Source organism: Rubellimicrobium mesophilum DSM 19309 (assembly GCF_000600335.2).
Lineage (GTDB): Bacteria > Pseudomonadota > Alphaproteobacteria > Rhodobacterales > Rhodobacteraceae > Rubellimicrobium > Rubellimicrobium mesophilum.
Genome location: NZ_KK088559.1, coordinates 1 through 80,842 on the forward strand (window position 1 = coordinate 1; position 80,842 = coordinate 80,842).

Here is an 80,842-nt window from a genome sequence, read left to right on the forward strand (position 1 = left end):
CCCCCCCCCCGCCCCGCCGCGCTTCCCTCCCCCCATGCCCTTCACCCTCCGCCAGCTCCGAACCTTCGTCGCCACCGCCGAAGCCGGATCCGTCAGCCACGCCGCCCAGGCGCTGTCGATCTCGCAGTCGGCGGTGTCCGAGGCGGTCCGCGACCTGGAGGCCGACCTGGGGGTGCGGCTCTTCGACCGGCACGCGCGGGGGCTGTCGGTGACGCAGCGGGGGCACCAGTTCCTGCGCCACGCGCGGGAGATCCTGGCGCAGGTGCAGGCCTCGCGGCGGGTGATCGCGGGGGAGGAGCGGGAGGCGCTGACGGGGACGCTGCAGCTCGGCGTCACGTCGCTGATGGCGGGCTACGTGATGAGCGACCTCCTCGCGCGGTTCCGGCGGGCGAACCCGGAGGTGGCGGTCTCGGCCATCGAGGATTCGGGGGACTACCTGGAGCACCTGCTGATCGGGGGCGAGCTCGACGCCGCCGTGATGGTGACGGGGACGCTCAAGAACCGCGCGGCGCTGATGGTGGAGATCATCGAGGTCTCGCCCTTCCGGCTCTGGCTGCCGAGCGGGCACCGGCTCGCGGGCCAGGACGCCATCGCGCTGGGGGACCTGGCGAGCGAGCCTCTCATCATGCTGATGGTGGACGAGATGGAGGAGGAGACGGGGAACCTGCTGTCGGCGCTGTCGCCCCGGCCCCGGGTGGCCTTTCGGACGCGCAGCGTGGAGGCGGTGCGGAGCCTCGTCGCCACGGGCGCGGGCGTGGCGCTGCTGCCGGACCTCATCTATCGGCCCTGGTCGCTGGAAGGCGACCGGATCGAGAGCCGGGACGTCTCGGGCGCGCTGCCGGTGGTGCAGGTGGGGATCGTCTGGCGGCGCGGCGCGCCGCTGAGCGCGGCGGCGCGGGAGTTCATCGCGCTGAGCCAGGCGCAGAGGGGGCGGTGACGCGGGGGCGGGCCGGCGCTATCTCTGGGGACAGGAGGACCCCGATGAACGCACCCCGTCCGGCTCCGACCCGGCCCGCCACCTATCGGGACGTGCTCGACGCGCCTCCGAACATGGTGGCGGAGATCGTCCATGGCGCGCTGCACCTGCATCCCCGGCCGGCCTCGCGCCATGCGCTCGCGGCCAGCGGCTTGGGCGTGGAGATCGGGGCGCCGTTCCATCGGGGCCGGGGCGGGCCCGGGGGGTGGTGGATCATCCTCGAGCCCGAACTCCATCTCGGCGGGGACGTCCTCGTCCCCGACCTCGCCGGCTGGCGGCGCGAGCGCATGCCGGAGTATCCCGACGCGCCTTGGTTCGACCTCGCGCCCGACTGGGTGAGCGAGGTGCTGAGCCCTTCGACCCGGAAGATCGACCTGACGGACAAGCGCGAGGTCTATTCGCGCGAGGAGGTGAGGCATCTGTGGTTCGTCGATCCGCTGGCGCGGACGCTGGAGGCCTTTGCGCTCCGGGACGGGAGCTGGAGCCTGCTCGGGGCGTTGAGGGACGACGATCCCGTGCGGCTGCCGCCCTTCGAGGCGGTCGAGTTCCCGCTCGGGGCGCTCTGGCCGGATTGAGGGTGGAGGCCATCCTTCGATGAGGCGGGATCGGGGCTAGGGCAGGCTTCGGCCCGCCACCGATTCCGGCGCAGGTTGCGGGCACGCCGGTCTGAACCTGGCGGGCTGAAGCCAGCCCCACGAGATGCCACCGGGGAGCAACGGGATCGCAGGCGTGCCGAAGGCAGCCGCCCTACAGCCCCCTTGCCTCCCTGATCGCCGCGAAGGCGCGCTCGGCGCTCTGGAAGCGTCGCGTGGCGGCGTCGCGGTCGCGGGCGGGGACCCGGTCGGGGTGGAGGTGCTTGCGGTAGGCGTTCTGGAGCGCGTCGAGGAGGTCGTCGGGGATGTCGGGGAGGAGGTGCAGCTCGGCGTAGGCGGCGACGGTCTGGGAGGCGCCGGGGGCGAGGGCCTCGACCTGCTGGCGCAGGCGGGCGGCCTCCTCGACGGCCTGGAGGCGGCGCCAGCGCTCGTCGTCGAGCTGGCGGGAGAGGCGCGCGACCTCGTCCTCGGAGGTCCGCCCGGCGCGGGCGGCGGCGAGGTCCTGGCGCAGGCGCGCGGCGTCGGATTCGGCGCGGCGGGCGCGGGCGCGGCTCTCCTCCAGCTCGCGGGCCAGGCGCTCGGTCGGGCCGTCGGCGGGCATCTCGCGCAGGCGGGCCTGGACGGAGCCGAGGAGGAGGGAGGCGGCGGTGCCGGGGCGGGTCGAGAGCTCGCGCGCGATGGCGTCGAGCTGGGCGCGGTCCTGCCACCGGGCCTGCGCGAGGGCGCGCAGGTCGGCCACGGAGACCAGTCGGTGGGGTCGGTCGAACATGGCGCCTCGCTCCCTGCCACGGGGAGTGGAGGGCAGGTCCCGGCCCCGCGCAAGTCCGCGCGATCCGAAGTCCGGGGACGTGGCACGGAGGCCATGGCGCGGGGCGCGGCGGAGGACGAGGGGTGGCGACGGGAGGGCCGGAGGTATCGGCAAAACCGATAGCTCCTTTCTTGCGATTGAAATTGCGAAACGTCGAAGCGAGGCGCAGTCTGTCGGGCAACCGGCCACGCGGGGGAACCGCGCGGCGCTTTGCAGGGAGACGGCCATGACGATTCTCGCGCGGGGGGCCTCGGCCCTCGCCCTTCTGGCGATGCTGGGGGCCACGGCGGCCCAGGCGCAGATGACCGAGGTGGGCGACGGGGAGGGCGCCGTCTCGATCGTCGCCTGGCCCGGCTACATCGAGCGCGGCGAGACCGATCCGGCCTACGACTGGGTGACGGGGTTCGAGCAGGCGACCGGCTGCATGGTCGACGTCAAGACGGCCAACACCTCGGACGAGATGGTGGCGCTGATGAACGAGGGGGGCTTCGACCTCGTGACGGCCTCGGGGGACGCGAGCTTGCGGCTGGTGGCGGGGCAGCGGGTGCAGGCGATCGACACCGACCTGATCCCGTCCTGGTCCAAGGTGGACGACCGGCTGAAGGACGCGCCCTGGCACACGGTGGACGGGGTGCACTACGGGGTGCCCTACCAGTGGGGGCCGAACGTGCTGATGTACCGGACGGACGTGTTCCCGGAGGCGCCGACCTCGTGGAACGTGGTCTTCGAGGAGCAGACGCTGTCCGACGGGCAGTCGAACAAGGGCCGCGTCCAGGCCTATGACGGGCCGATCTACATCGCGGACGCGGCGCAGTACCTGATGGCGCACAAGCCGGAGCTGGGGATCACCTCTCCGTACGAGCTGAACGAGGACCAGTACAAGGCGGCGCTGGACCTGCTGCGCGCGCAGCGGGAGCTGGTGGGCCGCTACTGGCACGACGCGATGATCCAGGTGGACGACGTGCAGAACGAGGGCGTGGTGGCGTCGTCGTCGTGGCCGTTCCAGGTGAACCTGCTCAAGGCGGACGGGGCGCCGGTGGCGAGCACGATCCCCGAGGAGGGGGCGACGGGCTGGGCCGACACGCTGATGATGGCGGCGGACGCGGAGCATCCGAACTGCGCCTACAGGTTCATGGAGCATTCGCTGAGCTCCAACCTGCAGAGCGACCTGTCGGTCTGGTTCGGCTCGGTGCCGGCGGTGCCGGCGGCGTGCTCGGACGGGTCGGGGCAGCAGACGCAGGAGGGCTGCGACGCGAACGGGTTCCAGGACTTCGACCGCATCCGGTTCTGGACGACGCCGACGGCGGACTGCTCGCAGGGCGAGGGCGCTTGCGTGCCGTATTACCGGTGGGTGTCGGATTACATCGGGGTGATCGGCGGGAGGTAGGGGGAAACGTCGGGAGCCCTCGCGGGCTCCCGGAACCGCTCAACCCGACGCGGGCCGTCTAGCGGGTCCATGTGACGCCGGGATGACACGCCGGGGAACAGGTGAGGACGGGCCGCGGGGCCCGCGCCGAGGGGATCGGATGACGGCTGCGGTCAGCTTCAGGGGCGTGTCGCGCCATTTCGGCACCGTGAAGGCGGTGGACGGGGTGGACCTCGACATCGCGGAGGGGGAGTTCTTCGCCATGCTGGGCCCCTCGGGGTCCGGCAAGACGACCTGCCTGCGGCTGATCGCGGGGTTCGAGACGCCGACGGCGGGCCGGATCGAGCTCTTCGGGGAGGACGTGTCGGGGCGGCCGCCCTACCGGCGGGCGGTGAACACGGTGTTCCAGGACTACGCGCTGTTCCCGCACCTGAACGTGCTCGACAACGTGGCCTATGGGCTGATGATCGCGGGGGTCCCGAAGGCCGAGCGGCGGCGGCGGGCCGAGGAGGCGCTGTCGATGATGGCGCTGCCGGGATATGGGGGGCGCAAGCCCTCGGAGCTGTCGGGTGGGCAGCGGCAGCGGGTGGCGCTGGCGCGGGCGCTGGTGAACCGGCCCCGGGTCCTGCTGCTGGACGAGCCGCTGGGGGCGCTGGACCTCAAGCTGCGGGAGCAGATGCAGGACGAGCTGAAGACCCTGCAACGGAAGGTCGGGATCACCTTCGTCTTCGTCACGCACGACCAGGGGGAGGCGCTGAGCATGGCCGACCGCGTGGCCGTGTTCAACGAGGGGCGCATCCAGCAGGTCGGCTCGCCGGAGGAGGTCTATGCCCGGCCCCGGACGCGCTTCGTCGCGGACTTCGTGGGCGGGTCGAACGTGCTGCACCCGGGGGTGGCGGCGCTGTTCGGGGGCCGGCCGGCCTGGGCCTCGCTGAGGCCCGAGGCGCTGCGGCTCGGGCCGCCGGAGGGCGCGCGGATCACCGGGGTGGTGACGGCGGCGCGCTACCTGGGCGCGGCGACGCGGCTTGTCGTGGACCTGGGGGCCGGGGCCCCGCCGGACGGGCGGAGCGACGTCGCCGTGCTGGTGCCCGGCGGGCATCCGGTGCCGGCGCCGGGGACTCGGGTCGGGTTGGCCTGGGATGCGGAGGCCCTGCATCCGATGGCGACGGAATGACACCGGCGGATGCGCAGGGGGGCGGCCCGATCCCGTCCCCACGGAGGGGCGCATGAGCGTCCTGGCGGACAGCGGCCCGCGCCCGGCGCGGGAGGGGGTCGGAGGGCGGCTCTCGGACCTCCTGTGGCGCAGGCCGGGGGTGCTGCTGGCGCTGCTGCTGGTGCCGCCGCTCCTGTGGCTCGGGGTCGTCTACCTGGGGTCGCTCTTCGCGCTGCTGCTGCAGTCGTTCTTCTCCATCGACGAGTTCTCGGGGGTGATCGACCGGACGCCGACGCTCAAGACCTATGGGGAGCTCCTGAGGCCCGCGAACCTCGACATCATCTGGCGGACGGTGCTGATGGCGGCGGCGGTGACGGTGGCCTCGGTCGCCGTGGCCTTTCCCATCGCCTATTACGCGGCGCGGCACGCGCGGGGGCGGTGGAAGGCGCTGTTCTACCTGGGCGTCATGCTGCCGCTGTGGTCGAGCTACCTCGTCAAGGTCTATGCCTGGAAGCTGATCCTCGCCAAGGAGGGGATCGTGGGATGGGGGTTCGACTCGCTGGGCCTCGGGCGGGTGCTGGAGGCGTTCCTGGCGGTGCCGGGGATCGGGGGGAACTCGCTGTCGGTCTCGCCCACCGGGACGTTCATCGTCTTCGTCTACGTCTGGCTGCCCTTCATGATCCTGCCGATCCAGGCGGCGCTGGAGCGGGTGCCGGACTCGCTGGTCGAGGCCTCGGGGGACCTCGGCGCGACGCCGGGGCAGACGTTCCGGCACGTCATCTGGCCGCTGGCGCTGCCGGGGGTCGTGGCGGGGTCGATCTTCACGTTCTCGCTGACGCTGGGCGACTACATCATCCCGCAGATCATCGGGACCTCGGCGCGGTTCATCGGGCTCGCGGTGTATCAATACCAGGGGACGGCGGGGAACGTGCCGCTGGCGGCGGCCTTCGCGGTGGTGCCCATCGTCATCATGGGGTCGTACCTGGCGGTGGCCAAGCGGCTGGGGGCGTTCGATGCGCTGTGAGGCGGGCGGCGCGGTGGGGTGGAACCCCACCCTGCGGGGGGGTGGACGGAGCGGGTCGGCCGTAGGGCGGGGTTCAGCCCGCCACTCGACCACGGCGACCGGCGGAGTCGTGTCCGGCGGAGAATGGCGGGGTGAGCCCCACCCTACGGGCACCACGGCAAGGGAGGCCCGTCATGCGCCCTGACCGCGCCCCGTGGTGGCTCAAGGCGATGGCGGGCGGGGGGCTGCTTTTCCTGCACCTGCCGATCCTGCTGATCTTCGTCTATGCGTTCAGCTCCGAGGCCAAGACCTTCGTCTGGCCGCCGCCGGGGTTCACGCTCCAGTGGTTCGGGCGGGCCTGGGCGAGGCCGGACATCTGGGAGGCGCTGTCGCTGTCCCTGCGGGTGGCGCTGATCGCGACGCTGGTGGCGCTGGTGCTGGGGACGCTCTGCGCCGCCGCCGTGGCACGGACGCGGTTCTTCGGGCGGGAGGCGGTGTCGCTGCTCGTCGTGCTGCCCATCGCGCTGCCGGGGATCATCACGGGCATCTCGCTCAGGAGCGCATTCAGCCTCGCGGACATCCCGTTCAGCTTCTGGACCATCGTGCTGGGGCACGCGACCTTCTGCATCGTGGTCGTCTACAACAACGCGGTGGCGCGGTTCCGGCGGGTCTCGGGCAACCTGATCGAGGCCTCGATGGACCTGGGCGCCACCTACGGCCAGACGCTGCGGCACGTCATCCTGCCGAACATCGCGACGGCGCTGCTGGCGGGCGGGATGCTGGCCTTCGCGCTGTCCTTCGACGAGGTGATCGTGACCACCTTCACGGCGGGGCAGCAGGCGACCCTGCCGATCTGGATGCTGGAGGAGCTCGTGCGGCCGCGCGAGAGGCCGGTGACCAACGTGGTCGCGATGGTCGTGGTCCTCGTGACGCTGCTGCCGATCCTCGGCGCCTATTACCTGACCCGCGGGACCGAGACGGTCGCGGGCAGCGGGAAATAAGGGAGGTTCCCCAGATGACCGTGCAGTTCGATACCCGGATGCTGATCGGCAGCGCCTTCGAGGCGGGGACGGAGGGCGAGGAGAACATCCTCAACCCCCGCACCGGCGAGACGATCCTGAAGCTGCCCGAGGCCTCGCCTCCGCAGATCGACCGGGCCGTGGCGGCGGCGAGGAAGGCCTTCGAGTCGTGGAGCCGGACCACGCCGGGGCAGCGGTCGAACCTGCTGCTGAAGATCGCCGACAGGATCGAGGCGGAGGGGGAGGAGTTCGCGCGGATCGAGGCGCTGAACACCGGCAAGCCCATCAACTCGATGCTGAACGACGAGATCCCGGCCATCGTGGACTGCTACCGCTTCTTCGCGGGGGCGGCGCGGAACATGCATGGGGCGGTGGCGGGGGAATACCTCGCGGGGCACACGAGCATGATCCGGCGCGATCCGATCGGGGTCGTGGCCTCCATCGCGCCCTGGAACTATCCGCTGATGGTGATGGCCTGGAAGCTCGCGCCCGCGCTGGCCGGGGGGAACTGCGTGGTGATGAAGCCCTCGGAGCAGACGCCGCTGACGGCGCTGAAGATGGCGCGCATCCTCGCGGAGGTGCTGCCCGAGGGGGTCGTGAACATCGTCGTGGGGCAGGGAGGGAGCGTGGGGAACGCGCTCATCAACCATCCGGGCGTGGACATGGTCAGCATCACCGGGGACGTGGCGACCGGGAAGAAGGTGCTTCAGGCGGCGTCGAAGACGGTGAAACGACGCATCTGGAGCTCGGGGGGCAAGGCGCCGGTCGTTGTGTTCGACGACGCGGACCTGGAGCGGGTGGTCTCGGGCCTCCGGGCGTTCTCCTTCTACAACGCGGGGCAGGACTGCACGGCGGCCTGCCGGGTCTACGCGCAGGCGGGCATCCATGACCGGCTCGTGGCGGAGCTGTCCTCGGCGGCGTCGTCGATCACCTTCGCGGATCAGGACGATTCCGTGAACGAGATGCCGCCGCTGATCTCCTTGCGGCAGCGGGACCGGGTGGCGAGCTTCGTCTCCCGCGCGGCGGAGCAGAAGCATATCGAGGTGGTGACGGGCGGCGAGATGCCGGAGGGGCCGGGGTTCTACTACAAGCCCACGGTGATCGCGGGCGCGAGGCAGGAGGACGAGATCGTCCAGCGGGAGGTGTTCGGGCCGGTGGTTTCGGTCACGCGGTTCGACGAGGCGGACCAGGCGGTGAGCTGGGCCAACGACACGGTCTATGGGCTGGCCTCATCCGTGTGGACGCGGGATGTCGGCCGCGCCATGGAGGTCTCGTCGCGGCTGCAATACGGCTGCACCTGGGTGAACACGCACTTCATGCTCGTGAACGAGATGCCGCATGGGGGGCTGAAGCAGTCGGGCTACGGCAAGGACCTGAGCGCCTACGCGCTGGAGGACTACACGGCGGTGCGGCACGTCATGGTCGCGCACTGAGATTGACGGCTCGCTTCGGCGGGTGAAGAGTAACCCACGCCACAGGCCCGGAAAATTCCCGTCGGGGGTTGCCGGGCCGCCCCCATCGAAGCCCGGACCCATGCCCGCCAACCTGACCCTCGACTCCCTCCGCGACCTCGTGGCGGAGGGGGAGATCGACACCGTGCTCACCTGCATCTGCGACATGCAGGGGCGACTCATGGGCAAGCGCTTCCACGCGCAGCACTTCCTCGATTCGGGGCACGAGGAGACGCATGGGTGCAACTACCTCCTCGCGCTCGACGTGGAGATGACGACGGTGCCGGGCTACAAGTCGGCGTCGTGGGAGAAGGGGTATGGGGACTTCGTCCACAAGCCGGACCTCTCCACGCTGCGGCGGGTGCCCTGGCTGCCGGGGACGGCGATGGTCATGGCGGACGTGCTCGACCACCACGGGGAGCCGGTGGCGCACGCGCCGAGAAGCGTGCTCAAGCGGCAGGTGGATCGGGCGCGGGCGCTGGGCTTCGAGCCGATGATGGCGACGGAGTTGGAGTTCTACCTGTTCGAGGAGTCGTTCGAGACGCTGTGGGACCGGCGGTGGACCAAGCCCACGCCGGTCGTGCGCTACAACAACGACTATGGGCTCTTTGGGTCGACCAAGGAGGAGGCGGTGATGCGGCCGCTGCGGAACGGGCTCTTTGGCGCGGGCATCCCGGTCGAGAACACCAAGGGCGAGGCGGAGGCGGGGCAGGAGGAGATCAACATCCGGTATTCGGACGCGCTCGACACCGCCGACATGCATTCCATCGTCAAGCAGGCGACCAAGGAGATCGCCCAAGGTGCGGGGCGCAGCGTGACCTTCATGGCGAAGTACGACACCAACCGGGCGGGGTCGTCGTCGCATATCCACCAGTCGCTGTGGAAGGGCGGGACGAATGCGTTCCGCGACGAGAACGGCGAGCATGGGATGAGCGCGACGATGCGGAGCTACCTCGCGGGGCTCCTCGCCCATGCGGGGGAGGTCACGTATTTCCTCGCGCCGTATGTGAACAGCTACAAGCGCTTCACGGTGGGGATGTTCGCGCCGACCAAGGCGGTCTGGTCGATGGACAACCGCACCGCCGGGTATCGCGTCTGCGGCGAGGGGACCAAGGGCGTGCGGGTCGAGTGCCGGGTGGGGGGCGCGGACCTGAACCCGTATCTGGCGCTCGCGGCGCAGCTCGCGGCGGGGCTCAAGGGGATCGAGCAGGGGCTGGAGCTGGAGCCCGAGATGGCGGGGGACATGTACCACGCCGAGGGGGCGCGGAGCATCCCGACGAACCTGCGCGAGGCGGCCGAGGCGCTGACCGGATCGGCGATGCTGCGCGAGGCGATGGGCGACGACGTGGTGGACCACTACCATCGCGCCGCGACCTGGGAGATATCGGAGAGCGACCGCGTGGTGACCGACTGGGATCTCCAGCGCGGCTTCGAGCGGTTCTGAGGGGATCGACATGACCAGCACCATCCGTTGCGTCTCGCCGGTGAACGGCGAGCTCTGGGCCGAGCGGCCCGCGTTGTCGCCGGACGAGGCCCGGGCGGCGGTGGCGCGCGCGAGGGCGGCGCAGCCGGGCTGGGCCGCCGTGCCGCTGGAGGAGCGCATCCGGCTGGTGCAGGAGGGGGTGCGGCGGCTCAACGGGGACAAGGACCGCATCGTCGAGGAGCTGGCCTGGCAGATGGGCCGCCCGGTGCGCTACGGCGGCGAGTTCGGGGGGGTGAACGAGCGCGCGGGCTACATGGGGAGCATCGCCGAGGGCGCGCTGGCGCCGATGGTGGCGGAGGATTCGCCTCGGTTCGAGCGGCGGATCGAGCGGGCGCCGGTGGGCGTGGTCTTCGTGATCGCGCCGTGGAACTATCCGTTCCTGACAAGCTGCAACACGATCATCCCGGCGCTGATCGCGGGGAACGCCGTGATGCATAAGTCGGCGTCCCAGACGCTGCTGGTGGGGGAGCGGTGGCAGGACGCCTTCGACGGGCTGCTGCCCGAGGGCGTGTTCCAGAACGTCGTGCTGGACCACGAGGGGACGGAGCGGCTGATCCGCGAGCGGAGCTTCGGGTTCGTGAACTTCACGGGGAGCGTGTCGGGCGGGCAGGCCATCGAGCGGGCGGCGGCGGGGACCTTCACGCCGCTCGGGCTGGAGCTTGGGGGGAAGGACCCGGGCTACGTGATGGAGGACGCGGACCTCGACTGGGCGGTGGACGTGCTCATGGATGGGGCGATGTTCAACGCGGGGCAGTGCTGCTGCGGGATCGAGCGGATCTATGTCCATGATTCGCTCTATGACGGGTTCGTGGACCGGGCGGTGGCCTGGACGAAGCAGTTGAGGCTCGGGAATCCGCTGGACCTGTCCACCTCCATCGGGCCGATGGCGAACCGGCGCTTCGCGGACACGGTGCGGGCGCAGACGGCGGAGGCGATCACGGCCGGGGCCTCGCCGCTGATCGGCCGGGAGGTGTTCCCGGAGGACGACGGCGGGACGTATCTGGCGCCGCAGATTCTGGTCAATGTCGATCACTCCATGCGGGTGATGCGCGAGGAGAGCTTTGGGCCGGTGGTGGGGATCATGCCCGTCAGCGGGGACGAGGAGGCGCTGAGGCTGATGAACGACTCGCCCTATGGGCTGACGGCCTCGCTCTGGACGCAGGACGCGGAGAGGGCGGCGCGGCTCGGGCGGCTGGTGGAGACCGGGACGGTGTTCATGAACCGGGCCGACTACCTCGACCCGGCGCTGACCTGGACGGGGACCAAGGACACCGGGCGCGGGGCGGCGCTGTCGGCGCTGGGGTATCAGAGCGTGACGCGGCCGCGCAGCTACCACTTCCGCAAGGCGAAGGGGGTGAGGCCGAAAAATTTGCGGACGCAAATTTTTGGGGGCGCGGGCCGAGGGAGGGTGCGATGAGGACGCGGCGGTTGGGGCGGGAGGGGCCCGAGGTCTCGGCGCTGGGGCTCGGGGCCATGGGGCTGAGCCATGCCTACGGCGTGAAACCCGCGCGGGAGGACGCCATCGCCTTCCTGCGCGGCGCGGTCGAGCGGGGCGTGAGCTTCTTCGACACGGCGGAGGTCTATGGGCCCTTCACGAACGAGGAGCTGATCGGTGAGGCCTTGGCGCCCTTCATGGGGCAGGTGACGGTCGCCACCAAGTTCGGGTTCAACCTCGATCCCGACACGGGGAAGGACCTCGGCGGCGTGGACAGCCGGCCCGAGCGCATCCGGCGGGCGGTCGAGGGGTCGCTGCGGCGGCTGCGGGTCGGGCGGATCGACCTCCTTTACCAGCACCGGGTGGACCCCGCCGTGCCCATCGAGGAGGTCGCGGGGACCGTCTCGGACCTGATGGCCGAGGGGAAGGTCGCGCGCTGGGGGATGTCCGAGGCGGGGGTGGCGACGATCCGGCGGGCCCATGCGGTGCTGCCCGTCACGGCGCTGCAGAGCGAGTATTCGATCTGGACGCGCGGGGTGGAGGCGGAGGTGCTTCCGACCGTCGAGGAGCTGGGGATCGGCTTCGTGCCCTACAGCCCGCTCGGGCGCGGGTTCCTGACCGGGGCCATCGACGAGACGACCGAGATCGCGAAGGGCGATTTCCGGGCGCAGCTTCCCCGCTTCGCGCCCGGGGCGCGGGCGGCGAACCGGGCGCTGGTGGACCTGCTGGCGCGGGTGGGGGCGCGGCACGGGACGACGCCGGCGCAGGTGGCGCTGGCCTGGCTGCTGGCGCAGAGGCCTTGGATCGTGCCGATCCCGGGGACCACGAAGCTGAGCCGCCTGGAGGAGAACCTGGGGGCGGCGGAGTTGGAGCTGACGCCCGAGGACCTGGGGGAGATCCGGGCGGCGGCGGAGGCGATCCCGGTCGAGGGCGAGCGCTACACCGAGGCGCTGGAACGGATGAGCGGGCTCTGAGGGCCCGGCGAGGCAAGGAACACGGAATGAACATCACGGCGAACTGGTCCTATCCGACGCGCGTCCTCTTCGGGCCGGGGCGCATCAAGGAGTTGGCGGCGGCCTGCGCGGAGGCCGGGATCGCGCGGCCTCTCCTCGTGACCGACCGGGGCCTGCGGGACATGGGGATCACGAAGGCGGCGTTGGACCTGCTGGAGGAGGCGGGGCTCGGGCGGGCGGTCTTCGCGGACGTGGACCCGAACCCGACCGACCGGAACATGGAGGCAGGCGTAGCGGCCTTCCGCGAGGGGGGCAGCGACGGGGTCGGTGGCCTTCGGCGGGGCTCGGGGCTGGACCTCGGGAAGATGGTCGCCTTCATGAGCGCGCAGACGCGGCCCGTGTGGGACTTCGAGGACATCGGGGACTGGTGGACGCGGGCCAACAGCGACGGCATCGCGCCCATCGTCGCGGTGCCGACGACGGCGGGGACGGGGTCCGAGGTCGGGCGCGCGAGCGTCATCACCAACTCCGAGACCCATGTGAAGAAGATCATCTTCCACCCGAAGGTGCTGCCGCGCGTGGTGATCGAGGACCCGGAGCTGACGGTCGGCCTGCCGCCCCACATCACCGCCGGGACGGGGATGGACGCCCTCGCGCATTGCCTGGAGGCCTATTGCTCGCCGTTCTTCCATCCCATGAGCCAGGGGATCGCGCTGGAGGGGATGCGGCTGGTGAACGACTACCTGCCGCGCGCCTACCGCGACGGGACGGACATCGAGGCGCGGGCGAACATGATGGCGGCGGCCTCGATGGGGGCGGTGGCGTTCCAGAAGGGGCTAGGGGCGGTGCATTCGCTCTCGCATCCGGTGGGGGCGATCTACGGGACGCATCACGGGACGACGAACGCGGTGGTGATGCCGGCGGTGCTGCGCTTCAATCGGCCAGCGGTCGAGGAGAGGCTGGCGCGGGCGGCGGCCTATCTGGGGATCGAGGGCGGCTTCGACGGGTTCTACGCGCGGGTCGTGGAGCTGAACCGGATGTTCGCGATCCCGCAGGGCCTCTCGGCGATGGGCGTGGAGCGGGGGCGCATCCCGGAGATGGCGGCGATGGCGCTGGTGGACCCCTCCACGGGGGGGAACCCGGTGGCTCTCACGCAGGAGAACACGGAGCGGCTCTACGAGGACGCGATGTGAGAAAGGGGGCCGCGAGGCCCCCTTCGCCGTTCGTGCAGAAGGATCGACCGCTCAGCGGACGATGTAGACGATCTGGCGGTTCGAGCTGTCCACGATCACCGGCTGGCCGTTCACGTTGAGATAGGCGTAGCGGTCGCTGTCGGGGATCGGGCGCAGCTCCACCCCTTCGGGGATGCCGGCGCCGACGATCACCTCGCCGCCCATGGTCATCGCCGGGGCGGGGTTGGCGACGACATAGGTCACCTCGGGACTTTCGGGGGTGAGCGCGTCGCCCGCCACCGCGCCCAGCGCCGCGCCGGCGATCAGGGCCGCCGGGCCGCCGACCAGCGTCGCCGCCGCGACGGCGCCCGCCACCGCGCCGGCGCCCGCGCCCGCGTCGGCGGTCTCGGCCGAGGTCGTCTCGACGTTGTCCACGGTGACGACCGGGACCTGGAGCTGCTGGCGATTGGCGTAGATCACCACCGGCTCGGCCGGGGCCTGGGTCGCGTCGGCGGGGGCGGCGGTCAGGTAGTCGCCATAGGCCCAGCCCTGGGTGCCGTCATAGGTGACCTGGCACCAGTTGGCCGCGTCGAGGCAGCCGTCGACCGTCACCTCGCCCCCCGAGGGGATCACGCCGACGATCTGCTGGTCGCCGCCGGGGCCGGACCGGAGGTTGAGGTCGGTCGCGGTGGTCGCGGCCACCTGGGCCATCGCGGGCAGGGCGGTCATGAGGCCAGCCGTCGTCAGGGCGAGAAGGGATCGCTTGGTCATCGGGTTCTCCGTTGGAGTCGGCGGGCCTGCTCTGCCCGCCTTGCCCGGTCCAAACGCCTGCCGGCGCGGTTCGGTTCGGCCTGACGTGGGGATCGGACCAAGGTCCGGGGGGAGGAAACCCGGGGACGGATGCCCGCCACGGGATGGAAAAAGGGCCGCCCGACGAGCGGGCGACCCCTGAGAGCCGGACGATGCGGGAGGGGCCCACACCGTCAGGCGTCAGCCCTTCTTGCCGCCGTTGCCTTCGTTTCCGGTACCGTTGCCGCCGCCATTGCCAGCGCCGTTCCCGTTGTTGCCGTTCCCGTTGCCGCCGGTGCCGTTGCCGTTGCCGCCACCGTTGCCTTCGTTTCCGGTCCCGTTCCCACCGCCATTGCCGTTTCCGTCACCGCTACCTTCGTTTCCGGTCCCATTCCCGCCGCCGTTCCCGTTGTTGCCGTTTCCGTTGCCGCCGGTGCCGTTCCCGTTATCGTCCTTGCCGGGCTCCTCGCCGCCGCAGTTGCCGCGGCTGCCCTGCCCGGAGGTGTCGCAGCCGCCGCCCTGGTTGCCGGACGTGTCCTCGTCGCCTGCATCCTCGTCGTTCCCGCCATCATCGGAGGCGCCGTCGTCGTCGCCCGTGGAGCCATCGTCGCCGCTGGCGTCGTCGCCGCCGGCCCCCTCGTCGACGTCGTCATCGTCGTCGGGCGCCCCGCCATCGGAGGCGCCGTCGTCGACGGCCCCATCGCCACCGCCGTTGCCGTCACCGCCGGAGGGGCCTTCGTCCTTGCCGCCGCCCTCGTCGGTCGAGGGCTGATCATCGCCGGCGTCGTCCTCGCCGGGGTCCGGGACGGTGGCTCCGCCGTCGGTGCCGTCGTCGCCCTCGAAGTCGTCGTCGCCGTGGCCATGGTCGCGGTGCCGGTGGCGGCGGTGGGGATGGCGACCCTTGCCCGGGGTGTCGTCGCCGTTGCCCACGTGGTCGGTCACCTCCTGGCCGTCGTCGCCGCCCCCATGGAACTGCGCGACCTGCTCCTCGCCGTCCGGGCCGTCGCAGCGGTAGGTGAACTGGTTCAGCTCGCCGTCCAGGGTCCCCTGGACGCGGGCGCGGCTCGGCGAAAGCCGGACGAAGATGTCCCTGTAGCCCTGCGTCTGGAGCTGCTGGACCCCCACCTGAGCCGTCGGGCAGCCCGCCAGGGCCGGCAGAGGCTCCGCCTCGGCAGGGGTCCTCAGGTCGGCCAGGGCGGCCCCGGCCGAGAGGCCGGTCCAAGCCGCCGTGGCTAGGATAATGCGCTTCATGTGAATGCTTCCCTTTCTGGTCAGGGTCCCTCGGGACGGAGAGCGGGCGGCCGGACGCGGCCCTGCTGACCGGGTAGGAAGGAAGGCTGTCCGAACTGTGCTTGGCGTGCGACGGCGGTCTGGTGAAACTGCGGTCGAATTGCCTCAATTCCGAGCAAACGGCGACCGCTGCCGCGACGCGGCCGACGACGCCTGAGGCGGCGGAACCATGGGCCGAGCGCCGACCAGCGTAAAACGCCGTCGGCGCAACGGGTTGCGGGCCCGGGACGGTCCGGGGAGAGCGGAGCGGAATCCCGGGCCCTGCAACCTGCAGTTTAGCACCCGCCCAGCGTTCTGCAACCGAAAGATGACGATTCCGAGGGTCCTGCGATTGAATCGTCCAGGTGGACAAACCTTTCAGGTTCGCGCAACGGCGTGCGGATGGCCCTCTTGGGGGCGGGCCCGGGCACGGCTGGGGCGGTGGAGAGGGCGCGACGAGCGGCCGCGCGAGGCAAAGGGGGTCCTCGCGCGGCCTGACCAAGGCCGGACTTGGGACAGCGGGCCGTGGCTGCGATGATCCTAGCACGGGCATCGGCGGAGATGCGCTCGCGATTGCGCGAGCGGAGCAGGCGTGGCCCACCCCGGGCGAGCGCCGATCGGGGCAGGGGCGGGCCGGGCGCTCGGGCCCTGACCTTTCGCAGGCCGCGCGGACAGGATGGGACACGGCGGCTTCGGCGAGCCGCTGCGGAAGGTCCGCGCGGATGTGCCGGGGAAGGCCGCGAGCTCGGCTTCGGGTGCGAGAGGCAGCGGGCGGCGATCCTCCGGCCCCGGCCTGCCGGGTCTGCCCGCCGCGATGTCACGGCGAAGGGGGGCGCAAGGCGCAGCCCCCCGCACGCGGGTTGCGGCGCGTCCGGGGGGCTGGGTCGCTGGTCCGGCCGTGGAGGGGTCCGGAGGCTCCCACCCAGGGAGGTGGGCCGCGACAGGCCCAAGGGAATTTTACCACGGTTTCGATATGCGGCCGAGAGCACATCGCTCTCGCGTCACTGGATAAAAGTGCAGGGCCGCCAAGGGGATGCAATCGCTAGGCGTGAGGGTGGAGCCGAACGACCACCGGAGCGCGACCGAGCCCCATGCAGGTTTCCAAACGGAGGCGAGGCCTCTCATGCAGGCGGCAGCCTCGGGGGCGGGCATGGCGGCGTGATCTCCCTGCCGGAGCCGCAGGGCCCCTCGCGGATCGAGCCTGAGCAGCGTCGGCTTGGCCCGCCGGGGAAGCCGGACCCGACGTTCAGGCTCTGGATGCTCCTGGCCCGCGCGGGGTCGCGCCGTCCCGCCGCGAGGCCGCGCAGGCGCCGTGGCCGGACGATTCCGGCCGTCCCGCACCGGCGCGGGACCCCCGGATCGGCGGGGCCGCCGCGCCCTGAACGTCGGGGGCAGATCGGGCGTTGCAGGTCGATGGGGCGACGACATCTCGGGCAGCCGGCGCCGGGATGGGCCGAGAGGACCGGAGCCGGCGAGGGCGCCTCGCTATTGTCTCCATATCGTCGCCATTGACCGGATCCCTGCCCAACTCTTGTCAAGTTGAGAGGACAATCAGGAGTCAGCACTAGTCCTCCCGATTGGTGTTCTTCCTTCCTGACTCCCGAGGGCCGGATCGCGGTCCCTCGGGAGCTTTTTCCTTTGATGCGCGGACCCGTCTGACGCATCCTGGGGGCCAGAGGATTGCGAGCGAGAAGGCACGCGATGCTGCTGACCGACAGGCTCGTCTACGTCCACATGCCGAAGACCGGCGGCACCTTCGTGACGTCGGTGCTCGAGCGACTGCACCAGCCCAGTCCCAACCGCCTGCAAGGTCTGTGGCACCGGGCCCGGCGCCACCTCGGGCGCCCCTGGGCCGAGGCACCAGGCAAGTACGGGCGCCTGCGGAACGTCGAGCCGAAGCATGGCACCTGCCACGACATCCCGGCCAGCCACGCCGGCCTTCCGGTCCTCTCGTGCATGAGAGGGCCCTGGGAGTGGTATGTCTCGCAATACGAGTTCAGTTGGTGGAAGCGCATCGGCCAGTATGATCCGAACGACCCCTCGACCCCGGCCGGATGGGCCATCGAGCGGGCGCTTCCGGCCTTCGTGAAGGAGAGGCCGCATTTCCCCGACATCGGCTTCGCCGAGTTCGTGGAGCTCTGCGACCGAGCCGCCGACATCTACAACGGCGAGACGGGCACCGACTTCGGGCTCTTCACGCACGGCTTCGTCCGTTACTTCTACCGCGACCCCCCAGCCGTCCTGCGCAGGCTGTCCGACCGCTACCTTGCCTCGGCGGAGCACGCGGGCGACCGCTTCGACGTCACCTTCCTGAGCACCGAGCGCCTGAATGCCGACCTGCAGCGGGCGCTCGTCCGTTTCGGCTATGAGCCGGACGATGTGGCCTTCGTGGGCCAGCTTGGGAAGATCCTGCCCATGGGCATCGGCCGGAGGGAGGACCAGCGCTGGGAACGCTACTATGACGAGGCCCTGAAGGCGTCCGTGAGGCAGAGGGACCGCTTCGTCTTTCGGATGTTCCCGGACTACGACGAGGCATCCGGCGCGATGGGCGCTTCCGCCTGAGGCCTTGCGAGCGGAGCCAGTGGCCGAGCGCTTGCCGGCCGCCGGCGCGGTCGGAAGGGCCTCTCCGAGCCCCGGGGCCGCGCGACCCAGCGGGACCTCGAAGGCGCGACGTCGGATGCGGCCGGTCCTGGCGTGGCGGTAGGGGGACCCAGGCGGCCGTCGCGCCCGGACGGACGTAGGCGGGCGTTTCCGTGGGGCCTGCGGGCCTGGGGCAACCGGCGCGCGCGAGAGTGGCTGCGCAGGTGCGGGGCCGCGCGGCTGGCGAACGCCGGCGCGACCGGGCGGGAGACTGCCGTTGTTCCCTTTGGGGCCCCAATGGAGGGCGACCTCGGCTCGAGAGGCCAGCCGATCGCGTTTCGCGGGGAGCAACGTCGCAGGACCGCGGGCGTCGTCCGGTCTCCGCCCGAAGCTGGACGGGGAATGGCGGGCTCATGGCTCGGGGAGGTCCGAATGCCTGTGGCAGCCCGTAGGGGAGTCGAACCCCTCTTCCCAGGTTGAAAACCTGGTGTCCTAACCGATAGACGAACGGGCCGCGGCAGGTGGGCGCTTCCTAGACAAAGCGCCGGGGGGGTGCAAGGGGGTCCGCGCGGATTTCCTTGCGTCAGCGGCGGGTCGCGGGGGCGGCGTCCTCGAGGAGGAGCTGGACCGAGCGGCGGCCCTGCCAGGTGTTGACCTCCAGCCTCCCGGCGACGTGGAAGCGGCCCGCGCCGGGGGCCAAGCGGCGCAGCGGTCCCTCGGCGGCGCCGAAGGCGATGGCGTCGAGGCGGCCGCCCATCCCGTCGGTGAGCGCGAGCTTGAGGTGGCCGGTGCCGACGATCCGCTGCATGGTCACCGCCATGTCCGAGAGGGCGAAGCGCGGCGGCGGCGCGGCGGCGCCGAAGGGCCCGGCGCGGTCGATGAGCTCCACGAGGCCGGGCTGCGCCGCCTTGGGCATCAGGAGCCCGTCGAGGGGGAGATCGCGGGGACCCGTGGCGCCGGCGCCCTGCTTGGCCAGAAGCTCGCCCAGGCGGTCCATGGCAGCTTCGAGCTTCGGGCGCTCCACGGTCAGGCCCGCCGCCATGCGGTGACCGCCGCCGCGCAGGAGCAGCCCCTCGGCGGCGAGGCGCTGGATGGCGGCGCCGATGTCCACGCCGGGCACGGAGCGGGCGGAGCCCTTGCCGATCTCCCCCTCCAGCGCGATCACGACGGCGGGGCGGTGGGTGGCCTCCTTGAGGCGGGCGGCGACGATGCCGACGACGCCAGGATGCCAGCCCTCTCCGGCGGCCCAGGCGAGGGGGCCGTCGCCGCGGGATTCGGCTTGGGCCATCGCGGCGGCCTGGACGCCGGCCTCGATCTCGCGCCGCTCGCTGTTGTGGTGGTGGAGGCGCTCGGCCAGGGCCTGCGCCTCGGAAGGGTCGTCGGTGGACAGGAGGCGGGCGCCGAGGTCGGACTGGCCGATGCGGCCGCCGGCGTTGACGCGGGGGCCGAGGACGTAGCCGAGATGGTGGCAGGTGGGCGCGGAGTGGAGGCCCGCGATGTCGGAAAGGGCGGCGAGGCCGGGCCTTTCGCGCCGCGCCATGACGGCGAGGCCTTGCCGGACCAGGGCGCGGTTGACGCCGGTGAGGGGGGCCACGTCCGCGACGGTGGCGAGCGCCACGAGGTCGAGCATCGCCATGAGGTCGGGGCCGGGGCGGCCGAGGGCCTTGAGGCGGCGGTTGGCCTCGACGAGGAGGAGGAAGACGACCCCGGCGGCGCAGAGGTGGCCGAGGTCGCCGCTCTCGTCCTGCCGGTTGGGGTTCACGACGGCGACGCAGGCGGGCAGCGTCTCGCCGCCGAGGTGGTGGTCGAGGACGACGACGTCGGCGTTCTGCGCGGCGGCGATGGGGCCGTGGGAGAGGGTGCCGCAGTCGACGCAGAGGATGAGGTCGTGGGTGCTCGCGAGCCTCGCCATGGCGGGCTCGTTGGGGCCGTAGCCCTCCTCGATGCGGTCGGGGACGTAGAGCGTGGCCTTGAGGCCGAAGGTGCGCAGCCAGGTGAGGAGGAGCGCGGCCGAGGCGCCGCCGTCCACGTCGTAGTCGGCGAAGACGGCGACGCGCTCGCGGCGTTCGACGGCCTGGAGGAGGCGGTCGGCGGCGGTGCCCATGTCCCGCAGGCCGAGCGGGTCGGGGAGAAGGTCGCGGAGCTTGGGGTCGAGGAAGCCCGGGGCCTGCTCGATGCCGACGCCGCGCCGGACCAGGGTCAGGGCCACGGTCCGGTCGAGGCGGGCGTCGCGGGCCATGGCCTCGGCCAGCCGGTCCTCCTCGAGGCTGGGGCCGACCCAGCGGCGGCCGGTGAGCGAATCGGAGACGTCGAGGAAGGCGGACATGGGGATGGTGTCGCCCGGGGTGGCGTTCGGTGGCAAGGGGTGGCGGATGGCGGGGCGAGGGTGCCGTGGGGCGAGGGGCGCGGCGGCCAGCGGCCGGGGGCTCTGCCCCCCGCCTCCCTTGGAGGCTCCCCCCGGGATATTTCGGGCTAGAGAAAGGCGGTAACCATTTGTTAACTCGAATCGGCTAGGTTGGTCCCACGGTACAGGCGGGGACGCCGATGACCGTGCTAGGGAAAGGTCGCCCCGGGGCTCATATGTCCTCCGGGGCGGCTGACCCTGTTGCTTTCTCTAGCCTCAAGTATCCCGGGGGAGCGCGAAGCGCGGGGGCAGCGCCCCCATCGCGGTTCGCCCTCACCGCACCGGGTTGGTGTAGCTCATCCGCCGGACGGAGCCGGTCTTGCTCCGCATGAGCACGGTCTCGACGGTGATCGACTGGGGCGTGCGCTTCACGCCGGGGAGGAGCGACCCGTCCGTCACGCCGGTCGCGGCGAAGATCACGTCGCCGGTGACCATGTCGTCGCGGGTGTAGACGCGGTCGTAGTTGGTGATGCCGGCCTTCTTGGCGCGGCCCCGCTCGTCGTCGTTGCGGAAGAGGAGCTTGCCGAAGATCTGCCCGCCCATGCACTTGAGCGCGGCGGCGGCCAGCACCCCCTCGGGGGCGCCGCCCGAGCCCATGTACATGTCGATGCCGGTCTTCTCGGGCTCGGCGCAGTGCATGACGCCCGCGACGTCGCCGTCGGTGATGAGGCGCACCTTGGCCCCGGTGGCGCGGACCTCGGCGATCATGTCCTTGTGGCGCTCGCGGTCGAGGATGCAGACCGAGATGTCGCGGGTGGAGACGCCCTTGGCCGAGGCCAGCGCCGAGACGCGCTCCGAGGGGCTCATCGACAGCGTCACGACGCCGCGCTTGAAGCCGGGGCCGACGGCGAGCTTCTCCATGTAGACGTCGGGGGCGTGGAGGAGCGTGCCGCGCGGGGCCATCGCGACCACGGCGAGCGCGTTGGGCATGTCGCGGGCGGTGAGCGTCGTCCCCTCCAGCGGGTCGAGGGCGATGTCCACGGCAGGGCCCTGGCCCGAGCCCACCTCCTCGCCGATGAAGAGCATGGGCGCCTCGTCGCGCTCGCCCTCGCCGATCACCACCACGCCCGCGATGTCGAGGAGGTTGAGCTGGCGGCGCATCCCGTCCACGGCGGCCTGGTCGGCGGCCTTCTCGTCCCCCCGCCCGATGAAGTCGGCGCAGGCGATGGCCGCCGCCTCGGAAACCCGGGCCAGGCCCAGGGACAGCATGCGGTCGGAGAAGTCGGGGGTCGCGGCCATGAGTGGGTCCTTCCGTGGGGTCGTACCAGGGGTAGCCCGGCCTCGCGGGGGCGTGAAGGGTTGGTGGCGCTAACAGTTCGCAGGGCGGGAGTCTTTGTCGGACCGGGAGGGGGCCTGGACCGGGGGCTTGAGGACCGGACGTCCTTTGGATAGGACAGCCGGGCCGAAAAACGTCCGGCCGGTCAGGTTATCCCGGCCCCCGCCCCGTGGCGGGAGTTAGTCGATCTTCGAACCCACGGCGAAACCCCGAGGAACGGGGGGCCGTGGAGTCCGTCGCCGGTCTCCCATGCGCTCGATCGCCGCAAGAGGAGACAGCATGTCCAAGTCCATCGTCATCGTGGCGCAGGTTCTCATTTCCTGCATGATGGCCTTCCTGATGACCTTTATCTTCACCGCCGTGCCGATGGCCTTGGCGCCGGGCTGGGTCGGGGAATGGCTGCGCCGCTTCATCGTCGCCTGGCCGGTCGCCCTTGCCCTGTCGCTGGTCGTCGGACCCGTCGCGTTCCGCCTGGCCCCCCCCGTCGTGCGCGTCGCCACCCGGCTCGGGCGCGGGTCGGAGGGGTGGTCTTAGGACCCGCCGGCGATCCGGGCGGCCCGTCAGACCGCCTCGATCCGGATCGCGACGGGGCGGTCCACCATCACGCCGGTCTCCTCGAAGCCGCCCATGGCCTCGTCGAGGGCGGCGCGGGTGGTCTTGTGGGTGACGATGAGGACGGGGGCGGTGGCGTCCTCGTGGCCGTACTGGCGCATCCGGTCGATGGAGATGCCGGCGTCGCCCAGGACGCGCGCGACCTTGGCCAGCGCGCCCGGCTTGTCGAGGAGGTGGAGCCGCAGGTAGTAGGGCGCGGGGACCGCCGCCTTCGCGGGGCGGGCCTGCCGGAGCGTGCTCGCGGGCTGGCCGAAGGTGGGGAGGCGGTTGCCCCGCGCGATGTCCACGAGGTCGGAGAGGACGGCGGAGGCGGTCGGGCCCGCGCCGGCGCCGGGGCCGCGCAGGACGATCTGGCCCACGGCGTCGCCTTCCAGAACCACCATGTTGGTGCCGCCCTGGAGCTGGCCGAGCGCCGAGGTCGCGGGGACGAGGCAGGGCTGCATCCGCTGCTCCAGCCCGCGCCCGGTCATCTGCGCCACGCCCAGGAGCTTGATCCGGTAGCCCATGTCGCCCGCGCGGCGGACGTCCTCGATGGTGACGGCGGTGATGCCCTCGATCTCGACATGGTCGAAGTCCACCTGCGTCCCGAAGGCGATGGAGGACAGGAGCGAGAGCTTGTGCGCCGCGTCGATCCCGCCCACGTCGAGGTTCGGGTCGGCCTCGAGGTAGCCCAGCCGCGCGCATTCCTCGAAGAGCGCGTTGTAGCCCTGGCCCGTCTCCTCCATCCGGGTGAGGATGTAGTTGCAGGTGCCGTTCATCACGCCCATGACGCGGGTCATCTCGTTCCCCGCGAGGCCTTCGGTCAGCGCCTTGATGACGGGGATGCCGCCCGCGACGGCGGCCTCGAAGCGGATCAGGCGGCCGGACTGCTCGGCCTCCAAGGCGAGGGCCTGTCCGTGATGGGCGAGGAGGGCCTTGTTGGCCGTGACCACGTCCTTGCCCGTGGCGATGGCGGCCTCGAGCGCGTCCTTGGGCGCGCCCTCGTGGCCGCCCATCACCTCCACGAGGACGTCGAGGTCGGGGCGCTTCGCCAGCGCGACGGGGTCGTCCTCCCAGGCATAGGCGTCGAGGGGCACGCCCCGGTCCTTGGCGCGGTCGCGGGCGGAGACGGCGACGACCTCGATAGGGCGCCCGGAGCGGGCCGCGATCAGGTCGGGATGGGTCGAAAGGATCCGCAGCACGCCCGCCCCCACGGTGCCGAGACCGGCGATGCCGATGCGGAGGGGAGCGGACATGGCGGAAACCTCGCGTAAACAGGGAGTCCCGGGGCTGTTAGCCTGTCCGCCCGGTCATGGCAACGAAGCGCCCGCGTCGAGCCTCGCCCGCTCCTCCTCGGTGAGCACGCCGTCCCGCAGGGCCTCGGCCCGCGCCCGGAGATCCGCGAGGCGTCGGGCGTCGTCGCCGGTCGCGGGGGCGGGGAGGGCGGCGGCCTGGGCCTGGAGCCTCTCGGCCTCGGCCGCGAGCCCGGGCGCGAAGGCGGGCTGGGCGGGCAGCGAATCGGCCTGGGCCAGGAGGTCCCCGAGCGGCAGGAGCGGCGGCGGCACGGCAGCGCGCTCGGATTCGGGGATGCGGGCGTCGAGCGCGGGAAACTCCGCGCAGGCGGCGAGAAGGAGGAGGGGGAGGAAGGCGCGGCGCATGGGCGGGACCTTAGCCGCGCGGGGACCGGGCGGGAACACCCGCGCGGGCGCGGCTCCGTGACGCTGCGACCTTCAACGAATGTCAACCATTCGGCGCTATGTTCGGAGGCACGAAGCGATCAGGTGAGTCGCGGCCCGCGCGACCCCAAGGGGAGGACGACCATGAAGGACATCGTGATGCCGCCGCAGGAGCCGAGCTTCCGCGACTCCGTGGACCTGATGTATGCGCGCGCGGTGCGCTTCATGGACCTGCCGCCGGGGCTGGAGGAGAAGATCCGCGTCTGCAACGCCACCTACACGGTGCGCTTCGGGGTGCGGCTGCGGGGCGCGATCCACACCTTCACCGGGTATCGGAGCGTCCACAGCGAGCACATGGAGCCAGTGAAGGGCGGCATCCGCTACGCCATGAGCGTGGATCAGGACGAGGTGGAGGCGCTGGCGGCGCTGATGACCTACAAGTGCTCCCTGGTGGAGGTGCCCTTCGGCGGCTCCAAGGGCGGCCTTCGGATCGACCCGCGCCAGTGGGACGTGGACGAGCTCGAGCGCATCACCCGGCGCTTCACCTTCGAGCTCGCCAAGCGCGACCTAATCCATCCGGCGCAGAACGTCCCCGCCCCGGACATGGGCACGGGCGAGCGCGAGATGGCCTGGATCGCCGACGCCTACCGGCGGATGAACACCACCGACCTCAACGCCAACGCCTGCGTCACCGGCAAGCCGCTGAGCGCCGGCGGCATCCACGGCCGCGTGGAGGCGACGGGGCGCGGCATCCAGTTCGCGCTGCGGGAGTTCTTCCGCCACCCGGACGACGTGGCCAGGGCGCGCCTCTCCGGGGGGCTCGAGGGCAAGCGGGTCGTCGTGCAGGGGCTGGGGAACGTGGGCTATCACGCCGCCAAGTTCCTGTCCGAGGAGGACGGCGCCAGGATCGTCGGCCTGATCGAGAGGGACGGGGCGATCTGGTCGGACGCCGGCATCGACGTCGAGGTCGCGAAGCAGTGGCTCTCCCGCAACGGGACCCTCAAGGACTGCCCCGGGACGCGCTTCCACGAGGATGGGGCGACGGTGCTGGAGGCCGAGTGCGACATCCTGATCCCCGCCGCCCTGGAAGGGGTCATCCACAAGGGCAACGCCGGGCGCATCAAGGCCCCGCTCATCATCGAGGCGGCGAACGGGCCGGTGACGGCGGGCGGCGACGAGGTCCTGCGCGAGAGGGGCGTGGTGATCGTCCCCGACCTCTACGCCAACGCCGGCGGCGTGACGGTCAGCTACTTCGAATGGGTCAAGAACCTGAGCCACATCCGCTTCGGCCGGATGCAGCGCCGCGCCGAGGAGGCCGAGCACATGCTCCTCGTGCGCGAGATGGAGCGGCTGATCGAGGCGCAGGGGGGGACGGGGGCGCTGAGCCCCGGCTTCAAGCAGCAGTACCTGCGGGGGGCGGACGAGCTCGCGCTGGTGCGCTCGGGCCTCGACGACACGATGCGGACCGCCTACCAGTCCATGCGCGAGGTCTGGCACGCCCGGCCCGAGGTGGGGGACCTGCGCACGGCGGCCTATCTCGTGGCGATCGGGCGGGTGGCGGAAAGCTACAAGGCCAAGGGACTGTAGGCGCGAAACAGTCAGTTCGCGGTTTCACCCCGGCAAGGTCGCAGATTCGCCCTTTTTCCATGGTTACCGCAGGAAGGAAGGATTGGCCGGCCCGCCCCCGCCGGCGGCGCCCCAGGGAGGAAGTCTTGCCTTGCGTGCTCCGCTCGTCCGCCTGACCCGCTTCGCCAGCCGCTTCGCCCGGGACGAGGGGGGCGCCGTCACGGTCGAGGCGGTGCTCTGGATCCCGTTCTTCTTCTTCGTGCTGATGCTCATCACCGACACGTCGATGGCGTTCTTCAGCAAGGCGCAGGCCTATCGCCTCATCGAGACCTACAACCGGGGCTACGCGATCAACTCCTCGTGGAAGGCGACCGACACCGCGAGCGAGATCAAGAGGCAGTTCCGGGTCCAGTTCCCCAGGGCCAGCGACACCGACGTGACCGTGAGCTTCACCCCGAGCTCCGCGAACGGGACCGTCGCGACGAGCATCACCTACCCGGCCAAGGCGGTCGTCCTGTTCAACACGCTGAACGTGCTGGGCGGCTGGAAGATCACCGTCCAGGCCATGCAATACTTGGAAAGGCCAGTCTCGTGAGGGGCATCCTCCGCATCCTGGGGCGCTGGGCGAGGGGGTTCGCCCGCGACCAGGCGGGCTTCATCACCGTCCAGAACCTGTTCCTCACCGTGGCCTGCTGTGCGGTCGGGGCCGCCGGCCTGGACGTGACGGGCCTCTACCAGGCCCGGACGCAGCTCCAGGTCGCGGCCGACACCGCGGCCCACGCGGCGCTCTACAGCATGTACCAGGGCAAGACCGCCGAGCAGGCCAAGGACGCGGCGGTCGGCGTGGCGAACTACGCCACCGGCGGCGCCAACGCCACCGTCGGTCCTTACGGCACCGTGCTGGAACGGTCCGACATCGTCTTCGGCACCTGGAACATGAACACCGCCACCTTCACGCGCCTTCCGGCCACGAGCACGGACATGCCCACGGCGGTGGCGGTCACGACCAACCGCGCGGGCGACAACCCGGTGGGGAGCTTCCTGTTCCGGATCGTGGGCATCACCCAGATGGACGTGAGCGCCCTGGCCATCTACAGCGTGACGGGCGACCCCTGCGCCACGATGCAGGGCCTGTTCGGCGTCCTTCAGGTCTCGGCGAACGGGAACAACAACTACTCCAACGGAATCTGCGTCCACTCGCAGGACGAGGTGGATCTGCAGGCCAACAACGACTTCACCAAGGACTCCGTGGTCTCGGCCCCGAACAAGGCGGACATCACCTGCGGCAACGGTTGCGACAACTTCGAGCTGGTCAAGCGCAGCGAGAATCGCGACCTGGAGCCCTGGCTCTCGCCCATTCGGCCCGTCGCCAGCGAAACGCCGGAAATCCTGCTGGGGCAGGTCAGGACCGTGGTCGGGAGCGCGCGCCTCAATAGCTGGCTGACCACGACCGAGATTCAATCCTACCTCGGCGGATACGACATCACGCCCTCCAGCCTGGTGGCGGGACGGGCGACCTACATCGGTTGCACGTCCGGCGGAACCCTTCGCCTCGGGGCGGACAAGAAGGGTTCGACCGTCCTCGACACCTTCAGCAACGTCGTGCTGCTGACGAACTGCAAGATCGACATGAAGGGCGTGACCTTCAGCAATGCGGTCGTCTACACCACCAACACCTCCGGGGTGGACAAGCATCCGGCCGACGCGTCGGTGAGCATCGACAACGGCGCGGACGGCGTGACCCTGGGCACGGACACCACCTGCAGCGGCAATGGCTATGCCGCGATCCTGACCCGGGGGGCTTCCATGGCGCGGCCGGCGTCACGTTCCGGGGCGGCGAGCTGCGCGCGCTGAAGGTGGTCAAGACGGAGTCCCACTTCGACGGCAAGGGGGTGAGCATCATCGCCGGCGGGGAGATCAACCTGGCGAGCAACAGCAACCTCACGGCCTGTCCTCCTCCACCGGGTGCGCCGCCCACGGCCATGAACTACCTGCTCGTCCGCTGAGCCGGAGCGGCCGTTGTCTCGTCGCGCGCCCGGGTCCTCCGGCCCGGGCGCTTGCGTTCGGGGCCCGGGCGCGGCACGATCCGGCGAGGGGGGATGGGTCTCATGCGCTATTCGGGCGTTCGCCTGATCCGGGAAGGGCTGACCGGCAACCGGGGCTGGACTCGTGCGTGGCGCGATCCGGTGCCGAGGGCCGAGTATGACGCCATCGTCATCGGAGGCGGCGGGCACGGGCTCTCCACCGCCTATTACCTCGCGAAGAACCATGGCATCGCCAACGTCGCGGTGCTGGAGAAGGGCTATCTCGGCGGCGGCAACGTCGGGCGCAACACCACCATCGTGCGGGCCAACTACTTCCTGCCGGGGAATTCGGAGTTCTACTCGCATTCGCTCAAGCTCTGGGAGGGGCTGGAGCGGGAGCTGAACTACAACGTGATGCACTCGCAGCGGGGGCTCATCAACCTGTTCCACTCGGACGGGCAGAGGGACGCCTTCGTGCGGCGCGGCAACGCCATGGCGGCGCAGGGCGACGACGCGGTGCTGCTGGACCGCGAGGGGGTGCGGGAGCATCTGCCGTATCTGGACTTCGAGCAGGCGCGGTTTCCCATATACGGCGGGCTGTATCATCCGAGGGGCGGAACGGCGCGGCACGACGCGGTGGCCTGGGGCTATGCCCGCGGGGCGGACCGGCGCGGGGTGGACCTGATCCAGAACTGCGAGGTCACGGGGATCGACATCGAGAACGGCGTGGTCCGGGGCGTGCGGACCTCGCGGGGGGCGATCCGGGCGCGGAAGGTCGCCATCGTGGTCGCCGGGCGGTCCTCGCAGGTGGCCGCCATGGCCGGGATGCGGCTGCCGATCGAGAGCCATGTGCTCCAGGCCTTCGTGACCGAGGGGCTGAAGCCGGTGATCGACCATGTCGTGAGCTTCGGCATGGGGCACTTCTACATCTCGCAGAGCGACAAGGGCGGGCTGGTCTTCGGCGGCGACCTCGACTTCTACGCGAGCTACGCAGGCAGAGGGAACCTGCCGATGGTCGAGCACGTGATGGAAGCTGGCATGACGCTGATGCCGATGATCGGCCGGGCGCGGGTGCTGAGGTCCTGGGGCGGTATCATGGACATGAGCCCGGATGGCTCGCCCATCATCGACAGGACCCATGTCGAGGGGCTCTTCCTCAACTGCGGGTGGAACTATGGGGGGTTCAAGGCGGTCCCGGCCTCGGGGTGGTGCCTCGCGCACCTGATGGCGACGGGGCAGCCGCACGAGGTGGCGAGCCGGTTCCGGCTGGATCGGTTCGCGACCGGGCGGGGACTGATGGACGAAGAAGGGACGGGGGCGCAGCATTCGCTGCACTGAGGGGACCGCCATGAACAAGACGCGAGAGCTAGAAATTCGCCCGATTGTGGAATATACTTCCTTGCAGTATGCCGGCGAATATACGCACAATCACAGCATTCTCGACGACCAAAACAACATGCAATATTGGCTGGATGTTATCGCCGACCTAAAGACGAGCAATGGCCTGTATATCTTTTACGATAGTTCCACCGCCCCTGTTTACGTGGGCATCGCACGCGGTCAGTTTATCTGGAAGCGCTGCAATCAATCTTACAACGAATTTAGGGCGAGGGGGCGGCAGATCCTGAAAGTAGACCACCCAACCACCGAGGGTGGGCGATACGTCAAGGATCGTCCTCGGCGCATCTACCGTGCGGACTTGGCTTTGAAGAACATAGCAACGTACTTTTCTGCTTACGCTGTCAGCAAAGAACATATTGGTGGACTTGAGGCTTTTGCAATCCGAGCCTTTGGTGGCAACTTGATGAACGTCCGAATGGAGGGGCGTGGCGGGTTCGGACTTCCAACATTCCAGGCTGAAGAGGTCCCGGAAGAGTGAGAGTGACCTGCCCCTTCTGCGGCGAGAGGGATCGCCGGGAGTTCACCGTGCAGGGGGACGAGACGTCGCTGCACCGGCCCGAGCGGGATGCGGGGGCGGAGGCCTGGCACGACTACGTGCACCTGCGGGACAACCCGGCGGGGCGGCTGCGGGAGATGTGGTATCACGATCCCTGCGGCGCGTGGCTCGTGGTGGAGCGGGATACGGTGACGCACGCCGTTCACGGGACGGCGCTCGCGCGGGGGTCTCGCGGTGAGGGTCGGTGGCAAGGGGCTCACTCAGGGCGCGCGGTCGGTCGGGTTCACCTTCGACGGCGTGGACTATACCGGGGTCGAGGGGGACACGCTGGCCTCGGCCCTGATGGGGGAGGGGGTGCGGCTGGTGGCGCGCTCCTTCAAGTACCATCGGCCGAGGGGGGTGCTGAGCGCGGGCTCGGAGGAGCCGAACGCGCTGGTGACGGTCGAGGGCGTGCCCAACACGCGGGCGACCGTGCAGGAGGTCTGGGACGGGATGGCAGCGCGGAGCCAGAACGCGCGGCCCCGGCTCTCCTTCGACGTGCTGGGGGTGAATGACCTCCTGAGCCCGTTCCTGGGGGCGGGGTTCTACTACAAGACCTTCATGTGGCCGCGCGCCTTCTGGGAGCGGCTCTACGAGCCGGTGATCCGGCGGGCGGCGGGGCTCGGGGCGCTGACCGGCAAGGCGGACGACGCGCCGTTCGAGAAGGCCTGGGCCTTCTGCGACCTCCTGGTGATCGGGGCGGGCCCCACGGGGCTCATGGCGGCGCTGGTCGCGGGGCGCGCGGGGGCGGACGTGATCCTGGCCGACGAGGGGTCGCGGATGGGCGGGCGTGCGCTCGCCGAGACGGACCGGATCGGAGGGCAGGCGCCGCATCTCTGGGCCGAGGGGGTGCTGGAGGAGCTGCGCGAGATGCCGAACGTGCGGCTGATGCCGCGCACGACCGTGACGGGGGCCTATGACGGCGGGACCTACGGAGCGGTCGAGCGGGTCGGGCTGCACCTCGCGCCGCGCGAGCATCGGCCGCAGGAGTGCTTCTGGCGGATCGTGGCCACGCGGGCGGTGCTGGCGGCGGGGGCCATCGAGAGGCCGCTCGCCTTCCCGGACAACGACCGGCCGGGGGTGATGCTGGCGGGTTCGGTGCGGGCCTACCTGAACCGCTGGGGCGTGGTGCCGGGGCCGAGGATCGCGGTCTATGGCAACAACGACGACGCGCACCGGACGGCGCGGGACCTCGCCGCCGCCGGGCTGCAGGTCGCGGCGCTGATCGACACGCGGGAGGGGGTGACCCTGACGGGCGCGCCGTTCCCGGTGCTCTCGGGCGCGCGGGTGACGGGGACCAAGGGGCGGCTCGGGCTGCGGTCGGTCACGGTGGCGGGCCCGGATGGCCGGCGGGAGTTCGAGGTGGACGGGCTCGCGGTGTCGGGGGGCTGGTCGCCCTCGGTGCACCTGACCTGCCACATGGGCGGGCGGCCGGTCTGGGACGAGGGCGTGCAGGGCTTCGTCCCGCGCGAGGGGGCGGTGCCGGGGCTGGTCGCGGCGGGCGCGGCGGCGGGGCGGTTTTCGACGGCGGAGTGCCTGAGGGACGGGGCGAGCGCGGCGGGGGCGGCGCTGGCCGACCTGGGGCTCGCGGTCCCGGAGGTGGAGATGCCGGACGCCGAGGGGGCCCGGGCCGCCGTGGGGGTCTATCCGGTGGGCGACGGCGCCAAGCAGTTCGTGGACTTCCAGAACGACGTGACGGTGAAGGACATCCGGCTGTCGGCGCAGGAGGGGTTCCAGAGCGTCGAGCACATGAAGCGCTACACGACGCTCGGCATGGCGACGGACCAGGGCAAGACGGCGAACGTGCCCGCCATCGCGGTGCTCTCGGAGACGCTGGGGAGCCCCATCGCCTCGACCGGGACGACGACCTTCCGTCCGCCCTTCGTGCCCGTGTCCATCGCGGCCTACGGCGCGGGCGGGCAGGGCGTGGGCTTCGCGCCGCAGCGGTTCACGACCTCGCACGAGGCGTCTGTCCAGCGCGGCGCGCCCATGGTCGAGGCGGGGCTCTGGTATCGGCCCTCCTACTTTCCCCGGCCGGGGGAACTCACCTGGCGGCAGAGCTGCGACCGCGAGGTGCTGATGGTGCGGAACGCGGTCGGCGTCTGCGACGTGAGCACGCTGGGCAAGATCGACATCCAGGGGCCGGACGCCGGCGCATTCCTTGATTTCCTGTATGCGAACACCTTCTCGACGCTGCCGGTGGGCAAGGTGCGTTACGGGCTCATGCTGCGCGAGGACGGGTTCGTGCTGGACGACGGCACGACCGCGCGGCTGGGCGAGAGCCATTACGTGATGACGACCACGACCGCCTTTGCCGGGGCGGCGATGCGGCATCTGGACTTCGTGGCGCAGGTGCTGCGGCCGGAGCTGGACGTGCAGGCGGTCTCGGTGACGGAGCAGTGGGCGCAGTTCTCGCTCGCCGGGCCGAGGTCGCGGGAGCTCTTGCAAGGGTTCGTGGACGCGGACCTGTCGGATGCCGCCTTGCCCTACATGGGGTGCCTGGAGGCGACCGTGATGGGGGTTCCGGGCGGGTGTTCCGCATCAGCTTCTCGGGCGAGCGGGCCTACGAGGTCGCGGTGCCGGCGCGGTACGGGGCGTCGCTGCATCGGCTCTTGGTGGCGCAGGCGGAGACGCTGGGCGGCGGTCCGTATGGGATGGAGGCGCTGAACGTCCTGCGGATCGAGAAGGGCTTCATCACCCACGCCGAGATCCACGGGCGGGTGACGGCCTTCGACATCGGGATGGACCGGATGGTGTCGAAGGCGAAGGACTGCCTGGGCTGGGCGTCCTCGTGGCGGCCGGGGCTCTTGGAGGAGGACCGGGAGCAGCTCGTGGGCCTGAGGCCGGTGGCGCGGACGGGGCAGCTCACGGCGGGGGCGCATCTCTACGGGCGCGACGACGCGGCCACGCGGGTGAACGGGCAGGGCTATGTCACCTCGGCCGGATGGTCGCCCACGCTGGACGGGCCGCTGGCGCTCGGGTTCCTGAAGAGGGGGCGGGCGCGGCACGGGGAGGTCGTGCGGCTCGTGGACGCGATGCGGTCGGTCGAGACTCTGTGCGAGGTCTGCGACCCGGTGTTCCTGGACCCCGAGGGAGGGCGGATGCGTGGCTAGGCTCTTGGCGACGACGCCCTGCGCGGGGCTGGACCTGCCGATGACCATTGGCGGCGCGAGGCTGTCCGAGGTGGAGCTTGGGCCGGTGACCTCCATCGCGCCGTTCGCGGGGCGGGCGGAGGAGGTGGAGGCGAGGCTCGGGGCGGCGCTGCCGCCGCCAGGGCGGGTTGGCGCGGCGGACGGCGGGCGGCTGCTCTGGACCGGGCCGGGGCGGGCGTTGCTGGTCGGTTGCGCGGCGCCGGACCTCCGGGGTCTCGCCGCCGTGGTGGAGCAGGGGGACGGGATGGCGGGCGTCCTCTTGGAGGGCGCGGCAGCGCGGGAGGTGCTGGCGCGGCTGGTGCCGCTGGACCTGCGGGATCGCGCGTTCCCGGAGGGCGCGACGGCGCGGACGCTGCTGGTCCACATGGCGGTGACGCTGACGCGCGTGGGGGCGGAGAGCTTCGAGATCATCGCGATGCGGAGCATGGCCGCGACGCTGGTGCGCGAGGTCGCGGAGGCGATGCGGCACGTCGCTGCGCGGGCGTAGGGTGGGTGGTTCTCGGCGGCACGCGGAAGTTCACCCACCAGCCACCGAGGATGGTGGGTGAACCTCGGCCTTGCCGAGAACCACCCACCCTACGGGACCGACAGGTGGCGGACTGAAGCCCGCCCTACGGCGTGGTCCCCGGGGTGCCCCCGATCACATCCCCGATCCGGCCGCCGTTCCGGCCAGCAGCGTCGCGTTGCCGCCCGCCGCGGTGGTGTCGATGCAGACGTGGCGCTCGTGCAGGACCTGCTCGGGCGTGGGGCGGCCGAGGATCAGGGAGAGGATCGCGCCGGGGCGGGCGGCGAGGGCCTGCTCATAAGCGCGCGCGGTCGCCTCGTCGCCCCACGAGACCGCGCCGCCGAGGGGGGCGAGCCAGTTGAGCGCCTCCGACGGAACGGTGCCGGTGACCTCCACCGCCGTGCCACCGGCGGCGCGAACCGCCTCGGACTGGGCTTGGGCGGCCTCGGGACCGGGGCCGAGGCAGAGGATCGGGTCGCGGGATCGGAGCGAGAGGCGGTTCGACTCGCCGGTGGGGCCGGGCATCTGTTGGGGCTCGGCCGGGGAGGCGCCAAGGGCGGCTTCGGCGGCGAAGGTCAGGGCTCGGTCGAGGGCGCGGGTGTCGGCCTCGCGGTCCCAGGTGCCGGGGTGGGTCTCGCGGCGGAGGACTCCGAACCTCGGCAGGTAGTGGGGGCCGCCCGCCTTGGGGCCGGTGCCGGAGAGGCCTTCGCCGCCGAAGGGCTGGGAACCCACCACCGCGCCGATCTGGTTGCGGTTGATGTAGAGGTTGCCCGCCTTCACCCGGTCCACCACCTGCTGGACGCGGTCGTCGATGCGCGAGTGGAAGCCGAAGGTCAGGCCCATGCCGGTGGCGTTGATCGCGTCGAGCACCCGGTCCAGGTCGGCGGCCTTGTAGGTCGCGACGTGGAGGACGGGGCCGAAGACCTCGCGCTCGATGGCCTCGATGCCGGGGACGCGGATCACCGTAGGGGCGACGAAGGTGCCGCTGGTCGGGACGGGGACCTCGGCGATCACGCGGCCCTCGGCGCGGGCCTTCTGGACGTGGCTGAGGATGGTGTCGCGGGCCTGCGTGTCGATGACGGGGCCGAGGTCGGTCGAAAGGTCCCAGGGGTTGCCGGGGCGAAGCTCGGCCATGGCGCCCCTGAGCATCTCCAGCACCGGCTCGGCCACCTCCTCCTGCAGGTAGAGGCAGCGGAGCGCCGAGCAGCGCTGGCCGGCGGAGCGGAAGGCGCCGGTGACGATGTCGCGGACGGCCTGCTCGGGGAGGGCGGTGGAGTCGACGACCATGGCATTGATGCCGCCGGTCTCGGCGATCAGGGGGCGGCCAGGGACGGCGGCCATGGCCTGCCGGATGCGCTGGGCCGTCGCCGTCGAGCCGGTGAAGGCCACGCCGGAGAGGCGGGGGTCGCTGGTCAGGGCCGCGCCCGTTTCCGCGCCGCCGGGGAGGAGTTGCAGCGCCGTCCGGGGGACGCCGGCCTCGTGGAGCCACCGGACGGCGCGGGCGGCGATCAGCGGCGTCTGGGGGGCGGGTTTCGCCAGGACGGCGTTGCCCATGACGAGGGCCGCCGCGATCTGGCCGGTGAAGATGGCCAGCGGGAAGTTCCAGGGGCTGATGCAGGCCCAGAGGCCGTTGCCGGCTTCGGGCTGGGTGCGCTCGGCCTCGGCGGCGTAGTAGCGGAGGAAGTCCACGGCCTCGCGCAACTCGCCCACGGCGTCGGCCAGGGTCTTGCCGGCCTCGCGGGCGACGATGGCCAGGACCTCGCCCTCGTTGGCCTCGTAGAGGTCGGCGGCCTTGCGGAGGATGGCGGCGCGATCGGAAAGGGGAGCGTCCCAGGGGCGGGCCTGCTCGATGGCGCGGGCGACGGTGGCGGCGTCGGCCTCGGTGACCTGGCCGACCGGGGCGCCGGTGGCGGGCTCCGTAAGGGGGCGGGTCGGGCCGGTGCCCTCGCCTTCGGCGAGGATCGGGGCGGCGGTCCAGGTGGTGTCGCGGAAGGCACCGCGCTCGGCGTCGAGCATGGCGAGCGTCGGGCGGTCAGTGAGGTCGCGGCCCCGGGAGTTCTGGCGGGACGGCTGGAAGAGCTCGGGGCCGGTGGGGATCGCGCGGCGGGGCTGGGCCTCGAAGGGGTCGCGGACGACCTCCTCGGGGGGGACGGCCTCGTTGACGATCTGGTTCACGAAGGAGGAGTTGGCGCCGTTCTCAAGGAGCCGCCGAACGAGGTAGGCGAGGAGGTCGCGGTGCGCGCCGACGGGGGCGTAGATGCGCAGGCCCGTCCCTTCCGTCGCGCGGTTGAGGTCGTGGAGCGCCTCGCCCATGCCGTGAAGGCGCTGGAACTCGTAGGCTGTTGCGGGGAGTCCCATGGCCTTGGCCATGTGGAGGATGGCGGCGACGGTATGGGCGTTGTGGGTGGCGAACTGCGGGTAGATGCGGTCGGTGAGCGACAGGAGCTTGCGGGCGTTGGCGATGTAGCTCACGTCCGTCGAGGTCTTGGAGGTGAAGACCGGGAAGTCGCTCAGGCCCTCGACCTGTGCGCGTTTGATCTCGGCATCCCAATAGGCGCCCTTCACAAGGCGCAGCATGATGCGGCGGTCGAGCGTCTGGGCCAGCGCGTGCAGCCAGTCGATGACCTGGCCGGCGCGGCGGCCGTAGGCCTGGACCACGACGCCGAAGCCGTCCCAGCCCTTGAGACCGGGGTCGCGGAGCACCGCCTCGATCACGTCGAGCGAGAGGGACAGGCGGTCGGCCTCCTCCGCGTCGATGTTGAGGCCCATGCCGGCGGCCTTGGCGAGGTGGCAGAGCGAGCCGAGGCGGGGAACCAACTCGGCCATGACGCGGTCGTGCTGCGCCTCCTCGTAGCGGGGGTGCAGGGCGGAGAGCTTGACGCTGATGCCGGGGTTCGCGGCGACCGATCCCCTGGTGCAGTCCTGCGCGATGGCGCTGATCGCTCGGGAGTAGCTGAGGTGGTAGGCGCGAGCGTCGGCCTCGGTCCGCGCGGCCTCGCCCAGCATGTCGTAGCTGTAGGTGACGCCCTTGTTCTCCTGCGTCTTGGCGCGGGCGCGGGCGGCGTCGATGGTCTCGCCCAGCACGAACTGGCGGCCCATCTCCTTCATGGCGCGACCGACGGCGGCGCGGATCACGGGCTCTCCCAGGCGGCGGACGGCGCCGCGCAGGTGGCCGACGATGCCGGGAGGCGCGTCGTCAAGGACCTTGCCGGTCAGCATCAGGCCCCAGGTGGAGGCGTTGACGAGCGAGGAGGCGGAGCGGCCGAGGTGCCGGCCCCAGTCGGAGGGGGCGATCTTGTCCTCGATGAGGGCGTCGATGGTGGGGGCGTCGGGGACGCGGAGGAGCGCCTCGGCGAGGCACATGAGCGCCACGCCCTCGCCGGTCGAGAGGCCGTATTCGGCGAGGAAGACCTCCATCAGGCCGGGGCGGCTCTCGGCCCGGATGGCGCGGACGAGCTGGGCGGCCTGGGTGCCGATGGCGGCGCGGGCCTCGGGCGAAAGCTGGGCCTCCTCGCGCAGGCGGGCGAGCAGGGGGGCCTCGGGGGCGAGGGTGCCGGCGTCGATGGCGGCGCGGAGGGGGGCGAGGTCGGAGGCGGAGAGGAGGGCGTGGCGGGTCATGGTCGGCGAATCCTGAGAGGGCTTGCGAATCAATATAAGGCATCCGAGGTGGGTGTTGCGCCCGAAGGGAGCACCGTTCGTTGGTCGATTTTCCTGTTAACCGGACCTAACGGATGGTTAACGTCCTGCCGGGCCGGAGGGCGTCGCGTCCCTGGCGCGGCGTGGGAGCGGCTTTGCGGGCCATGGTTCGGGAAAGGAAGGTCAACGGTGTCTGAACGTCCCGCGCTCGACGACTTCGACCGGCGCATCCTGGAGGCCGTGGGCCGCGACGGACGCATTTCGCTGCAGGACCTGGCGGCCCGCGTGGGGCTGTCCAAGTCGCCGGTGCAGGCGCGGCTCCGGCGGCTGGAGGCCAAGGGGGTGATCCGGGGCTACCGCGCGGTGCTCGACCCCGCCGCGATGGGGCGGGAGCACGTGGCCTTCGTGGAGGTGCGGCTCTCGGACACGCGGGAGAGGGCGCTGGCGGAGTTCAACGCGGCGGTGCGGGCGATCCCGGAGATCGAGGCCTGCCACATGATCGCGGGGAACTTCGACTACCTGCTGAAGGTCAGGACTAGCGGGATGCCGGAGTACCGGGCGATGCTGGCCGAGCACATCTCGACGCTGCCGCACGTCGCGGCGACCTCGACCTACGTGGCGATGCAGACGGTCAAGGAGGAGGGGTGAGGGTGGCGCCGGGCGCGGGGCTCGGCTAGGGTCGGCGCCGGCGCCCGCGTGGTGGAATGGTAGACACCAGCGACTTAAAATCGCTTGGCTTCGGCCGTGCGGGTTCGAGTCCCGCCGCGGGCACCAACCATATGCTTGCCGACGTTCGCCGAAGATCGACAAAGCCCCTGAATCCATGTAGTTTTAGAGCCACTTCGTCCGTGGCTGTCCGGCTCTGTTCGCCTAAAGCCACTGCGGAGTGGGGGCCTTTTTGGGGGCCTTTTTGGGGGCCTTTCTGGCGGGCACGGTTTGGGGGCCGACATGGCGCTGACGGACGTGGCGGTGCGGAGCGCGAAGCCGCGCGACAAGGACTACAAGCTCGCGGACAGCGCGGGACTCTATCTCCTGGTCGCGCCCTCCGGGGGCAAGCTCTGGCGGCTCAAGTATCGGATGCACGGGGTCGAGCGGAAGCTGGCGCTGGGGCGCTATCCCGAGATGACCCTGAGCGAGGCACGCAAGGCTCGGGACGCGGCGCGTGAGGCTGCGAGCGGTGGCGACGATCCCTCAGCCCTCAAGCGGCGCCAGCGCATCGCAGCGAGGATCGCGGTCGGGACCACTTTCGGCGACGTAGCGCAGGAATACATCGAGAAGGCCAAGCGCGAGGGGCGGGCGCCTGCGACCTTGACCAAGTTGCAGTGGGCGCGGGAATGGCTCCTGCCGATGATCGGGCACCGGCCGGTGGATCAGGTCGAGCCGCACGAGTTGCTGGCCGTGCTCAAGCGCCTGGAGACCAAGGATCAGCTCGACGCGAAGCGAGTCCGTTCCTTCGCCAGCCGGGTCTTCCGTTACGCCGTGGCGACGGCGCGGGCCAAGAGCGATCCCGCCGCCCTGCTAGTGGGCGCCGTCGCGGCCCCCGCCCCAAGAACCTGTCTGCCATTCTGGAGCCGAAACGTGTGGGCGAGCTGCTGCGCGCCATCGACGCTTACACCGGTCAGCCGATCACCCGCTTTGCCCTCGCCCTCTCGCCGCATGTCTTCGTCCGGCCGGGCGAGCTACGACAGGCCGAATGGGCGGAGTTCGACTTCGATGCGGCTGTCTGGCGCATCCCGGCCGCGCGCATGAAGAAGCGCCGCGAGCACGTTGTTCCCCTGTCCCGTCAGTCGCTCGCGATCCTCGGGCAAGCGCGGGCGCTGTCCGGCGGGGGGCGCTTAGTCTTTCCCGCGCTGGGCAAGCGCGACCGCTGCATGTCGGAGAACACCGTCAACTTGGCGCTGCGGCGGATGGGCTTCGGTGCCAATGAAATGACGGCGCACGGCTTCCGCGCCATGGCGAGCACGCTTCTGAACGAGTCGGGCAAGTGGTCGCCCGACGCCATCGAGCGGGCACTGGCGCACAAGGACAGCGATCAAGTGCGCGCGGCCTACCACCGGGGGCGCACTGGAAGGAACGGGTCGCCATGGCGCAGTGGTGGAGCGACCACCTCGACGCGCTGCGCGACGGAGCGACGGTGCTGCCCTTCCGAGCGGGAGAGCGCTGAAACAGCGAGCAAGCCTCGCCGTCTTGAAGTAGGGCCAGTAGCGCGGCCATAACCGACCTCATGGCTGAACAATGGATCGACGCGGCCACCGCGCTTCGGCTGGTCACAGACGTTACCCGTCCTTCCTCCCTCGCAAATGAGGTGCTATGTCGGCGCGCTTACGTCGGCCTGCTCCGGGCCAAAGCTCGCCTTCTGGTGATTGCGGGGCGCCAGCAGAGTAAGGACATTGACGTTGCTGCCGGCTTCTGGTGGGCCAAGGGACAGGCCGCTCTCGATCAGAATTGGGTTGCTGGCGACTTCGCGACTTGGATCGAAGGGCCGGCAGCGGCCCAATGGGAGATATTCGGTGTCACCTTCGCCCTGAGCGACGTGCTGGAGTTGCTGCCCGTTGAACAGCGCGCCGTAACGGCACGAGGACTATCGGTTGCCGGAAACCCGGCGTGGATCACGGCCCGCGCTGCACGCGCCGTCGCGTTCAAAGCAGGAATAGGTCGCCAGCATCTTAATGGCGCCATCCTAGAGCAAGCACGGCTGGGCTTTGTTGCAGCCCGGGCCGTCCTTGCCCAGCGCTTCGATGGCGCAAGGGAAGGTAAGCCATCGTGGGAGGAGCGGGAGTGGGACATCCCGAGCTCGTTCTGGCGACAGTTTCGGCATACCGCCATCGACACCCACGATTGGGAGCTTGGGCAGTTCGCGGGCATCGGGCCGGGGCCGAATGGGACGTGCCGGATCAAGCTGAGCGGGGTGCACTTCCTGGCCGAGTCGCTCCAAGTGCTGTTGCCGCCAAGCAAAGCTGAACCAGCGATTATGACCGCCTCAGCCGAAGCCTCGCCCACATCGAAGAGCGGCGGGCGACCCGCGCAGCCTTGGTGGGACGACATGTGGTGCGACGTCTGGGGCCTCATCTAGGAGGGCAAGCTGATCCCTAAGACGCAGGCCGACGTCGAGAACGCCATGCACTCTTGGGCGCAGGAGCGCGGGCATAACCCGGCCGAGTCCACAGTCCGGCTCAAAGCGCGCAAGGCGTTCAAAGTCTACTCGGACGGGGTCGAAAACCCCCCGGCCACGTAGTTATCGACGCTTTCCGACCCTTATCGGCCGACCCTGCCGATCCGAGTCGCCATGCTCTCCTGCATCCGCTGGCATGCGCCGGCGTCAGCACAGGAGCAGGACCATGGAACCCCTCGCGGTCTCGATCAACGACACTGCCAAGGCGCTCGGGCTCGGGCGCACCTCAATCTACGAGATGATCAAGGACGGGCGGCTCGACGCCTTCAAGCTCGGTCGCCGGACGCTGGTGCGGGTGGAGTCGATCCGCCGGCTGGTCGATGCCAAGGACTGAGGCGCCTCATGGCCGCGCGGCGCGTCAACCCCAACCTGATAAAGGTCAACCGCACCTATGCTGTGGCCGAACTGGCGGAGCGGCTGGAGGTGCACAAGAACACCGTGCGCCAGTGGCAGCGCGAGGGGGCTCCTGCCCATCGACACGGGCCGGCCGGTTCTTTTCCATGGCACCGCCGTCCGCGCGTTCATGAAGGCGCGGAACGCGGGCCGGAAGCGGCCCTGCGGCCCGGGGCAGTTCTACTGCTTCCGCTGCCGCGAGCCCCGCGCCCCGGCGGCGGGTATGGTGGACTATCTGGCCCTCAGCCCACGCGCCGGGAACCTGCGCGGGCTCTGCGGGAGCTGCGGCGCGCTCATGCACCGGCGGGCGCTCCTGGGCTCCATCGCCACCGTGATGCCCGGAGTGGCCGTCCAGATCGTGCAGGCCCCATAACGGCTAAAGGGGAGACCTAGCCCCTCCCTCATCTGTTACTTCACCCACCGAGGCCGAGCATGACCAAGACGAACGCCGCCAACGAGCGGATCAAGCGCGACTACTTCCGCTATCTGGCCGAGGCGAAGGGGCGCGACGAGGCCACCATCGACGGCGTGGCGAAGGCGCTCGCCCGCTTCGAGGCGTCCAGCCGGGCGCGCGACTTCAAGCGCTTCCACCGCGAGGCGGCCGTGGCGTTCAAGCGCGAGCTGGCCGAGGCAGCCAATGCCCGCACCGGCGAGCGTCTCAGCAGGGCCACCGTGCACGCCACGCTTCGGCACCTGCGGGAGTTCTTCTTCTGGCTGGCCCGCGAGCCGGGCTTCAAGCAGCGCATCGCCTACGCCGACGCCGACTACTTCAACCTCTCGGACAAGGACGTGGCCGTGGCACGCGCCCGGCGCGAGAAGCGGGTGCCCACCTTGGATCAGGTCCGGCACGTCCTCGCGTCCATGCCCACCGCCACGGCGCTGGAGCGGCGCGACCGGGCGCTCATTGCCTTTGCCATAGTCACGGGCGCGCGGATCGGGGCGCTGGCCTCCTTCCGGCTCGGGCACGTCGATGTGGCGGGGGGCTTTGTCGAGCAGGACGCCCGCGAGGTGCAGACCAAGGCCGCCAAGACCTTCCGCACCTACTTCATGCCGGTGGACGAGGGCGCGCTGGGCATCGTGGGCGAGTGGGTGGGCGAGTTGGAGCGGGACCATCTCTGGGGACGGAGCGACGCACTGTTCCCAGCGACCGAGATGGGGCTCGACGCCGCCGGCGGCTTCGTGCCGGTGGGGCTGCTGCGGCAGGGCTGGGCCACGAGCGACCCGGTGCGGGAGATATTCCGCAAAGCGTTCGAGGGCGCGGGACTGCCCTACTACAACCCCCCACTCCTTCCGTGACATGCTGGTGCGGCATGGCATGTCTCTCAGCCTAACACCCGAAGAGATGAAGGCTTGGTCACAGAACCTTGGGCACTCGGATGTGCTGACGACCTTCACCAGCTACGGACAGGTGCCCACCCACCGACAGGGGGAGTTGATCCGGGGCCTGAAGCAATCAGGGACAGGAGCCGACAATGGGCAACCCAGTGAGATGGAATTGCTGGAGGCGCTGGTCGCACGAGTGAAATCGCGCGGAATCTAGTGGAAGCCCAACGAGCCCTCGCTAGAGTGCGGCAGAGACGAGGTGCCCATGTTTGACGAGATCATCGCCGCTTACGGCAAGGACACGAAGGCAAAGCTGACGGCGGCAGCGATCAGCGGGGCTCCCGAAGACCAGCTCCGGGCACCTCTGGAAGGCTTGGTGAAGGGCCTCTCAGGGGTCCTGGGCATCGGCGCGGACAAGGTCACTCTAGTGGGTGAGACGACGCTCGCCAGTCTTGGCACCCGTCCCGACTACGCCGTGACCGTCCACGGCGCGCTGGTGGGCTTCATCGAGCTGAAGGCCCCCGGCAAGGGCGCCGACCCGCGCAAGTTCACGGACGCCCATGACAAGGCGCAATGGTCGCGGCTCAAGCTTCTCCCCAACGTCCTCTACACGGACGGCGAGAGCTTCAGCCTGTGGCAGGACGGTGCGCTCGTAGGTGGGATCGTCCGGCTGGAAGGCGACCTCGACGCGGCCGGCTCCAAGCTTGCCGCCCCGCCCTCGCTCCTTGATCGCTTCAAGGACTTCTTAGGCTGGTCGCCGATCCCGCCCAACTCGCCCAAGCAGCTTGCCGAGGTCGCCGCGCGGCTATGCCGCCTTCTCCGCGAGGAGGTGCTGGAAGAGCTGGATCATGGCGCGACGGCGTTCCTCGGCCTCAAGGAGGAGTGGCGGACGCTACTCTTCCCACAGGCCACATCGGACGAGTTCGCCGACGGTTATGCCCAAGCGGTGACATTCGGCCTCCTCATGGCGCGGGCGCAGGGCGTGGCGCTGGACGGGAAGATCGACCAAGCCATCCATGGGCTCGGGACGGGAACGCTGATCGGCTCCGCGCTTCGGCTCCTCACGGACGACAACGAGACGCAGAAGGCCCTCGGGCCTGCCCTGAAGTCGCTCCTGAGGGTCCTGGGAGCGGTGGACTGGTCCAAGCTGTCCAAGGGCAAACCCGAGGCTTGGCTCTACTTCTACGAGGACTTCCTGGAGGTCTACGACAACCGACTCCGCAAGCAGACCGGGTCCTACTACACCCCGCCCGAAGTGGTGGAAGCTATGGTGCGCCTCACGGATGAAGCGCTGCGCGACCCGGCGCTCTTTGACCGACCGATGGGTCTCGCGTCCACGGACGTGACCATCGCCGACCCGGCCACGGGCACTGGCACATTCCTTCTGGGTCTCTTGGACCGGATCGCGGCAACCATCGTGGCGGACAAGGGCGAGGGCGCGCTGCCCGGGGCATTGGCGGACGTAGCCAAGCGCCTGATCGGCTTCGAGCTTCAGTTCGGTCCCTTCGCGGTGGCGCAACTCCGACTCCTGGCAGAGATGAAAGAGCTTCTGCACCAAGAGGATGGTGGACCGTCGTCTAGCCCCGGGGCCAAGCTTCCGGTGCCGCGCCTCTACATTACGGACACCTTGGGCAACCCCTACCTCGCCGAGACGCAATTCTCAGGGCTGGTGGCGCCTATCGGCAAGTCGCGCCAGGAGGCGAATGCCATCAAGCGGGACACGCCCATCACGGTGGTGATCGGTAATCCGCCCTACAAGGAGAAGGCGAAGGGCCGAGGTGGCTGGATCGAGGCAGGCGGCACCGGGGCCAAGAAGCCCATGGACCTCTGGACGCCACCGGCCGATTGGAGCTTGGGCGCCCACCTCAAGCACCTCAAGAACCTCTACGTCTACTTCTGGCGCTGGGCGACATGGAAGGTGTTTGCGCCTGACCTGAGCGAGACGACAGGGCGGCCTGACGAGGACCGGGGCGGTATCGTCTGCTATATCACCGTGGCAGGCTTCCTGAACGGCCCGGGCTTCGCCAAGATGCGGGCGGAGCTGAGGCGCGACTGCTCGGCCATTTGGGTCATCGACTGCTCGCCCGAGGGGCACCAGCCGGAGGTGTCGACACGCATATTCCAGGGCGTGCAGCACCCCGTCTGCATCGTGCTGGCCGCTCGCGCGCCGGGGAAGGACCGGGAGACCCCGGCGCGGCTGCGGGTCCGCTCGCTGCCCGAAGGAAAGCGGAAAGCGAAGTTCGAAGCCCTCGCGGGCATCGGCCTTGAAGATGACGGCTGGGCGGAGGGACCGTCAGACTGGCGCGCGCCTTTCTTGGCGGAGAGCAAAGGGGCCTGGGCGGAGTTCCCAGCGTTGGACAGCCTCTTTGCATGGGACGGCTCGGGCGTGATGCCGGGCCGCACCTGGGTTATCGCGCCCGACGAGGAGTCGCTCCGGGCGCGATGGAAGCGGCTGGTGCAGGAGAAAGACCCGGCCAAGAAGGAGGCGCTGTTCTATCCCCACCAAGGCGGCGACAAGACGACCGACAAGCCAAGTAAGCACGGCCTGCACGGGCACGAGCATCGGGCCGAGCCCGTGGCGAGCGACAGCAAGGACGTGATAAAGCCGATGCGCTACGCCTTCCGCTCCTTCGACCGGCAATGGATCATCCCAGACAACCGCCTCTTGAACCGACCGAACCCGGACCTCTGGAGCGGCTGGTCGAAGCGGCAGGTCTACATCACAGCGCCCGAGGACCGGACCCCAGAAAACGGGCCGGCGCTAACCCTCAGCGAACTGATCCCTGACCTTCATCACTATCACGGCCGGGGGGGGCCGGGTCTTCCCACTCTGGCGCGACGCCGTCGCCGCGGTCCCGAACCTCAAGCCTGCGCTCCTCAGTCACCTTGCCTTTGCCTACGGTAAGCCCGTCGCACCCGAGGACCTGCTGGCCTACGTCGCTGCGCTCCTCGCCCATCCGGCCTTCACGGCGCGTTTCGCGGAAGACCTTCGCCGCCCCGGCCTGCGAGTGCCGCTGACGGCCAAGCCTGCGCTCTTTCTGAAAGCGGCCGCGCTTGGGCGCGAGGTGGTCTGGCTCCACACCTACGGTGAGCGCTTCGCCGATCCGGCGCAGGGCCGCCCCAAGACCTCGCCTCGAATGGCTCCGGGCACCGGCCCCTTCATCCCGGCTGAAGGCGTGATCCCCGACGCGCCCGAGCCGCTGCCCGAGGAGATGCGCTATGATGCGGCGACGCGGCGGCTTCATATCGGCAAGGGCTTCGTGGCGAACGTCCCGCCCGAGGTCGCAGGTTACGAGGTCTCGGGCCGCAACGTGCTGGAACGCTGGTTCAGCTACCGCCGCCGCGACCGCTCGCGCCCCGTGATCGGCGACCGCCGCCCGCCCTCACCGCTCGACAGCATCCAGCCCGACCACTGGCTTTCGGGCTACACCGACGACCTCTTCGACCTGCTGCACGTCCTCGGCCGGCTAGTGCTGCTGGAGCCCGCTCAAGCGGCGCTGCTGGAGGAGGTCTGTAAGGGGCCTATGCTCACAGCCGCCGCTCTGGACGGAGCCGGTGCCTTCAGCGCCGCGCCGGCTGGGGGTAAAGCCATGGCCTCGGATGCCGCCATCGGCGACCTGTTCGGCTAGGGGCTTCTGCGCCCTCGCATGGGGTCACAAGAGTGTTCGGGGGCCTCTTTGGGGGCCTTCTACAGGCGAGATGAAAAGAAACTCTAGCTGATCAGCCGGTTAGAACGACGTTTTGGGTCCCGCCGCGGCACCAGCTTGCGATCCGGGGTTCGCGGGAATCGCGGGACCTTGGAGGGAAGGCGGTCCCTGCGGGTCGAGCGTCCTGTCCTCAGGCTGGGGCCGACCTCAGCCGATGAGCGTCAGGATGTCCTCGCAGACCTCCTCGGGCGACCGTCGGCCGGTGTGGATGGTCGTCGTGGCCAGGCGCGCGTTCGAGGGGCTCGTCAGGAACCCGCGGTTGAGCTCGGCGACCTCCTCGCGGCCGTCGGGCGGGACGCGTTCGGACAGGATGCCCAGCGACTCCTCGAGGTCGGGCGAGGGCAGGAGCAGGATCACGTGCGGCACGGGAGCGAGCGCGGCTTGGACGCGGGCGAACAGGGCCTCGTCGTCCTGCACCGAATGGCCGGCGCCGAAGTCGATGATGCTGTCGGGGAAGTCGGCCAGGGCCCCCTCGACGGCGTAGGTCTCGAAGGGCTTCCAGTAGGCATAGCGCGCCAGCGGCCCGTCCTCGCGCTCGCGCCGCTTCTGCTCGGCAAAGTCGAAGCCGATCCGGAAGTAGTAGTACCACCTCACGGCATCGAGCGGGATCTGACGTCGGCCCATCCGCTCCGCCAGAAGCCCGGCCACGCTGGACTTGCCGGCCGCAATGGGTCCGATGAGCACGATCTGCGCCATCCACGCCTCCTCCGGGTCGAGTGACGGCAGGATGCCGGACCGGGGCGGCTCCGTCGAGCGCTGCGATTCGGGTCGGGCGAGGGTTGCGCCCGGCGCCAGGCCTGCCGGCGCAGGGGCCCCGCCCGATCAGGAGGGGGCGGGCCCCGTGCTCGCGCGCAGGACCAGGTCGAGCGGCAGGACCTCGCGGCCCTCCGGCATGGCGTCGTCGAGGATGGCGGCCACCGAGCGCTCGGCGATGCGCCTGTAGGGCTGCTCCATGGTCGTGAGCGGCGGGGTGGAGGAGGCCGCCTCCGGCACGCCGTCGAAGCCCACGACCGAGACGTCCTGCGGCACCCGCAGCCCCTGGCCCTCAAGCCAGGCCATGGCGGCCAGCGCCAGCCGGTCCGCCATGGCGAGGATGGCCGTCGGCGCGGTCGCCCGGTCGGCGAAGAGGAGGGCCAGGGCCTCTCCGACGTTGCCGCCGTTCCGTCCGATGGCGTGGACGGGCACCTCGGCCTCGGGGATGCCGGCCTCGGCCAGCGCGGCCCAGTAGCCGCGCGCGCGCTCCAGGACGTTCATGGACCGGGTGGCTTGGACCTCCCGGGGCGTCACCCGGCCCGGGCCGTCGCCCAGCGCGAAACCGAGGACGGCGAATCGCCGATGCCCGAGCTCCAGCAGATGCCGGGCCGCCGCTTGGGCGCCGCCGAAGTCGTCGATGCAGACGGCCGGCACGTCCGTGTCCCTGGTGTCCAGCGAGAGGGAGACGAAGGGCAGCCCCCGGCGCTGCGTCATCTCGACGAGGAACTTGCGTCCGCTGCCGCTGAGCAGGAAGCCGTCCACGAGCGCGCTTTCGATGTTCCAGCCCGTCGGATGCTCCTCCGTCACGGAGACGAGCGCGAGGCCGGCCCCCCGGGCGTCGCAGACCTCGGCGACCTCGGTCAGGATCCGTCGCGCCCATGGGTCGCGGAACAGGTAGTCGAGCGGCTGGTCGGCGGCGAAGCCGATGGCGTTGACCTTGCCCGAGCGCAGCAGCCGCCCGGCGGGGCTGGGCCCCGCGTAGCCCAGGGCGCGCGCCGCCTCGCGCACGCGCTCGCGCACCTCGTCGCGCACGAGCTCGGGCCGGTTGAAGACGTTCGAGGCGGTGCCGTGGGACACCCCCGCCGCCTCTGCCACATCCTTGAGCCTGATCGTCTTGGTCATCTCTCGCGCGTCCCGCCGCTGCCTGGCCCAGCGGGAGCCAGCCCACCGTTTGAACCGATTCAAAAAAAGTCTTGACGAGATGGTAGCACCTGAGGTTGAATCGGTTCAAGTAGTGAGAACCTTACACGTCGTCGCATTCGCTTTGCTTGTTGGAGGCCGTTTTGGCTCAGCTAGGTGTCGTTGTTTCCCCGTCCCCTTGGGCCCAGGCCTATGTCGGCCTGCCCTACATCCTCGGCGTCGGCGAGTGCGCCCACAGGGCGGCCCTGGTCTGGCGCCAGGAGTTCGGCTTCGAGATCGAGCCTCCGCCGGCCCATGGCGACATGAGCGTCGCGCAGCGGCACATCGAGGCCGAGCTGGCCAAGCCCGAGTGGGTCCGGGTGCGCCGGCCCCTGGAAGGGGACGGGGTGGTGATGTGGAAGGGCGACCGCGTCTGCCACGTGGGCGTCTGGGTGGCGCCCGGCCACGTGCTCCACTGCACGCGCAAGGACGGCATGGTGCTGACGCCCGAGGAGGACCTGCCCAGCCAGGGGTTCCGGGTGTTCGGCTACTTCCGCCGGCAGGAGCAGCAGCCCATGGCCGCCTGAGGGGCGGGTCGGGCTGGCGCATGGGCCGGAGACCGAAGCCGCCGCGCGGCGTCGGCCCTGGGCGGGTCGCCTGAACCGGCCCGCCGCCTGACGCGTTGCGATGGCGCGGAGGCCAGGAAGCATGGACGAGCGCAAGGTCGAGACCGCCGCCGTGGCGGTCCGGGAGACGGCGGAGCAGACGCAGACCGCGGCGGAGAACGCCGCCAGCGCCGCCCAGCACGCGAGCGCGGCCGCGCGCCAGACGACGCAGGCCGCCAGCCGGACCTCCGCGGCGGCCGAGACCTCGGCCGTGGCCGCCCAGACCACGGCGCGGGCGGCCGTCATCACCAAGGACAGCGCCGAGCGGCGCACCGAGCTGGCCGGGGACCGCACGGTCTTCGCCGCCGAGCGCACCTATGCGGCCTGGGTGCGGACGGGCCTGGTGGGCCTTGCCGGGGGCATCGGCGCACGGGCGCTCCTCGACGGGCTGGTGCCGGACTGGATGGCGCTGGCCCAGGCCTCGGTGCTCATGCTGTTCGCCATCTTCTGCTTCATCGCGGGGGTCTGGCGGCAGCTCTTCAAGGTCGAGCCGGAGGCGCCCGACATCGACCGGCTGCCGGGCTGGCTGCTGATCGGCGTCAACCTGTTCCTGGCCCTGGTCGCCGCGACGGCCCTTCTCGGCATCTGGGCGGGCGGCCCGGCCTGAGATGGCCGACGGCCTCGCCGGTCGGGAAGGGGATTCCTCTCGGCGGGCGGCCCCAGCGGTGCCCCCTTGCCGCGAGCGTGGCGGACCCGAGCCAACTCGCGGTAGCGGAAGGAGGCGGGCGACCGGACGAGGGCCGGGAGCCCCGGGTGGACGACGCCGGGGATGGCCGGGCTCGGGGTGAGGGGCTCAGGTGAGGCGGGCCGCCCGGGGAGGGCTCACGAGCACCTCGGTCCCGCGGCCGTGTCGGTCCTCGCCCCAGGCGCCCGCAGGACCACGGCCGCCCGGCCCAGCCACACGCGAGCCACCGGCGTTCCGTCCGAGTCGCTGGGGCTGGGGTCGAACAGCCGCTCGCGGAGGGCGTCGTAGTCCCGCATGGCCTCGCCGAAGGCCAGCTCCGCCTCCGCGAGGTCCTTGGCGTCCGTCGCCCGCGCCTCCTCGAGGCGAAGGCCCGCCTCGTCCAAGTGGGCCAGCGCGTCGCCGTGGTCGCTCGGGTCCGTGGGCTCGGTCATGGTCATGCTCCTCCAGCGCGCACTGTTTCGGCAACTCGCTCACGGGTGTGATGGTTGCAGGCCCGGAACGGCGGGCGGGTCGCGCCGCCGAGCCACCACCGGCGGCAGCCCCCCGCCCCGTCCGGGAGCCTGCACAAGTCCGCAGGGGGGCCGGGCCATCCGAGGCTCCCGGAGGGCGGGCGCTCGGGGCGAACCCGCCCGGGCTGCGCAGGGTCGGCGAGCCGGTTCCGGCCGGCCCCCGATCCGCCTGCGAGGTGCGCTGCCGCATGGCGCCCCGCCGGGGACGCGGCGGCACTCCCGATCACCCCGTGGGTTCGACGACTCGCCGGGTCCGGGCCATCGCGCGACGCGGCCCTACCGCAGTCCTGGCGACTTGAACGCGGTGGCGACCCGGCCGGCGTTCTCGAAGATGGCCTTGGCCTCGGGGGCGGTGAACGCCGCGCAGGTCTTGATGTCGGAGGTCCCCCCGCCCGCGAGGGATGCGGCGGCGGCGGCCATCATCACGTCATGGCTCGGCGCCTCGGCGATGATGAGCCAGTCGTGCTCGCCGGTCGTCATGAACCAGTGAAGCAATCGGCCCCCAAGGGATTCGAAGAGCTCGGCCACGGGCCCGAAGCGATCCTCGGGGTTGCTGGTCATCCCCTGCACGGCGTCCTTGGTCCAGCAGCCTTGAGCGATGAAGGTCGGCATCACTTGGTCCTCCCACACGACACACGTCCATGAACCTACCACATCCGGCCCGTCCCGGAAGGGCGGAGCCCGCCGTGGGGAAGGAAGCGGGCGACGGCGATCCGTGCGGGCCGGGAGCGGCACGGGTTCCGGGGGGCGCGCGCCGGTGCGCCGGCATCGGCTCCGCCCGGGAGGCCGGCTCCCCGGAAGGCCGACCCGGGCCTCGGCTCCTCCGCACGCGCGCCGGGCGCGCCGGTCAGTGCGCCATGACGAGGGGCAGCGGCACCTCGGCCAGCATGTCCCGCGTGGTCCCGCCCAGGAGCATCTCGCGCAGCCGGGAATGCCCGTAGGCGCCGAGCACCAGCGCCTCGCAGCCGCGCTGGGCGGCGAAGTGGGCCAGGATGTCCGCCTTCCGCCGCTCGGTCCGGGCCAGCTCCGAGACCTCCGCCCGGATCCCGTGGCGGGAGAGCCAGAGCGAGAGCGCCTCCTCGGGCCCGGCCTGGTCGGGACCGTGGCCGCGCGGGCCGACGATGGCGATGTCCACCCGATCCGCCTGGCGCAGGAAGGGCATCGCGAACCGGGCGGCGCGAAGGGCCTCGTCGCTGCGGTTCCACGCGAGGCAGAGCCGGCGGAACGGGCGGCGCCAGTCGATGCCCTCCCGGTCCGGCACGACCAGCACGGGTCCGGCCGTGCCGAAGAGGAGGGCCTCTCCGATCAGCGGGGCCAGGTCGCCGCCCCCGGGTCCGTAGGGGCGGGCGGTGACGGCGAGGTCGCTGCAGCGCGCCGCCCTCGCGACCTCGGCGGACAGGTTGGGGCTGGCCACCGTCAGGCGCCGGACCCGGGTCCGCAGCGTCGGGGGCAGCGCGCGCTGCGCCCACTGCCCGAGAGCCATGGCGCGCTCGTGCGCGGCCGAGTAGTCGCTGTCCCGGACGAGCGCGGCGGCCCCCTCGATGGACATGGCGGCCATCGGCACGACCTCGACGCCCAGGCAGATCACGTCGAGATGCGCGTCCTCCCGCAGCGCGATCGCCACCGCGGCCTCCAGGGCGGGCGCGTCGGTGGCCTCGCTGCTCACGACGACGCTCAGGGACGTCAGGGTCATGGGGGCCTCCTTGCCTGAAGCCGCTCCGCCCCGCCTCCCACACCAACGCCACCTCGCACCCGCGCAGGCCCTCGGCCTCTCGGAAGGTAGGCCGCCGGACGTCGGGGGCCATCCGGCCGCCGAGCCGCGCCCGCGTGGCGACGCCGTCCTCGCCGGGCGCCGGCCCGACCGCCCGGTGCGCCGACCCCGGGCTCGTCCCGGGTCGGTGATCCGGCCTCCCTTACCCCTCGATCCGCGGGCCCATGATGGCCAGGGCCTGCTGGTAGACGCTGGCGGCGTTCCACTGGCCGAGGACGGCGAAGTTGGGCTCGCCCTGCTGGTAGCCGGCGCCGGGCTGCCAGCCCTTCTGCCGGAGGAAGTTGGCCGTCGAGGCCATGGCGTCGGCGAGGTCGGTCAGGTCCACGACCCCGTCGCCGTTCCCGTCCTGGCCGTATTGCAGGATGTTGCCGGGCAGGAACTGGGTGTGGCCCAGCTCTCCGTGCATGGCGCCCACCGAGTTGGGCGAGATGGAGCCACGGTCCACGAGCGCCAGCGCGGCGAGGGCATGGGGCTGGAAGAAGTCGGGGCGGCGGCAGTCGTAGGCCAGCGTGGTGATGGCCGAGAGGACGTTGGCGTCGCCCATGAAGTTGCCGAAGCCCGTCTCCATGCCGTGGATGGCGATCAGGATGCCGGCGGGGACGCCGTAGGCGGCCTCGAGCGAATCGTAGAAGGGGCGGTTGTTCTCGTACATCCGGCGGCCCTGGGAGACGATGGTGTCGGCGCCGCGGATGCGCATGAACTCGTCGAGAGGGTAGCGGAAGCTGTGCTGGTTGCGGTCGGCCGAGATCGTGCGGGTGGCGTAGGAGGTGCCGGCGAGGGCGTCGAGGCCCCGGCTCCCCACGCCGTTGGCGGCGGCGAGCTGGGCGAACTCCTGCTTCCAGGCCTCGAAGCCCGAGGCGTCGTTGCCGCAGGTCAGGGCCTGGGCGGCGGCGGGGAGGGCGAGGGCGGCGAGGAGAGCGAGAGGGCGAAGCAAAGGGGAACCTCCTTGTGGCGGCGGGGGATGCGGCTAGGTTGCAGCCCGGAACATGGCGCGGGTCAAGTCACCTTCCAGGGAAGCTGACGGCGCGTCGCCGGGATTGGGGGTCGGGGTGATCCGGGGCTTGCTGGTGGGCGCGATCCTCGCGCTGGTGCTGGGACTTGGGATCGGGCTGGGGATCGGGGCCTCGGGATGGTTGCCGGAATGGCTGCCGGTCGCGCGGCAGGAGTCCGCGCCGCCCGTGGCGCCGGTGCCTCCGGCCGAGCTCGTCGTGGCGCCGGAAGGGTCGGAGGAGCGGGCCAACATCGACCTGTTCCAGAGGGCGCGCGACAGCGTGGTCGCCATCTCGACCTCGGCCGCGCGGAGGGGGCTGTTCGGCGCGGCGACGACGGAGGTGCCGCTGGGGACGGGCTCGGGCTGGGTCTGGGACGGGGAGGGGCACATCCTGACGAACGCCCACGTGATCCAGGGCGCGAGCTCGGCCTCGGTGCAGCTCGCCGACGGGCGGGCCTTCGACGCGCGGCTCGTGGGGGCGGACACGGTGCACGACCTCGCGGTGCTGCAGATCGAGGGGGAGGACCTGCCCGCGCCGCTGAGCCTCGCGCCGCCCGAGCCGCCGCAGGTGGGGACCAAGGTGCTGGCGATCGGCAATCCCTTCGGCCTCGACTGGACGCTGACGACGGGCATCGTCTCGGCGCTGGAGCGGGAGCTGCCGGGCGACCAGGCGGGGGCGATCCGGCGGGGGCTGATCCAGACGGACGCGGCGATCAACCCGGGGAACTCGGGCGGGCCGCTGCTCAACTCGGCGGGGCAGGTGATCGGGGTCAACACGGCGATCTACTCGCCGTCGGGGGGCAGCGCGGGGATCGGCTTCGCGATCCCGGCGGCGACGGTCGGCCGGGTGGTGCCGGAGCTGATTCGGACGGGGCACTACAGCCCGCCGACGCTGGGACTCCTCTTCGACGCGCGGATCAACTCGGCGGTGAACCGGCAGGGGCTGGACGGCGTGCTGGTGCTGGACGTTCCCAGGGGATCGGAGGCCGAGACGGCGGGCGTCGAGGCCGCGCAGTTCACCCGCGACGGGCGGATCGTGCCGGGGAGCGTCATCACCGCCGTCGAGGGGGAGCCGGTGGCGACGCTGGACGACCTCCTCGCCGACATCGACGCGCGCCAGCCGGGCGAGGAGGTCGCGGTGACCTTCGAGACCGGGGGCAAGGAGACGACCGTGGAGATGGCTCTCGTGGCCGGGGAGTAGGCGTGGGCCTTCGGAGCGTGGCGGATGCCTGACTACCTTCTCCTGGCGGGCGCGGCCTTCGGCGCGGGCGTCCTCAACACCGTGGCGGGCGGGGGGACCTTCCTGACCTTCCCGGCGCTGGTCCATGCGGGGCTTCCGGTGGTGGCCGCCAACGCCACGAGCACGGTGGCGGTGTTCCCGGGCTACCTGTCCGGGGCGCTCGGCTTCCGGCGGGAGATCGCGCGCATGGAGCGGAGGGCCTTGCTGCGCACCGCGCTCGCCTCGGCGGCGGGGGGGCTGATCGGCTCGCTCCTGCTCCTCGTCACCTCGAACGAGGCCTTCGCGGCGGTGGTGCCCTTCCTCCTCGCGATGGCGACGCTGATCTTCGCCTTCGGGGACCGGGTGCAGGCCTGGGCGCGGCGGCACCGGCCGGGGCTGGTGCAGGGGCCCTTGGGCACGGTGCTGGTCTCCGTCTACGGGGGCTACTTCAACGGCGGGCTGGGGATCGTGCTGCTGGCGCTGTTCTCGCTCCAGGGGATGCGGGACCTCGACGCCATGAACGGGCTGAAGATGGGGCTGTCGTTCCTGCTCTCCGTGGTCTCGGTGGCGACCTTCGCGGTGGCGGGGCTGGTGGCCTGGCCGGAGGCGGCGGTGATGATGGTGGCGTCCACGGCGGGAGGCTACCTCGGCGCGCCGCTCGCCCGCGCGCTGCCGAGGGGGGTGGTGCGCGGGGTGGTGATCGCGGTGGGGGTGGTGATGAGCGCGGTGTTCTTCTGGCGGCTGTAGGCCGCCGGGCCGGATCGGCGTAGGGTGCGCTTCAGCGCACCACGTTGCGCGAGCCGCACTCCTGGCATGGTGCGCTGAAGCGCACCCTACGGGGATTTGTCTGGCTTTCCCCACTGGAAGGGACGCTCGCCCTTGGACGCCGCCTCGACGATGGCGGCGACCTTGGCGGCGCGGGTCTCAGGGCGCCTGGCGTTCAGCAGCAGTTCGAGGACGCCGCGCTTCACCGACCTCGGATAGGCGTCCCAGGCCGCGCGGGCGCCCGCCCCGCCGAGGGCGCTCGCGAGGTCGGGCGGGACCTCCAGCGCCTCGACGGCGTCGAGCGCGGTCCAGGTGCCGTCCGCCTTGGCGCGGTCGATGACGGCGCGGCCCATGGGGGTCATCAGGCCCTCGGATTCGAGGCGCTCGACCAGGGACTTGTTGAAGCGGCTCCAGTTGGAGCCCGGCTTGCGCGGGCTGATCCAGAGCATCGAGCGCCGCTCGTCCTTCCCGCGCGTGAGGCTGTCCACCCAGCCATGGGCGAGACATTCCATCACGACCTCCTCCCCGGAGACGTAACGCTCGCCCTCGGACTTCTTGTGGGTGACGAGCCAGATTCCGGCGGGGCGGGCGTGGTTCGCGGAGAGCCAGGCGCGCAGCCCGGCGCGGGAGAGGACCTCCACCTCTTCGGCGTCGTCGAGCGGTCGCTTGGCCATCCTGTCCCTCTGGCCCGCAGGCTAGGACGAGGCGCCGCAGGGGTCCAGCCTTGTCCCGGGGGCGCCCCGGGGGTATCCCCTGGCGCGTTTCAGGAGACCTGCCATGGCCCGAGCCCCCCGGAAATCCGACGAGGACCGCCCGACCTCCAAGCGCGTCGGCGCGCTGGTCGCGCTCTGGCCCTTCCTGCGGCCCTACGGGGGCATGATGCTGCTGGCGCTGCTGGCGCTGGCGCTGACGGCCTCGGTGTCGCTGGTGCTGCCCATCGCGGTCAGGCGGGTGGTGGACAACTTCGGGATCGCCGAGGCGCAGCTCCTCGACAAGTACTTCGGCGCGGCGATGGGGATCGTGGCGCTGCTCGCCGTTGGGACCGCGATGCGCTACTACCTCGTGACCCGGCTGGGGGAGCGGGTGGTCGCGGACATCCGCACCGCCGTCTTCGACCGCATGATCGGCATGAGCCCCGCCATCTACGAGCGGCTGATGACCGGCGAGGTGCTGTCCCGCATCACCACGGACACGACGCTGATCCTGTCCGTCATCGGGTCGTCGGTGTCGGTGGCGCTGCGGAACGTGCTGATCCTGATCGGGGGGATGGCGCTTCTGCTCTGGACCTCGGCCAAGCTCACGGGGCTCGTGCTGCTGCTGGTGCCGGTCATCATCGTGCCGATCGTTCTGCTCGGGCGGAGGCTGCGGGGCCTGTCGCGCGAGAACCAGGACTGGATCGCGGCCTCCTCGGGCGCGGCATCGGAGTCGCTGCTGTCCGCGCAGACGGTGCAGGCCTTCACCGCCGAGGGGCCGACCCGCCTGCGCTTCCGCGACCTGACGGAGAAGAGCTTCCTGTCGGCCAAGTCCCGCATCGGCGTGCGCGCGGTGATGACGGCCATCGTGATCTTCCTGATCTTCGCGGGCGTGGTGGGCGTCCTCTGGATCGGGGCGCGCGACGTGGAGTCGGGCGCGATGACGGTAGGCGCGCTGGTGCAGTTCGTGATCTACGCGATCATGGTGGCGGGCGCGGTGGGGGCGCTGACCGAGATCTGGGGCGAGGTGCAACGCGCCGCCGGGGCGACCGAGCGTCTGGCCGAGCTGCTGTCGCTCGCGGACACGGTGCAGGACCCCTCGCGCCCCGTGCCGGTGCCGAGCCTGCGGACGAGCGACCTGCGCTTCGAGGGCGTGACGTTCCACTACCCGACCCGGCCCGACCGGAGCGCGCTGAACGGCGTCTCGCTGACCGTGCGGCCGGGCGAGACGGTAGCGCTGGTGGGGCCGTCGGGGAGCGGTAAGACGACCGTGATCCAGCTCCTCCTGCGGTTCTGGGACCCGCAGGCGGGCCGGGTCACGGCGGGGGGCGTGGACCTGCGGGACGTGAGCCGCGCCGACCTGCGGGCGCAGATGGCCATCGTGGCGCAGGACGCGGTGATCTTCGCCGACACGGCGCGGGCCAACATCCGCTTCGGGCGGCCCGACGCCACGGATGCGGAGGTCGAGGCCGCCGCCCGCGCCGCCGCCGCGCACGACTTCCTGAGCGCCCTGCCGGAGGGCTACGACACCTATGTGGGCGAGCGGGGGGTGATGCTCTCGGGCGGGCAGAAGCAGCGCATCGCCATCGCGCGGGCGATCCTGCGGGACGCGCCGGTGCTGCTCCTCGACGAGGCGACCTCGGCGCTGGACGCGGAGAGCGAGCGCGCGGTGCAGCAGGCGGTGGAGCGGCTCGCGCAGACGCGGACCACGATCATCGTGGCGCACCGGCTCGCCACCGTGAAGCGGGCCGACCGGATCGTGGTGCTGGACGAGGGGCGCGTCGTGGCCGAGGGGACGCACGACGAGCTCGTGGCGCAGGGCGGGCTCTATGCCCGGCTGGCGCGGCTGCAGTTCACCGAAGGGCTCGCGGCGGAATAGCTTCGGGCCGGGCTTGCGCGGCCCGGTTCGCCCTCCCATTGTCGGACCAAGAGGGGTCGCAGAGGCCCGCGACAGGGGGGAGACGGGCATGGCCTTTGCCGGGCTCGCGGACAGCGCCGCCATCGAGGCGGAGGGCCCGTGGGAGGCGCGCGACCTCCCCCGCACGACCTGGGGCGTCCTGAGCCGCACCGCGAGCCGCGTCCCCGACCGCCCGGCGCTGACCTTCCAGCTCCTCTCCGACCCGAAGGCCCATGCCGAGACGCTGAGCTGGCGCGAGCTTCAGGCGCGCGTGGCGCAGGCGGCGAACCTGTTCCGCTCCCTGGGCGTGGGGGAGGGGGACACGGTCGCCTACCTCCTGCCCAACTGCACCGAGGTCGCGCTAGCCTATCTCGGCGGGCAGGTGGCCGGGATCGTGAACCCGATCAACCCGCTCCTCGATGCCGAGCAGATCGCGGGCATCCTGCGCGAGACCAAGGCCAAGGTCCTCGTGACGCTGAAGGCCTTCCCCAAGACCGACGTGCCGCAGAAGGCAGCGCAGGCGGTGGCTCTCGCGCCCAACGTCGAGACCGTGCTGGAGGTGGACCTGCGGCGGCACCTGACGGGGGTGAAGAAGCTCCTCGTGCCGCTGCTGCGCCCGAAGAACCCCGTGACGCACAAGGCCCGGGTGCTCGACTTCCACCGCGAGGCGATGCGGCAGCCGAGGGAACTGCGGTTCCCGGACAGCGCGGGGGACCGCGTCGCGGCCTACTTCCACACTGGCGGGACGACGGGGCTGCCCAAGCTTGCGCGGCATCGCTACCGGGGGCTGATCTACAACGGCTGGGTGGCGCACCGGCTGCTGTTCACCGAACAGGACACGATGATCGTGCCGCTGCCGATGTTCCACGTCTTCGCGGCGGTGGTCTGCATGGGGGCGAGCGTCGCCTCGGGCGCCCATGTCGTGCTGCCGACGCCGCAGGGCTACCGGGGCGAGGGGGTCTTCGACAACTTCTGGAAGCTGATCGAGCGCTGGCGCGTGACCTTCGTCATCACCGTGCCGACCGCCATCTCGGCGCTGATGCAAAGGCCGGTGGACGCCGACATCTCCTCGCTCAAGCTTGCCTTCTCGGGGTCCGCGCCCCTGCCGGTGGAGCTCTTCAACCGCTTCGAGGCGGCGGCGGGCCTCACGGTGATCGAGGGCTACGGCCTGACCGAGGCGACCTGCCTCGTGTCGGTCAACCCGCCGCAGGGGGAGCGGAAGGTGGGCTCCATCGGCGTGCCCTTCCCCTACACCCGCGTCCGCATCATCGACCCCCACACGCAGATGGACTGCCTCGAGGACGAGGTAGGGGAGATCTGCGTGTCGTCGCCCGGCGTCTGGGGCGGGAACGTCTACACCGAGGGGGCGAAGAACGCCGAGATCTTCTATCCCGGCGAGGACGACGCGCCGGAATGGCTGCGGACCGGGGACCTCGGGCGGCGGGACCATGACGGCTATCTCTGGATCACCGGGCGGGCCAAGGACATCATCATCCGGGGCGGGCACAACATCGACCCCGCGCAGATCGAGGACGCGCTCTGCGGCCATCCGGCGGTCGCCATGGCCGGGGCCATCGGCCAGCCCGACGCCCATGCGGGCGAGGTGCCCTGCGTCTACGTCGAGTTGGTGAAGGACGCGACCGCCACCGAGGCGGAGCTCTTGGAGCACGCCCGCGCCCACGTCCGCGAGAGGGCGGCGCAGCCCAAGCACCTCGAGGTGCTCGACGAGCTGCCCAAGACCGCCGTGGGCAAGATCTTCAAGCCGGACCTTCGGAAGCGCGCCATCAAGCGGGTCTACGACCGGGCGCTCACTGACGCGGGCCTGCCGGCCGAGGTGGCGGAGGTGGTCGAGGACCGCAAGCTCGGCCTCGTGGCGCGGCTGCGGCCCATGGGCGAGGTGACGGACGAGGCGGTGGACCGGGCGCTCGGCCCCTTCACGCGGCCCTGGACCTGGGTGGAGTAGCGTGCCCTCGGAGGGTTTCGTCGGGAGGATGGGGCTGGGGCGCTTCCTGCGGCACGGAGCGCGGGCGGACGCCGCCATGCCCATCGGGGCGCCGCCCGCGAACGTGGCGCCGCCGGGACCCATGATGGCGGCCTATCGGCGGGACGGGAGCGCGCTGGCGCGGCTGGAGCCGGAGGAGCCGTTGCGCGCGGCCGTCTGGGTGGACCTCTACCGCCCCGACGAAGCGTTGTCGGCGCGCGTGAAGGCGGAGCTGGGCGTGGAGGTCCCGACGCTCGAGGACATGGAGGAGATCGAGGTCTCGAACCGGCTCTACCGCGAGGAGGGGCTGGAGGTGATGACGGCGATCCTGCCCGGCGCCCTGCCGAACGGCGCGCAGGATTCGGGACCGGTGACGTTCCTGCTCGGCCCCGAGCGGCTCGTGACCGTGCGGCACCACGCGCCCCGGCCCTTCGAGACCTATCCGCAGCGCGCGGACCGCTCCTCCACGGGCTGCGGCTCGACCGACCGGCTGTTCCTGGGGCTGATCGAGGAGATCGTGGCGCGGCTCGCGGACCACGTCGAGGCGTCGGACCGGGCGCTCGACGCGCTGGCGGCGCGCATCTACGCGGGGACGGAGCAGTCGCTGACGCAAGCCGAGCTGGAGCAGGCGCTGAAGGCCACGGGGCGGCAGGGCGAGGTGCTGGCGCGGGTGCGGCTGGGCCTCCTGACCCTGGAGCGGATGCTGTCGGTCTTCGGGCTCTGGTCCGACGCGCGGGGCGAGGGGAAGGCGCTGCGGCCGCACCTCAAGTCCACGATGCGAGACCTGCAGGCGCTGGAGGAGCACGCCGACTTCCTGTCGGGACGGGTGGGCCTCGCCACTGACACGACGCTGGGAATGGTGAACCTGTCGCAGAACCAGACGGTGCGCATCCTCTCGGTGGTGGCGACGCTGTTCCTGCCGCCGACGCTGATCGGCACGATCTACGGCATGAACTTCCACTTCATGCCGGAGCTGGACGAGGTCTGGGGCTATCCCATCGCACTGGTCGCCATGCTGATCTCGGCGCTGGCGAGCTGGGCCTACTTCAAGTGGAGGGGTTGGCTGTAAGGGGCGGCGTCCCATCGGGCTGGATCGGCGCGATCGGATCGGGCGCGGTGCTCGCCGCGCTTTTCCTCCCGCCATCAACGCTTCCTTAACCTTTCGCTGCCATGGTGGTCCCGTCCCTGGGTCGCCGCCCGGCGGGGTAGGGGAAGTTGCGTCCTCCGCCCGGTCGGTCCCTTGGCGGATGAAGTCCCGCTCAGTCCTTGTACGGGTCCACGTCGCCGGGGCCCGCCATGACCACGCCGAAGGGGTGGAGGACGTGCTCGATCTCCACCGTGCCCGCGTGCTCCGATAGGACCTCGGGCAGGCGGCGGTAGGCCTGCGGCGCCTCGTCGAGGTCGCCGCCGACGAGCGCGACGCCCTTCCGGGCGAGCCAGGCGCGCATCTCGTCCCCGTCCACGCGCGGCGGACGGATCACGCGGCCCGTGCGGCGGTCCACCTTGCCCCGCGCGTCCGAGCGGGACATGACCCGGCCCGCGCCATGGACGGTCGAGTAGAGGGCGCGGACGCTGCCGGGCGATTCGACGCCGCGCAGGATCACCGCGTCGTCGCCCATGGAGCCGCCGACGAAGCCGCGCTGGCCGGGGAAGGCGGGTGTCGCGCCCTTGCGGACGACCCAGAGGTCGCGGCCGCCGTGGCGTTCCCTCCAGCAGAAGTTGTGGTGGTTGTGGACCTCGTCCGTGACCGCCCCGCCGATGATCCGCCGGACGCGCTCCACCACCCAGTCGCGGCCCGCGTAGGCGTAGAGGCCGCCGAGATCCACGCCGGCCATGTAGCCCTGCCCGGCGGCGCTGGAGGCCGGGAGGAGGGCGGGCGGCGCGAGCATGTTGCCGCTGGCCTTGGCCGCCGCGAGGTACTTGGTCGTGATCTTGTGGCCGAGCCCCCGCGAGCCGAAGTGGACGCCGATCCAGACGAAGCCCTCGTCGTCGTGGAAGAGGTCCACGTAGTGGTTCCCCCCGCCCACGGTGCCAAGCTGATCGCGGGCCAGCTTCCTGAGGTCGGTCACTCCGGCGGCTTTCCAGAGGTCGGACTCGAACAGCGGGTCGTCCACCTTCTCCTTGTTGGCGCGGCCCATCCCGAAGCTGATCGTCCGCGCCACGTCCCGCAGGATCGTGTCCGCCCGCGCCTCGATGTCCTCGAACCGGGTATCGAGCCGCACCGCCTTGTTCCCGCAGGCGATGTCGTAGCCCACGCCGCTGATCGAGATGTGCTCCTCGTAGCCCACCACGCCGCCGATCGGGTGGTTGTAGCCCAGGTGCCCGTCCGCGCAGAGCACCCCCGCCGCCGCCGAGCCCGTGGCGAGGCAGGTCTCCATCTGCGCGAGCGTGTTCTCGTTGTGCCGTCCGAATATGGCGAGCGGAGCGGACATGTAGCCTCCGTGGGTCGGGAGCGGAAGGTAGGGGCGGTGCGCCTCGCGTCATGGGGGACGCGCCCCGAGATGACCCGGGCACCTCCACAATTCCGCCATGCCGGTCCCCCCTCCATGGCGTGGCGCCCCGCGACCAGGCGCCGGAATGCGATCCAGGGCGGAGAGAGGCAGGAGATGGGCGAGACCGGAGCTACTATGGGCGCCGTCTTTCGCCTGAAGGCGTCGACCGTCGGTGTGCTGATCGGAATCCTTTCGGTCGGGGTCATCGGCCTGGCGATACAATACGAGGCCAAGTATCTCGCGGGCTCCTCGCCCACCCTGGCGGAGTTCGACATCTTCCGCTTGGTCGGGCGGCTGGCCTGGGAGGGTCGGGTCGCCGAGGCCTATTCCTTCGAGGTCTTCCACGCCATGCAGAAGGCGCTGGGGGACGGCCTGACCTCGATGCCCTGGACCTATCCGCCGCCCTTCGACCTCGTGGCGGCGGCGCTGGCGCTGGCGCCGGTCGGGCTGGCCTATCTGGGCTTCGTCGGATCGACGCTGGCGGTCTTCCTTCTCGTCCTGAGGCGCCTGGCGGGCCCGGCTTTCTCGGCGGTTCTCGTCTGCCTCCTGCCGGTCCTGGCGCTCAACCTTCTCGTGGGCCAGAACGGCTGCCTGACCGGCGCGCTGGTCGGCCTCTTCGCGCTGCTGGCGCTGGAGGGGAAGCACCGCGCTGGGGTGCCTCTCGGGCTCATGGTGGTCAAGCCGCATTTGGCGCTGGGGCTCGGGGCGCATCTGCTCCTTGCCCGGCGCTGGGGCTGGCTCGGGGCGGCGGCGGCGGCCGCGGCGGGAATGATGGCACTCTCGACCCTGGCCTTTGGGCCGGGGATATGGACGGCCTTCCTCATGGGCCTGCGCGAATCCGGGCAGCTCCTCGCGTCGGGGGCATATACGATGCATCGCATGACCTCGGTCTACGCGGGGCTGCGCAGCTTCGGAGTCGGCGCCGAGCTGGCGCTGGGCATCCATGCCGGCGTGGCGCTGGCTGTTCTGGCCATGGCGCAGGCGGCGCACATACGGGGCTGGCGGGCGGAGAGGGTGCTCGCCGTCGCCCTCCTCGCCACGCTGCTGGGAAGCCCCTACAACTACGACTACGACCTGCCGATCCTGGGCGTGGCCCTGGCGCTGGTCTTCCGTGGTCCCCTTGAGGTCTCATCGAGGCGTCTCGTGGGCGTCATCGTGCTGCTCGTCCTCTTCACGGGGGCCTATCCGCTGGCGATCAGCGAGATGTCGGAGGATGGGCTCCTTCGAACCTGGCTGACTCGGGACGGGCATATCCTGGCGCTGGCGCCCTTCTCCTTCCTGGTCCTTGCGGCCCTCCTCGTGGGCATGATGTGGCGGGAGGAGCGCGCGAGCGCGGCGGGGGCGGCTCCGCCCGGCCCTGACCTGACGGCCCCTGGCCCGAGGATGGGCCCAGCCGCGCCCCATTCGGGCCACGATCCCTGGCCAGACTGTTTCCGAGGGGCGCCGGCCGAAGGAACGCGCCTCGGACGAGAGTCAGGACGGTGGGCGCATGAACGACAGGGTTCTCGTGATCGATCTGGACGGCACGCTGGTCCGGACGGACATGCTCTTCGAGACCTTCTGGTCGGCGCTGGGCCGAAGCTGGACCGCGCCGGTGCTCGCGCTGCGCAGCCTGCTCGTCTCGGGCCGCTCGGCGCTCAAGGCGGCGCTGAGCAAGGCCGGCCCGGTCGAGGTCGCCTCGCTGCCCTACAACGACGAGGTGCTGGACTACATCCGGGACTGGCGCGCGCGGGGTGGGCGGACGGCGCTGGTCACCGCCTCGCACCAGGATCTCGCCGATCAGGTAGCCGAGCATCTGGGCATCTTCGACGAGGTGCACGGCTCGGACGACGCCTCGAACCTCAAGGGGGAGCGGAAGGCCACGTTCCTCGAGTCGCGCTTCGGGCCGGGGCGCTTCGACTACATGGGCGACGCGCCCGCCGATCTGCCGGTCTGGGAGAAGGCCCACAAGGCGGTCGCCGTGGGAGCGCCGCGCTCGGTCCGGACCCGCCTCGCCGGACTCGGGCGGGAGGTGGAGCACCTTCGCGCGGGGACGCCGGCGCTGAAGGGCTATCTCCGCGCGCTGCGGCCGCACCAGTGGCTCAAGAACCTGCTCGTGGTGCTCCCGCTGCTGGCCTCGCACCGGGTCACGCCGGAGCTCCTCGGGGCGGCGCTGCTGGCCTTCGTGGCCTTCAGCCTGGTGGCGTCGAGCGTCTACGTGCTGAACGACCTCCTGGACCTGCAGGCGGACCGGGCGCATCCCAGGAAGCGCAACCGGCCCTTCGCCTCGGGTGCGGTGCCCATCGCGCACGGGACGGCGATGGCGCCGGTGCTGATGCTGATGGGCTTCCTCGCGGCGGTGCCGCTGGGGGGCAAGTTCGTCCTCTGCCTGTCGGCCTACTGGCTCGCCACCACGGCCTATTCGCTGATGCTGAAGCGGATCGCGGTGCTCGACATCGTGGTCCTCGCCGGGCTCTACACGCTGCGGATCGTGGCGGGGGCGCTGGCGACGGGCATCCCGCTGTCGGTCTGGCTCCTCGCCTTCTCGGTGTTCTTCTTCTTCGCGCTGGCGGCCGTGAAGCGTCAGGCCGAGCTTGCCGGGCAGGCGGGCGACGCCGGGACCGGCCTGCGCGGGCGCGGCTATCGGGTTGGCGACCTGCAGCTCGTGTCGAACATGGCGACCTCCTCGGGCTACGTCTCGGTCCTCGTGCTCGCACTCTACGTGAACTCGCCGGCGGTGCTGGGGCTCTACTCGAGCCCGGCGCTCCTCTGGGGCATCTGCCTCGTGCTGCTGTTCTGGCTGAGCCGGGTGATGATGCTGACCCACCGGGGCGAGATGCACGACGATCCCGTGGTCTTCGCCGCGACGGATCGGGTGAGCCAGCTCTGCATCCTGCTCTGCGCCGCGCTGGGCTTTGGCGCGGTCCTGGTCTGACGATGCTGCGCCTCGTCGCCAGCTACGCGGGCTTCGCGCTGCTCGCCACGGCCGTGAATCTCGGGACGCAGCGTGTCCTCTTGGGCGACTCGGCATCGCCACTGCGCTTCTTGGTCGCGCTGGTGGCGGGGACGCTGGCGGGGATGGCGGTCAAGTACGTGCTGGACAGCCGCTGGATCTTCCGCGCCGGGCCGACCTCCGCCGCGACGCACGGCAAGCGGATCGGGAAATATGCCGGGACCAGCGTGGTCACGACGCTGGTCTTCTGGGGCTCGGAGGCCGCATTCTTCGCCGTCTCGCCCACGCAAGGCTCGCGCGAGGCGGGGGCGCTCCTGGGCCTCGCGGTGGGCTACGTGCTGAAGTATCACCTCGACCGGCGGCTCGTGTTCCGGGCCGCGCCGGGGGAGGGGCTGGCATGATGCTCTCGGGCTGGGGCCGATTCCCGCGGCAGGAGTGCCGGACCTCGCGGCCGAGGGACGAGGCGGAGCTGCGGGCGGCTCTGGCGCAGGGCGGGGCCATCGCGCGGGGGAACGGACGGAGCTACGGGGACAGCGCGCTCTCGCCCCGCAACACGGTCGACATGCGCGGCTGGAGCCGGATGCTGGACTTCGAGCCGGACACAGGGCGGCTGGTGGCCGAGGCGGGGGTCGTGCTGGGGGACGTGGTCGCGGCCTTCCTGCCCCGGGGCTGGTTCCCGTCCGTCACGCCGGGGACCAAGTTCGTGACGCTGGGCGGCATGATCGCGGCGGACGTGCACGGGAAGAACCACCACCGGGACGGCTCCTTCGGGGCCTTCGTGGACTGGATCGACGTCATGGGGCCGGACGGCGAGGTCACGCGCTGCTCGCGGGACGAGAGCCCGGACCTCTTCCACTGGACGCTCGGCGGCATGGGCCTGACGGGCGTGATCCTGCGGGCGGCCTTCCGGCTGCGGCGGGTGGAGTCGGCCTGGATCCGGCAGACCATGGTCCCCGCGCCGGGCCTCGACGCCGCCATCGACGCCATGGAGGCGGCGCGGGACTCGACCTACTCCGTCGCCTGGATCGACTGCCTGAGCCGGGGCGAGGCGCTGGGCCGCTCGCTCGTCATGCTGGGCGAGCACGCGGCCTGGGACGACCTCGACCGCACGCGCCGCGACGCGCCCTTCGTGATCCCGGAACGGCGGCGGCTCCGGGTGCCAATGGACCTGCCGAGCGTGGTGCTCGGCGGCGCGTCGCTCAGGGCCTTCAATGCGCTCTACTACCGGAACGGGGCAAGGAAGCGGGGCGAGAGCCTCGTGGACTGGGACGGCTTCTTCTATCCGCTGGACGCGATCCACGACTGGAACCGGATCTACGGGCGGCGGGGCTTCGCGCAGTTCCAGTGCGTGCTGCCGCTCGACGCCTCGCGCCACGGGATGCGGGCGCTCCTGCGCGCCATCTCGGACGCGGGGACGGGCTCGTTCCTCGCGGTGCTGAAGCGGCTCGGGCCGGGAGGGGCGGGGATGTCCTTCCCGATGGAGGGCTACACTCTGGCGCTCGACTTCCCGGTGACGGAGGCGAACCTCAGGCTGCTCGACGGGCTCGACCGGATCGTGCTCGACCATGGCGGGCGGTTCTACCTTGCGAAGGACAGCCGCATGACCCGCGCCACGCTGCGCCGCGCCGACCCGCGCGCCGACCTCTTCCAACGCCTGCGACAGGAGCTTCGGATGACCCCCAGTTTCGCCTCGGCGCAATCGGAAAGGCTGGGGCTGTGACCCGGCCGGCGGTGCTGATCCTCGGCGGGCGCTCGGACATCGGGCTCGCCATCGCGCGGCGCTTCGCGGCGGACGGGCATCCGATCCAGCTCGCGGCGCGGGACGCCGCCGGGCTGGAGGCCGACAGGCGCGACATCGAGCTGCGGCACCGGGTGGCGGTGTCGCTCCACGATTTCGACGTGCTGGACACGGGCAGCCACGCGGCGCTCCTCGACGGCTTGCCGGCGCTGCCGGGGATCGCCGTCTGCGTGGTGGGGCTGATGGGCGAGCAGGCGGAGTCCGAGCGCGACCCCCTCGCCGCCGCGCGGGTGATGCGGAGCAACTACGAGGGGCCGGCGCTGATCCTGGCGGAGCTCGCCAACCGCTTCGAGGCGCGGGGCTCGGGGACGCTGGTCGGCGTGAGCTCGGTCGCGGGCGAGCGGGGACGCAGGAAGAACTACGTCTACGGCTCGGCCAAGGCGGGGTTCACGGCCTTCCTGTCGGGGCTGCGGAACCGGCTGGCCGGCAAGGGGGTCCACGTCGTGACGGTGCTGCCGGGCTTCGTTGCGACGCGGATGACGGCGGGGATGGACCTGCCGGCCAAGCTCACCGCCGCGCCGGAGGAAGTGGCGGCCAGCGTGGAGCGTGCGGTCGCGCGGGCGCGGGACGTGGTCTACGTCCGCCCGGTGTGGGCTCTGGTCATGGGGATCATCCGCGCCATCCCCGAGTCGCGCTTCAAGCGGATGGACATCTAGGCCTTCTCGGGCGGCGGAAAGCCGCCCTCATGGAGGCCGGTGGCCCGGGCGGCGCAGGCGGCCTCTGGGGACCCGCGCCGCGAACGCGAGTGAGTGCCCATCGGCGCGCCCTGGCGGCGTGATCTCGTCGCGGGACAGCAGGATGACGGTGGCGCCGCGCGCGGGGCCAGTGCCACGGCGCCGCAGCGGATCGCGAGGATGCGTTCCCCGGCGACGTCGAGCATGGGTCCTGCTTTCCATCGGAGAGCTTGTCTGACAACCTGGCTGGCCCGACGAGGGCTCCGCGCCGGCACGGGTCGGGGGCGGAGGCGGCTGCCGGACCGTCCCGAGTCTGGCTGAGCGACGCAGGCGAGACGGGAGCGCGGCGACGGAGGCGTTGCGGGACGGCCGCGGGGTGGCGTAGGGGATGCGGGACGACATCCTCGCGCCCGTGGAGCCCGAGGGGCTGCGGCCCGGCGACCGCATCCCGACCGAGGCCGCGCTCAGGCAGCGCTTCGACGGCTCGCTTCACGACCCGCTCGGCGCCTTCGGGAGCCGGCCCCGGATATCGGCGGCCAAGATGGGGGCGGTCCTGCTGCCTAAGGCGGTGGCGGAGCGGCGCGACCTGCGCGACGTCGGGCCGGCATCGGTGATCGAGGCGATGGCCCTCACGCGGGCGGGCCGGCGGCTGATCCGCGCGGAGGACCAGCACAAGGACAGCCACTCCGCCTTCGACGCCGCCCGTACGGAGCCGACCCTACGTCACCGGCGGATTTTCGTTGACAGATGTCAGACGACATTGTCCGATCGGGACGTGATCCGCCGGCAGAGCGGACGCCTGGGAGCGCAGCACGATAGCGGACCGGACCGCCGGCCTTCGGGCCGGACCGTTCCGTTGCGCCTTCCGGGCCGGTCAACGATCCAACAGGAGGACTGCATGAGGACATCCCTTTCCCTCGCGTTCACGGTCGCGGCGGCGCTGCTCGCGGGCGTCGCGCAGGCTGGCGAGACGCTCGACCGCGTGACGCAGAACGGGGCCATGGTGGTGGCCACCAACAGCGGCTGGCCTCCCCAGAGCTTTCTCGACGACAGCAACCAGCTTGTGGGCTTCGACATCGACGTGGCGACCGAGATCGCCAAGCGGCTGGGCGTGACCGTCAGCTTCGAGACTCCCGACTGGGCGGTGATGACCGGCGGCCACTGGGCCGGGCGCTACGATCTCGCCGTGGGCTCGGTGACGCCGACCAAGGCGCGGGCGCAGGTGATCGACTTCCCGGCGGTCTACTACTACAGCCCCTACGTCTTCGTCGTGCACCAGGACAGCGCGACGGACAGCCGCGACGACCTGAACGGCAAGGTGATCGGCGTCGAGACCGCGACCACCTCCGAGGACTACGTCAACCGCCGGCTGGAGATCGACGCGCCCGGCGTGCCGCCCATCGAATACACGCTCGAGCCCGCCGAGGTGCGGACCTACGCCGACTCCATGCTGCCCTTCGACGACCTGCGGCTCGGTGACGGGGTGCGGCTCGACGCGGTGATCGCGCCGGAGCAGACGGCGCTCAACGCGATCAAGAACGGCTATCCTCTCAAGGTGATCGAGGGCGACTACGCCTTCCGCGAGCCGCTGGTGGTGGTGGCCGACAAGGGCGACGCGGAATGGGACGCCCGCATCGCGGAGATCGTGCAGTCGATGAAGGACGATGGCACGCTCGCCCAGCTCACGACCAAGTGGTACGGCCAGGACTACAGCGCCGACTGAGCCCGGCGGCCTGGGGCCGTTCCGAAGATGCGATCCGCCCCAGGCAGGACCCCCATGGACTACATCGACAGCTACTATCGCCGCTCCCTCCGGGACCCCCGGCCGAGACCGCGCCTCGAGGGGCGCGTCGAGGCCGAGGTCTGCGTGGTGGGCGGCGGCCTCGCCGGGGTGACGGCGGCCTACGCCCTCTCGCGGATGGGGAAGGACGTGGTCCTCCTGGAAGGCGAGCGGGTCGGCTGGGGCGCCTCGGGACGCAACGGCGGCTTCGTGAGCCCCGGCTTCGCGACGGGGCGCGGCAACATCGCCCGGCGCGCGGGGAAGGACGGGGCGGCGGCGCTGCACCGCCTGTCCATCGAGGGGATGCGCTTCGTGCGCGACCGGATCGACGCGCTGGGGATCGAGGGCGCCGACCCGGTCCACGGCATCCTGAGCGCGCTCCGCCACGACGGCGGGGACTCGCTGAAGGAGGACCGCGACACCCTCGCGCGGGAGTTCGGCTACGAGGTCGAGTTCCTTCCCACCGGGAGCGTGAGGGAGAGGCTGCGGTCGCGCTGCTACTTCCAGGCGCTGCGCGACCCCAACGCCTTTCACTTCCACCCGCTGAATTACGTTCGTGGCCTCGCCCGGGCGGCCGAGGGGCAGGGCGCCCGCATCTTCGAGGGGAGCCGGGCGGTGTCGGCCGACCTCGACGGGGCGGTGAAGGTCGTGCGGACGGACGCCGGAGAGGTCGCGGCCCGGGACGTGCTGGTCTGCGGCGGCGGCTACACCGACCGGCTGGTACCGGAGCTGCGCCAGTCCATGCTGCCCATCGCCACCTACGTCCTGCTGACCGAGCGGGCGCCCGAGCGCATCGCCGAGGCGATCCGCACGACCGACGCCATCGGCGACAACCGGCGGGCGGGCGACTACTACCGCGTCGTGGACGGGGGCGAGCGCATCCTATGGGGCGGCAAGATCACCACGCGGACCGCCGAGCCGCGCAACCTCGCGGAGCTGCTGCGGCAGACCATGGTGTCCACCTACCCGCAGCTCGACGGCGTGAACGTCGAGGTCGCGTGGTCCGGCCTCATGTCCTACGCGCGCCACCTGATGCCGCAGATCGGGCGGCTGAGGCACGGCGTCTGGTACGCCACGGCCTTCGGCGGGCATGGGATGAACACGAGCACCATCGGCGGCCTCGTGATCGCCGAGGGGATCGCGGGGGAGAGCGACCGCTACCGGCTGTTCGAGCCCTTCGGGCTGGACTGGAACGGCGGGCGGTTCGGCCATGCGGCGGTGCAGATGACCTATTGGTGGCTTCAGGCGCAGGACCGCTGGCGCGAGCGCCGCGTCGCCTGACCGTTCGTGAGAGGGGCTGACATGGGGGCGATCATCCTGCGGCCGGGGCTTCTGAGGGCAGGCGGCCTGGGCCTCGCCCTCGTGCTCCTGACGGCGCTCGTCTACGCGACGGGCCTCGGGACCGGCTGGATCGGGGAGAGGATCGCCGCGCTGTCGGCCGCACTGGAGGGGCATCCCTCGGCGGTGCGGCTCCTCGCGGCGGCGGTGGTGGCGACGCTCCTCGTCCTGAACGGCATCGCGCTGGTGCGGCTGCCCCGCAGCCAGCAGGTCGCGCTGATCTGGGCCGAGCTCGGCGTCCTGGTCCTCGCCTTCTTCTACTCCTTCGACCTGAGCTTCGAGTTCATCTGGAGGAAGATCGGCTTCCTCATCACGCAGGGGGTGACGACGACGCTGCTTATCTCGGCGGCCTCCATCGTCATCGCCTCGGTGCTGGCCATGGTCGGCGCCATCGCCAAGCTGTCGCAGAGCGGGATCGCCTACGGGCTTGCGACCTTCTACACCTCGCTGTTCCGGGGCCTGCCGCTCCTCATGCAGATCTACATCATCTACCTGGGCCTGCCGCAGCTCGGCTACGTCGTGGGCCCGGTGACGGCGGGGATCGCGGCGCTGTCGCTCTGCTACGGCGCCTACATGACCGAGATCTTCCGCGCCGGGATCGAGAGCATCGCGAAGGGTCAGGCGGAGGCCGCGACGGCGCTGGGCCTCTCGCCCCGGCAGACGCTGTGGCTGGTGGTGCTGCCGCAGGCGATGCGGGTCATCATCCCGCCCACGGGCAACCAGTTCATCGCCATGCTGAAGGATTCGTCGCTGGTCTCGGTCGTGGGGGTCTGGGAACTCATGTACCTCGCCCGGACGCAGGGGCAGACGGAGTTCCGGCACATCGAGATGCTCATCACCGCCTCGATGATCTACTGGGCGCTGTCCATGGGCCTCGAATTCGCGCAGGCGCGGCTGGAGCGGCGCTACGCCCGGTCCACCCGGCGGTAGCAGGCCCCCGCGCGGCTTGACGGCCTGCCGGATTTCGGGCTGGTCGGAGCGACCGCCACCGGGGGATCCCATGTTCGGCCAACGCTTCGCCACGCGCCTCAACTCCTTCGCGTCCCGGGCCGAGCGGGCCTGGCCCGGACAGAAGGGCAAGCCCACGCCGCTGCAGATGGCCGAGCGGGCGGCACGGGCGCAGGGCCTCACCGACCTGGACCTGAACTATCCCGACCACGTGGATGACGACCCGGGGAGCCTCGCGCGGCGGCTTGCGGGCATGGGGCTCGGGGTGAACGGGCTCGCGATGCGCTACTACACGAACCCGGCCTTCAGGCTCGGCGCCTTCACGAACCCCGACCCGGAGGTGCGGCGCGAGGCCATCGACCTCACCAAGCGGGGGATCGACGCGGCCCGCGCGATGGGGGCGCGGCTGATGACGATCTGGCTGGGTCAGGATGGATGGGACTACAGCTTCCAGGCCGACTACGGGAGGCTCTGGGCCGATGAGATCGAGGCCATCCGGGAGGTCGCGGAGCACGACCCGGAGTGCCTGGTCTCCATCGAATACAAGCCGAACGAGCCGCGATCCTTCTCGCTGCTCTCGGACCTCTCGACCACGCTCCTGGCGCTGGCCGAGGTGGGCACGGCCAACCTGGGCGTGACCTTCGACTTCGCCCATGTGCTCTATGCGGGGGAGACGCCGGCCTGGGCGGCGGCCATGATCGCGCGCAAGTCGCGGCTCCTCGGCGTGCACCTCAACGACGGCTACGCGAAGCGCGACGACGGGCTGATGGTGGGCGCGGTGCATCTGCAGGCGACGCTGGAGCTGATCTGGCAGCTTGAGCGCGACGGCTACGACGGGCCGATCTACTTCGACACCTTCCCCGACCTCACCGGCCTCGATCCCGTCGCCGAATGCGAGGCGAACATCGAGACCGTGCAACGGCTGATCGCGGTGGCGCGCCGGCTGGCGGGTGACGACGAGCTGGCGACGGCGCTGGCCGCGCAGGACGCGGTGGCATCGCAGCGGATCGTGAACCGCGCCTTGATGGGCGGGTGAGGGCACGGGCGGCCGGGACGACGGATAGGAGGCACCTCCCATGAGCCAGCCCGCGAACGGCGTCCTCGTCGTCGGAAGCCTCCACTACGACATCATGGTCGCCGCTCCCCACCGCCCCGTCGCCGGCGAGACCGTCCAGGGGGAGCGCTGGTTCCCGAAGTTCGGCGGCAAGGGCGGCAACCAGGCGGTCGCGGCGGCGCGGGCCGGGGCCCCCGTGCGGATGCTGGGCGCCGTGGGCGACGATGCCTTCGGGGCCTTCCTGAGGGAGGGCCTGTCCCGGGGTGGCGTGGACGACCGCTGGGTCGCCACCTTGCCGGGCGAGGGCTCAGGCATGAGCGTTGCCGTCTCCGACGCGAGCGGCGACTACGGCGCGGTGATCGTCTCGGGCGCGAACCTGCGGATCGACCCTGCACGGCTTGAGGACGACGGGCTCTGGGCCGGCATGGGCCTGCTGATGCTGCAGAACGAGGTGTCCGAGGCCCTGAACCTCGCAGCGGCGCGGGCGGCCCGCGCACGCGGGGTGCGCGTCTGCTTGAATGCCGCGCCCTACCGCCCGCTGCATCCCGGGCTGGTGGGGGCCCTCGACATCCTGATCGCGAACGCCCTGGAGGCGGAGGCGCTCTCGAAGCGTGCGGTGGCGGGCCTGGATCAGGCCGAGGAGGCGGCGGAGCGTCTGGCGCGGGCCGTCCCGATCGTCGTGGTCACCGCAGGGGGCGATGGGGTCGCCGTCGCGGAGAGTCGGAGCGGGAGCTTCGCCCTGCCCGCCGAGAGGGTCACGCCGGTCAGCACGCACGGCGCTGGCGACCTGTTTGCCGGCGCCCTGGCCGCCGCGCTCATGGACGGTGCCCCCCTGCGGGAGGCCGTGGAACGGGCGAACCGGGCCGCCGCCCGGCACGTCGCCGGATTGGGCTGACCAAGGCGCGGGGCAGCTTACGCGACGATCCGAGGAGGGTCGGGCAGGGGCGGTGTCGGGGCCTTCACGGATTTCGTGCTATGGTTGCATCGCCCCAGCAAAGTTCCTGGCGGGATCTGACCCCCTGCGCCCGGGTTGATAGAGTGGCGCAAGGAGGATCCATGCCCGCTCGCCACTGCCCTGCCGCCATGCTCGCCCCGGTCCTGAACACGCTTGCGGACCTGCCATCCCGCGAAGGGAGGGCCGAGGCATGAGCGGGTTGTCCGGCTCCTCCCGAGTTCCGTTCGATCTGGCCCTGCCGGGAGCGCAGCGGTCGGTGCGACATTGGGTCGGCGCCCCGGCCAACAGCCCGTCCGCGCCGATCCGGACGGTGCCGGCGCCCCAGCCGCAGGTCGTCTTCGCGGAGCGGAAGCCACGGCTCAGCCGGCCCGAGCTGCTGGCCCGGTGCGGCGTTCGCTCCCCGATGCCCGCGACGGCAGGGCGGCCGAACCTCTCCGTGATGCACCCCCTTGAAGGACCTGCGCCGCAACGGGATAGGCTGGGCGCCCTCCGGCTGGCGCGGTGGCTGTTGCTGGCCCTCGCCACGCTCGCTGTGGCGGCCAGCACGCCCCTGTCCTGATCTTGCCGGACAGCGCTGCCGCGGTTGCGTGCCCTGAGGGCCGGAGACCGGTGATCTCGGGCAAGGTCGGCGGTTCCACGAGAGCCTGCATCGGATCATTCGGCACAGGCCGGCGCGGATTCCCCGAATGAATGTCGCGCGGTGCTCGGGCCGAATTTCGCGTGTGGTCAACTCGCGTCATCCCGGGGGAAGGACGACTTGCGCTGCGTCCAAGGGACCCCGGCGGACCTTCGAGGGCGCCATTGTCAGAGGAATGATGAATCAGGATCAGTTGACGCAACGGCAACAATAAGGCATTCTACCTCAAAGAGTTGCAGACGTCCCGGGATAGCCGCGCATGGTCAGGGTCGCTGTTTTTCTGTTGTTGGCGGTGCTTCCCATGAGCTCGTCCGCGCAAGCCCCAGGTGGATCCGACCCTCGTGCACTTCGAGTGATTGTCTGGGACGAAGACGTGAGCCCGCGCACGCCGATCGACTCACTGGATGACATCGCGAGCCTGGACTTTCGCCGTTTCGTGTCCCAGATGCTGACGAATCTCGCGCGGGGGTTGGGCGATCCCAATGTCGCCTTCGTACCGAGAACTCATCCGACCGGCGGCGCGATCAATTTCGTACGGCTCCCGCTCGTGGCCTCCGGCGACAATGTCGACTTCCCGATTCCCGCTGCCACCGATTTCCCGGACCAAGGTTGCACGATAAGCAGCCCTTGGATGAACGTTCGGATTTCACCGGGGAGCAACCCGGCCGTCAGCGGAACGGTTGTCTGGAGTGAACGCCAGATCGCGCAGGATCAGGCGATCCTGGAGGGCCTCTCGGATATGCCCGCCGCACCGACGCAGCCCGTCGGAAGAAGCGCGTTCAATCTGTTCGTGGAACGGTATCTTGCGGCAAGCAGGGGTCAGGTCGAGCCGACCGACGGCGCGCCGGCCTTCGCGGCCGACATCCCGCCCGATGTCCTCTGGGTGTTCCGTCATTCGCCGCAGAGCACGCGTGGACCCTTCGCGAATTCGGCGGAGAGGTCCATGCGGAGATTGGCCGAGCAGGCGGTCGAACCCTACGCGCAACTGGTGACCGCGCTCATCGACCGCTGCCTTGGCTCTCCTGGGGCCGTCCTCAGTTACGTGGGCATTCTGGATGTCCGCGATATCGCTCCAATCGAAAGGTACGACGTGAAGTAAGGCAAGTGGCTGGAAACAGGGAGTAGAGAGATGTCGTTCGCCGATGTCGTGGCAAGGGTCAGATTCACCGGGTTCTCCGCCAGCGCCGAGGCTGCCATAACCGGCGCCATGCAGACCGCCTACAACGGGTCGGCGACGGCGAGAGGCATGTTCGAAGACTGGATCTCGGATCCGGCGAAGACGATCCCGATCAAGTTCGTCAACAACGACATGTTCGTCACCGGCGTCGGTGGCCCCAACCCGGTCCTGTCGGCCGATGTCGGCTTCGTCGTGGACAACAGCTACATCGACAACCACGGGAAGGCCGTCGAGGACACCCTCGTGACATGCCTCGTGCACGAGTTCGTCCATCAACTGACCGGTCGGAGGGATCTGACGTCGGGCTCCGATCCGTTGACCGACTACCAGGGCGACACGGTAAGGTTCGCGAACATCATCTACAGGGAGCTGGGCCTTCCCGAGCAGAACTCCTACATCGCCTACGACTCGGATGGGACCCTGCTGAAGAGAGGATTCAACTACACGAATGGAACCGAGATCGATCGGTCGTTCGTGGGAGACCGCGACTTCAGCTCCGTGGCGGCGCTGGTCTCGGACGACCTCCTCATCGGAGGAGCCTCGGCCAACACGCTGGAGAGCGGGCTTGGCAACGACTTCCTGTTCGGTGCGGGCGGGGACGATACTCTCAGCGGCGGGATCTCCGGCACCGACACCGCCGTCCTGACGGGAAAGCCGGTCGATTACGACATAAGGCTCAATCCCGACGGCACCTGGACGGCCCGGCACATCCGTGGAACCGCGGACGAGGGCACCGATACCTTCATCAACCTCGAGAAGGTGCAATTCGCCGGGGGCCAGACCTTCGATCTGGCAAAGGGCGGCCTGACGTTCCAGAACGACGTGGCGTTCGTGGTCGACGAGACCGGGAGCATGGGCGACGACATCGCCGCTGTGCAGGCCGCGGCGACCGGCGTGGTCAACGGCCTGTTCGCAGCAGGCACCATCGACGCGCGGATCGGCATCGTCGGATTCCGCGACACCACCATCGGGGAGCCCACGGAGATCGTCCTCGAGTTCACGGATCAGGACGCCTTCGCGGACAGGCAGGCCGCAGCGCTCACCGCGATCGGCTCGCTCAGCGCCAGCGGCGGCGGCGATTCCCCGGAGACGGCCTTCGACGGACTCCTTCAGGCGTTGAACGGCTCGATGGGCGACTGGCGGCTGGGCGCCGGCAAGAAGGAGGTCGTGCTCTTCACCGACGCCGAGGCCAAGGACGCGTCCTTGCTGCCAACCGTCCTGTCCTATGCCAACGACATCGGGGCGGTCATCACGAGCAGGTCCTCCCACGCGCTCGGGACGATCGGAGCGGTCGACACCTTCGAGCTGAGCGGGATCGACCATAGTAGCTCGGGCCGGGATCCTGAATCGGACGGGTTCGACTTTCCCGATTTCGTGCCCTCCGGCGACCCGATCGGCCCCCCGGGAGAAACGGCCACCGTTCGCGTCACGACGATCTTCATTGACACCTTCATATCGCCCGACCCCACGTTCGAGGAATTGGCCGAGGGCACAGGAGGTTCGGTCAGGACGGCCTCCGATCCGGACGAGGTCGTCGCCGATCTGCTGGATATTTTGACCTCCGCAACCTACCGGCTGACGGTGGATGCTCCGACCGTCGTGGAGGGGCATGACGGCACGACGGACGTCACCTTCACGCTCAGCCGCGACCGGGGGGCGCTCGAGTCGGAGGTCACCTTCGAGACGACCGGCACGGGCGACTCGGACGACGTCTCCGGCGCGCCGACGACCGTCAGCTTCGCGGCCGGCCAACTGTCCAAGACCATCACCGTTTCGGTCCACGGAGATTCGATCGACGAGGGGGACGAGACGTTCGGGCTGAGGATCACGGACATCAGCGAGTCGTCATCGTTCGGACCCGAACCCGTAGAGTTCACGATCCTGGACGATGACGTCGAAGGCTCGGTCCAGGAGGTCGCGGCCGGGGGTACCGTGGTGGCGACGCTGCCCACCCTGGGCTTCGACGCCTCCAACGTCACCTACAAGCTACTGGACGACGCGGGCGGGCGCTTCGCCCTCTCGGGCAACCAGATCGTGGTGGCCGACGGGTTGCTGCTCGACTACGAGCAGCAGGCTCGCCACGCCATGCAGGTGCGCCTGAGACGACAGCCTGGGCGGGGAATACATTCTGAACGTCACCGCCAACCTGACGGACCTCGCGCCCGAGAGGATCGTCGGGGACAATCGGGCCAATACATTCAAGTCGGGCGCGGGCAACGACGTCCTGAACGGTGGCATCGGCAGAGACGTCCTGGAGAGCGGCGCCGGCAAGGACAGGCTCCTGGGCGGGGACGGCAGGGACGACCTCCTGGGCGGCAGGGGCAAGGACGTCCTGAATGGCGGCAACGGCGCCGACGACTTCATCTTCACCGGCCTGAGGGACAGCGGCCCGACCAAGGCCAGGTTGGACATCATCAAGGGGTTCGAGCGCAAGGACGACATCGACCTCCATGCCATCGACGCCATCAAGGGCCGGGGCAATCAGGCCTTCGAGCTCGACCGGGACGGCTCCTTCTCGGCGGGCGAGATCCGGCACACGGACACCAAGGCCGGCATCCTGATCGAGTTGAACGTCGACAACGACGCCAAGGCCGAGATGGCCATTCTTCTCAGGGGCTTCCACGACAACCTGCACGACCGCGAGTTCGTGCTCTAGTCGGAGGATGGGCTCAGGGGCGGGCCGGCCTTGTCCGGCCCGTCGCCATGGACGGCACGTGCCGGTGGGCGTTCGTCCCGCAGAGGGCGCATTCTCCAGCACCACGGCGGCGCGCGAGCCGAGCTCCGTGGCGGTCGCGGCATGGCGACCGACGCGCCCTGGACCAGCAACGGCGTCAGAAGGCACGCTCGAAGGCCGCCAGGTCGCGTGAGATGGAGGGATGTAGGCACGGTCGGCGCGCGTGCCTGTGCGCCGAGCCGGCACGCAGCCGGTCTCGGAGCGGGATCATGAAGGCGTTCTGTCCCTGAGGCTGAGGCTCAGGTGCCGGCCGACCGAGCCCGGGCCCAATGCAGGACGAGCCGTGCCGCGCAGTTGTGAAGATGCTGGCCTGGCTCTCGGCCCTTGCCGGTTCAGGACCGTGGTCCGCGTCAGGAGCGGAGATCCCGTCCGCCCCGGGCCCTGCGGATCGGGCCCGCACGCGCGCGCCTCGATCATGCCGCACCGGAGCCGCGTCTCCTCCTCCGAGATGTCGCGCCTACGGGAGATCGACCTGGCGAGTTCCGTGCGCGAGGCGGTCGGAGGCTTCACGGGCCTGCCATCGGGGCGGACCGGCCCGGAGGAAGCCATATTCTGGCGCCCATACCAGCCGTTCGGAAGCTCAGTGCCCGCAGGGTCGCGGCCGACGCGGTTGGCGACGGGGCCGAGGTCGTCGCCCGATTCGGAGATGAGGGCAAGGCCACAACGGCCAGCCATCGGGCCAGCGCGGACGAATTGATCGCTCTCCCAGGACGCGCCGGGCCACGCGTTACATGGGGCCGAGTGGGCGCACGAAATGCCGATTCCCTGGCCGAGTTGCGCCGCTGGGTCAGAGCTTTCGGAGCATTAGGAGGCTGGAATTATCTGAAGTGGTGCTGCAAGAGAGGATTGAACTCTCGTTGGATGCACCTTGCTCCTTGATGTTGCTCAAGAAAATCTAAGCCATCTTCTCAGAGTGTGTAACAGGTCTGTGGGCAGAATCAAGGTAGGTGCCGCCAGCTATCTTGACCTTCGCAACTTGGTCCAGAGCCAAAGGTTTGTTTTGCCAATGCTCTGTCCTGAACAGCTGTGGATCGCGGGCGACGTGTTTTCATCTCGTAGGAAAAGACCCCCCCGGGTCCCCTTGGGGTCACTTCAAAAAAGGCGGGGTTTATTGGTGTTATTGTTGTTGAGGCAATGATCCTCCGCAAGCCGTTCACCTTGCTCGTGTAGCCACACACTGCAAGAGCATGAGCAACCTCACTTGAACATGTCGCGATAGAGCAGGCACGTTGCGACTCGGGGCGGGCCTGAACCGTGGAGTGGTGGACGTGTCGGAAGTGGTGGAACGCCTGAAGGCGTTTGTTGAGTATGCCAAGGCGCTGAAAGACGAGAAGGGCGAAGCCCAAGTGTTCTGCGACCGCTTGTTCCAAGCGTTCGGGCATAAGGGCTACAAGGAAGCAGGAGCCACGCTGGAAGCCCGGCAAACCAAGGCGGGGGGGCAAAGGCAAGAAGTTCGTTGACCTGATCTGGAAGCCACATCTCCTCATGGAGATGAAGAACGCTGGCGAAAAGCTGCACCTTCACTACCAGCAGGCGTTCGACTACTGGATTGCAGCCGTCCCGGATCGGCCCCGTTACGTGGTCCTGTGCAACTTCCGCGAGTTCTGGATTTACGATTTCGACAAGCAGCTTGGGGAGCCGGTGGACAAGGTTGCGCTTGAGGACCTACCCAAACGCTACACGGCTCTGAACTTCCTCTTCCCGAACAACCCCAAGCCGATCTTCGGCAATGACCGGGAGAAGGTCTCTCGGGAAGCCGCTGACAAGATGGCGGAGCTGTTCCGAGGTCTGGTGGCGCGGCCAAAGAACCCCGTTCCCCGAGAGAAGGCCCAGCGCTTCGTTCTTCAGCTCCTCGTGGCGATGTTCGCTGAGGACATTGACCTGATGCCCGCCGCAACCATCCAGGGCATCTACGACGACTGCGTGAACAACAAACAGTCGCCCTATGACCTCTTCGGGAGTCTGTTCCGGCAGATGAACGACCCTAAGGCGGCTGAGGCCGGGCGCTTCAAAGGAGTTCGCTACTTCAACGGTGGGCTCTTCAGCAAAGTCGAGCCCATCGAGCTGGACCGATTCCAACTGGACCTGATTGGGAAGAACGACGAGGGGGCCGCGACGAAAGATTGGTCCATGGTCAACCCGGCGATCTTCGGGACCTTGTTTCAAGACAGCATGGATGAAGGGCAGCGCCACGCCTATGGCGCACACTACACCCACGAGGCCGACATTCAGCGCATCGTAGGGCCGACGATCGTCCGGCCATGGCGCGAGCGCATAGACGCCGCCAAGTCGATGAAGGAGCTGATCGAGCTACGGAAGGAACTGGCCAAGTTCCGTGTTCTCGACCCGTCCTGTGGAAGCGGTAACTTCCTCTATGTCGCCTTCCGCGAGATGACGAGGCTCGACCTCCGCATCCTTCAGCGGATGAAGGACCGCTCCGAGAGCGGCTTTCTCAACGAGGCGAAGACCTTAACCGTGGTGAGCCCCAAGCAGTTCTACGGGATCGAGCTGGACGGCTTCGGCGTGGAGCTGGCGAAGGTCACGCTGATGCTGGCCAAGAAGCTCGCGCTGGACGAAGCTCAGGAGACCTTGGGAGCGCTCCAAGGGGAGCTGGCCTTGTCAGGGGATGCTCTGCCCCTCGACAACCTTGACGACAACATCCGACAAGGAGACGCGCTCTTTGACGAATGGCCCAAGGTGGACGCCATCATCGGCAACCCGCCTTACCAGAGCAAGAACAAGCGGCAGGCCGAGATGCCCGTAGGCTATCTCCACGACTTGCGGGAGCGGTTCCCGAACGTGGATGGCCGAGCTGACTACTGCGTCTATTGGTTCCGGCTGGCTCACGACCACCTGAAGCCCGGCCAGCGGGCAGGCTTGGTTGGCACCAACACCGTCCGTCAGAACTACAGCCGAGAGGCGAGCCTCGACTATATCGTGGGCCATGGCGGCACGATTACGGAAGCCGTGTCGAGTATGCCGTGGCCAGGTGAAGCGGCGGTTCATGTCTCCATTGTCAACTGGACGAAGGGAAAGGACGGGGGACAGAAGCGGCTCTTCATCCAAGAGGGGAACAAACCCGGAGAGAACGAGCGGGTTGCTACGCTCGACAAGATCGGTCCCGCCTTGTCCTTCAACCTTGATGTGACGGCAGCGAAGACCATTCGGGCCAATGCGGCGCGGGGCTGCTACCAGGGCCAGACGCACGGTCACAAGGGTTTCCTTATGAAGGCCGAGTCGGCGAAGCTCGCCCTGTCCGAGGACAAGACGGGCAAGTTAAAGCAAGTTCTTCGTCCATTCATGATCGCGAATGACCTGATTGCCAGGAAGGTGCCCGCTCCGGGACGCTACGTGATAGACTTTCAAGGCATGGACGTGATCGCAGCGCAGTCGTTCAAGGTTCCGTTCAAGCAAGTGGAACGCACCGCTCTTCCGGACCGTCAGAAGGCAGCAAAGACGGAAGAGGAGCGCAATGCGAAGGCGCTGGCCAAGAATCCTAAGGCCAAGGTCAACCGACACCACGCCAACTTCCTGCGTTCATGGTGGGTCATGTCCTACCCCCGTGAAGCGATGGTGAAGGAGTTAGCAAAGCTCCCCCGCTACATTGCTTGTGGTCGAGTAACTAAGCGTCCCATCTTTGCCTTCCTTGACGGCTCAATCCGTCCAAACGATGCGATCCAAGTCTTCGCCTATGATGATGACTATTCATTCGGCATGGCTCTGTTGAGCAATTCGGCGTAAGAGCGAGCTGCCCCTGACCCCCGTCGGCTTTATGCAACGCGCTTGGTCTCGGGGGTGCCGAGGGCGGTGAAGCGGTTGAGAAGGGCGGCACGGATCTGAAGCTCGGCGGTTTGGCGGCTGGGGG

General features: G+C 70.4%; 62 protein-coding genes, 2 tRNA genes and 6 pseudogenes. 53 read left to right on the forward strand and 17 right to left on the reverse strand.

Features of this window, described 5'->3' with window-relative positions; genetic code table 11:
- Both RUMESO_RS06230 and RUMESO_RS06235 read left to right on the forward strand, forming a co-directional pair.
- Positions 1-937: LysR family transcriptional regulator (locus tag RUMESO_RS06230; RefSeq protein ID WP_342670730.1), on the forward strand; the 937-nt coding region annotated here is incomplete at its 5' end.
- Between the two features lie 44 nt (positions 938-981).
- Positions 982-1,551, forward strand: a complete 570-nt coding sequence (locus RUMESO_RS06235) for a Uma2 family endonuclease (RefSeq protein ID WP_037278964.1) — start codon at positions 982-984, stop codon at positions 1,549-1,551.
- A 172-nt stretch (positions 1,552-1,723) separates the two neighbouring features.
- On the opposite strand, the gene RUMESO_RS06240 is transcribed toward RUMESO_RS06235, so the two are convergent.
- On the reverse strand, positions 1,724-2,338 hold the full coding sequence (locus RUMESO_RS06240; RefSeq protein ID WP_037278966.1) for a hypothetical protein: 615 nt from the start codon (positions 2,336-2,338) through the stop codon (positions 1,724-1,726).
- A 265-nt stretch (positions 2,339-2,603) separates the two neighbouring features.
- Between RUMESO_RS06240 and RUMESO_RS06245 the strand changes: the two genes are divergently transcribed.
- The 9 genes from RUMESO_RS06245 (at position 2,604) to RUMESO_RS06285 (ending at position 13,433) form a co-directional block, all read left to right on the forward strand.
- Positions 2,604-3,764 (forward strand): ABC transporter substrate-binding protein, encoded by a 1,161-nt coding sequence (locus RUMESO_RS06245; protein ID WP_037278967.1) that lies wholly within the window; start codon positions 2,604-2,606, stop codon positions 3,762-3,764.
- A gap of 139 nt (positions 3,765-3,903) precedes the next feature.
- Positions 3,904-4,917 carry an ABC transporter ATP-binding protein gene (locus RUMESO_RS06250; protein ID WP_037278969.1) on the forward strand — a complete coding sequence of 338 codons (1,014 nt, stop codon included), beginning with the start codon at positions 3,904-3,906 and terminating at the stop codon, positions 4,915-4,917.
- 52 nt (positions 4,918-4,969) lie between these two features.
- On the forward strand, positions 4,970-5,920 hold the full coding sequence (locus RUMESO_RS06255; RefSeq protein ID WP_037278971.1) for an ABC transporter permease: 951 nt from the start codon (positions 4,970-4,972) through the stop codon (positions 5,918-5,920).
- A 173-nt stretch (positions 5,921-6,093) separates the two neighbouring features.
- Positions 6,094-6,900, forward strand: coding sequence for an ABC transporter permease (locus tag RUMESO_RS06260; protein WP_037278974.1), 807 nt, complete (start codon positions 6,094-6,096; stop codon positions 6,898-6,900).
- Positions 6,901-6,914: 14 nt separating this feature from the next.
- Complete coding sequence (locus RUMESO_RS06265; protein WP_037278975.1) at positions 6,915-8,351, forward strand: gamma-aminobutyraldehyde dehydrogenase; 1,437 nt, start codon at positions 6,915-6,917, stop codon at positions 8,349-8,351.
- A 100-nt stretch (positions 8,352-8,451) separates the two neighbouring features.
- The gene (locus RUMESO_RS06270) at positions 8,452-9,813 is read left to right on the forward strand and encodes a glutamine synthetase family protein (protein WP_037278977.1); all 1,362 of its coding nucleotides are present in this window, start codon (positions 8,452-8,454) and stop codon (positions 9,811-9,813) included.
- A 10-nt stretch (positions 9,814-9,823) separates the two neighbouring features.
- A complete protein-coding gene (locus tag RUMESO_RS06275; protein ID WP_082483391.1) occupies positions 9,824-11,269 on the forward strand; it encodes an aldehyde dehydrogenase family protein in 1,446 nt (481 codons plus the stop codon).
- A complete protein-coding gene (locus tag RUMESO_RS06280) occupies positions 11,266-12,261 on the forward strand; it encodes an aldo/keto reductase (RefSeq protein ID WP_037278979.1) in 996 nt (331 codons plus the stop codon). Before RUMESO_RS06275 ends, RUMESO_RS06280 begins: the two co-directional genes overlap by 4 nt.
- 26 nt (positions 12,262-12,287) lie before the next feature.
- Entirely contained in the window at positions 12,288-13,433 is a 1,146-nt protein-coding gene (locus tag RUMESO_RS06285) for an iron-containing alcohol dehydrogenase (protein WP_037278982.1), read from the forward strand.
- 51 nt (positions 13,434-13,484) lie between these two features.
- Here RUMESO_RS06285 and RUMESO_RS06290 read toward each other — a convergent pair whose 3' ends face one another.
- Together RUMESO_RS06290 and RUMESO_RS24950 are read right to left on the reverse strand one after the other, a co-directional pair.
- Positions 13,485-14,183: a DUF1236 domain-containing protein gene (locus tag RUMESO_RS06290; RefSeq protein ID WP_037278983.1), complete on the reverse strand. Its 699-nt coding sequence runs from the start codon at positions 14,181-14,183 to the stop codon at positions 13,485-13,487.
- 219 nt (positions 14,184-14,402) lie between these two features.
- Complete coding sequence (locus RUMESO_RS24950) at positions 14,403-15,452, reverse strand: hypothetical protein (RefSeq protein WP_051521082.1); 1,050 nt, start codon at positions 15,450-15,452, stop codon at positions 14,403-14,405.
- A 1,719-nt stretch (positions 15,453-17,171) separates the two neighbouring features.
- Here RUMESO_RS24950 and RUMESO_RS06300 point away from each other — a divergent pair.
- A complete protein-coding gene (locus RUMESO_RS06300; protein ID WP_051521083.1) occupies positions 17,172-18,032 on the forward strand; it encodes a hypothetical protein in 861 nt (286 codons plus the stop codon).
- Positions 18,033-18,489: 457 nt separating this feature from the next.
- Here the strand turns inward: RUMESO_RS06300 and RUMESO_RS06305 are convergent.
- The 3 genes from RUMESO_RS06305 to glpX form a co-directional block, all read right to left on the reverse strand.
- Positions 18,490-18,564 (reverse strand) — tRNA-Glu (locus RUMESO_RS06305).
- Positions 18,565-18,633: 69 nt separating this feature from the next.
- Positions 18,634-20,376 (reverse strand): single-stranded-DNA-specific exonuclease RecJ, encoded by a 1,743-nt coding sequence (recJ, locus tag RUMESO_RS06310; RefSeq protein ID WP_037278991.1) that lies wholly within the window; start codon positions 20,374-20,376, stop codon positions 18,634-18,636.
- A 351-nt stretch (positions 20,377-20,727) separates the two neighbouring features.
- Positions 20,728-21,693: a class II fructose-bisphosphatase gene (glpX, locus tag RUMESO_RS06315; RefSeq protein WP_037278993.1), complete on the reverse strand. Its 966-nt coding sequence runs from the start codon at positions 21,691-21,693 to the stop codon at positions 20,728-20,730.
- A gap of 316 nt (positions 21,694-22,009) precedes the next feature.
- Here glpX and RUMESO_RS06320 point away from each other — a divergent pair, with 316 nt between their 5' ends.
- Positions 22,010-22,264 (forward strand): DUF2798 domain-containing protein, encoded by a 255-nt coding sequence (locus RUMESO_RS06320; RefSeq protein WP_037278995.1) that lies wholly within the window; start codon positions 22,010-22,012, stop codon positions 22,262-22,264.
- A 26-nt stretch (positions 22,265-22,290) separates the two neighbouring features.
- Here the strand turns inward: RUMESO_RS06320 and RUMESO_RS06325 are convergent, their stop codons facing one another.
- Together RUMESO_RS06325 and RUMESO_RS06330 are read right to left on the reverse strand one after the other, a co-directional pair.
- Positions 22,291-23,577, reverse strand: a complete 1,287-nt coding sequence (locus tag RUMESO_RS06325) for a homoserine dehydrogenase (protein WP_037278997.1) — start codon at positions 23,575-23,577, stop codon at positions 22,291-22,293.
- A 54-nt stretch (positions 23,578-23,631) separates the two neighbouring features.
- On the reverse strand, positions 23,632-23,979 hold the full coding sequence (locus RUMESO_RS06330) for a hypothetical protein (protein ID WP_037278999.1): 348 nt from the start codon (positions 23,977-23,979) through the stop codon (positions 23,632-23,634).
- A gap of 162 nt (positions 23,980-24,141) precedes the next feature.
- On the opposite strand from RUMESO_RS06330, the gene RUMESO_RS06335 reads away from it, so the two are divergent.
- The 8 genes and pseudogenes from RUMESO_RS06335 to RUMESO_RS06360 all read left to right on the forward strand — a co-directional run bounded on the left by RUMESO_RS06335 (position 24,142) and on the right by RUMESO_RS06360 (position 33,162).
- Positions 24,142-25,584: a Glu/Leu/Phe/Val family dehydrogenase gene (locus RUMESO_RS06335; RefSeq protein ID WP_037279001.1), complete on the forward strand. Its 1,443-nt coding sequence runs from the start codon at positions 24,142-24,144 to the stop codon at positions 25,582-25,584.
- A 130-nt stretch (positions 25,585-25,714) separates the two neighbouring features.
- Positions 25,715-26,158 carry a TadE/TadG family type IV pilus assembly protein gene (locus RUMESO_RS06340; RefSeq protein WP_037279004.1) on the forward strand — a complete coding sequence of 148 codons (444 nt, stop codon included), beginning with the start codon at positions 25,715-25,717 and terminating at the stop codon, positions 26,156-26,158.
- An 89-nt stretch (positions 26,159-26,247) separates the two neighbouring features.
- Positions 26,248-27,569: pseudogene (locus RUMESO_RS06345) on the forward strand (pilus assembly protein TadG-related protein).
- 102 nt (positions 27,570-27,671) lie between these two features.
- On the forward strand, positions 27,672-28,925 hold the full coding sequence (locus RUMESO_RS06350) for a sarcosine oxidase subunit beta family protein (RefSeq protein ID WP_037279007.1): 1,254 nt from the start codon (positions 27,672-27,674) through the stop codon (positions 28,923-28,925).
- Positions 28,926-28,935: 10 nt separating this feature from the next.
- Positions 28,936-29,466, forward strand: a complete 531-nt coding sequence (locus RUMESO_RS24960; RefSeq protein WP_156362710.1) for a hypothetical protein — start codon at positions 28,936-28,938, stop codon at positions 29,464-29,466.
- A 2-nt stretch (positions 29,467-29,468) separates the two neighbouring features.
- Positions 29,469-29,687, forward strand: a pseudogene (locus tag RUMESO_RS23985) (sarcosine oxidase subunit delta); the annotation flags it as partial.
- A 31-nt stretch (positions 29,688-29,718) separates the two neighbouring features.
- A pseudogene (locus RUMESO_RS06355) lies at positions 29,719-32,636 on the forward strand (sarcosine oxidase subunit alpha family protein).
- On the forward strand, positions 32,629-33,162 hold the full coding sequence (locus tag RUMESO_RS06360) for a sarcosine oxidase subunit gamma (RefSeq protein WP_037279008.1): 534 nt from the start codon (positions 32,629-32,631) through the stop codon (positions 33,160-33,162). Before RUMESO_RS06355 ends, RUMESO_RS06360 begins: the two are co-directional and overlap by 8 nt.
- Positions 33,163-33,315: 153 nt before the next feature.
- Here RUMESO_RS06360 and putA read toward each other — a convergent pair whose 3' ends face one another.
- A complete protein-coding gene (gene putA / locus RUMESO_RS06365) occupies positions 33,316-36,798 on the reverse strand; it encodes a bifunctional proline dehydrogenase/L-glutamate gamma-semialdehyde dehydrogenase PutA (protein ID WP_037279009.1) in 3,483 nt (1,160 codons plus the stop codon).
- 207 nt (positions 36,799-37,005) lie between these two features.
- Here putA and RUMESO_RS06370 point away from each other — a divergent pair, with 207 nt between their 5' ends.
- The 10 genes and pseudogenes from RUMESO_RS06370 to RUMESO_RS27735 all read left to right on the forward strand — a co-directional run bounded on the left by RUMESO_RS06370 (position 37,006) and on the right by RUMESO_RS27735 (position 45,333).
- Positions 37,006-37,464, forward strand: a complete 459-nt coding sequence (locus RUMESO_RS06370) for an Lrp/AsnC family transcriptional regulator (RefSeq protein ID WP_037279010.1) — start codon at positions 37,006-37,008, stop codon at positions 37,462-37,464.
- Between the two features lie 42 nt (positions 37,465-37,506).
- Positions 37,507-37,590 (forward strand) — tRNA-Leu (locus tag RUMESO_RS06375).
- A gap of 174 nt (positions 37,591-37,764) precedes the next feature.
- A pseudogene (locus tag RUMESO_RS28395) lies at positions 37,765-38,334 on the forward strand (tyrosine-type recombinase/integrase); the annotation flags it as partial.
- 62 nt (positions 38,335-38,396) lie between these two features.
- Entirely contained in the window at positions 38,397-39,032 is a 636-nt protein-coding gene (locus tag RUMESO_RS26940; protein ID WP_425414877.1) for a tyrosine-type recombinase/integrase, read from the forward strand.
- 8 nt (positions 39,033-39,040) lie between these two features.
- Positions 39,041-39,889 (forward strand): hypothetical protein, encoded by an 849-nt coding sequence (locus RUMESO_RS06385; RefSeq protein WP_037279011.1) that lies wholly within the window; start codon positions 39,041-39,043, stop codon positions 39,887-39,889.
- 265 nt (positions 39,890-40,154) lie between these two features.
- Complete coding sequence (locus RUMESO_RS06390) at positions 40,155-40,322, forward strand: helix-turn-helix domain-containing protein (protein ID WP_037279012.1); 168 nt, start codon at positions 40,155-40,157, stop codon at positions 40,320-40,322.
- 189 nt (positions 40,323-40,511) lie between these two features.
- On the forward strand, positions 40,512-40,754 hold the full coding sequence (locus RUMESO_RS06395; RefSeq protein ID WP_037279013.1) for a hypothetical protein: 243 nt from the start codon (positions 40,512-40,514) through the stop codon (positions 40,752-40,754).
- 59 nt (positions 40,755-40,813) lie between these two features.
- Positions 40,814-41,677, forward strand: coding sequence for a tyrosine-type recombinase/integrase (locus RUMESO_RS06400; protein WP_211262805.1), 864 nt, complete (start codon positions 40,814-40,816; stop codon positions 41,675-41,677).
- A gap of 292 nt (positions 41,678-41,969) precedes the next feature.
- Positions 41,970-44,609, forward strand: a complete 2,640-nt coding sequence (locus tag RUMESO_RS27730) for a type ISP restriction/modification enzyme (RefSeq protein ID WP_211262806.1) — start codon at positions 41,970-41,972, stop codon at positions 44,607-44,609.
- Positions 44,503-45,333, forward strand: coding sequence for a type ISP restriction/modification enzyme (locus tag RUMESO_RS27735; protein ID WP_281177542.1), 831 nt, complete (start codon positions 44,503-44,505; stop codon positions 45,331-45,333). The genes RUMESO_RS27730 and RUMESO_RS27735 overlap by 107 nt, the downstream gene beginning before the upstream one ends.
- 225 nt (positions 45,334-45,558) lie before the next feature.
- On the opposite strand, the gene RUMESO_RS06410 is transcribed toward RUMESO_RS27735, so the two are convergent.
- Positions 45,559-46,107, reverse strand: coding sequence for a nucleoside/nucleotide kinase family protein (locus RUMESO_RS06410; protein ID WP_037279015.1), 549 nt, complete (start codon positions 46,105-46,107; stop codon positions 45,559-45,561).
- Between the two features lie 126 nt (positions 46,108-46,233).
- On the reverse strand, positions 46,234-47,286 hold the full coding sequence (locus tag RUMESO_RS06415) for a LacI family DNA-binding transcriptional regulator (RefSeq protein ID WP_037279017.1): 1,053 nt from the start codon (positions 47,284-47,286) through the stop codon (positions 46,234-46,236).
- A 161-nt stretch (positions 47,287-47,447) separates the two neighbouring features.
- On the opposite strand from RUMESO_RS06415, the gene RUMESO_RS06420 reads away from it, so the two are divergent.
- Together RUMESO_RS06420 and RUMESO_RS06425 are read left to right on the forward strand one after the other, a co-directional pair.
- Entirely contained in the window at positions 47,448-47,870 is a 423-nt protein-coding gene (locus RUMESO_RS06420) for a hypothetical protein (RefSeq protein ID WP_051521084.1), read from the forward strand.
- A gap of 121 nt (positions 47,871-47,991) precedes the next feature.
- On the forward strand, positions 47,992-48,555 hold the full coding sequence (locus RUMESO_RS06425) for a YidH family protein (protein WP_082483394.1): 564 nt from the start codon (positions 47,992-47,994) through the stop codon (positions 48,553-48,555).
- A 215-nt stretch (positions 48,556-48,770) separates the two neighbouring features.
- Here the strand turns inward: RUMESO_RS06425 and RUMESO_RS06430 are convergent, their stop codons facing one another.
- The 4 genes from RUMESO_RS06430 to RUMESO_RS06445 all read right to left on the reverse strand — a co-directional run bounded on the left by RUMESO_RS06430 (position 48,771) and on the right by RUMESO_RS06445 (position 51,847).
- Positions 48,771-49,064, reverse strand: coding sequence for a hypothetical protein (locus RUMESO_RS06430; protein ID WP_037279018.1), 294 nt, complete (start codon positions 49,062-49,064; stop codon positions 48,771-48,773).
- Between the two features lie 354 nt (positions 49,065-49,418).
- Positions 49,419-49,754: a GYD domain-containing protein gene (locus RUMESO_RS06435; RefSeq protein WP_037279058.1), complete on the reverse strand. Its 336-nt coding sequence runs from the start codon at positions 49,752-49,754 to the stop codon at positions 49,419-49,421.
- Between the two features lie 235 nt (positions 49,755-49,989).
- Positions 49,990-50,835, reverse strand: coding sequence for a universal stress protein (locus tag RUMESO_RS06440; RefSeq protein ID WP_037279020.1), 846 nt, complete (start codon positions 50,833-50,835; stop codon positions 49,990-49,992).
- Positions 50,836-51,055: 220 nt separating this feature from the next.
- Positions 51,056-51,847 (reverse strand): lytic murein transglycosylase, encoded by a 792-nt coding sequence (locus RUMESO_RS06445; RefSeq protein ID WP_037279022.1) that lies wholly within the window; start codon positions 51,845-51,847, stop codon positions 51,056-51,058.
- A gap of 115 nt (positions 51,848-51,962) precedes the next feature.
- Between RUMESO_RS06445 and RUMESO_RS06450 the strand changes: the two genes are divergently transcribed.
- Together RUMESO_RS06450 and RUMESO_RS06455 are read left to right on the forward strand one after the other, a co-directional pair.
- The gene (locus RUMESO_RS06450; protein ID WP_245639175.1) at positions 51,963-53,105 is read left to right on the forward strand and encodes a S1C family serine protease; all 1,143 of its coding nucleotides are present in this window, start codon (positions 51,963-51,965) and stop codon (positions 53,103-53,105) included.
- Positions 53,106-53,129: 24 nt separating this feature from the next.
- Positions 53,130-53,870, forward strand: a complete 741-nt coding sequence (locus RUMESO_RS06455) for a sulfite exporter TauE/SafE family protein (RefSeq protein WP_037279024.1) — start codon at positions 53,130-53,132, stop codon at positions 53,868-53,870.
- Between the two features lie 86 nt (positions 53,871-53,956).
- On the opposite strand, the gene RUMESO_RS06460 is transcribed toward RUMESO_RS06455, so the two are convergent.
- Entirely contained in the window at positions 53,957-54,562 is a 606-nt protein-coding gene (locus RUMESO_RS06460; protein ID WP_037279025.1) for a YdeI/OmpD-associated family protein, read from the reverse strand.
- A 103-nt stretch (positions 54,563-54,665) separates the two neighbouring features.
- Here RUMESO_RS06460 and RUMESO_RS06465 point away from each other — a divergent pair, with 103 nt between their 5' ends.
- The 3 genes from RUMESO_RS06465 to RUMESO_RS06475 all read left to right on the forward strand — a co-directional run bounded on the left by RUMESO_RS06465 (position 54,666) and on the right by RUMESO_RS06475 (position 59,527).
- Positions 54,666-56,459, forward strand: a complete 1,794-nt coding sequence (locus RUMESO_RS06465; protein ID WP_037279027.1) for an ABC transporter transmembrane domain-containing protein — start codon at positions 54,666-54,668, stop codon at positions 56,457-56,459.
- A gap of 88 nt (positions 56,460-56,547) precedes the next feature.
- Positions 56,548-58,440 carry an acyl-CoA synthetase gene (locus tag RUMESO_RS06470; protein WP_037279028.1) on the forward strand — a complete coding sequence of 631 codons (1,893 nt, stop codon included), beginning with the start codon at positions 56,548-56,550 and terminating at the stop codon, positions 58,438-58,440.
- 121 nt (positions 58,441-58,561) lie between these two features.
- On the forward strand, positions 58,562-59,527 hold the full coding sequence (locus RUMESO_RS06475; RefSeq protein WP_037279063.1) for a magnesium transporter CorA family protein: 966 nt from the start codon (positions 58,562-58,564) through the stop codon (positions 59,525-59,527).
- 190 nt (positions 59,528-59,717) lie between these two features.
- On the opposite strand, the gene RUMESO_RS06480 is transcribed toward RUMESO_RS06475, so the two are convergent.
- The gene (locus RUMESO_RS06480) at positions 59,718-60,890 is read right to left on the reverse strand and encodes an RtcB family protein (RefSeq protein ID WP_037279029.1); all 1,173 of its coding nucleotides are present in this window, start codon (positions 60,888-60,890) and stop codon (positions 59,718-59,720) included.
- 441 nt (positions 60,891-61,331) lie between these two features.
- On the opposite strand from RUMESO_RS06480, the pseudogene RUMESO_RS28400 reads away from it, so the two are divergent.
- The 15 genes and pseudogenes from RUMESO_RS28400 to RUMESO_RS06545 all read left to right on the forward strand — a co-directional run.
- A pseudogene (locus RUMESO_RS28400) lies at positions 61,332-61,994 on the forward strand (glycosyltransferase family 87 protein); the annotation flags it as partial.
- 445 nt (positions 61,995-62,439) lie between these two features.
- Positions 62,440-63,864, forward strand: a complete 1,425-nt coding sequence (locus RUMESO_RS06485) for a UbiA family prenyltransferase (protein ID WP_037279030.1) — start codon at positions 62,440-62,442, stop codon at positions 63,862-63,864.
- A 2-nt stretch (positions 63,865-63,866) separates the two neighbouring features.
- A complete protein-coding gene (locus tag RUMESO_RS06490; RefSeq protein ID WP_245639176.1) occupies positions 63,867-64,283 on the forward strand; it encodes a GtrA family protein in 417 nt (138 codons plus the stop codon).
- Entirely contained in the window at positions 64,280-65,602 is a 1,323-nt protein-coding gene (locus tag RUMESO_RS06495; RefSeq protein ID WP_037279032.1) for an FAD-binding oxidoreductase, read from the forward strand. The genes RUMESO_RS06490 and RUMESO_RS06495 overlap by 4 nt, the downstream gene beginning before the upstream one ends.
- The gene (locus RUMESO_RS06500) at positions 65,599-66,336 is read left to right on the forward strand and encodes an SDR family oxidoreductase (protein WP_037279034.1); all 738 of its coding nucleotides are present in this window, start codon (positions 65,599-65,601) and stop codon (positions 66,334-66,336) included. Before RUMESO_RS06495 ends, RUMESO_RS06500 begins: the two co-directional genes overlap by 4 nt.
- A gap of 406 nt (positions 66,337-66,742) precedes the next feature.
- On the forward strand, positions 66,743-68,077 hold the full coding sequence (locus RUMESO_RS27740) for a transporter substrate-binding domain-containing protein (RefSeq protein WP_211262807.1): 1,335 nt from the start codon (positions 66,743-66,745) through the stop codon (positions 68,075-68,077).
- Positions 68,078-68,131: 54 nt separating this feature from the next.
- Positions 68,132-69,415, forward strand: coding sequence for an NAD(P)/FAD-dependent oxidoreductase (locus RUMESO_RS06510; protein ID WP_037279036.1), 1,284 nt, complete (start codon positions 68,132-68,134; stop codon positions 69,413-69,415).
- Between the two features lie 21 nt (positions 69,416-69,436).
- Positions 69,437-70,402 carry an amino acid ABC transporter permease gene (locus tag RUMESO_RS06515; RefSeq protein ID WP_037279038.1) on the forward strand — a complete coding sequence of 322 codons (966 nt, stop codon included), beginning with the start codon at positions 69,437-69,439 and terminating at the stop codon, positions 70,400-70,402.
- Between the two features lie 70 nt (positions 70,403-70,472).
- A complete protein-coding gene (locus RUMESO_RS06520; protein ID WP_037279040.1) occupies positions 70,473-71,456 on the forward strand; it encodes a sugar phosphate isomerase/epimerase family protein in 984 nt (327 codons plus the stop codon).
- A 40-nt stretch (positions 71,457-71,496) separates the two neighbouring features.
- Positions 71,497-72,369 carry a PfkB family carbohydrate kinase gene (locus RUMESO_RS06525; RefSeq protein WP_037279043.1) on the forward strand — a complete coding sequence of 291 codons (873 nt, stop codon included), beginning with the start codon at positions 71,497-71,499 and terminating at the stop codon, positions 72,367-72,369.
- Positions 72,370-73,439: 1,070 nt separating this feature from the next.
- On the forward strand, positions 73,440-74,165 hold the full coding sequence (locus RUMESO_RS06535; protein ID WP_156362712.1) for a hypothetical protein: 726 nt from the start codon (positions 73,440-73,442) through the stop codon (positions 74,163-74,165).
- Positions 74,166-74,375: 210 nt separating this feature from the next.
- Positions 74,376-76,124, forward strand: a pseudogene (locus RUMESO_RS28405) (VWA domain-containing protein); the annotation flags it as partial.
- A 343-nt stretch (positions 76,125-76,467) separates the two neighbouring features.
- On the forward strand, positions 76,468-76,899 hold the full coding sequence (locus RUMESO_RS28410) for a calcium-binding protein (protein ID WP_425414879.1): 432 nt from the start codon (positions 76,468-76,470) through the stop codon (positions 76,897-76,899).
- Between the two features lie 1,346 nt (positions 76,900-78,245).
- Positions 78,246-78,437 (forward strand): hypothetical protein, encoded by a 192-nt coding sequence (locus RUMESO_RS24965; RefSeq protein ID WP_156362714.1) that lies wholly within the window; start codon positions 78,246-78,248, stop codon positions 78,435-78,437.
- Between the two features lie 4 nt (positions 78,438-78,441).
- Positions 78,442-80,718, forward strand: coding sequence for a DNA methyltransferase (locus RUMESO_RS06545; RefSeq protein WP_342670731.1), 2,277 nt, complete (start codon positions 78,442-78,444; stop codon positions 80,716-80,718).
- Positions 80,719-80,842 lie beyond the last annotated feature (124 nt).

Coding starts and splice junctions, on each gene's coding strand:
- RUMESO_RS06235 (WP_037278964.1), top strand. CDS start 982: ATGAACGCACCCCGTCCGGCTCCGACCCGGCCCGCCACCTATCGGGAC.
- RUMESO_RS06240 (WP_037278966.1), bottom strand. CDS start 2,338: ATGTTCGACCGACCCCACCGACTGGTCTCCGTGGCCGACCTGCGCGCC.
- RUMESO_RS06245 (WP_037278967.1), top strand. CDS start 2,604: ATGACGATTCTCGCGCGGGGGGCCTCGGCCCTCGCCCTTCTGGCGATG.
- RUMESO_RS06250 (WP_037278969.1), top strand. CDS start 3,904: ATGACGGCTGCGGTCAGCTTCAGGGGCGTGTCGCGCCATTTCGGCACC.
- RUMESO_RS06255 (WP_037278971.1), top strand. CDS start 4,970: ATGAGCGTCCTGGCGGACAGCGGCCCGCGCCCGGCGCGGGAGGGGGTC.
- RUMESO_RS06260 (WP_037278974.1), top strand. CDS start 6,094: ATGCGCCCTGACCGCGCCCCGTGGTGGCTCAAGGCGATGGCGGGCGGG.
- RUMESO_RS06265 (WP_037278975.1), top strand. CDS start 6,915: ATGACCGTGCAGTTCGATACCCGGATGCTGATCGGCAGCGCCTTCGAG.
- RUMESO_RS06270 (WP_037278977.1), top strand. CDS start 8,452: ATGCCCGCCAACCTGACCCTCGACTCCCTCCGCGACCTCGTGGCGGAG.
- RUMESO_RS06275 (WP_082483391.1), top strand. CDS start 9,824: ATGACCAGCACCATCCGTTGCGTCTCGCCGGTGAACGGCGAGCTCTGG.
- RUMESO_RS06280 (WP_037278979.1), top strand. CDS start 11,266: ATGAGGACGCGGCGGTTGGGGCGGGAGGGGCCCGAGGTCTCGGCGCTG.
- RUMESO_RS06285 (WP_037278982.1), top strand. CDS start 12,288: ATGAACATCACGGCGAACTGGTCCTATCCGACGCGCGTCCTCTTCGGG.
- RUMESO_RS06290 (WP_037278983.1), bottom strand. CDS start 14,183: ATGACCAAGCGATCCCTTCTCGCCCTGACGACGGCTGGCCTCATGACC.
- RUMESO_RS24950 (WP_051521082.1), bottom strand. CDS start 15,452: ATGAAGCGCATTATCCTAGCCACGGCGGCTTGGACCGGCCTCTCGGCC.
- RUMESO_RS06300 (WP_051521083.1), top strand. CDS start 17,172: ATGCTGCTGACCGACAGGCTCGTCTACGTCCACATGCCGAAGACCGGC.
- recJ (WP_037278991.1), bottom strand. CDS start 20,376: ATGTCCGCCTTCCTCGACGTCTCCGATTCGCTCACCGGCCGCCGCTGG.
- glpX (WP_037278993.1), bottom strand. CDS start 21,693: ATGGCCGCGACCCCCGACTTCTCCGACCGCATGCTGTCCCTGGGCCTG.
- RUMESO_RS06320 (WP_037278995.1), top strand. CDS start 22,010: ATGTCCAAGTCCATCGTCATCGTGGCGCAGGTTCTCATTTCCTGCATG.
- RUMESO_RS06325 (WP_037278997.1), bottom strand. CDS start 23,577: ATGTCCGCTCCCCTCCGCATCGGCATCGCCGGTCTCGGCACCGTGGGG.
- RUMESO_RS06330 (WP_037278999.1), bottom strand. CDS start 23,979: ATGCGCCGCGCCTTCCTCCCCCTCCTCCTTCTCGCCGCCTGCGCGGAG.
- RUMESO_RS06335 (WP_037279001.1), top strand. CDS start 24,142: ATGAAGGACATCGTGATGCCGCCGCAGGAGCCGAGCTTCCGCGACTCC.
- RUMESO_RS06350 (WP_037279007.1), top strand. CDS start 27,672: ATGCGCTATTCGGGCGTTCGCCTGATCCGGGAAGGGCTGACCGGCAAC.
- RUMESO_RS24960 (WP_156362710.1), top strand. CDS start 28,936: ATGAACAAGACGCGAGAGCTAGAAATTCGCCCGATTGTGGAATATACT.
- putA (WP_037279009.1), bottom strand. CDS start 36,798: ATGACCCGCCACGCCCTCCTCTCCGCCTCCGACCTCGCCCCCCTCCGC.
- RUMESO_RS06385 (WP_037279011.1), top strand. CDS start 39,041: ATGGCTGAACAATGGATCGACGCGGCCACCGCGCTTCGGCTGGTCACA.
- RUMESO_RS06390 (WP_037279012.1), top strand. CDS start 40,155: ATGGAACCCCTCGCGGTCTCGATCAACGACACTGCCAAGGCGCTCGGG.
- RUMESO_RS06395 (WP_037279013.1), top strand. CDS start 40,512: ATGAAGGCGCGGAACGCGGGCCGGAAGCGGCCCTGCGGCCCGGGGCAG.
- RUMESO_RS06400 (WP_211262805.1), top strand. CDS start 40,814: ATGACCAAGACGAACGCCGCCAACGAGCGGATCAAGCGCGACTACTTC.
- RUMESO_RS27730 (WP_211262806.1), top strand. CDS start 41,970: ATGTTTGACGAGATCATCGCCGCTTACGGCAAGGACACGAAGGCAAAG.
- RUMESO_RS06410 (WP_037279015.1), bottom strand. CDS start 46,107: ATGGCGCAGATCGTGCTCATCGGACCCATTGCGGCCGGCAAGTCCAGC.
- RUMESO_RS06415 (WP_037279017.1), bottom strand. CDS start 47,286: ATGACCAAGACGATCAGGCTCAAGGATGTGGCAGAGGCGGCGGGGGTG.
- RUMESO_RS06425 (WP_082483394.1), top strand. CDS start 47,992: ATGGACGAGCGCAAGGTCGAGACCGCCGCCGTGGCGGTCCGGGAGACG.
- RUMESO_RS06430 (WP_037279018.1), bottom strand. CDS start 49,064: ATGACCGAGCCCACGGACCCGAGCGACCACGGCGACGCGCTGGCCCAC.
- RUMESO_RS06435 (WP_037279058.1), bottom strand. CDS start 49,754: ATGCCGACCTTCATCGCTCAAGGCTGCTGGACCAAGGACGCCGTGCAG.
- RUMESO_RS06440 (WP_037279020.1), bottom strand. CDS start 50,835: ATGACCCTGACGTCCCTGAGCGTCGTCGTGAGCAGCGAGGCCACCGAC.
- RUMESO_RS06455 (WP_037279024.1), top strand. CDS start 53,130: ATGCCTGACTACCTTCTCCTGGCGGGCGCGGCCTTCGGCGCGGGCGTC.
- RUMESO_RS06460 (WP_037279025.1), bottom strand. CDS start 54,562: ATGGCCAAGCGACCGCTCGACGACGCCGAAGAGGTGGAGGTCCTCTCC.
- RUMESO_RS06465 (WP_037279027.1), top strand. CDS start 54,666: ATGGCCCGAGCCCCCCGGAAATCCGACGAGGACCGCCCGACCTCCAAG.
- RUMESO_RS06470 (WP_037279028.1), top strand. CDS start 56,548: ATGGCCTTTGCCGGGCTCGCGGACAGCGCCGCCATCGAGGCGGAGGGC.
- RUMESO_RS06475 (WP_037279063.1), top strand. CDS start 58,562: ATGATGGCGGCCTATCGGCGGGACGGGAGCGCGCTGGCGCGGCTGGAG.
- RUMESO_RS06480 (WP_037279029.1), bottom strand. CDS start 60,890: ATGTCCGCTCCGCTCGCCATATTCGGACGGCACAACGAGAACACGCTC.
- RUMESO_RS06485 (WP_037279030.1), top strand. CDS start 62,440: ATGAACGACAGGGTTCTCGTGATCGATCTGGACGGCACGCTGGTCCGG.
- RUMESO_RS06490 (WP_245639176.1), top strand. CDS start 63,867: ATGCTGCGCCTCGTCGCCAGCTACGCGGGCTTCGCGCTGCTCGCCACG.
- RUMESO_RS06495 (WP_037279032.1), top strand. CDS start 64,280: ATGATGCTCTCGGGCTGGGGCCGATTCCCGCGGCAGGAGTGCCGGACC.
- RUMESO_RS27740 (WP_211262807.1), top strand. CDS start 66,743: ATGCGGGACGACATCCTCGCGCCCGTGGAGCCCGAGGGGCTGCGGCCC.
- RUMESO_RS06510 (WP_037279036.1), top strand. CDS start 68,132: ATGGACTACATCGACAGCTACTATCGCCGCTCCCTCCGGGACCCCCGG.
- RUMESO_RS06515 (WP_037279038.1), top strand. CDS start 69,437: ATGGGGGCGATCATCCTGCGGCCGGGGCTTCTGAGGGCAGGCGGCCTG.
- RUMESO_RS06520 (WP_037279040.1), top strand. CDS start 70,473: ATGTTCGGCCAACGCTTCGCCACGCGCCTCAACTCCTTCGCGTCCCGG.
- RUMESO_RS06525 (WP_037279043.1), top strand. CDS start 71,497: ATGAGCCAGCCCGCGAACGGCGTCCTCGTCGTCGGAAGCCTCCACTAC.